88 protein-coding genes, 1 tRNA gene and 2 pseudogenes are annotated in these 115,343 nt (G+C 41.4%); 30 read left to right on the top strand and 61 right to left on the bottom strand.

Features of this window, described 5'->3' with window-relative positions; all coding sequences use genetic code 11:
• Window positions 1–253: 253 nt before the first annotated feature.
• Window positions 254–385: pseudogene (locus EGC80_RS17405) on the top strand (thioredoxin-dependent thiol peroxidase); the annotation flags it as partial.
• A 135-nt stretch (window positions 386–520) separates the two neighbouring features.
• Here EGC80_RS17405 and EGC80_RS17410 read toward each other — a convergent pair.
• The 6 genes from EGC80_RS17410 to EGC80_RS17435 all read right to left on the bottom strand — a co-directional run bounded on the left by EGC80_RS17410 (window position 521) and on the right by EGC80_RS17435 (window position 9,882).
• Window positions 521–2,683 (bottom strand): cation:proton antiporter domain-containing protein, encoded by a 2,163-nt coding sequence (locus EGC80_RS17410; protein WP_233768539.1) that lies wholly within the window; start codon window positions 2,681–2,683, stop codon window positions 521–523.
• 437 nt (window positions 2,684–3,120) lie between these two features.
• The gene (gene prpF, locus EGC80_RS17415; protein ID WP_124011569.1) at window positions 3,121–4,290 is read right to left on the bottom strand and encodes a 2-methylaconitate cis-trans isomerase PrpF; all 1,170 of its coding nucleotides are present in this window, start codon (window positions 4,288–4,290) and stop codon (window positions 3,121–3,123) included.
• 86 nt (window positions 4,291–4,376) lie between these two features.
• Window positions 4,377–6,971: a Fe/S-dependent 2-methylisocitrate dehydratase AcnD gene (gene acnD, locus EGC80_RS17420; RefSeq protein ID WP_124011570.1), complete on the bottom strand. Its 2,595-nt coding sequence runs from the start codon at window positions 6,969–6,971 to the stop codon at window positions 4,377–4,379.
• A gap of 103 nt (window positions 6,972–7,074) precedes the next feature.
• Window positions 7,075–8,199 carry a bifunctional 2-methylcitrate synthase/citrate synthase gene (gene prpC / locus EGC80_RS17425; RefSeq protein ID WP_101031790.1) on the bottom strand — a complete coding sequence of 375 codons (1,125 nt, stop codon included), beginning with the start codon at window positions 8,197–8,199 and terminating at the stop codon, window positions 7,075–7,077.
• A gap of 104 nt (window positions 8,200–8,303) precedes the next feature.
• On the bottom strand, window positions 8,304–9,182 hold the full coding sequence (gene prpB, locus EGC80_RS17430) for a methylisocitrate lyase (protein WP_101031792.1): 879 nt from the start codon (window positions 9,180–9,182) through the stop codon (window positions 8,304–8,306).
• A 55-nt stretch (window positions 9,183–9,237) separates the two neighbouring features.
• Complete coding sequence (locus EGC80_RS17435) at window positions 9,238–9,882, bottom strand: GntR family transcriptional regulator (RefSeq protein ID WP_101031794.1); 645 nt, start codon at window positions 9,880–9,882, stop codon at window positions 9,238–9,240.
• A gap of 341 nt (window positions 9,883–10,223) precedes the next feature.
• On the opposite strand from EGC80_RS17435, the gene EGC80_RS17440 reads away from it, so the two are divergent.
• Window positions 10,224–11,123, top strand: coding sequence for a LysR family transcriptional regulator (locus tag EGC80_RS17440; RefSeq protein WP_124011571.1), 900 nt, complete (start codon window positions 10,224–10,226; stop codon window positions 11,121–11,123).
• Window positions 11,124–11,380: 257 nt separating this feature from the next.
• On the opposite strand, the gene EGC80_RS17445 is transcribed toward EGC80_RS17440, so the two are convergent.
• From EGC80_RS17445 to EGC80_RS17455, 3 genes are read right to left on the bottom strand one after another with little or no spacing between them, the layout of a single operon-like run.
• Window positions 11,381–11,944, bottom strand: a complete 564-nt coding sequence (locus tag EGC80_RS17445; protein WP_101031800.1) for a LutC/YkgG family protein — start codon at window positions 11,942–11,944, stop codon at window positions 11,381–11,383.
• A 1-nt stretch (window position 11,945) separates the two neighbouring features.
• Window positions 11,946–13,334: a lactate utilization protein B gene (locus tag EGC80_RS17450; protein ID WP_101031803.1), complete on the bottom strand. Its 1,389-nt coding sequence runs from the start codon at window positions 13,332–13,334 to the stop codon at window positions 11,946–11,948.
• Window positions 13,335–13,342: 8 nt separating this feature from the next.
• A complete protein-coding gene (locus EGC80_RS17455; protein WP_101031805.1) occupies window positions 13,343–14,089 on the bottom strand; it encodes a (Fe-S)-binding protein in 747 nt (248 codons plus the stop codon).
• 1,537 nt (window positions 14,090–15,626) lie between these two features.
• On the opposite strand from EGC80_RS17455, the gene EGC80_RS17460 reads away from it, so the two are divergent.
• On the top strand, window positions 15,627–20,078 hold the full coding sequence (locus EGC80_RS17460; RefSeq protein ID WP_164839489.1) for a PAS domain S-box protein: 4,452 nt from the start codon (window positions 15,627–15,629) through the stop codon (window positions 20,076–20,078).
• Window positions 20,079–20,476: 398 nt separating this feature from the next.
• Here EGC80_RS17460 and EGC80_RS17465 read toward each other — a convergent pair whose 3' ends face one another.
• From EGC80_RS17465 to EGC80_RS17475, 3 genes are all read right to left on the bottom strand, one after another.
• The gene (locus tag EGC80_RS17465; RefSeq protein ID WP_124011573.1) at window positions 20,477–21,226 is read right to left on the bottom strand and encodes an IS5 family transposase; all 750 of its coding nucleotides are present in this window, start codon (window positions 21,224–21,226) and stop codon (window positions 20,477–20,479) included.
• Window positions 21,227–21,312: 86 nt separating this feature from the next.
• Window positions 21,313–21,849 (bottom strand): response regulator transcription factor, encoded by a 537-nt coding sequence (locus EGC80_RS17470; protein ID WP_124011574.1) that lies wholly within the window; start codon window positions 21,847–21,849, stop codon window positions 21,313–21,315.
• 58 nt (window positions 21,850–21,907) lie between these two features.
• On the bottom strand, window positions 21,908–23,242 hold the full coding sequence (locus EGC80_RS17475; RefSeq protein ID WP_124011575.1) for a sensor histidine kinase: 1,335 nt from the start codon (window positions 23,240–23,242) through the stop codon (window positions 21,908–21,910).
• Between the two features lie 390 nt (window positions 23,243–23,632).
• On the opposite strand from EGC80_RS17475, the gene EGC80_RS17480 reads away from it, so the two are divergent.
• Window positions 23,633–25,039 carry an alanine/glycine:cation symporter family protein gene (locus tag EGC80_RS17480; protein ID WP_124011576.1) on the top strand — a complete coding sequence of 469 codons (1,407 nt, stop codon included), beginning with the start codon at window positions 23,633–23,635 and terminating at the stop codon, window positions 25,037–25,039.
• A gap of 456 nt (window positions 25,040–25,495) precedes the next feature.
• Window positions 25,496–26,080 (top strand): TetR/AcrR family transcriptional regulator, encoded by a 585-nt coding sequence (locus EGC80_RS17485; protein ID WP_124011577.1) that lies wholly within the window; start codon window positions 25,496–25,498, stop codon window positions 26,078–26,080.
• 83 nt (window positions 26,081–26,163) lie between these two features.
• Here EGC80_RS17485 and EGC80_RS17490 read toward each other — a convergent pair whose 3' ends face one another.
• From EGC80_RS17490 to EGC80_RS17510, 5 genes are all read right to left on the bottom strand, one after another.
• Window positions 26,164–26,946 (bottom strand): hypothetical protein, encoded by a 783-nt coding sequence (locus tag EGC80_RS17490; protein ID WP_124011578.1) that lies wholly within the window; start codon window positions 26,944–26,946, stop codon window positions 26,164–26,166.
• A gap of 167 nt (window positions 26,947–27,113) precedes the next feature.
• Complete coding sequence (locus EGC80_RS17495; RefSeq protein WP_124011579.1) at window positions 27,114–27,584, bottom strand: Dps family protein; 471 nt, start codon at window positions 27,582–27,584, stop codon at window positions 27,114–27,116.
• 426 nt (window positions 27,585–28,010) lie between these two features.
• Complete coding sequence (locus EGC80_RS17500) at window positions 28,011–28,469, bottom strand: DUF2127 domain-containing protein (protein ID WP_124011580.1); 459 nt, start codon at window positions 28,467–28,469, stop codon at window positions 28,011–28,013.
• Between the two features lie 178 nt (window positions 28,470–28,647).
• A complete protein-coding gene (locus EGC80_RS17505) occupies window positions 28,648–29,040 on the bottom strand; it encodes a hypothetical protein (protein ID WP_124012118.1) in 393 nt (130 codons plus the stop codon).
• 172 nt (window positions 29,041–29,212) lie between these two features.
• Window positions 29,213–29,638 (bottom strand): PACE efflux transporter, encoded by a 426-nt coding sequence (locus EGC80_RS17510; RefSeq protein ID WP_124011581.1) that lies wholly within the window; start codon window positions 29,636–29,638, stop codon window positions 29,213–29,215.
• Between the two features lie 86 nt (window positions 29,639–29,724).
• Here EGC80_RS17510 and EGC80_RS17515 point away from each other — a divergent pair, with 86 nt between their 5' ends.
• From EGC80_RS17515 to EGC80_RS22495, 3 genes are all read left to right on the top strand, one after another.
• Window positions 29,725–30,606 carry a LysR family transcriptional regulator gene (locus EGC80_RS17515; protein ID WP_124011582.1) on the top strand — a complete coding sequence of 294 codons (882 nt, stop codon included), beginning with the start codon at window positions 29,725–29,727 and terminating at the stop codon, window positions 30,604–30,606.
• A 669-nt stretch (window positions 30,607–31,275) separates the two neighbouring features.
• Window positions 31,276–32,493: an HD-GYP domain-containing protein gene (locus EGC80_RS17520; protein WP_124011583.1), complete on the top strand. Its 1,218-nt coding sequence runs from the start codon at window positions 31,276–31,278 to the stop codon at window positions 32,491–32,493.
• Between the two features lie 174 nt (window positions 32,494–32,667).
• Window positions 32,668–32,805 carry a hypothetical protein gene (locus EGC80_RS22495; RefSeq protein WP_164839490.1) on the top strand — a complete coding sequence of 46 codons (138 nt, stop codon included), beginning with the start codon at window positions 32,668–32,670 and terminating at the stop codon, window positions 32,803–32,805.
• 677 nt (window positions 32,806–33,482) lie between these two features.
• Here EGC80_RS22495 and EGC80_RS17525 read toward each other — a convergent pair.
• Window positions 33,483–34,055, bottom strand: a complete 573-nt coding sequence (locus EGC80_RS17525; RefSeq protein ID WP_124011584.1) for an MFS transporter — start codon at window positions 34,053–34,055, stop codon at window positions 33,483–33,485.
• Window positions 34,056–34,235: 180 nt separating this feature from the next.
• On the opposite strand from EGC80_RS17525, the gene EGC80_RS17530 reads away from it, so the two are divergent.
• Window positions 34,236–35,360 carry an ISAs1 family transposase gene (locus EGC80_RS17530; protein WP_124011585.1) on the top strand — a complete coding sequence of 375 codons (1,125 nt, stop codon included), beginning with the start codon at window positions 34,236–34,238 and terminating at the stop codon, window positions 35,358–35,360.
• Here the strand turns inward: EGC80_RS17530 and EGC80_RS17535 are convergent.
• Window positions 35,340–36,029 carry an MFS transporter gene (locus tag EGC80_RS17535; protein ID WP_164839491.1) on the bottom strand — a complete coding sequence of 230 codons (690 nt, stop codon included), beginning with the start codon at window positions 36,027–36,029 and terminating at the stop codon, window positions 35,340–35,342. The two genes, EGC80_RS17530 and EGC80_RS17535, sit on opposite strands and share 21 nt — an antisense overlap.
• Before the next feature lie 576 nt (window positions 36,030–36,605).
• Complete coding sequence (locus EGC80_RS17540; protein WP_124011587.1) at window positions 36,606–37,058, bottom strand: hypothetical protein; 453 nt, start codon at window positions 37,056–37,058, stop codon at window positions 36,606–36,608.
• Window positions 37,059–37,432: 374 nt separating this feature from the next.
• On the opposite strand from EGC80_RS17540, the gene EGC80_RS17545 reads away from it, so the two are divergent.
• Window positions 37,433–38,431, top strand: a complete 999-nt coding sequence (locus tag EGC80_RS17545; RefSeq protein WP_124011588.1) for an NAD(P)H-hydrate dehydratase — start codon at window positions 37,433–37,435, stop codon at window positions 38,429–38,431.
• Between the two features lie 468 nt (window positions 38,432–38,899).
• Here EGC80_RS17545 and EGC80_RS17550 read toward each other — a convergent pair whose 3' ends face one another.
• Entirely contained in the window at window positions 38,900–39,217 is a 318-nt protein-coding gene (locus EGC80_RS17550; protein WP_101031846.1) for a chaperone modulator CbpM, read from the bottom strand.
• A gap of 2 nt (window positions 39,218–39,219) precedes the next feature.
• Window positions 39,220–40,191, bottom strand: a complete 972-nt coding sequence (locus EGC80_RS17555) for a DnaJ C-terminal domain-containing protein (protein ID WP_124011589.1) — start codon at window positions 40,189–40,191, stop codon at window positions 39,220–39,222.
• A 1,342-nt stretch (window positions 40,192–41,533) separates the two neighbouring features.
• Between EGC80_RS17555 and EGC80_RS17560 the strand changes: the two genes are divergently transcribed.
• Both EGC80_RS17560 and EGC80_RS17565 read left to right on the top strand, forming a co-directional pair.
• Window positions 41,534–43,093 (top strand): arylsulfatase, encoded by a 1,560-nt coding sequence (locus tag EGC80_RS17560; protein WP_124011590.1) that lies wholly within the window; start codon window positions 41,534–41,536, stop codon window positions 43,091–43,093.
• 234 nt (window positions 43,094–43,327) lie between these two features.
• Window positions 43,328–45,472, top strand: a complete 2,145-nt coding sequence (locus EGC80_RS17565; protein ID WP_124011591.1) for a tetratricopeptide repeat protein — start codon at window positions 43,328–43,330, stop codon at window positions 45,470–45,472.
• A gap of 596 nt (window positions 45,473–46,068) precedes the next feature.
• On the opposite strand, the gene EGC80_RS17570 is transcribed toward EGC80_RS17565, so the two are convergent.
• A complete protein-coding gene (locus EGC80_RS17570) occupies window positions 46,069–46,518 on the bottom strand; it encodes a host attachment protein (protein WP_124011592.1) in 450 nt (149 codons plus the stop codon).
• An 853-nt stretch (window positions 46,519–47,371) separates the two neighbouring features.
• Here EGC80_RS17570 and EGC80_RS17575 point away from each other — a divergent pair.
• Window positions 47,372–49,249 (top strand): DUF294 nucleotidyltransferase-like domain-containing protein, encoded by a 1,878-nt coding sequence (locus tag EGC80_RS17575; RefSeq protein WP_124011593.1) that lies wholly within the window; start codon window positions 47,372–47,374, stop codon window positions 49,247–49,249.
• A 10-nt stretch (window positions 49,250–49,259) separates the two neighbouring features.
• Window positions 49,260–49,976, top strand: a complete 717-nt coding sequence (locus EGC80_RS17580; protein WP_124011594.1) for a 3'-5' exonuclease — start codon at window positions 49,260–49,262, stop codon at window positions 49,974–49,976.
• Between the two features lie 84 nt (window positions 49,977–50,060).
• Here the strand turns inward: EGC80_RS17580 and EGC80_RS17585 are convergent, their stop codons facing one another.
• From EGC80_RS17585 to EGC80_RS17600, 3 genes are all read right to left on the bottom strand, one after another.
• The gene (locus EGC80_RS17585) at window positions 50,061–51,641 is read right to left on the bottom strand and encodes a BCCT family transporter (protein ID WP_124011595.1); all 1,581 of its coding nucleotides are present in this window, start codon (window positions 51,639–51,641) and stop codon (window positions 50,061–50,063) included.
• Between the two features lie 676 nt (window positions 51,642–52,317).
• A complete protein-coding gene (locus tag EGC80_RS17595; RefSeq protein WP_124011597.1) occupies window positions 52,318–52,617 on the bottom strand; it encodes a bestrophin-like domain in 300 nt (99 codons plus the stop codon).
• Window positions 52,617–52,802 (bottom strand): hypothetical protein, encoded by a 186-nt coding sequence (locus EGC80_RS17600; protein ID WP_124011598.1) that lies wholly within the window; start codon window positions 52,800–52,802, stop codon window positions 52,617–52,619. The genes EGC80_RS17595 and EGC80_RS17600 overlap by 1 nt, the downstream gene beginning before the upstream one ends.
• A 978-nt stretch (window positions 52,803–53,780) precedes the next feature.
• Here EGC80_RS17600 and EGC80_RS17605 point away from each other — a divergent pair.
• From EGC80_RS17605 to EGC80_RS17630, 6 genes are all read left to right on the top strand, one after another.
• Window positions 53,781–54,431: a TetR/AcrR family transcriptional regulator gene (locus EGC80_RS17605; protein ID WP_164839492.1), complete on the top strand. Its 651-nt coding sequence runs from the start codon at window positions 53,781–53,783 to the stop codon at window positions 54,429–54,431.
• Complete coding sequence (locus EGC80_RS17610; RefSeq protein WP_124011600.1) at window positions 54,431–55,375, top strand: HlyD family secretion protein; 945 nt, start codon at window positions 54,431–54,433, stop codon at window positions 55,373–55,375. Before EGC80_RS17605 ends, EGC80_RS17610 begins: the two co-directional genes overlap by 1 nt.
• Complete coding sequence (locus EGC80_RS17615; protein WP_124011601.1) at window positions 55,372–56,289, top strand: ABC transporter ATP-binding protein; 918 nt, start codon at window positions 55,372–55,374, stop codon at window positions 56,287–56,289. The genes EGC80_RS17610 and EGC80_RS17615 overlap by 4 nt, the downstream gene beginning before the upstream one ends.
• Entirely contained in the window at window positions 56,279–57,406 is a 1,128-nt protein-coding gene (locus tag EGC80_RS17620) for an ABC transporter permease (RefSeq protein ID WP_124011602.1), read from the top strand. The genes EGC80_RS17615 and EGC80_RS17620 overlap by 11 nt, the downstream gene beginning before the upstream one ends.
• 502 nt (window positions 57,407–57,908) lie before the next feature.
• A complete protein-coding gene (locus tag EGC80_RS17625) occupies window positions 57,909–58,637 on the top strand; it encodes a lysophospholipid acyltransferase family protein (protein WP_233768540.1) in 729 nt (242 codons plus the stop codon).
• 1,823 nt (window positions 58,638–60,460) lie between these two features.
• Window positions 60,461–61,396, top strand: coding sequence for a DUF5692 family protein (locus EGC80_RS17630; protein ID WP_124011603.1), 936 nt, complete (start codon window positions 60,461–60,463; stop codon window positions 61,394–61,396).
• Between the two features lie 516 nt (window positions 61,397–61,912).
• Here EGC80_RS17630 and EGC80_RS17635 read toward each other — a convergent pair.
• Entirely contained in the window at window positions 61,913–62,530 is a 618-nt protein-coding gene (locus EGC80_RS17635) for a TetR/AcrR family transcriptional regulator (protein WP_101031869.1), read from the bottom strand.
• 390 nt (window positions 62,531–62,920) lie between these two features.
• Here EGC80_RS17635 and EGC80_RS17640 point away from each other — a divergent pair, with 390 nt between their 5' ends.
• Window positions 62,921–63,835 carry a DUF5692 family protein gene (locus EGC80_RS17640; protein ID WP_124011604.1) on the top strand — a complete coding sequence of 305 codons (915 nt, stop codon included), beginning with the start codon at window positions 62,921–62,923 and terminating at the stop codon, window positions 63,833–63,835.
• 701 nt (window positions 63,836–64,536) lie between these two features.
• Here EGC80_RS17640 and EGC80_RS17645 read toward each other — a convergent pair.
• Window positions 64,537–66,219, bottom strand: a complete 1,683-nt coding sequence (locus EGC80_RS17645) for an ABC1 kinase family protein (protein ID WP_124011605.1) — start codon at window positions 66,217–66,219, stop codon at window positions 64,537–64,539.
• Window positions 66,220–66,344: 125 nt separating this feature from the next.
• The gene (gene nhaC, locus EGC80_RS17650; RefSeq protein ID WP_206191812.1) at window positions 66,345–67,778 is read right to left on the bottom strand and encodes a Na+/H+ antiporter NhaC; all 1,434 of its coding nucleotides are present in this window, start codon (window positions 67,776–67,778) and stop codon (window positions 66,345–66,347) included.
• 492 nt (window positions 67,779–68,270) lie between these two features.
• Here nhaC and EGC80_RS17655 point away from each other — a divergent pair, with 492 nt between their 5' ends.
• Window positions 68,271–69,404 carry an ADP-ribosylglycohydrolase family protein gene (locus tag EGC80_RS17655; RefSeq protein WP_124012121.1) on the top strand — a complete coding sequence of 378 codons (1,134 nt, stop codon included), beginning with the start codon at window positions 68,271–68,273 and terminating at the stop codon, window positions 69,402–69,404.
• On the opposite strand, the gene ovoA is transcribed toward EGC80_RS17655, so the two are convergent.
• The 17 genes and pseudogenes from ovoA to EGC80_RS17740 form a co-directional block, all read right to left on the bottom strand.
• Window positions 69,376–71,538, bottom strand: a complete 2,163-nt coding sequence (gene ovoA, locus EGC80_RS17660; protein WP_124011606.1) for a 5-histidylcysteine sulfoxide synthase — start codon at window positions 71,536–71,538, stop codon at window positions 69,376–69,378. The genes EGC80_RS17655 and ovoA overlap by 29 nt on opposite strands.
• Before the next feature lie 128 nt (window positions 71,539–71,666).
• Window positions 71,667–72,791: a MalY/PatB family protein gene (locus tag EGC80_RS17665; RefSeq protein WP_124011607.1), complete on the bottom strand. Its 1,125-nt coding sequence runs from the start codon at window positions 72,789–72,791 to the stop codon at window positions 71,667–71,669.
• Window positions 72,792–73,387: 596 nt separating this feature from the next.
• Window positions 73,388–74,641 (bottom strand): YeeE/YedE family protein, encoded by a 1,254-nt coding sequence (locus tag EGC80_RS17670; RefSeq protein ID WP_124011608.1) that lies wholly within the window; start codon window positions 74,639–74,641, stop codon window positions 73,388–73,390.
• A 669-nt stretch (window positions 74,642–75,310) separates the two neighbouring features.
• A complete protein-coding gene (locus EGC80_RS17675; protein ID WP_124011609.1) occupies window positions 75,311–75,688 on the bottom strand; it encodes a hypothetical protein in 378 nt (125 codons plus the stop codon).
• A gap of 402 nt (window positions 75,689–76,090) precedes the next feature.
• Window positions 76,091–77,067, bottom strand: a pseudogene (locus EGC80_RS17680) (transposase).
• A gap of 764 nt (window positions 77,068–77,831) precedes the next feature.
• On the bottom strand, window positions 77,832–78,230 hold the full coding sequence (locus EGC80_RS17685) for a hypothetical protein (RefSeq protein WP_124011610.1): 399 nt from the start codon (window positions 78,228–78,230) through the stop codon (window positions 77,832–77,834).
• A gap of 7 nt (window positions 78,231–78,237) precedes the next feature.
• Complete coding sequence (locus EGC80_RS17690) at window positions 78,238–79,587, bottom strand: RHS repeat domain-containing protein (protein WP_124011611.1); 1,350 nt, start codon at window positions 79,585–79,587, stop codon at window positions 78,238–78,240.
• 184 nt (window positions 79,588–79,771) lie between these two features.
• Complete coding sequence (locus EGC80_RS17695; RefSeq protein WP_124011612.1) at window positions 79,772–80,728, bottom strand: transposase; 957 nt, start codon at window positions 80,726–80,728, stop codon at window positions 79,772–79,774.
• 23 nt (window positions 80,729–80,751) lie between these two features.
• The gene (gene tnpC / locus EGC80_RS17700) at window positions 80,752–82,257 is read right to left on the bottom strand and encodes an IS66 family transposase (protein ID WP_124693501.1); all 1,506 of its coding nucleotides are present in this window, start codon (window positions 82,255–82,257) and stop codon (window positions 80,752–80,754) included.
• Window positions 82,258–82,341: 84 nt separating this feature from the next.
• Complete coding sequence (gene tnpB / locus EGC80_RS17705; protein ID WP_124693471.1) at window positions 82,342–82,692, bottom strand: IS66 family insertion sequence element accessory protein TnpB; 351 nt, start codon at window positions 82,690–82,692, stop codon at window positions 82,342–82,344.
• Complete coding sequence (gene tnpA / locus EGC80_RS17710) at window positions 82,689–82,991, bottom strand: IS66 family insertion sequence element accessory protein TnpA (RefSeq protein ID WP_124011565.1); 303 nt, start codon at window positions 82,989–82,991, stop codon at window positions 82,689–82,691. The genes tnpB and tnpA overlap by 4 nt, the downstream gene beginning before the upstream one ends.
• A gap of 448 nt (window positions 82,992–83,439) precedes the next feature.
• Complete coding sequence (locus EGC80_RS17715) at window positions 83,440–83,883, bottom strand: hypothetical protein (RefSeq protein WP_124011613.1); 444 nt, start codon at window positions 83,881–83,883, stop codon at window positions 83,440–83,442.
• On the bottom strand, window positions 83,865–84,350 hold the full coding sequence (locus EGC80_RS17720) for a hypothetical protein (RefSeq protein WP_124011614.1): 486 nt from the start codon (window positions 84,348–84,350) through the stop codon (window positions 83,865–83,867). Before EGC80_RS17720 ends, EGC80_RS17715 begins: the two co-directional genes overlap by 19 nt.
• A gap of 184 nt (window positions 84,351–84,534) precedes the next feature.
• Window positions 84,535–85,428 carry a transposase gene (locus EGC80_RS17725; protein ID WP_233768541.1) on the bottom strand — a complete coding sequence of 298 codons (894 nt, stop codon included), beginning with the start codon at window positions 85,426–85,428 and terminating at the stop codon, window positions 84,535–84,537.
• 81 nt (window positions 85,429–85,509) lie between these two features.
• Window positions 85,510–87,065 (bottom strand): IS3 family transposase gene (locus tag EGC80_RS17730; protein WP_124011615.1). Its coding sequence is split into 2 segments (ribosomal slippage): window positions 85,510–86,612 and window positions 86,612–87,065, totalling 1,557 coding nucleotides; the frame shifts between segments, so codons are not numbered across the junction.
• A gap of 27 nt (window positions 87,066–87,092) precedes the next feature.
• Window positions 87,093–88,427, bottom strand: a complete 1,335-nt coding sequence (locus tag EGC80_RS17735) for a site-specific integrase (protein ID WP_124011616.1) — start codon at window positions 88,425–88,427, stop codon at window positions 87,093–87,095.
• Between the two features lie 87 nt (window positions 88,428–88,514).
• Window positions 88,515–88,604 (bottom strand) — tRNA-Ser (locus tag EGC80_RS17740).
• A gap of 325 nt (window positions 88,605–88,929) precedes the next feature.
• Between EGC80_RS17740 and punR the strand changes: the two genes are divergently transcribed.
• The 6 genes from punR to EGC80_RS17770 all read left to right on the top strand — a co-directional run bounded on the left by punR (window position 88,930) and on the right by EGC80_RS17770 (window position 92,160).
• Window positions 88,930–89,832 (top strand): DNA-binding transcriptional activator PunR, encoded by a 903-nt coding sequence (gene punR / locus EGC80_RS17745; protein WP_124011617.1) that lies wholly within the window; start codon window positions 88,930–88,932, stop codon window positions 89,830–89,832.
• A gap of 203 nt (window positions 89,833–90,035) precedes the next feature.
• Entirely contained in the window at window positions 90,036–90,695 is a 660-nt protein-coding gene (locus EGC80_RS17750) for a Bax inhibitor-1/YccA family protein (RefSeq protein ID WP_124011618.1), read from the top strand.
• A 65-nt stretch (window positions 90,696–90,760) separates the two neighbouring features.
• Window positions 90,761–91,150, top strand: coding sequence for a sulfurtransferase complex subunit TusD (tusD, locus tag EGC80_RS17755; protein WP_124011619.1), 390 nt, complete (start codon window positions 90,761–90,763; stop codon window positions 91,148–91,150).
• A gap of 19 nt (window positions 91,151–91,169) precedes the next feature.
• Complete coding sequence (gene tusC, locus EGC80_RS17760) at window positions 91,170–91,526, top strand: sulfurtransferase complex subunit TusC (RefSeq protein WP_124011620.1); 357 nt, start codon at window positions 91,170–91,172, stop codon at window positions 91,524–91,526.
• Window positions 91,523–91,828, top strand: coding sequence for a sulfurtransferase complex subunit TusB (tusB, locus tag EGC80_RS17765; protein ID WP_124011621.1), 306 nt, complete (start codon window positions 91,523–91,525; stop codon window positions 91,826–91,828). The genes tusC and tusB overlap by 4 nt, the downstream gene beginning before the upstream one ends.
• Entirely contained in the window at window positions 91,822–92,160 is a 339-nt protein-coding gene (locus EGC80_RS17770; RefSeq protein WP_124011622.1) for a TusE/DsrC/DsvC family sulfur relay protein, read from the top strand. The genes tusB and EGC80_RS17770 overlap by 7 nt, the downstream gene beginning before the upstream one ends.
• A gap of 457 nt (window positions 92,161–92,617) precedes the next feature.
• Here EGC80_RS17770 and serS read toward each other — a convergent pair whose 3' ends face one another.
• From serS to lrp, 6 genes are all read right to left on the bottom strand, one after another.
• Entirely contained in the window at window positions 92,618–93,904 is a 1,287-nt protein-coding gene (serS, locus tag EGC80_RS17775; protein WP_124693502.1) for a serine--tRNA ligase, read from the bottom strand.
• 18 nt (window positions 93,905–93,922) lie between these two features.
• Window positions 93,923–94,297 (bottom strand): fluoride efflux transporter CrcB, encoded by a 375-nt coding sequence (gene crcB / locus EGC80_RS17780; protein ID WP_101031882.1) that lies wholly within the window; start codon window positions 94,295–94,297, stop codon window positions 93,923–93,925.
• Window positions 94,290–95,621: a replication-associated recombination protein A gene (locus tag EGC80_RS17785; RefSeq protein ID WP_124011624.1), complete on the bottom strand. Its 1,332-nt coding sequence runs from the start codon at window positions 95,619–95,621 to the stop codon at window positions 94,290–94,292. Before EGC80_RS17785 ends, crcB begins: the two co-directional genes overlap by 8 nt.
• A gap of 8 nt (window positions 95,622–95,629) precedes the next feature.
• Complete coding sequence (gene lolA / locus EGC80_RS17790; protein ID WP_124011625.1) at window positions 95,630–96,274, bottom strand: outer membrane lipoprotein chaperone LolA; 645 nt, start codon at window positions 96,272–96,274, stop codon at window positions 95,630–95,632.
• 11 nt (window positions 96,275–96,285) lie between these two features.
• On the bottom strand, window positions 96,286–98,910 hold the full coding sequence (locus EGC80_RS17795) for a DNA translocase FtsK (protein WP_124011626.1): 2,625 nt from the start codon (window positions 98,908–98,910) through the stop codon (window positions 96,286–96,288).
• Between the two features lie 274 nt (window positions 98,911–99,184).
• A complete protein-coding gene (lrp, locus tag EGC80_RS17800) occupies window positions 99,185–99,682 on the bottom strand; it encodes a leucine-responsive transcriptional regulator Lrp (protein ID WP_101031886.1) in 498 nt (165 codons plus the stop codon).
• 178 nt (window positions 99,683–99,860) lie between these two features.
• Here lrp and ald point away from each other — a divergent pair, with 178 nt between their 5' ends.
• Window positions 99,861–100,976: an alanine dehydrogenase gene (gene ald, locus EGC80_RS17805; protein ID WP_101031887.1), complete on the top strand. Its 1,116-nt coding sequence runs from the start codon at window positions 99,861–99,863 to the stop codon at window positions 100,974–100,976.
• 158 nt (window positions 100,977–101,134) lie between these two features.
• Here ald and EGC80_RS17810 read toward each other — a convergent pair whose 3' ends face one another.
• From EGC80_RS17810 to EGC80_RS17845, 8 genes are all read right to left on the bottom strand, one after another.
• Window positions 101,135–103,378, bottom strand: a complete 2,244-nt coding sequence (locus tag EGC80_RS17810) for a bifunctional diguanylate cyclase/phosphodiesterase (RefSeq protein WP_124011627.1) — start codon at window positions 103,376–103,378, stop codon at window positions 101,135–101,137.
• Window positions 103,379–103,601: 223 nt separating this feature from the next.
• A complete protein-coding gene (locus tag EGC80_RS17815; RefSeq protein WP_124011628.1) occupies window positions 103,602–104,816 on the bottom strand; it encodes an RsmB/NOP family class I SAM-dependent RNA methyltransferase in 1,215 nt (404 codons plus the stop codon).
• A gap of 420 nt (window positions 104,817–105,236) precedes the next feature.
• Entirely contained in the window at window positions 105,237–105,794 is a 558-nt protein-coding gene (locus EGC80_RS17820) for a hypothetical protein (protein ID WP_124011629.1), read from the bottom strand.
• Window positions 105,795–106,045: 251 nt separating this feature from the next.
• Entirely contained in the window at window positions 106,046–106,477 is a 432-nt protein-coding gene (locus EGC80_RS17825; protein WP_124011630.1) for a hypothetical protein, read from the bottom strand.
• Between the two features lies 1 nt (window position 106,478).
• Window positions 106,479–106,907 carry a hypothetical protein gene (locus EGC80_RS17830; protein WP_123778305.1) on the bottom strand — a complete coding sequence of 143 codons (429 nt, stop codon included), beginning with the start codon at window positions 106,905–106,907 and terminating at the stop codon, window positions 106,479–106,481.
• A gap of 511 nt (window positions 106,908–107,418) precedes the next feature.
• A complete protein-coding gene (locus tag EGC80_RS17835; protein WP_124011631.1) occupies window positions 107,419–107,943 on the bottom strand; it encodes a hypothetical protein in 525 nt (174 codons plus the stop codon).
• 85 nt (window positions 107,944–108,028) lie between these two features.
• Window positions 108,029–109,522, bottom strand: coding sequence for a hypothetical protein (locus EGC80_RS17840; RefSeq protein WP_124011632.1), 1,494 nt, complete (start codon window positions 109,520–109,522; stop codon window positions 108,029–108,031).
• A 296-nt stretch (window positions 109,523–109,818) separates the two neighbouring features.
• On the bottom strand, window positions 109,819–110,796 hold the full coding sequence (locus EGC80_RS17845; RefSeq protein ID WP_124011633.1) for a transposase: 978 nt from the start codon (window positions 110,794–110,796) through the stop codon (window positions 109,819–109,821).
• A gap of 304 nt (window positions 110,797–111,100) precedes the next feature.
• On the opposite strand from EGC80_RS17845, the gene EGC80_RS17850 reads away from it, so the two are divergent.
• Window positions 111,101–113,305, top strand: a complete 2,205-nt coding sequence (locus EGC80_RS17850; protein WP_124011634.1) for a YfaP family protein — start codon at window positions 111,101–111,103, stop codon at window positions 113,303–113,305.
• A 776-nt stretch (window positions 113,306–114,081) separates the two neighbouring features.
• Here EGC80_RS17850 and EGC80_RS17855 read toward each other — a convergent pair.
• Window positions 114,082–114,981 (bottom strand): universal stress protein, encoded by a 900-nt coding sequence (locus EGC80_RS17855; protein WP_164839493.1) that lies wholly within the window; start codon window positions 114,979–114,981, stop codon window positions 114,082–114,084.
• Window positions 114,982–115,343: the final 362 nt, after the last annotated feature.

Here is a 115,343-nt window from a genome sequence, read left to right on the forward strand (position 1 = left end):
TACAAAAAGAGTGCAGTAAGTAACAGCTGTTCTTCGAAGGTGTGCTAGCTTTTACTTTCACAGCGTTGATCGACTTTTTATGACAATTTGTATTCTTAAATCGTTAAAATTGACTCAATTTACAAAAAAATATGACAATTGATCTGATGTATGAAATGCAAACTAAAATATGAACATAACTAACTGTTAAAGATAGTTTTTATAATTAAATGTCAACTATTTCGTCTAAAACAATTAGCAAGGGTGAATGCTTATGGGTAAAATTTACGATGGTATTAACCGTTTAAGTTTTGTCGTGGGGACTGATGGTAACGTTAGCCATGTACTCAACAAGTTCAAAACCAAAGATCATCATGAAGTGGTATTAGCGACACTGGCAGATTAATTCAGCTCAATCCCATCGTATGACAGTTACATGACCCTTGCATGAGCAACAAAAAGGCTTAGCAACTGCTAAGCCTTTTACATTATTATCAAGCTAATTAAGACGAAATGTCACTAATAATCACCTCACAGTGAATTACACCACTTTAGGTTCTTCGCCGGTTTTAAGTTCACAGACAGTATCGCGAGTCGCATCGTCAACGGGTGTTGCGGCGAGTTGATCCTTAGCGGTCTTTTTGACAACCTCTTGTTCAGTTAACTTATTGGATAACGCACTGGTTTCCTGCTGCACTAGTGTCGCTTTTTCAGCTAATAAACGGGCTTTTTCATCCACTTCAAACAGAGCAAGCTCTTCTTCTTTACGGCGTGACTTTTCAATTGCACGAAGCTGCGCTTCTTGTGCTTCACGAACGACTCTCGCTTCAGCTGCCACTTTTGCATCTGCTTCAACTAATGCTTTGGTTTTCCGCTCCGCTTCATCATCTACAGCTCGCTGAATAACCGCTTGATCTTGTGCTTCTTGCGGCAATAAGCTAATTAACTCGATACCCACAGGGAGAACAATCGCTTCAACGCCAGAGAACACTTTAACTTTACCTTCTTTCGTTAAATAAACCAGAGGCATAGCCGTTTCTCCATAGCGTTTTTTGAAATGTGCAAAGGTAAAGTTTTCGGTAATGTTAGTTATTTTCAGTACCGCGCCTTTTGCCATTAAAGTGGCAATCTTGGCATAAGAGATATTCTCACCAAACAAACATAAGCGTTTTAGATAGGATTCAGACAACTGATGACGAGCACTCGCACTGTCAGCATTATTTAAACCATAAACTTTTTCTGTGCCCATTAAATCTTGGAAGTGAAATATTACCAACGGATTTAACTGACGGTAAGGCGATATCACTAACACTCGGCCAATGCCACTTAAGTCCATGTAATTAGTGGCATGCTCTGAGGCAGGATTACCAAAATATACCGGAATATTGACCATGCGCGCTTGACGAATGTTGTCCCAGTTGTTATCGGCTAAAATGACCTTAATATTTTTGGAAATTAAAATTAAAGCCAGTTCACGGGAGAATTTTGATGCTCCAAATATCAATACCCCTTGGTTTGAGCCTTCTTTTACCCCTAAAAATGCCGCCCAACGACCGGCGGTTAAACTTTGGATCACTACCGTACCAATAATGATTAAGAATACTAACGGCACAATCGAACTCGCGCCTTCTAACCCAACCGACTCTAACTTAATTGCAAATAAAGATGAAATGGCTGCCGCCACAATACCGCGAGGTGCAACCCAACTTAAAAACCACTTATCTTTTGACGATAAGTTGGTGCCTAAGCCAGAAATCCAAATGCTTAATGGACGCGCAATAAACATCGCCACTAATAGTACGCCAAGACCACCAAAACCAAGATCAAGCATCGCCCCCGAATCAAGACGAGCCGCCAATAGAATAAATAGCGCTGATATTAACAGTACCGTTAGGGTCTCTTTAAACTCGAGGATATCAGCGATGTCTACGCCACGCATATTGGCTAACCAAATCCCCATAACGGTTACGGTTAACAGACCAGACTCTTCTTGTAAGATGTTAGAACCGACAAAAATACCCAGCATGATGGTGAGCACGGCAGTATTACGCAAATAATGTGGAAACACGTTTTTACGGATTGCGATACCGGTCAAAAAACCGGCCGCAGCGCCTAAGCCAAATCCAAGCAGTAAGGTTAGCCCTAACGCATTCAATACATGAGTGGTTGGATCGGCGGCGGCGGCAATATACTCAAAAACAAGTACCGCTAATAACGCACCAATGGGATCAATAACAATACCTTCCCAACGTAAAATACTGGCCAAATTTGATTTGGGTTTTACGGTGCGCAACATTGGTACAATCACGGTTGGACCCGTTACCACTACTAATGCGCCGAATAACATGGCGATAGCCCAATCAAAACCGAGAAGGTAATGGGCGGCGGGCGCAATACACGCCCAAGTAATAAAAGCGCCGATCGTGACGAGGTGTGTCACCATGCGGCCATGCTCTTTAATTTCTTTAAAATTAAGTGTTAGTGCCCCTTCAAACAGGATGACCGCAACACCTAAAGAAATAATAGGAAACAATAAATCGCCGAAAATTTCATCTGGATCTAATACACCTAACCCTGGCCCTAACAGTAGACCACATAATAGAAGTGGTAAAATTGCTGGTAGACGTAATTTCCAACCAACCCATTGACACAAAAGCGACAGCACACCGATTAATGCCAGCATGCCGGTAATGTGTTCAACCATAATTGTTTCCTTTTGTATTGCCCTCGGCGCCATTCATTGACTCTGTCAGCAATCTGTTTCATGTTAATACATGAATGATTAATAATCGTCTCGCTTATTAACTTTTAAGTTAACAAGATTAAAAAGAACTTAGTGTATTTAATGGATCACAACAACGAGGTAGCTCCTTAATTAGAGACTTTTTTAATGACATAAAGATGACTTAATACGCATCAATATTGGGACAAATAAACTCAGCATATGACATACTAATTTGCCTAAGGGATCAAGCATTTTTTAACTTAGATTACAATTTTATAACAAGATAACGTTTTTCACATAAAATATTGTTTCTAATAAAATAATATTCTTTTTTGTGTCAAGTTAAGCTGTTTATTTATCGATAAAATAAAAAACCTCGGACATGCCGAGGTTTTGGGTAATAAACAGAGCCGTGACTATTGTGGCACTCTCACCTTACCTTCCATCAGTACCCGCGCACTGCGACTCATGATGGCTTTTTTGACTTGCCATTGACCTTGCACTAATTCAGCCTGTGCACCAACGCGCAGAGTTCCAGATGGATGACCAAAACGTACGGACGTTCTGTCTCCCCCACCGGCAGCCAAATTAACTAGCGTCCCCGGAATGGCAGCCGCAGTGCCAATAGCCACCGCAGCGGTACCCATCATGGCATGGTGTAATTTCCCCATAGATAATGCCCTAACGACCAGGTCGATATCTGTGGTTGTCACACTTTTGCCACTTGATGACACATAGTCAGCGGCAGGCGCAACAAAGGCGACTTTCGGCGTATGTTGACGAGCGACAGCTTCGTCGATATCACTTATTAAGCCCATTTTAACCGCGCCATAAGCACGAATGGTTTCAAACATGGTTAAGGCTTTATCGTCATTGTTTATGGCGTCTTGTAGCTCAGTGCCAAGGTAGTTAATATCTGCAGCATTGATGAAAATCGTCGGAATACCGGCATTGATCATGGTGACTAGAAAAGTCCCCACGCCAGGTACGTCAAGTTCATCAACCACATTACCCGTCGGAAACATTGCACCATCACCGTCGGCAGGATCAAGAAATTCGACTTGCACTTCAGCAGCAGGAAACGTCACGCCATCGAGTTCAAAATCACCGGTTTCTTGTACTTCACCGTGGGTTATCGGTACATGAGCGATAATGGTTTTGTGAATATTGGCTTGCCAAATACGCACTACTGCGGTGCCATTTTGCGGCACCCGACGAGCGTCAACTAACCCATTACTGATGGCAAATGAACCCACCGCGGCGGTCAAATTGCCACAGTTACCACTCCAATCGACAAACGGCTTATCAATCGAGACTTGGCCAAATAAGTAATCAACATCGTGATCTGCTTGAGTGCTTTTAGATAAAATCACCGTTTTACTGGTACTTGAGGTCGCGCCGCCCATGCCATCAGTGTGCTTACCGTAAGGGTCGGGACTGCCAATGACTCGCAGTAATAACGCATCACGTTCAGCCCCAGCCACTTGGGCTGCAGCAGGCAAGTCGGTTAAACTAAAAAATACCCCTTTACTGGTGCCGCCGCGCATATACGTCGCGGGAATTTTCATTTGTGGTAAATGAGTCATCAGATATTCCTGTTAAGCTTAAAAATAAGCAAACCCTTATGCCTGTTGATCATTAATCGAGATAAGGGTTTGCGGTAACGACATGATTACTTCGAGCCTTCAGACGCTAGAAAATCTTGGGCAAAGCGCTGTAATACACCGCCAGCTTCATAAATTGACAACTCTTCGGCAGTGTCAACACGACACTTAACAGGAATGGTCACTTGCTCAGCGTTTTTACGCGTCATGATCACCTTTAACATGGCACCCGGCTTGCGATCACCCAAAACATCATAGGTTTCAGTACCATCAATATGATAAGTATGACGATTATGACCTGCAGTGAACTCAAGCGGTAACACACCCATACCGACTAAGTTAGTGCGGTGAATACGCTCAAACCCTTCAGCAACAATCACTTCAACTCCAGCAAGACGCACACCTTTGGCCGCCCAGTCACGTGACGAACCCTGGCCATAATCAGCGCCAGCAATAATAATCAGTGGCTGCTTTCGCTCCATATAGGTTTCAATCGCTTCCCACATGCGTGTCACTTGGCCTTCTGGCTCAAGGCGCGCCAGGGAACCTTGTTTAACCTTGCCGTTTTCCTGCACCATCTCGTTAAACAATTTAGGATTAGCAAAGGTGGCTCGTTGGGCGGTTAAGTGATCGCCTCTGTGGGTAGCATAAGAGTTAAAATCAGCTTCTGGTAAGCCCATTTTGTGTAAGTAAGCCCCTGCAGCGCTGTCGAGCATAATCGCGTTTGATGGCGATAAATGATCGGTAGTGATGTTGTCGCCCAGAACGGCTAATGGACGCATACCTTTCATGGTACGCTCACCCGCCAATGCTCCATCCCAATAAGGTGGACGGCGAATATAGGTACTTTGTGGACGCCAATCATATTGCGGATTAATGTGACTGCCATATTCCACTTTAATGTCGAACATTGGCTCATACACTTTACGGAACTGTTCTGGCTTGACGCTGGCTTTGACAACCGAATCGATTTCTTCATCGGTTGGCCAAATATCTTTTAAGGTGACCGAGTGACCTTGGTTATCGATGCCTAAGATATCTTTTTCAATATCAAAGCGAATCGTACCAGCAATGGCATAGGCTATCACTAATGGCGGTGATGCCAAAAAGGCTTGCTTGGCATAGGGATGAATACGGCCGTCAAAATTACGGTTGCCCGACAATACTGCTGTGGCGTATAAGTCGCGATCAATCACTTCTTGTTGAATAACCGGATCAAGCGCGCCGCTCATGCCGTTACAGGTGGTACAAGCAAAGCCGACAATGCCGAAACCTAAGTGTTCAAGCTCAGGTAATAAACCGGCTTCTTCTAAATACAATTGCACCGCTTTTGAGCCAGGTGCCAGTGACGATTTCACCCAAGGTTTACGTAATAGGCCACGTGCATTGGCATTACGAGCCAATAAACCAGCTGCTATCATGTTGCGTGGGTTACTGGTGTTAGTACAACTGGTAATGGCGGCAATAATGACTGCACCGTCGGGCATTTTACCCGGTTCGTTTTCAACCACGCCACTAATGCCACGCGCCGCTAATTCTGAGGTTGGCACCCGAGAATGCGGATTTGATGGCCCAGCAATATTGCGACCGACTGACGATAGGTCAAAATGCAGTACCCGCTCATATTCAACACCCGTTAAGGTGTCTGCCCATAAACCCGCTTGTTTAGCATAGGTTTCGACTAATTTAACTTGGGCGTCGTCACGACCCGTTAGGGTTAAGTAATCGATGGTTTGTCTATCGATATAAAACATTGCCGCGGTGGCGCCGTATTCTGGGGTCATATTGGTAATGGTGGCACGATCGCCAAGGGTTAAATGGCTGGTACCTTCACCATAAAACTCAAGATACGATGACACTACTTTTTGCGCTCGTAAGTATTCAGTTAACGCAAGTACTATATCGGTGGCAGTAATGCCAGGTTGCGGCTTACCCGTAACCTCAACCCCAATAATATCAGGCAGACGCATGTAAGATGCACGTCCTAGCATGACGCTTTCAGCTTCTAAGCCACCTACGCCAATCGCAATAACGCCTAATGCATCCACGTGAGGCGTATGACTGTCGGTGCCCACTAAGGTGTCTGGAAACGCCACACCATCGAGTGCATGTACCACAGGCGACATACGCTCTAAATTAATTTGATGCATAATGCCGTTACCGGGTTGGATAACATCGACGTTTTTAAAGGCGGTTTTAGTCCAGTTGATAAAATGGAAGCGGTCTTCATTACGGCGATCTTCAATGGCACGGTTTTTCTCAAACGCGTCTTTTTCAAAACCGGCATGCTCTACCGCAAGTGAGTGATCGACAATTAATTGGGTCGGTACCACTGGGTTTACTTTTGAAGGGTCGCCACCTTTTTCAGCAATGGCATCACGCAGACCGGCTAAGTCAACCAATGCGGTTTGGCCTAAAATATCATGACACACCACACGGGCCGGGTACCACGGAAAGTCGAGGTCACTTTTGCGTTCAATAAGCTGCTTTAACGAATCAGTAAGCGTCTCAGGAGAACAACGACGGACTAAGTTTTCGGCAAACACCCGTGAACAATAAGGCAGTTTGGCATAAGCACCGGCCGCAATAGCATCAACGGCTTCTTCGGTATCAAAGTAGTCTAATTTTGTGCCAGGTAAAGGTTTACGATAATCAGTATTCATAACAACATCCACAGTAAATTCGGCGATCGGTGATCAATATGTGATAATTAATAGATGATCATCGAAAAAGTCGCGTCATCATGATGATGACGCGATCATCAAATTAGCGTTGGCTGATAGGAACCACTTTACGAGGTTCGCTACCAACATAATCAGCACTTGGACGAATAATGCGGTTGTTCGAGCGCTGCTCCATCACATGTGCCGCCCACCCCGTTAAACGTGAACAGACAAAAATGGGGGTAAATAACTTGGTTGGAATGCCCATAAAATAATAAGCCGAGGCATGGAAGAAATCCGCATTACAAAATAGCTTTTTGGTGTCCCACATAAACTCTTCACAGGCGACAGAAATGTCATATAGCGACGTATCACCCTGTTCATGAGCCAGTTTTTCTGACCACGTTTTAATGATCACATTACGAGGGTCCGACTCGCTATAAATGGCATGGCCAAAGCCCATGATTTTTTCTTTGCGGGCTAACATCAACGCCATTTGCACTTTAGCATCAGCTGGCGAACTGAATTTTTGGATCATGTCCATCGCCGCTTCGTTAGCACCACCGTGCAAAGGACCACGTAATGTACCAATCGCACCGGTAACACAAGAATACATATCAGATAGTGTCGAGGCACATACTCGTGCAGTAAAGGTTGAAGCGTTAAACTCATGCTCTGCATACAAAATAAGTGACACATCCATCACCTTACGGTGCATCTCTGACGGGGTTTTACCGTGCAGTAGTTTGAGGAAATGACCGCCTAATGAGTCTTCATCGGTGGTGCAATCAATGTCTACACCGTCATGGCTATAACGATACCAATAACACATGATCGCTGGGAATGCGGCTAACAAGCGATTGGCGGCTTTATTCTGCTGAGTAAAATCGACTTCTGGCTCAAGGTTACCTAAAAACGAGCAACCGGTGCGCATTACATCCATTGGGTGCGCATCAGCAGGAATGAGTTTTAATACCGCTTTAAGGGCATCGGGTAAATCACGCTGCGCTGTTAATTCGGTTTTATAAGCAGCTAATTGCGCTTGGCTAGGCAGTTCGCCGTTAAATAATAAATAAGCGACTTCTTCAAAGGTAGCGTTATCAGCCAAATCAGAAACATCGTAACCGCAATACGTCAGGCCTGAACCTGATTTACCTACAGTACATAATTTTGTTTCGCCAGCACTCTGACCGCGTAATCCTGCGCCTGATAATTTCTTGTCTACCATAATATCTTCCTTTCTATGCTGTTCGCGATTTAGCGCTGCTAAATCGCGATTGTAGGGTATTTTTTATTTTAGTCGTAAACCTGTCAATCTGTTGTGCTGGGTGGTTATTTGTTTTTACCTTCGGCAAATAGACTGTCTAATTTTTGCTCATAATCGTGGTAACCTAAATAGTCATACAAATCCATCCGCGTTTGCATAGTATCAACCACGGCTTTTTGGTCACCATCGATTAAAATTGCACTGTAAACATTTTCAGCTGCTTTGTTCATCGCACGGAACGCGCTTAATGGGTATAACACCATAGATGCACCCCACTCGCCTAATTGTTGCTTATTCCATAATTCGGTTTGGCCGAACTCTGTAATATTGGCCAAAATAGGCACATCAAGTGCTTCAGCAAACGCGCGATAATGTTGTTCGGTTTTAATGGCCTCAGCAAAAATACCGTCAGCACCAGCAGCAACATAAGCTTTTGCACGTTCTATGGCGGCTTCGAGACCTTCTTGAGCAAATGAGTCAGTACGCGCCATAATGAAAAAATCTGGATCAATGCGGGCATCGACTGCCGCTTTAATCCGATCAACCATTTCTTCTACTGGCACAATTTCTTTATTAGGACGATGGCCGCAGCGCTTTTGTGCCACTTGATCTTCCATGTGCACAGCTGCTGCGCCGGCTTTTTCCATATCACGAATGGTTTTAGCAATATTAAATGCCCCGCCCCAACCGGTATCAATGTCCACCAGCAAAGGTAAGTCACAGGCAGACGTAATCCGCTGTACATCAACCAGCACATCATTTAGCGATGTCATGCCCAAATCGGGTAAACCATAAGAGGCGTTAGCCACGCCACCACCAGACAAATATATCGCTTGATGACCAATTTTTTTTGCCATCATGGCGGTATAAGCATTAATGGCACCAACAATTTGCAGTGGATTATTGTTGGCTAAGGCTTGACGAAATTTTTTACCTGCACTCATGATATTTTCCTCTTTGTAATTATGGCTGTGGGCGTAAAACGCTACACGCAAATCGCTACGATAATTTATGTTCGATACTGTTTTTAGAATACATAATATGGCGGCGCATCAGCATTTCGGCTAATTCTGCGTCACGATTGAAAATGGCCTGAACAATGTGTTTGTGTTCATCATAGGCGGTGGTCACTCTCGGACCGGCCATACTAAGTTGCACCCGGTACATGCGCACTAAATGATAAATGCCATCAAACAGCATTGAAATTAGGTGTTTATTTTTACTGCCTAAAATAATTCGATAATGAAAATCAACATCACCGGCTTCTTGATAATAAGACTCGCCCCCTTTGACCTCGTCAAAGTGGGATTGTAATAAATGGTTTAAATCGGTAATTTCGACATCGGTCATGTTCTTTGCCGCTAAACGTGCAGCCATGCCTTCAAGTGATTCACGCACTTGATACAGCTCTATCAACCCTTGTGGAGATAACGCCACAACACGAGCGCCTACGTTGGCTTTACGCTCAACAATATGACACGACTCTAAGCGGTTAATGGCTTCACGGATCACGGCTCTACTCACGGCGTACTTTGTCGACAATTCAGTTTCGCTCAATTTAGAGCCAGCCTGAATACGACCTTCGACTATATCGTCTCTAAGGGCTACGAAGGTCTTATCTGCAGAAGTAATCGGCTGGATCATATTTATACCTTGGATAATAAAAACAGACATTAAAAACAGCTATACAAAACAAGTTGTCGACAATATAGCACCTTTGTAACGTATAACAACCCTAAATGGTACTTTTTGTCGACAATTAATCTAATTAACCCTAAAGCGTTAGCCATTCCTAATTTATGATGTCACTCAATACACCTTACCTCACCCCATGCTAATATTAGCCGCCGAGGTATGACTCATCACACCATTGTGGTTCGATGCTCACTCAGCTATCTGTTACACCCTATGTTGCGTTACACTCAATGATATAAAGAGATTGATGTATCGATTAATAGAACGATAAATACAATAAGGGTCTCTTGATGAGCCAACACTTAGCTTGCCAACTTGAATTGATCCATTTGTTTGTCCATGTGGTCAATGCAGGTGGTTTTTCATCTGCTGCACAAGAGTTACAGTTGCCCATTGCCACTGTCAGCCGCAAGATAAGTAAATTGGAACAAAGCCTTAATACTCAGTTGATTATGCGCAGCACGCGAAAGCTGCGATTAACTGAAGAAGGCGGCGCGTTATTTGATCGTTACCATAATGTAGTGGCACAATTTGATCGTATTTGTGGTCAAACCATAAACGAGCCGCAAAGCACCCTACGGATATCTACGCCCGTCTCGATAACCTCGATGATATTAATTGAGGCCATCAACGACTTTTCGAAACAACATCCGCACATTCAACTGCACATCACCCAAAATAACAGCACCATTGATTTAATTGACGAAGGAGTCGACGTTGCCATTGTCGGTGGCGCACAACCAGACTCATCTTGGGTATCTACATCATTGGGGGTATTAAACTACGGCCTATATGCATCACCTGAATATGCTAAGCAACTCATTGAGCTGCACCATCCGCAGCAGCTAGTTGATTATCAGTTAATTAAAGTGTGGCCGCTGTTTAACTGGACCTTAAAACATCACAATGGTGAGCAGTATTATTACGATGGTCCCGCTAAATTAACCCTAGGGGATTTACACGGCGCAATACGGGCAGCTGTCGGTGATGGCGGGATTTTATATGGCCCTGAATTATTTGCGAAACAGCAATTATTGAACGGTGAACTCGTGCATGTATTACCACAATGGGCTGGTGAGCATCGTCGCATCAGTATTTTGTATCATCAACGTCGCCAACAACCATTAAAAGTGAAGTTGTTTATTGAGTTTATGCAGCAACGTGCAGCCACTATCTTCGACTTGTTCTAACTCGATTCGATTTTTGATACTTTAAATTTGCATGCGAAGTTGAAGTTGAAGTTGAAGTTGAATATTTTGCTTCAATAGCGGGCGTTTTCCTAACCTAAGCGATTCGAATTATATTGCTATAGGTTAGCGTGATGCCATCGACTGACACACTCAGTCAATGGCATCACTGGCAACTAACAGCTGGCGACTAATGACTAGCAACTAATGACTAGCACCTAATAACTCGTAACTAGTCACTAGCTACTAGTTACTAATGCCTAGTATAAGTACACATTTAAACTACAGGCGCCATGGGCCCCCACCACTAATGCTTGTTCAATGTCAGCGGTTTTAGACGGACCAGATATAAATAATCCTAACTCACCTTGTTGCAGCGATACTTGTTTAACCGCTTGATGCATATTGGCGACAATATTATCTTTCGATATGGCAAGAATAAGGTTTTCACAAATAAACGGCGTCACTCGATGACTGGGTTGATTGACCCAAATAGCCCCATTTTCGGCCACACCAAGATCGCCTGGAATAACCGCATAATCAATATCCGCCAGATCATGAGCGGTTGCAGGCACCTGACGATTGCCTTTAATCCCCTCCATCAACGAGATCACCTGCATATTTTGTGTTATCAGATCATCGACGGCCTGTTGTAGCAATACTAAGCCGCCTTCGCTGTGAAGCGTCCCTGCGACTGTCTTTAAACTTGCGCTAAATTGGCCAACAAGATCATCATTATTAGCAACTACATCAATGTCTGGCATGGCATGATTATCCAATGCCGATTTCGATAGTTCAGATAAAATACTATTTTTATTAGACATATTAACGGCTCCGATTCTTGTTATACCAGGTGGCAAAGCTTGACTCTGGCGCGACAGGTAATTCGCGATATTTCCCCCATGCACCGCTAAATGGCTTGAGTAAACTTCCCGGTAATACCCGCAATGCTAATCTTGCTGCTGACATAGAGGTATTCATTAAGGTTTCATTGCCCATAAAACGGCCAACTAACGGCATATAGCTACCTTTGCCATAAGGCAAGGTCTTGGCCTCCGCTTTTAAACGACGATGATGAGCAATAATTTTATCCAAAGGCACCATCGTTGGGCACACGTAAGTGCAACTGCCACATAACGTACATGCCCAAGGGATAGAATTGGTATCATCATGCTTGGCACCTACGGCAATACCAATAGGGCCTGGAATGGTGTAGTTATAGCTATAACCACCTGAACGGCGATATACAGGACAAGTGTTTAAGCAGCCACCGCAACGAATACATTTTAGCGACTCGGCTAAAATTTTATCCTTCATCATATCGCTTCGGCCATTATCAACAATGATCACGTGCATCTCACCGCCATCTTGTGGACCACGGTAAAACGATGAATAGGTGGTAATGGGTTGCCCTGTGGCATTTCGGGCCAGTGTCCTCAACAACACCCCTACAGAATCCATATTAGGAACCACTTTATCGATGCCCATTGAGTGCAATTGCAACTTAGGTAAGTTAGCGCCCATATCAGCGTTACCTTCGTTGGTACACACAACGATAGCACCTTGATCGGCAATGGCCATATTGACACCGGTCATGGCGGCGTCGGCAGTGAGGAATTTCTCTCTCAAATGCGCTCGAGCAGCACGGGTTAAATACAAAGGATCTGATTCACCGGCTTTAGTGCCTAACTGTTGGTGAAATAACTCACCCACTTCTTCTTTTTTCATGTGAATGGCTGGCACTACAATGTGCGATGGTGGCATATTGGCTAACTGAATAATGCGTTCACCTAAATCGGTATCAACCACTTCAATGCCATGGCGTTCTAAATACGGATTCATATGGCATTCTTCAGTTAACATCGACTTTGATTTAACCAGTTTCTTAACTTTATGTTGAGCTAAAATACCTTGGACAATTTCATTATGTTGCTGAGCATCTTTAGCCCAATGCACCTTAATACCATTGCTAAGGCATTGTTGTTCAAATTGTTCAAGGTAATCCGCTAAGTGGCTCAAGGTATGAAGTTTAAGTTGTGAGCCTAGCAGCCTTAATTGTTCCCATTCGGGTATACTGCCCGCGGCGCGATCACGTTTTTCACGTAATGCCCAAAGGGCTTTAGAATGCCAATCGACACGGGTTTCATCGCGGCAAAAAATTTCAGCTTTATGGGCATGCACCTTTGAACCGGATGCAGAATATAATTCAGTCATGGTCGCTCCTACAGTGCATCATTAATGATTTGGGCAATGTGACGGGTTTCTATCGGTAATTTTTGGCGACGGATCATGCCATCTAAATGCAACAAGCATGAGGGATCAAACCCCACCACATATTTAGCTCCCGTTGCCGCATGGGCTTGAGCTTTATCTTTACCCATCTTAGCGGAGACCGCCCCTTCATCTACGGCAAACGTGCCACCAAAGCCACAACATTCATCGATACGCGCCGGATAGACAATCTCGAGCCCAGCAATGTTGGCCAACACAGCTTCCACTTTATTAAAGCGTTTTTTACCCATTTGTTCTGTGGGCGTCGCCAAATTAAGCATACGGATCCCATGGCAGCTCATTTGAATACTAATTTTAGCCGCCACTGAACGCTTGAAGGTTTTAATCGGCGCGATGTCATGTAAAAATTCGGTCAACTCATAAAGCTTACTGATGACAGCTTGTGCCTCTTGGCTACCATCAAATTCGTGAAAGTTTTCTTTGGCTGCCACAAGGCAACTGGCAGCAGGACATACAATGGCATCACACTCAACACCTTTAAATGCATTGAGTAATTTAAGCGTGGTATTTTTGGCTTCATCAAAACAGCCTGAGTTTGTCATCGGTTGGCCGCAACAGGTTTGCCCTGGCGGAAAAATCACTTCATGGCCTAACTTTTCCAATAATGTCAGGGTTGCGATGGCCACATCGGGCATCATTTGATTCACTAAACAAGGTATAAATAGTGCTATTTTCATAAGGCGGTGTTATCCCCAAAAGCGTCATTAAACATGAGTCAAATCACATTGAGCTATTCAACATCATGACCAACAACTCATAATCGTAGGTACAATGTATTCCGATACCCTTATAAAATGTAGTGCTAATTTAACAAATATCGCTACAGACTTTTCCATTTTTGTAATATTGAATATCGGCGTTAAAATTAAGCCTAGTTTACGCGACACTATGACGCACTTAAATTTAGGCTTTATTGTTGATATGAATGATGATGAATCGAGAAAAAGTCATTGGTTAATTCAACAAAAATTATTAATAACAATAACGTTAATCCCAGCAGTTCACTTAACAAAATATTGATAAATAGCTAGCACCTTAGTGAGTATTTTCTGGATGCACCGACCCATTAAATTGAGTTGCTTACAGATTTCAATATCGTTTTTATTTGACTAAACCATCGATAAATTTATGAATATTCATTCACAGCAGATACTTAATCAGAGCATTTTATTTAGTCAGTGCACACCGTTTAGGCGCTATCATAATGAGACGCCTACCATGGCATAACTGGTATTTTTGCCACACATGAGCGGAATCAATATCAAGGCCATTACAACATCAACAGATTAGGTAATGTGAAAGGTTCACCTAATGTAAAGGGCCTCTCATATTAACTGCGACATGGTGTCGCAGTTTGGCACTATTTGATTGCCCTGCTTGGGTAGATTCAGCAGACTCAGTTGATGGGTGACGTCAGTGACATCTCCCCCGATTTAAATAACATATTTAACACTGATGTTATAACCTGTTTGATACGACACTTTGGCGTTGTTTGGTTGATGACTTTGAGTCGCAATCAAATGTCTACACTATGCTTGGTGACTTTACTCTGTATTTATTTACTATGGGAATGGGGATGGATGCAAATTAAAGGTATCGTTTTTAATCTGAATAAGATTATTGGGCCTCTATTAATATAGAGGCCTTTTTTTTATGGCTAACTGTCTGCAGATAATGAAGTTTGTCACTTTTATGGGGCTAAACGCGCGCTGGCGGAACAGACTAACTCATTTGCGTTCCAAAGCTTGTTAGCCAGTTTGCTTTACCATCTTGAACGCTACTTGATTTGAGTGAGTTCTATCATGCTAAAGCCTATTTCTCAATATTATAGGCCGATGATTACGTCATGCAGCAAAGTGTTTATGAACAGTCAATGTCGAGGATAGCAAACTAAGTTGACCACACCCCATTTTAGCCTATGGTAGAAATTTGTTAACAAACTGTATTTTATAGCATTATCCAATATTTTATTTTTGATATTGCACAATAACTCATCCTCTGCGGACATAAAATGTACGACGATTGCGAGTCTACGAAAATTAGCGCTATTAAGATTGACGTCAATCAAAGTGATCTTAGCTTAAGTTATGATATTGTTAATAGATTTACTTGTATGAGTTTTTATGGCGAAGAAATATGACTTTAAAATTGAAATAAAAAAACATTTTTGCCTATAAAAAATTTAATTTATTGTGTTAAATATGGATGCATCATATGGAAGCTGGCTCTCGTAGAATACAGTTTATTTCTATACCGGTAACGTTGCTCATCATGGCGATTGTTTACTACTCATTCAACACCGGACGCGATATAGCAGTACGCTACTCACCATTAGTTGATGCGGCGATGGAGATCAAACTTGAAGCGACCACGGCTCATTTGTGGTTTGAAGAGGCGATTAGTGGTGACCCAACTATTGATATCGAGGCGATATGGACTCATCTTGATCAGTCAGCATGGTATGCACAAGCAATGCTTGATGGTGGCGTAAATAATGAAAACACTTTCCTCGCACTTAACGATCCTCATTTACGACTGCAAATAGAAGACACAATTGTCGATCTTCAGCATTTCCGTCAAATTGCTCAACTACGCTGGAATGCACAATCAACATCCGGTATTGGTTCTAATATTGATCAACAGTTTGATCAAGCCTTTTTAGAACTTAATCTTGCTGTTGATCATGTTCAAACCACCTTACAGAAAATCATCATTAACGATCTGCAAACATTTAAACTCATGCAACAGTTGTTGATGGCCCTGACCCTTATCGTAGGGTTGGTTATACTTGGCTTATTGCTGCGCTACAACACTAGGATAAACAACCATATACTGGCGTTACATAAGCAAGAAGAAAGCCTGCGGATTACGTTAAACTCTATCGGTGATGCTGTGATTGTGACCGATACCCATGGCACTGTAACCTACATAAACCCAGTGGCGATTAAACTCACTGGCTATACCGCTGCTCAAGCGATAGGACAACCGTTAACGGCGGTTTTCAATATTATTCATGCTCTCACATTCGAACCGGTTAATAACCCAGTAAAAAAGGTACTCGAAACCGGTTTAATCGTCGGGCTAGCTAATCACACTATGCTTATTGCCAAAGATGGATCTGAATACCAAATTGCAGACTCAGGCGCCCCTATACGCAACCCTGCTGGTGACATTAGTGGCGTGGTACTGGTGTTTAGAGATGTCACCGAAGAACACACATTATTTTCAGAGTTAGAGTCTAGTCAGGCACTGATAAAAACATTGTTAAATACCGTCCCCGATATGATTTGGTTAAAAGATGCAAAAGGGGTTTATTTAGCCTGCAATTCAAAATTTGAACGGATGGTTGGCGCTCGAGAACATGAGATTGTGGGTAAGACGGATTATGACTTTGTAGACCATGAGCTTGCCAATTTTTTCCGCAACAATGATGACAAAGCTTTAATTGCCGGAGAAGCTACTGTCAATGAAGAGTCACTTACGTTTGCCGATGACGGTCACATTGAGCTTGTCGAAACCATAAAAACCCCGATGAGAGATAATAATGGTCACTTAATCGGCATATTAGGTGTTGCCAGAGATGTCACTAACTATAAAAAATCGTTGGCACAACTTAAAGAAAGTGAGACGAGGCTAATTGAGGCTCAAGTTTATGCACAAATAGGCTATTGGGAGTTGCTGGCAGATCAGCAAACAGCCATTTGGTCTGATCAAATGTACGCTTTATTTGGACTCGTCAAAACATCTAAAGCTGGGCCAGACACCATATGTGAAGTCATGAATAAAAGCGACTTTCCAACCTTTATTGCATCCGTTAAAGAATGCTTCTTTAGTGGCAAAGAACACCATGTCGAGTATCGGATCATAAGACCCAGTGATGGTGAGGAACGCTGGATAGAGTGTCGAGGTAAAGTGGTCACGGATAGTGATGGAAAACCGCAAAAAATATCAGGTTTTATCCAAGATATTACTGAGAGTAAAAAAGCCGAAGAGACTTTACGCCAAAGTGAAGCGACTATCCGAAACAAGCTAAAAGCGATATTAGAACCCGATGCTGATATTGATTCATTAGCACTATCCGATATCATTGATGCCGAGGCGCTGCAATCCCTGATGGATGATTTTTATGATCTTACCGGTATGTTAGGTGCGGTACTTGATATCAAAGGCAATATTTTAGTCGCCGTGGGCTGGCAAGATATCTGCACTCAATTTCACCGTTGTCATCCTGATACGCGAAAAAATTGTCTTGAGAGCGATTTGTTCCTCACACACGGTGTAGAGCATGGAACATTTAAGGAATACAACTGCAAGAACAATATGTTCGAAATGGTCACTCCTATCGTTATCGGAGGCAAGCATCTCGGCAATGTTTTCATTGGCCAGTTCTTTTATCAGGATGAGGTCCCTGATGTTGAGTTATTCCGAAAGCAAGCAAACAATTATGGCTTTGATGAACAAGAATACCTTGCTGCACTTGACAGAGTCCCCCGCTTCACCCGCAATGAGGTCACTCGAGGAATGCATTTCTATGCCAAACTTGCCGATATTATTTCAACATCAAGTTTCAGTGCGATTAAACAATCAAGGTTGCTTGCTGAGCAAAAAAAAGCCGAAGAAAAACTTCAATTATCCTCTAGGGTCTTTAGTGATACCCACGAAGGCATAATTATCACCGATGCCCAACAGCACATCGTTGATGTTAATCCTGCATTTAGTCAAATCACTGGTTATAGCCGTGAGGACATTATTGGCAAAACGCCAGAAATCTTGAGATCGGGTAAGCATAGTCCGCAATTTTATTCCGCGATGTGGCAAACCGTCTCGGAACATGGATACTGGCTAGGCGAAGTATGGAACAGGACAAAGCAGGGACAACTCTATGCTGAATTACTCACCATTTCATCATTAACAAATGACCACGATGAAGTGACTCACTATGTCGGGATGTTTTCTGATATTACCAGTAGCAAACGACAACAAGATCAACTCAATATGATGGCGCACTATGATGTACTCACTAAACTGCCTAATCGCGCTTTATTTGTAGATCGTTTTCAGCAATCCATTGCCCATAGTCTGCGAACAGGACACCAACTTGCGGTATGCTTCTTTGATTTAGATGATTTCAAACCGGTAAATGATAACTATGGTCATGAAGCGGGAGATCGTTTATTAATTGAAGTAGCAAACCGCATCACAGTTTGTATTAGAGAAGAAGATACAGTATCACGTCAAGGTGGCGATGAATTTGCAATATTACTTAATGATATTGAATTGGCATCACAATATGAAGCAACCATAAAGCGTATTCATCAAGCACTGGCGCAACCTTATTTTATTGATGATGTTCAACATCATATTACCGTCTCTAGTGGTGTAACCTTATACCCGTCAGATAATGCTGATATAGATACCTTACTACGCCACGCTGATCACGCGATGTATCAATCTAAATTGGCAGGTAAGGATCGTTCCCGATTATACAGTCCAGATTCAGACCAACGTATTATCCAAAAGAACCATCTCCTAGAAGAAATTGAACAAGCTTTAGGTAATCATGAATTTCAATTGTACTATCAGCCAAAAGTTAACATGGTTAGTGGCCATGTTTTTGGGGTTGAAGCCTTAATACGTTGGATCCATCCAGGAAAAGGACTCATTCCCCCATTAGACTTCTTACCCTTTATCGATGGTACGCCATTAGAGGTTAGGATTGGCGAATGGGTTATCAATGAGGCGCTACAGCAACTTGATGATTGGAAACTGCAAGTTATTAACCTTGAAGTCAGTGTCAATATCTCATCAAACCATCTACTCTCGCCCTCTTTTGTCGTCAATCTAGAAAAGAGTTTAGCTAAGTACCCCAGTAACAATTCTCAATATTTACAATTAGAGATATTGGAAAGTTCTGCTTTTGGCGATATCAATACCATTAATCATATTATCGAGACATGCCAAAACAGGCTAGGCGTCAGTTTTGCTTTGGATGATTTTGGTACCGGTTATTCATCGTTAACCCATTTAAGAAGTTTACCGGTGAATACAATTAAGATCGATCAACGTTTCGTTTTTGACATGTTGGATAATCCAAGTGACTACTCCATCATTGAGGGCGTCATTGCGTTAACGAAATCATTTAACCGCAATGTTATTGCTGAAGGTGTTGAAAGCACAGAACACGGTCTCATGCTACTACTAATGGGCTGTGAGCAAGCTCAAGGTTATGGGATAGCGAAACCAATGCCAGCTAAAGCTTTTTTACCATGGCTTAGCAACTATACTCCGAATAAAAACTGGCGTGTTAGTGGCAATAAGCATCGTAATAATACCGAAAACAGTTTGGCGATATTCACTATGCTTAATGCTCAGTGGAGAGAGACATTTAGACAAAAGATAGTATCGTCTCCAGATGACCATGCACTCTGGCCTATTCTTGATGTGCAGTCTTGTCAATGTGGCAACTGGATCCGTCGAGAAAAGCACAGGACATTATTTGAAACACAATACATACAGCGACTTGAACAAGCTCATAATAATATTCATTTTATTGCTCATGCAATACAGCATCAATATCAACAGGGCAATATTGACACTGCACGTAATAGCTTAGTCAATCTCGAATTAGCTTTTGATGATATAATTAGCGTACTAAGTTTGAGCTAATCAAAATTATGATTAAAATGATTCTATAACATAAAAAAGCGAACATTATGGTTCGATCTAGGCGTTACGCTATATAATGAGGGTCACAAATATTGTGGTACTCTCTTCATAAGGTTAAATGACCAAATGTATGCTTTGGATCGATAAAATCCATTATTGAGATCATTGCTATGACGACTACAGAAGTAGTTTAACGTGTCGATCTGCTCTGATATTTAACCACTAGTTCCGCTGTTAAAATCCCGATGTAGTAAATTTGTCGCAAAAACGGGAAGAAAACCATACATTCCCCTAATAGCAAGAGTCATTTTAAGATCTAAAGCACTAACCCACGTTTGTCCGTGCGAGTTAAAAACAATCAAAATTTATTGTCCGCAATACTAGGGGCTGTTGATCTTTCACATTGGCAGCCAAATTATAGAGCAAGCTAGAGCCAGCAGGCTTTCAAAATTAATTTTCAATTTATCATAGCGGGTAGCTATCGCTCTAAAATGCTTGAGCCGAGCAAAAGCATTTTCAACTAAATGCCGATATTTGTATAAACACCAATCGATATCGCCATTTCCTTGCTTCGAATTTTGTCTTCTAGGGATCACTGGCTTTGAACCACATTCACGCACTTTATCTCTAATCGCTTCACTGTCGTAGCCTTTGTCTGCAATAATAAAATGACTTTGTGGCAATAGTTCAATAAGGGCATTAGCTGCTTTGCTATCATGAACTTCTCCACCTGTAACAATGAATTCTATCGGTAAACCATAGCTATCTACCGCGAGATGGATTTTGCTTGTATTACCACCACGACTTAACCCAATTGCTTGATTTTCATCAGATGATGCACCTGAACTGTGTTGATGGGCTTTTACATAACTTCCATCAATAAATTCCCATTCAGTATCACTATTAGTCGATAATGTTTTGAACAGCCTAAGTAAAATACCTTTTCTTGACCACAGTAAAAATCGACGGTAAATGGTATTCCATAAGCCAAAATATTCAGGTAAATCTCGCCAAGGGCAGCCAACACGCAATCGGTAAAGGATACCTTCCATCGTAAATCGATGCTCTTGCTTGTTATAAACTCTATCATCAAGCAGAATAGCTTTTAGCTTCGACCACATCTCATCAGTGAGCATTAATCGGGGCATGGTAATCTCGTTGTATTTGTTTTTGGCGAAGTGAATTATACGAGATTACCTTCTTCGCACAAAATTCAAACAAAGATCAACAGCCCCTAACGATTATCTGCCGTCGGCTTTTTCAGCAATTTGCGTTGCAAGGTTCTGCGGTGCATGCCGAGTTGGCGGGCGGTTTCTGATACGTTGCCGTTGTTGTTGGCGAGAACTTGTTGAATGTGTTCCCATTCGACACGTTTGGGGGTTAAAGGCTGTTCCCCAATGGCATCATAAGTTGTTGTTTCTGCCGTGACTGATAATGCATTTAATAAGGTTTGGGTGTCGACGGGTTTGGCGAGGTAATTGTCTGCGCCAAGGCGGATGGCTTCTACGGCGGTGGCGATACTGGCAAAGCCGGTGAGCAATACCATGTGTACATGGGGTAAAAGTTGTCTTAACGGTTTAATCAACGATAAACCATTATGGTCGGCCAATTTCATGTCTAGCACGATATGGGTGGGGAAAAATTGCCTTGCCATTAATAAGCTGTCGCTGGCGTGATGGCAGGTTTTACACTCAAAACCCTGCTTGCCGAGGCGGCGGGCTAAAATGGCGGCTAGGGCTAAATCGTCTTCAATAATCAATAGCTTGTTCATGGTATTCTCAATTCAACTTCTATTTACTTCTATTCGCTTCTATTCGTTTAAAATAGCGTCAACTCGCTTTTTGTTCGTTCAGCGGCAAGGTCACAATGGCTTCGGTGCCGCATTCGGGATGAGGTTTAAGGTATAATTTACCGCCTAAACGCTCAAAGCTGGTGTGACTTAATAATACCGCGATGCCCATCCCTTTAGGACTTTTTACCATGTTACTGCCTAATGTTTGTAATAAATGAGTCGCAATCCCCACACCGTAATCACGAATAGTAATACTCAGTTGCTTGGGTTGTGACAAGCCAATATTTACATCTACGCGGGTCTGATGCTGATTATCTTCACTGGCCTGAATGCCATTTTGAATTAACGCCATTAATGCTGGTAACAAGCTCATGTCGGTCATCACTATACGTGACTCAACTTGTGGTGCTATGGATATATTCAGTTGCGCTTCTGGCATCAATAAACTTATCTGCTCGGTTAAGGTTGCCACTAACTCATCGACTCGCTGTTCTGCTAGTTTTTGCTCCCGTATCGATTCGGTCGCTAAACGTAAGTCAGCTAAGGTGACTTCGCAGCGATTCAGTGCGTGCTGCATTTCGGTGATCAATTCCAGTTGTTCAGCATCGTGCTGAGTATCAACTAACTCATCGGTGAGTAAACGTAATGTGGCTAACGGCGTCGCTAGTTGGTGAGCCATTTGCGCTGATGCGGTGCCTATGGCCAATATCTTTTCTTGGCGTAACTGGCCTTCTCGTAAATAGCGCAGCTCGGCATTTTTCTGTCTGATCCGTTTGGCAATAAAGCCGACGGTGACGGTTAACACTAATGCCGAAATCACAAAATTAAACCACATGCCTAAATAGTGCGATCCCATGTCCATACTTTGACTTGCGGGCATCGCCTGATTTGCTGGCATAACGTGGTCCATTGGTATTTGGCTTATGTCGTGTTCCATTACCGAGCCACTATTTTGTTCGGTGATATCAACAATCATCAAGCTATAAAATATCGTCGACACTATGGTTAAGCACCAAGGAGCCCATCGGGGTAAGGTAATGGCTGAAATCGCAATCGGTAATAGCAGTAATGAGACAAAGGCATTGGTTGCTCCGCCGGTGAAATATAACCACGTAGTCCAAAACAAGGTGTCTAATAATAAGGTTAAGAACAACAAACCATTGTTGTTCATGCTGAGTCGATGAAAGCGATAGCTAAAACCCACATAACAGGCTTCAAAAATTAACACGTAAGACAAGGTTACTGGAGGAGTTGTTAAACCAAATAAGTCGGTGGCAAACAAAATAAGACCAATTTTAAGCCCCCAATTAACCAATCGCAGTAAGGCTAATTGTTGCTGGCTGGCATTAAAAGGCAGATTCGCATTTGTCATACTATTATTTATCCTAATTTTTATGATGTATTAAGCTAAAGAACCCGCTTTCAAATATGAGTGCCTTACAACACGGCAATTATGGGGGTATTTTATCAAATATTTACCCTTGCAGTGCCAATATTAACGATATTAATTCAGCGAAACAGACTCACTTTTTAGTCAAAAATAAAGTTAACAAGTAACAAAAACGCCTCGCCTAGCATTAAATATGTAGCTACAATGCATATAAATTCACGCCATAAAATCAACCAACCGCATTATAACCCCTCTTTCACGGTTATTAACGCATTTGGACTTTGGCTGTGTTTGCATTTATAGGCCATTTTTTCTAAATGTAACCTTTTTAAATATCTAATAATAAAACGATAAAACCAAGGAAGTTGTTCAATGATTAACGACATTATATCGCTCGCCAACAATGTGCTGTGGGGCGAATACCAAGTACTCATTTATATCTTGGTATTCGCCGGAGTGTGGTTTTCATTGAAGTTAAGGTTTATTCAATTTCGCCATTTTGGCTATATGTTTAAGGTAATGAAAGGCAGTACCCAAAGTGACAGATCAGGCATTAGTTCTTATCAAGCCTTGTGTACAGGTTTGTCAGCCCGTGTCGGTACCGGTAATTTGGCCGGTGTCGCCATGGCCATATCATTAGGCGGCAGTGGCGCGGTCTTTTGGATGTGGGTTATCGCACTGCTGGGTATGGCGACCGGCTTTGCGGAAAGCATTTTAGGCCAGCTGTATAAAGTACGAGACGATCATAAAGAATACCGCGGAGGACCCGCCTATTATATCCGCGCAGGACTCAACAAACCTTGGTTAGCAGTATTATTCGCCCTGTGTTTGTTCCTCGGTTACGGCATTAGTTTTAGTGCCATGCAAGCCAACACCATTACCGACGCACTCAACCACACTTTCGAAATTTCGCCAGTATATTCTGGGGCAGTCATTACCTTCATTGCTGGCATCATTGTTATGGGAGGCCTTCGCAGCATTGCTCGGTTTGCAGAGTTCGTGGTGCCTTTTATGGGCCTGGCATTTATTTTGGCAGCGGTAACCGTCACCATCATTAATATCCAACAAGTTCCCGGAGTATTGATGGATATTATTAACTCTGCTTTTGGATTAAATGAAGCGGCGGCCGGCGCACTTGGTGCAGCCATTAAAAATGGTATCCAACGCGGTTTGTATTCTAACGAAGCCGGTGCGGGCAGTGTGCCACATGCCGCCGCAGGCGCGACGCCGGTGCCAAATCACCCGGTTGCGCAAGGTTACGTACAAATGCTGGGGGTGTTTATTGACACTATGGTGTTGTGTAGCTGTACCGCCATTGTAATTCTACTGGCTCAAGGCAGTATTGGCAGTGAAATGGAAGGTATTCGTATCACTCAAAACGCCATGACTTATCATATGGGCATTAGCGGCGATATGTTTGTTGCCATCATTATTACTCTATTCTCTTTTACTTCTGTAGTGGCTAACTACGCCTACGCCGAAAGTAATTTACATTTATTTAAACTCGACAACATCTATGGTCGCACCGGGTACACACTATTGTATTTAAGCATGGTTTATTGGGGAGCCAATGCCTCATTAAAAGAAGTGTGGAACATGGCCGACATGGCGCTGGGATTAATGACAGTAGTTAACATCAGTGCCATTATGCTGCTCACCCCGACCATCGTAAACTTAACCCGCGACTACCAAGTTAAGCTTAAAACCACTAATAAGCCTGAATTCAAGCTGGCCGATGTAGAGATTCAAGGTAAAACCGAAAAAGGGGTTTGGTCTTAGCCGTTCATTAAGGCAGTTTTTTACGATAGATTTCACTTTAGCGTCAATGTAGCGGTTAGTTTTCAAAGCGGAATTGAATAAATGAGTTCAATTCCGCTTTATCGTTTATAACAACTCATTACAGCCGTACTAACTATAACGCCACTATCAAAATGCCACCATTACATCACTACTAGTACAACGCCACCATTACATCACTACTAGTACAACGCCAATATCACAGCACCACTTATGCTTGCAGCTGTCTTTTTCCCTCAATTTTGAATTCAAATAATCTCACACAAATGCTGCATTGTTGTTTAATCGGCTTTATTGGTTTAAATATCAATAGTTCATATCACATCCATAATTAAGCATAATCAGCAACAATGGCCGTTATGGTTAAAAATAACCAAAAGATACTGGCCTTACCTCATCGAGTTAACGTAAAATAATAATCTAACTAAAGAGGGGCTAATGGCTAATATATCTAAATTTGATCGCGAAGACGTACTCAAAAAAGCAAAAAACCTGTTTTGGCAAAAGGGGTTTCTAGCCACTTCTACGCGAGAAATTCAAACTATCATGGACATGCGGCCGGGCAGCATTTATGCCGCATTCGGTAGTAAGGCTGATTTATATAATCAGACATTAATTCATTATGCACAAACGTCCGCTAGCAATTTAAATGATAAAATCGAGCAGAATGACCACGTATGGGACGGGTTGAAGCAGTATCTGCGCAGCTTAATGGCTCCTTGCAGTGAAACCGTACCCAGTGAATTATGTATGTTGATGCGCACGCTTTCAGAACTTGATGAGTCACATCAAGAAACCCTTAGCATCGCTCGTGATTTATTGACTCAAGTTGAGCATCGCTTTGTCAATATCATTGAGCAAGCTCAAAACGAAGGTGATTTGCCTGCTCAATTGGATAAACATAAGCTCGCGAAAAAGCTACAAGTGCATATTATCGGTTTACGCTCTTACCTAAAAGCCACCGGCGATACTGAAACAGTAAGCCAGCAACTCGAAGAGTTTTTTATTCAGATACAAAGTTAACAAAGCGCCTAAGGCGCTTTTTAAATAACGCAACGACAAAGTTTTGCACCTATTTTACTGCCAAGATTTATTTAGCGGTAAAATTAGGCCAGCGCATCGTAAAACCTCACATCAAATTGACCAATGCCATGATAGCCAATATTGATTTTTGTCGCTAATGGCACTTTTACCACACCGCAGTATGATCCGGTAATGATCGCTTGCCCTGCACTGAGATTAATGCCTAATTTTGCTAAGTAATTAATCAGCCAATACACAGGCATTTGTGGTAATTCACACGGATGGAACCCAGAAAACTGCTGCACCATTTGGGTCTTAAACTCGCTCACCACCACATCGATATGACTGGCTTTATACGCGACAGACTTATCTATTTTAGGGCCAATATACAGGCCTTGATTACTTAGTCCATCGGCAAGTTTTTGATAAAAACTCGGTTGACTCTCACGGCTAAATCGATTCTGGATCAGCTCTAATGCCATATGCGTAGCTGAAATCATTTGGTCAATTTCACTATGGCTGTATTGACGATAAGCTTCAATGTCTTGCCCTAGTATAAACGCTATTTCTGGCTCTATCAGCGCTGTCGCCTGCCCGTCTGTCACTCTGGGTATAATCGCGCAATCAATACTATGACTCACCGGACCTTGCAAAATGGGCGCTACAATTAATTGACCATTGGCTTGTGGAACTAAGCATTTCCACCCCGCAATGGTGCCATTAAGATTAATCATCAATTGTTGTACAGCAATTGATTCTTCAATACTTTGAGGAAGTACCGCTAGGTAGTTAGAGTCGGGATGAAGAGTATTTCGCTGAGCAAATAAATGCATAGCAAGTTTAATAAGAGCGGGGTTATCAGTCAAAATAGCATCATCAAAACAATCAAAATGCTACATTATCGTTTTTAGCGACTTGGATCGATAGATTTCGTCACCGTATAATAAAAAAAAACCGCTGCAACATAGTCAGCGGTTTAGTTTTACATCCAATGATTTGGCTACGTTAGCCTAAATATGATGCTTAAAGTAGATTACTTGCTCATCGCTCTTAACATCCATGCGGTTTTTTCATGTATCCGCATTCGATCGGACACTAATGCTGCCGTAGACTCATCCTCAGCGGCTTGGGCTAATTTGAGCACTTGTCGCGCGGTTTTGATCACTTGCTCGTGACCTTTGGTCAGTAAATCGACCATGTCAGCTGAACTCGGTACGCCTTCAATTTCTTTAATGGAGCTTAAACGGGCAAACTCTTTATAAGTTCCTGGTGCGGCCACGTCCAAGGTGCGAATACGTTCGGCAATATCATCAACCGCTAGCGCAAGTTCAGTGTAATGCTCTTCAAACATTAAGTGCAGTTCGCGAAAGTGGATCCCGGTGACATTCCAATGGAAATTATGGGTTTGCAAATATAATGTATAGGAATCGGCTAATAAACTTTTTAAGCCATCAGCAATTTTTAGTCGATCTTCTTTTTTTATACCAATATCGATGTCAGTCATTTTATTCCTCGTAAAGTAGAATTAATTAGTCATAACATTACAGCATTTGTATAAATGGTGATGACAAGCTAGCAAGATTAACAATAAATATGGTTTATTCTTAACATGTTGCTTACATTGTATCTCAGCGAGTCTTTATCGTCGTATTATGACACCAACGAAAACAGCACACGCTGTTAAAACAAATATTACACCACTAATAAAACGGGTCTCAATTCAAATAACATTTATTTAATAAATAAGTTTATTGAATGTCTACATAAATTAACGTAATAAACTCGGGTAAATTAATTGCGATTACGCTAACTCATCGTTAATGTTAGTGAGTATTCATACTAACATTACCACTTAATGGATCAACCGCTGGCCATTAAACTCTGTTAATACTTTTATATTAATAACTGTAACCAAACATTGAAGCGGATCTCATATTGATGCTCGAAGAGGAAACAACACAAAATACATATACATGACCACCACAAGATTAATCAGCAGTACAATCACACTGAGCAAGCTAAAGTGGCTCATCATTTCATAAAACTCAAAAGGTAAATATATTGCGCCGCTAAGCAGTGCAAACCATTGGGTCCAGCGCATGTTATGCCATAAACCATAGGCTTCAATAAAGCGCACCAAAGTATATGCCGCAGCGCCTAGTGCCAGTATCGTCAGGCTTGATTGCGACACTGAACCCACTGCTGAAATAAAAATACTAGGGTAATGACTAGCAGGGTTTAGGTGTAAATGAGTAACTAGCTCAATTGCCAGCGTTGACAAGTTTTGACCGGCATAGATATGTAGACCAATCGCGACCAGTAACGACAATAGACCTTTAGATGCTTCAAGTACCGCAACGGCACGTACACCTTTATTCGAGTGCTTCATTGTGTAGCGTTTCCAATTTCCGGTAAAGCAAGCCGGCTAATATTAGCTTGTGACAATGACGATGGCGATTAATATTTCCCCGACAAAAAAGCACTTCGGTTAACGTGTTTAGTCGTCAATACCGATTCATTTTTACAAGTAAGTAACGTAAACACCTCGTCCAACTTAAACGGTGAAGTTACTGATTTTGGGCTGATAAAAGCTCGATTTGTTGACGCTCATCATCGGTTAGTGCACCGTAATCTCTTGGGTATGGCCAGCCATAACCCCAGCGAAATTGGGTCGGTAAATAAGGTGTACCGCCAACGCGGACCCCGGCTAACATCAATAATGCCACTTCAGATTGGCCGACTTGAGCCACACAAATACGTAATGCCTTATCTGATGCCAAACGCTCATCAGATGTCCCCCCTTTCCAGTAGTCATAATCATGACGTTCGCAACAGGACAACCATAATTGTTGCTGTGCAAAAGTGCCATCAGGAAATGCACTGCAGCCATCACTGGTAAACGGCACGAGTGTGTCGGCTTGTAAAGGATTGCCTAGCATCGACATACTGGCGATAAACATGGCAGCGCAATTTAAGCGGTATTTTTTCACTATTAGCATCCAGCTTTTCATTATTCACGCATTATGATGCCACAGCAACGATGACAGTAATAGAATATAAACGTTGTTTCTTGATTAAATCTTCTTTTACATCAATGGGTAAATCTATATAAGGCCAGACTAATAAGCCAGATTAATGTGCCAGATTAGCAAACCATTTTTGGTACGGTTGATACACGTCGTAAAGCCAATTAAATATAAAGGTATAGATAAAAAGAAAAGCTAACAGGCCCGCCTCCAGCATTAAGGTATCGACAAGGGTTAACCCTAAATACCACGACACTGAGGGGATTGTGATTATAAGCATTCCTCCTTCAAAGCCGCAAACATGTACTCCCCTGATAAACATCGTGCGCGCGAGTCGTTCCGCACCAAACAAACGATCAAACCATAAGTTATAAACATAATTCCACAACACGGCAAACACCGACAGAGCGAAACTGACCAGTAACATATCAGCGCTATTTTGCTTCATCACTATCGCACTTATTGGCACAATAAAGGCCATGGCGATCAGTTCAAAAGACACGGCGTGAAACATTCTTTCTCTACTTTGCATTTATATCTCAATTGGGGGGTGACGTTTTAACTATTTTCATCCAATATAAAGATACATTAAAGTTAGTAAGTATCGGTAAAAGCGATATGTATAGTATTGAACAGCTTGAGGCCTTTGTGGCAACCGTAAAAACGGGGTCATTTTCATCTGCGGCAAGAGCGCTTAATAAAGCGCAATCAGTTATCAGTCAGCATGTGATAAACCTTGAAATAGACTGCAATAGCGAACTATTTGATCGCAGTGGACGTTATCCTCAATTGACACCAGCAGGAAAAAAACTGCTACCCCATGCCCAAGTATTACTGAGCCAACATCAACGCCTGCGCGATTGCGCCAAAAGCCTAGACCAACAAGCAATATCTGAGCTGACAATTGGTTTAGATGAAGGCATTCCGCTGCAAAAGCTGTCTAATATTATTAATGAGCTCGAAGCTCAATTTCCAACTATCACGCTTGAGTTTTTAACGGCATCGAGCATTGATATAATCGATATGATTGACACTGAGCGGGCTGTTACCGGAATTATTTTCAGCGAGTTAACGATCCCGACTCACATCGACTTTGAATCTATCGGGTCAATTAAGTTTGATATGTATGTGGCGAGTGTTCACCCTTTAGCACAACAGATATGTGATAACTTAGCCAACTTAAAATTGCATCGTCAACTCTTGATCCGTTCGCGGAATACTAAATCCAGTAGCTTTCAGACAGCAATTAGCCCAGATGCTTGGTACGCCGACAATTACTATATTTTGCTCGAACTTGCATTGCAGGGACATGGTTGGTGTTTACTACCCAATCATATTGCCAATAACTATGTTAATAGCGGTCAATTAGTATTATTACCGTCTGAATTTAAAGAGATTGGCTGGCAAGCTAATGTGGATGTTATACAGCACCATTGTTACAGTCACGAGCCGGTATTTAAGCAACTTAGACACTCGCTACGGCAATTACTGACGCCATAATTTACGTTGATAATAACTATTCTCCATGTCATATATCGAACCGGCTTTGACAAACGAACCTTGCTGAACAACATGTAAAAACATTCCCAATTGAGCGGTGACAAACACGGCTTATCCCAACCCATTTATGATTAACATCAAAAAAAGCGCTACTGATTCAGCCTTAGTCGTGTAGCAAAGAGTACACCCAGGCTAGTGATTATAGTGGGGTTAACTATTATTTTTAAAAAAATACAACAACTCAAACAGCAGACTTTATACTTTGTTTCACACCTAGTTTTTATACCGTTTACAGCTTGTAAAAGATACTGGCTCTATTTTGAGAATTATCAATTGTTGAGATATCATCCGCTGTACACTTTGGTTTAACATTCTGTATTGACGATATATAGTTAATTAACCGCACAAAAATATACAACCAAACAACGATTGTTCAAAGCCATTGAGCCTTAGGTGATTTCGGCATAAACTCTGATGATGTTGCCTGTAACATAGTTGATTAACACCACAAATAAACCTTGAATAACGGTTGTGGTAAAGCTTGTTCTACGAAGCGTTATTTCGCTTATATTACAGCATCAAATTCGTGATATTGTAGCCTATCGTATGCTAAATTATACGATACAGTTGATAGCTCTGATGCTGATAAATAGCCCGAGGAACCGATTTATGCTGATTGAACATGACATTACTGACGTTTGTGTTGGAATGTATGTGGTCGAAATCACCGAGCCCAAAGATACGTTTTCGCTAACTAAACCTGGTGTGCTTAACAATGCACGAGTTATCGAAGCACTAAAGCGAAAATCGGTTACTAAACTACTCATTGATACCAGTAAAACTGAAGTTATTATCAAAGAAGTCGAGCAAAAAATCAATGTGCTCAAGCCTCAACCGCCTCGTAAAGTCACGCCTGCACGCACCGATGTGAAAGCAAATTTCTTTAATCAAGAATTAGTTAAAGCTCGCCAAGTATTTAATGAATCAAAAAACATTCAAAAACAGTTATTCCATAATGCCCAACACGGTTTGCCATTAGAAATGGACCCGGTGCAGAAAATCACCTCCGAATCGACAGATTTGATTTTCAATAATCCCAATGCTTTGTCGTGTGTGATTAACATCCGCAATAAAGATGAATATTTACTTGAACATTCGGTGTCAGTATCGGTATTGATGACTATGTTTTCTGTATATAAAAAAATCGACAAAGATATTGTTAATCAATTAGCAGTCGGTGCATTTTTACATGATGTGGGTAAAATTATGGTCCCCGATCGCATTTTAAATAAGCCTGATAAACTGACAGATGAAGAGTTTCATATTATGAAAACTCACGCCAGCTATTCAATTGAAATCATGAAAAACACCCCAGGCATTAGCCCGCTAAGTTTAGAGGTGGCAACTTTACACCATGAAAAACTTAACGGACAAGGTTACCCATTTGGTGTGCCAGCAGAAAAAATTACCCTATACGGACGGATGATCAGTATTTGCGATATTTTCGATGCTCTCACCTCCAATCGTTGCTACAAACAAGGTTATGCACAAGTCAAATCCTTTAGTATTTTGCGGGCATTGGCTGAAAAAAATGAATTAGATAAAGACCTAGTCGATCAATTTATACGTTGTATGGGGGTTTACCCTGTCGGCTCAGTGGTTCAACTTGAGTCGAATAGACTTGCTATTGTTGAAAGTCATAATCCTAAAGACCCAATCCGCCCGCTTGTGAAACCGTTTTATCATTTAAAACCGGATCATTTCGAAGTCGGGCAAAAGATTGATTTGGCAACAGTGACTGACGACTTAATCGTAAAATGTGTTCGCGCCGATGATTTTAACCTAAACATGGAACAAATTATTCAATATTTAGCCCACGAAGGCTAGCCAGTAAACGTTGCAGGCTTTACCTGTCGCAGTTAATTGAACTATGGGGTTTAAACGCTCTCGTACTTCAAGCTCATCAATCACGAAGTGCGCTTTACCATCAGTGTGAAACTACCAATGCTCACGATGTACCTGGGCAAAATGTTTGGCAAGAAAATGGCTATTGGGTAAATTGTGCACCACAAACTGCGACTAAATTCAGTGTATACATTGCATCCTTACGCTGCAGCATTACCTTTACAAATCGCGGTATGCTCACAAGCCTCTGAAGATAAATCAACCCAAACCACCTATGTCACCGAACATCACTAAAGCTTTAGTCTATTTTGCCTAAAGAGGCATACTTACTCATTTTTAGGTAATAACGGGGTTTTTCAAGACAGTTGTCGCCTAAAGGTTTAATAAGCCAATAACACAGCAATGCACAGACAATATATAAGGCTAAAGCTGATGCTAAATATAAAATGAATAGATCAATTCATTGGTTAGATGTAACCACGTCGGAGTGCGGATTATATGGGCATTGACGTAACCTGTCGGGGTTAATAATCCACTCCATGACACTAAAACACACACCAACCACCATAATTGCTAACGGGCAGTTAACGACAAATAAGGGCTTAAATCCGGTGAATAATAGTAAGCATAATTCAATAATGAGCTCACTAACAGGCAGCTTAAATATCGATGTAGATGGGTGGTTAATGCGCGCCAAATAACGTCACTTGTAACAAACTCATGCCTGCGAAAAATAAAACAAATAGAACACACTCAATGACAGGTTTTCGATATGGTGACTTTCCTATGGCGCCATATACTTTAAGGCGCAGCGTAATATCACTAATAGCACGACCAAAGATAATAAATTGTACCAATGGCAGCTTATTCGCTCAAGCCACTGTTGCCACTACCCCCCTTGGTTTACTAATTAAAAAGTGTTTGAATGGCACTGCCAATAACAAAAAAGATGAAACACCAGCGCCATAAAGTTAACGAATCAACGTCTGTTCAGCTTTCATCTCTTCTCTAGTTCTTAAAAACGGTATGAGTATTAAAGGTAATATAACAATTACTGATTCTATAAAGAACATATTAGCATAGCCCATATGTTCTGAGACAATCCCCTGCCAATAGTTAGATACCATAATGGCTAGGTTTCCAAAGGCCATATAAACTGTAAATTGGGTTGCCGCTACCATAGGATTGGTTGCACCCATAAAATAAGCTATCGATACGGCAAAGCCCATACCAAAGATAAATCCATGCGCTGTAGCAATGGTGTAAAACTCATAAGTATGAATATCTTCTAAGCCAGCCATATATATTCTTGTACCTAAATATAGTCCGGGAAATATCAGTAGGAAATAGAAAGTAAACAACATCTTTCGCAAGCCAAAGATATCAGCCAAATATCCGCCGATGACACACCCAATGCCCGCAAAAATGGTATTGAGTAATGTTACCTGAGAAATTTCATTATTGCTAAGGCCTAGATCGACTTGAATAGTCTGCAAGGAAGCATAAGCCAAAGCCATGGTGCCAGTAGGAAGAAAAGCAAACAATAAGGCTAGGATCGGTATTCTACCCGAAAGCCAAAAACTATCGAAGACGGCTTTAATGAAGTAGATAAAACTAACGTATAATTCCAGGGCCAGATCGTGAACGTTATTTGAGCGATTTTAGAAGGATATTGACCTGATCACGTGCTTGTGATCTTATACTCCTTTTTCAGGAGTCAGATTATGTATATCGAATCATTCAAGCAGCATTTTAGTGCCATTGACGACCACCGCCAAAGTGCAAAAGTCACCTATCCCCTGTTCGATATACTGTTCGGTTCGCTGTGCGCTGTTATTGCGAGTTCCAATGGCTGGTTCGAGATCCGAGAATACATTCTTGGTCACCATTCTTGGTTCAAAAAACAAAAAATGTTCATCGATGGGATCCCTGCTGACGATACCATTGCTAGGATAGTTTCTATGATTGATCCTGATAGCTTTAATGCATGTTTTCTCGCATGGATGAAATCAGTTCACCAGCTGACTAATGGAGAAGTCATTGCGATTGATGGAAAGACGCTACGTGGGTCATATAATCGTGATGATCGAAGCAGCACTATCCACATGATAAGCGCTTATGCCTCAGCGAATAAGCTGGTACTGGGTCAATTAAAAGCAGAGCAAAAAAGTAATGAAATCACAGCCATTCCAACCTTATTGAAAATGCTAGACCTGCGCGGAGCACTAGTGACAATCGATGCTATGGGCTGTCAAACGGCTATTGCTACAACGATTGTCGACAAAGGTGGCGATTACCTATTGGCGGTAAAAAACAATCAAGGCAACTTAGCTAAAGCGGTAAATAAAGCGTTTAGTTCGCACCGTTCAGCTGGCTTAAGTGATGACCATGTCAATATAGAAACTGGTCATGGTCGTATTGAAAACCGAACCTGCTATGTGCTGAGTTCAGCTGCACTTGACGGTGATTTTACACATTGGGAAGCACTAAAATCCATCGTTATGGTTGAAAGCTTTAGGGCTGTTAAAGGTAAGGCGGCGAGCCTTGAGTATCGTTACTATATTAGTTCGAAAGTGTTATCAGCAGAGCAAGCTTTAAGTGCGACTCGCGAACATTGGGGGATCGAGTCAATGCACTGGGTTCTGGATGTCAGCATGAATGAAGATTCATGCCAGATCTACAAAAATAACGGCGCTGAAAATCTCGCTTACTTAAGGCACATGTCTCTAAACATGCTGCAAAAAGAACCGACAAAGTTGAGCATTGTTGGTAAACGAAAGCGTTGTTTAATGAATCCTGAATTTCTAGAGAAAGTATTAATCGCTGGATTATGCGTGCCGACTAAATAATGAACACTCATGCGGTCGCCCTGCGTATAATTCATGAAGAACTGATTTTTCTGTGACTATTTTTGCTTTTTGTATATGTAGATCTTTTACAAAAAACAAAATAAACAATAAATTCAGAAATAATAGTACGCTAATGACCATAAGAGCAACATCAAAACCCCAATAGCCATAGATGAAAATCGCACCACTACCACCAATCGCAATACCTAAATACTGGCCACCGAACATAATACCACTGGCTCGGCCCCGCTCATCAGGTTTCAAATTACTTATTGCTAATGCATCAATAGCCACATCCTGTGTGGCGGCAAAGATGTTGTGTAGAATAAATAGACTCACTAGTGCATCGAAATTTTCAACAACATCCAGTAACCCTGAGATCAATAACGTGATCAACATCATTATGGTACAGGCAACAATCCATGCTTTTCTACCGCCATAATGGGTGAACTTGATAATATCGACAAATGGGGCAACCGCCCATTTAAAGGTCCAAGGAAGAAAGAGTGCAGCGGTGAAAATCCCAATTACGTCTAGACCTAAACCAGACTGACGCATAATAGAGACGAGTGCAATACTGGTAAATCCAAATGGGATACCCTCAGAAATATACATCATACCAAAGGAAAACAATCGGCCTTTGGTCGTATTAAATAGATTACCTTGCATAAACATCCTAATTATTTTAATTAAATATATGATGCTGGTGCGGACGTAACACAAACGTCGGTGATATTTAGGTGTGTATATCAATCAATGACTTGTGATGTTTTAATGATTGAAAAATTACTAATAAACAATGTTATGAATACATATTGTAGTCTATTAAATGGCTAATTTTTCTAAAACACAGTGCTTCATTAATGGGTTAAGCCAAAACCGGTGCAGTAACACTTATTAAACGTGTTGGCAGTACGCTAGATTTGAACATTCAGTTTCACATGCTGTTTTAGAAGGTGCGCGGAGCGGAGATAAGCTAGGTAACACCCAAATTACGCACATTAAAGCGCCTACCCATAATGATATAGTCAATCAAATGCACACCATCAGTTGTCGCGTGAGCGGTATTTGTAAAAAGTAGGGTTATTAACCCAAAAGATGGAGAACACTTACCTAAACTTTGCAGAAGATGATGACGACGGCCTGTTAGCGTTTACAGGGGAAAACAGCCCAACTTACTATCTCAATAAAATATTGATTCCGACAATCAGACAAACCCTAGCTAACAGCAATCAATAAACGTGGTTAGCCTAACCATTGCTTAAACTGGTCCCAAATACCTAATGACGTGTCAGAAAATAAATCGATACCTAATGCTGACTTGATAATATAAAGCACCAGTAAACCAAGTAGCATCGAGGCAAATATAACTGTAAAAACTAACATTACCATGATCGCTAACGAGGCATTTTTTTCACGACGTGTGTAAGCACGTTTATTTCGTCCCAGTAGAAATACATAATAAAAACGCCACTTTATAAACGGAAATTTAAATGTTCCCCGATTATCAATAAAGTGGCTGCCCCATGTATTTGGACCTAACGCGCCTTTAATACCCTCGAGTTGTTTATCAGTATAAGATTGAACCAGTTGTGCTGGTAACCTCCCGAGTAACTTAGCGATTAAAGGATCTTGTCTAATATCCTTTTTATTGGGAGCCAGAGGGTCATCTTGCTCACTCGCTTGCCGCTGTGTCATACATGAGTCTCATATTGTTGCGATAGACTTAATCATAATCCCGTTAACGGTAAATGATGCGTTATTATCATTAGTTTAGTTATCAATGCCATTGATCTACGGCAGACCGCTAAGTCGAGAAAGCGTTGGTCATCACCAGTAAAATACATAAAGATGATCCCTGTGCCCTATCAACTCTCGTCATTCATTTCCCTTAACATTATGCCTAAACCCATGCGGTATAATCGATACAATATTGCCCACGGTACATTCAAGCTTAACGGGTTAATCACAGAGTAAAAAATATCATAATATTTCTGCATTAGGTGCCATTAAGCATTTTCTGTTTGTGCTACTTTATTGTATGAATATTTAATATTAAACAGCGAAGACCAATGAATACACTAACGCTCGAATATATCAATAGTATATTGCCGCCAAGGCCAGATGACAGTCATAAGATGACCTTTGGCCAGGTGCTGAATATTGCCGGTTCGATACATTATCGAGGGGCGGCATATCTTTCTAGTTTATCAGCGCTGCGGGTTGGTGCAGGTTACGTCACATTAGCCAGTAGCCCATCGGTCTGTGACAGTGTGAGCGCGCAAACCCCAAATGTAGTTACCTTGCCGCTACCACCTCGTCAAGCACAGCAAGCTATTGACATAAAACATATAAATACACAATCCATAGCCCCCCAAGCTGTTTTACAACTTCGGGATAAACTCGCACAAGCCAGTGTAATTTCAATAGGCAGTGGATTGAGCATTAGCCAAAGTACAGATCAATTGAACCGTTACCCTAACCCTATAAATGGCTTAATAGTCCCTGATGGTAATAGTGAATTTTTTTATGCCCTGCTAACAGAAATCCAAGCGAATACTCATCCGGTGATATTCGATGCGGATGCACTGAACTTTATGAGTCATTTACTTCACCATCCTACAAGCACCGCGCAAAAACCGATTAGTTTCACCAAAAATAGCATTATTACCCCACATCCAAAAGAGCTCTCACGGTTATTAAATGTAGATGTCAACATGATTCAAGCGCAACGGGTTCATTTTGCTAGCTTAGCGGCTAAACAATTAAATACGATCGTGGTGCTTAAAGGTAAGCACACCGTCATAAGCGATGGGGAGCACATTTTCATTAATCCTACTGGCAACAGCGCGCTAGCCAAAGCCGGTACTGGAGATGTCTTGACCGGTATGATTGCAGGATTTTGCGCCCAAGGCGTCAGCCCACTTAACGCTGCGTGCCTAGGGGTATATTTGCATGGTTTAGCAGGAGAGTTAGCCGCAAATGAATTAAGCCAATATGGGGTGCTTGCCAGTGATCTACTCGAGTACATACCTAAAGCCATCTTGCGAGTATTAAATGCCGGTCATTAAGGTTAATACGCCAATAACACACAATGGTTGTGTGTCTTAACAATAGCGAGCTTATGTGGGATGGGGAGTAAGCCGCAATTTACCCTGTTAACGTGACTCTGGGGTTGAATATAAAACGCTGATGCTAATCAACGTAATCGCAGTCAAATTAGGTTATTGATTGGCGGAAGGTTTATACGTATTAACCCGTTTTAATTAATTACTAACCTAGATATGTACTTGTTACCTTGCTGCAACCTCCGGATTAAGAGTCGCTTTATCTAAAATATTAGGATGATGAGCGAAAGACAGCAACCATAGTCAGCAACACTAGCCAGCAACCATGCCATCCATTTTTTAATCAATATCATAGCCTCTTTCAGCATTTATTGCGTGACTCAATCCTTACAGAAAGATCCGAAAATACGAATAGCACTGAGGATCGACTTGTGTTTTTTGTTAACACACCGACAGATAATCGACTTGTACCTATGATTTAAATCGACTAAGTTGCTGTTTGAGCCTATAGACTTCATGCTCCAATTGTTCTCTTTCATCGAGTAATTGCAAAATTAAGCCAATGCCCCCCCAATCCAGTGCAAGATCACGTTGAATTCGAGTGGCTTTTTTAACTTGATGTAAATTTTCCACGCTAAATTGCCATTGTTCTATCACCTCGCCTTGCAGTGGAATGGCTATACTATGCTCTACGAGCTCAAGTAATAATGTCGAGCTAATATCGCTGCATTCACACAGTTCATCGCTACTCAACCAACAATCTTGTTCGTTTATATTAATCTGCAGCATGGTTATTTACTCCAACTGGCACGAGGGTCGAATGTATTTTTTTCGGCTAGCTCAGTCCACAATGGCTTGCTTGTCTCATCTGGTGATGTCGGAACCACAATTTTAAGCACCGCAAATAAATCGCCCTGCACTTTTTTACTGAGTAAACCTTTGCCTTTTATGCGTAATCGCTGTCCTGACTGACTATTGGCGGGGATACTGAGTTGAATATTACCCGTTAACGTGGGCAATTTAAGCTTGGTACCCAACACGGCTTCCCAAGGTGCAATAGGCACAACAATACTCAAGTTTCGACCATCAACATCAAATAAAGGATGCGGCGCAAAACGAATTTGTAAATACAAATCGCCATTATCGGCTTTGGTCGGTCCCGGTCCACCTTGCCCTTTAAGGCGAATACGTTCGCCATTAATAACCCCGGCAGGAATTTTAACTTTTAGAGATTTGGGCTGATCAACAACATGACCTTGGGGATCACGTTGCTGTAAGGTAAACGCTACAGGCTTAAGAGTGTCGACCAAGGTTTCTTCAAGGAACATCGGGAACTCAATTTCGATATCTTGGCCTTTTGGCTGCTGAGCTTGGTGACTTCTTTGTTGCCCGCTATGCTCAAAGCCTGAATGCCTTCCACCAAACATTGAATTAAAAAAGTCCGCAAATTCTTGATCAGTTTGTGGATCACTTTGCTGTTGGCCCCAATCTTGACCTGCACCATTTGCACCACCTTGATTAGCATAGCGATGTTGGGTTCTATTTAGGTGATGATGGCGCAACTCGTCATATTCGGCACGCTTTTTAGTATTGTGTAATACCTCATAGGCTTCACTAATTTCTTTGAATTTTGCTTCTGCTTCAGGATGTTTGCTCACATCAGGATGGTACTGCACCGCGAGTTTTTTATACGTTTTTTTTATTACTTTATCATCCGCATCAGGTTCTACCCCTAATACAGTGTAATAGTCTTTAAAATTCATTTTATCCCCTAACAAAAAACAAGTTTGCAACGGATCATCAGACGGCTTGGAACTAATCAACATTAATAAGTTTAGGCCCAGAGAGAAAGAACACGCTTGATCTTGATCAACTCTATTACAATATCTCTAGTTTAGCTAATAAGCATCAAGTGATGACAAAAATAACTGTTAACTGAAAAGATATTGCATATTAAAGATCATATACAACTAATTATATTAATAATAAATTACCGGCGCCCTTGGCATTAATAGTCTAGGCGCTCACCTTCAATATCAAGCTTATTCAGTAAAGAAAACGGCAAACAATGCAGTTACAGCAATTAATGCCACCCTTTTTGTCATCACGGTTAAAGATATCAAGCGAGTAAGTAAAGATAAGCTTAAGGAACTGAGATCTGTCAGTCTAGTCGGATCAGGTAAAGGGTTCAGGTTATCTTCGCTACTAAATATTATAAGGTAAAAACAGATATGGAAAAATCACCTGTCTTGTTAATCAACTAAACAAGGCGAGTTAACACTAGCTTGGTTTTTAGTCTAAGCCCGATAATAGAACGCCCTATATTGTCGATTTTTTACATTGCTTTTATTTTTCAAATTCCTCGCAAGAAACGAATAATACAATAACATCTGCTTAAACAATCCTGACACAAGGGGCTTGCACAACCCAGGGCAACCGCATGAACGTTTTTTACTCATAAATTGTCCGATAAATATTCAATAATTGTCCGGCCGTTAGCCTGAAAACAAGAGCGGATTAATGCAATCGAGTGCACCTTCATCAAATAGGTGAATTATTAAGCACTCATGCGGTCGCCCTGTTGCACAACCCACTATGCCGACGTTGCTGATTAATTGGTATTAAGAGGCTGGAATGATAACAATAGCATTCTAACGCATTGCAATGAATTACAAGGTGTTAAACAGTCACCAAGCCTCATCATTATTGTACCCTTCCAGCGCTAGGCGTATCGGCTTAGGAGCAGTGATACCAATGCGCATATCTATTTGAGCAATCTAGAGGGTTAACATAAACGATAACGTCCTTGTTTTCATTCGTAATAGCCAGCTATTAGTTAATAAAATACCAAGCTGTCACTTATTATTTTGTGCAACTTTAGGCCATTTATTGATGCGAATTGGTATTAAATGCCTCCTTAACTGCCGGTGTAAATACAACATAAAAATTTATCAAAAATAAAGATTTTTGATAAAAAATATCTGCAAATAAAAAAACATAAACTAAACTTGAATTGTTTTATTTTGAAAACACATGGTTAATCAACATTATTAACTAACATTGGAAGTTTAAAACCGAATAAATAACAATCGGTTGGAGGTTGGGATGATCCATTCACGCAACAACAAAATTAAAAGGTTGGGTCTAATCCTCGCCGCTTCGTTGGGGTGCGCTGCAGTAAACTTGAGCGCAGCCGAAAAACCTAATATTTTAGTTATTTGGGGGGATGATATTGGCCAATCTAATATCAGTGCCTATACCTTTGGGTTAATGGGATACAAAACCCCGAATATCGACAGCATCGCCAAAGAAGGCATGATGTTTACCGATTATTATGCTGAACAATCATGCACCGCCGGACGTTCAACATTTATTACCGGGCAAAGTGTACTGCGTACTGGGTTAAGTAAAGTAGGATTACCCGGAGCCGATCTTGGATTACAAGCTGAAGATGCCACTATTGCTGAGATCCTCAAACCTATGGGTTATGCAACGGGTCAGTTTGGTAAAAATCATTTGGGTGATAAAGATGAATTTTTACCCACCGCACATGGTTTTGATGAATTTTTAGGTAACTTATACCATTTAAATGCCGAAGAAGAGCCTGAAAATATTGATTACCCTAAAGATCCGGCATTCCGTAAAAAATTTGGCCCTCGTGGTGTCATTAAATCCTTTGCTGATGGAAAAATCGAAGATACCGGCCCGCTAACGAAAAAAAGGATGGAAACCATAGATGATGAAACCGTGGCCGCGGCGATGGACTTTATGGAACGTACTGTAAAAACCGAAAAACCATTCTTTGTCTGGTGGAATGGTACCCGTATGCATTTTCGAACTCATATTAAACCTGAATTACAAGGTAGCTCGAATGTAAGTAATTATGCCGACGGAATGATTGAACATGATAAACACGTCGGCCAGCTATTGAAAAAAGTCGATGACCTGGGTATCAAAGATAACACCATTGTTTTTTACTCTACCGATAATGGCCCGCACATGAATACCTGGCCGGATGCCGGTTTAACACCTTTTAGAAGTGAGAAAAACACCAACTGGGAAGGCGCCTACCGTGTTCCAGCCATGGTGAGATGGCCTGGTAAGATCGAAGCAAGTTCAGTTTCGAACCAGATTATGCACCACATGGATTGGTTGCCGACCTTCGCAGCGATTGCTGGCGAAGACAAGGTGAAAGAAAAATTACTCAAAGGCTATAAAGCTAACGGTAAAACATTCAAAAATCATCTTGATGGTTATAACTTCTTGCCTTACCTGCTGGGTGAAGAAGACAAAGGCCGCCGTAAAGAGATCTTCTATTTCACCGATGATGGTGCTTTAGCCGCGCTGCGTTACAACAATTGGAAAGCCGTATTTTTGGAGCAAAGAGCTACCGGGACACTGCAGATTTGGGCAGAACCTTTTGTTGAATTGCGTGTGCCAAAATTATTCAATTTACGTATGGATCCCTATGAAACTGCAGATCTGACTTCTAATACCTACTATGACTGGGTGTTAGATCATGTTTATATGTTTGTCCCTGCACAGGCTTATGTCGGTGAATATCTTGCCACTTTTAAAGATTTTCCGCCTCGTCAAAAAGCCGCGAGTTTCAGCTTAGATCAGGTAATGGAAAAACTTCAACAGGGAGCCGGGAGTAGTCAGTAAATCCTCATCGAGGGTGCCTCAGCACCCTCTTTTTCACCCACGCCTAAGCTAATATCTGACTCACTACATTACCGGATCCAGACCCTAATACGATGAAATTTATACTATTTTCGGCACAAAGTCGATTTACTTCACGATTGATTAAACAAATTGCCGCTTTTTTTATTTATGATCATACAGTTACTGCTAATATTATTGAAAGTATTATGCTAATAATATTAAAATGAGGCAAAAATGGTTTTAAGAATAACACTCCTTGGACTGCTTTTTCTGTTTACACCCCAGCTCGTTGCCGCAGAGCAATATATCGGCAATAAAAGTTGTATCGATTGCCATCAAACTGAAGTGTCCAACTGGCAACAATCCCACCATGCAAAGGCAATGTTAGCCGCAACGGATGAAACGGTATTAGGTAACTTTAATAATGTAAAGTTTGAATCAGAAAATGCTTGGACTGTTTTTAACCGAGATGAGCAAGGATTTTATATACAAACAGGTAATAAAGGTGAAGACGGTAAACGTTATGCCGTGCCTTATGTATTTGGTTTTTATCCACTGCAACAGATATTAGTCGACATAGGCTCAGGTAAACTTCAGGCTTATACCGTCACTTGGGATTCGCGTTCATTGGCAGACGGCGGGCAGCGCTGGTATAACCTTTACAGTGACACACATATTCCGGATACGCCATTTGATTGGCAAGGCCAGTTTAATAATTGGAATACGCGCTGCGCCGAGTGTCATTCCACGGACTTAACACGGGGCTATGACGTTAACACCGACAGTTACAATACGACTTGGAGCGAAATCAATGTCAGCTGTGAAGCTTGTCATGGCCCAGCTTCACAACATCTTGCGTTAAAAAAATCTAAAAAAAATGCCGTCAATTCGGGGTTTGAAAAGCCACTGCAGAAACACAATGACTGGGTCTTTGCCGACGGTAAAACCACAGCGGTACGCTTGCAAAAAACCGACATTTCCTTAGACCACGGTCAAATGGATCAATGTGCGGCCTGTCACAGTCGGCGGGTAGCATTAACCGATGGTGCAGGGGTCGGGAATTTCAGCCAACACTATATTCCGCGCCTTGCCGTAACCGATCTTTATCATGTCGATGGGCAAATTCTCGATGAGGTCTATGTCTATGGTTCATTTAGTCAAAGTAAAATGGCCAGTGCCGGTGTGGTCTGCAGTAATTGTCATGAAGCCCATAGCGGAAAAATATTAAGCCAAGATAACACGCTCTGTTTACAGTGCCATTTACCCGCCGCTTTTGCGACACCCGAGCATACGTTACATGCTCAGGATTCCAAGGGCTCGCTCTGCATAGACTGCCATATGCCTACCAAACGATATATGGGCGTAGATGACAGACGTGACCACGCCTATCGCGTACCAAATCCTTGGGTGAACGAAATATTAGGCACCCCGGATGTTTGCCTAGGTTGTCATCAGGATAAGGATCCGCACTGGTCTCAAGCACAGCTACAGGATAAAAAAGGTCAGATTTTTGCAGATTTTTCAGATATCGGCCCCGCAATTTTGCTTAATCAGCAGGATCCGCACAAAGGACAAGCATTAATCGCTAAGCTGGTGGCAGATGAAAATCAGCCAGCCATGCGCCGTGCTGTCCTGTTAGGTTATCTGGATCTGCAGCAAACCGCTAACCTAGAGGTATTGAATAATGCGGCAAACGACCGGCAGAGTCTGGTTAAACTCGGCGTGATCCGTGCACTTGAATCTGCTCCCTACCCGATGCAGCTGCAGATCGGTTTTGGTCTGTTATATGATGAACACAAAAATGTCCGTTTACAGGCGATTAGATTATTAGCCCCGGCTTTGAGACAGAGTGTACCGGAAAAGGCGCAAAAACAGCTGCAAGAGGCCCTGATGGAAGCGGTAGTCACTTACCAGCAGCAGCCGGATCTGTTATCTGCACAACTAGCCCTAGCAGATCTAGCTTACAAAATTGGCGAGCTGCAGCAAGCACAAATCCAGTACCTTAATGCGCTTACATTACAACCGAGTTTTCTGCCCGCCAAATTGAATCTGGCCAGTATCTACCGTGAGACAAACCAGCTTGAAAAAGCCAAAGCCTTGTTACAGCAAATTTTAGCGTTTGAAGAAAACCATGCCATGGCATTACATAATTTAGGGCTAATCTTTGTTATCGAAAAACAATGGCCGCAGGCGCTGGATGCGTTGCAACGAGCAACACAAATCGAACCTGCCAACCTGAGATTTGCCTTTGTGTATATTTTGGGATTAGAAGCAAGCGGGAAAGTCGATGAAGCACTTAGCGAAGTGAATAAACTGCAGATAAAAACGCCCAACGATCCCGCATTGCAAGCGCTGAGCAAAAGGCTCAAGGAATATTAAGCCGTTAGCCATGTTCAGGCGTTAATTACCGACAAACGGCAGTCATACCTTTGGCTGTTCACCTTGTATGGCTGAGTGAATTTGGCGTTGAATTGGGTGTGATGTGTTTTGTGCTGCAGTCGGCGTCATCTTTGGTTACTTCCCTGCCCGTAAGGCCGCGCAACTAGACTCGATAGAAACCTTGCGTCATGAATAGACTGGTTGATGATCGCTGCTTTTTTCAACGAAATGAACAAAGGCTTTATGTTGTTTTTGTGGACTTATTTAGTAGATGTACTCCATGCTTGAAGCGTCCATTTTAGGTATCATGCATTGCTTATGTGCATCTTTTTTATGTCTACTATAGCAACTGGTATGGATACCCCCATCTAATAACAAATAATTCTCCTTTCGGGAAATATGAGACCCAGGCTTTAGCTGCAACTAAAGCTTTTTTTGTCGTCGTTCGATTCAGTGCAGGCAACTCTACAAACAAACCGATACCAACAACAAACGCGACAAAGGACTGTAAGCATTACCCTCGAATAGTCTACTGGGTCTTGTTAAATTTTGTTGCCTCCACTGTATATGGATTAATAAAATATGCTTAGGCCGCATTATGACGTTAAATGTGGAAGAATAGTGGGCAGATGACCTCGAATCGTGGCAATGTCCTGCTTAACTATGTCTTTGTCTATTTCTAGGGTAATAAGCTTAGCGACGTTGTCGCTCATTACCTTGCGTAAGTTACCAAGGAACTGAGGTTCAGCAACCACGATCAATTGGCTAAATTTTTGCGCATTATATTCAGCCTCAAGGTATCTACATATATCTCTAGCAAATTCTACCGCCTCATACTCTTTGGGCTCTGTTTTACCTCCCACAGCATGGTGACTAAACGTTGCACCACCAGCCTGACGTCCTGGTAGATCAGAGGTTAGCTTCTGTTCATGTTGTCTTGATTCGGGGTGGATCATGCTCTTAATCTCATTTAATGCAGATTTTGCTGTTTCGGCGTTAAATAGACGTGCATGAGCGCTATCTGCGACTAAAATCCAACTGCTCATGATTTATCTCCCATTAAGTTCATCATTAAGTTCATCATTAAGTTCATCATTAATAGATTGTCTTATTAAAAATAAGACAATCGAGTCACTTAATTATAGACAATATTCTTGTTAATTCTTTGGAATCGATTGCTATTATCTTGTATCTTTGAATTAACGTCTTTCTCAGCAGTAAAGTTTGCTGGTGCATATTTTGCCTATCTTTCAAAGACCACTACGGTGCACAAAATCCGTTGCAGCACTTGTTCGCTATCCTTTTTACGGTAGAACTCCATCTTAAAACCCTGCTGTTCAGTTTCTGATACCGTACAAATACACTGATATTGTTTGTCTCAATTAACGTGTAGATTAACGTGTAGGTAAATTTTTGTGAACAATCGTGTTTACGGTTCTCCAATACCTCCGCATTATCGGGTTATCATCACAGTAGGTTAGTTTACATAAATGGGAGATCTATCAAGATTATCATGTCATATATGAACAATTTACTTATCACCGCATAAACATAGCGTTCATTCACCAAGATGGTTGCCAGTAAAAAATTTATCCATTTTTGGCGATGTTCATAGTTAATATATAGGTGTAATTCTCCTGTCATATTATCAGCCCCCCAGAAATGCTTAAGTACAATACGCCAACACAGTGATAGTATGGTGTGTCATTTAAACTGACGATTGTTTATCTTGGTCTAACGATTATTTGTTACTGACAAGCAAATCAAGGTAACTAAAGACGAGACCAACAGTTAAATATTCAGCAAAAATTATGGCTGCTCATATTTTAGCTTTACTCGTATAATATCTAAATCGATATAAACAAAAGCTCCAGTCATCACCAACTAGCAGGCCTATTAATGTCAGCCGAACTACACGAAATTAAAAGCTTTATCGCTCAGTACGCCCCTTTTGATCAGCTTCCAGAACAAGTCATAATCGACATTGCGCAAAGTGTTGAGATTTCTTATTACCGTACCGATAGCATGATTATTAACTTTAATGACAAAATCAGTGAACTGTATATGATCCGCAGCGGGGTAGTAGAGTTATATCGCCGTAAAGGTGAACTGTACAATCGTCTAGATCAGGGACAGTTATTTGGCCAAATGGGCTTACTCACCAATAATAAAGTGCGTTTCCCAGCCAAAGCGGTAAAAGATACCTTGGTATACTGTATTCCAGAATCGGTATTCACTAACTTATGCGAGCTTTATGACGATTTTGCTGATTTTGTTGAAGTGGAAGATACTACCCGTTTAAAACAGGCGGTAAAAGGTAAAAGCGATGATGCTAATGCGCTGACCACTTCCAAAGTGAAAACATTATTGACGAGAGAAGCAGTCGTTATTTCCTGTAATAGCACTATTCAAGCGGCAGCTAAGATAATGGCCGAAGAAAATGTTTCTGCTGCATTAATAAATGATCCTGATATAGAAGACCCGCAGGATAGCAGTTTCGTTGGTATTATTACTGAACATGATCTCTGCGCTAACGTCATTGCAGCTGGGGTAAATGTTGATAATCCTATTTCACAAGTCATGTCGACCAATTTGATTTCACTGGATCATAACGCTTATATTTTTGAAGCAATGCTACTCATGCTGCGTTATAACATTCATCATCTACCTATTCTAAAAAATAAAAAGCCCATTGGTCTGATTGAAGTTGCAGATATTATCCGTTACGAATCGCAAAATAGTTTGTTATTTGTAAGCAGTATTTTTCAGCAGAAAAGTAGTGAGGATTTAGTGCTGCTTTCTGCACAGTTAAAAAACTGTTTTGTGCGCATGGTTAACGAAGATGCCAATTCACATATGGTCGGGCGGGCAATGTCTGAAATCGGTCGCAACTTTAAACAGCGTTTATTAGAACTTGCCGAAGAGATGTTCGGCCCCCCGCCGGTTCCCTACTGCTTTTTAGCATTGGGCTCTATGGCTCGTGATGAGCAACTGATGGTAACCGATCAAGATAATGCCATAATCCTTGATAATAGCTATCAAGTCGCGTTGCATGGTGCCTATTTTGAAAAGCTAGCCAATTTTGTTTGTGATGGTTTGGCTGCCTGCGGTTACAGTTACTGCACTGGTGATATTATGGCAAGCAACCCTGAGTTTCGCAAAACACGATCTCAGTGGGAAGATTGTTTCGGTGATTGGATAGATAATCCAAACCCTCAAGCTTTATTAAACTGCTCTATTTTCTTTGATCTTACGGGTGTCTATGGCCGAGTAAAATGGGCTGAGCAATTAAATGCATTTATCCTTCGCAAGACCAAGAAAAACAACCGATTTTTAGCCTGTTTGGCGCACAATGCCCTTAATCGTAAACCCCCTCTGGGATTTTTTAAAGATTTTGTGATGGAAAAAGATGGCCGCCATAATAACGCTATTAATTTAAAACGTCGTGGTACTGCACCATTGGCGGATCTGATCCGAGTGCATGCCTTGGCGATCGGCTCACAATCGCAAAACTCATTTCAACGCTTAGATGATATTATCGAAGCAGGTATTTTGCCTAAATCAAAGGGCGAAGATTTACAACATGCAATGGAGCTTATCTCTTTGGTACGATTGCGTCATCAGTCATCCGATATAGAGTCTGGGATTGAGCCTGATAATAATATTGAACCGGAAAGTATGTCTGATTTTGAAAGACGCAATCTTAAAGATGCTTTTTTAGTATTAAGCAATGCACAAAACTTTTTAAAATATCGCTATACTTCAAACAAACTTTAAAGGTTAACTCATGAACAATTTCAGTAACCAGGAGATTTTAAACTGGGCAGCCTTGCTAAAATTAAAAGCTAAAAACAGTAAAGATCCACGCTTGGTTGATTTTTATAATACCGGTACCTATAGCAATGAAACGCCGTTAAATGATATTGATTTTGTCGCGCTTGATTTTGAAACGACAGGCTTAGATTCACAGCAAAACGGCATCATTAGCATTGGTTTGGTACCCTTTAATTTACAGCGTATTTTTTGCCGCAAAGCAAAAGAATGGTATCTCAATCCACAGGATAAATTACAAGAAAACTCAATTATTATTCATGGTATCACCCACTCGGATTTACAAGATGCACCTGATCTGTTGCGTATTTTAGAGCAGCTTTTAGCTGAACTGGCAGGAAAAGTGGTGGTGGTACATTACCGGCATATTGAGCGTGATTTTCTTGATCACACTTTACGCTTGTTGATTAATGAAGGTATTATCTTTCCGGTTATAGATACCATGCAGATTGAGGCTAATTTGCAACGGGTTAATACGTCGGGCTTGCTTAATTTCTTTAAAAGAAAACGCCCAGAGTCCATTCGTCTTGCTAATAGTCGTGATCGCTACAACTTACCCGCTTACGCGCCTCACGATGCTTTAACCGATGCAATTGCCACCGCAGAATTACTGCAGGCTCAAATTAAATATCATTTTAGTCCCGACACTGCGATTAAAAAATTGTGGTTATAACGTCTCTGTGATGAGAGCACAATAAATACTAGACAAAAAAAAAGCCGATGATTCAATCATCGGCTTTTTTGTAGCAAGTAGAAACTAGCTTTTATTATGCTTTTCGGTACGCATACCCATCAACAAACTGACACACATTACCAATAAAATAATGGTAAAGGGTAGCGCCGTCGAAATGGCACCTGCTTGGAGTGCCTCAATCGCCTCAGTACCACCAACCCACAGTAGCACAGCGGCAATAGCGCCCTCGATTGATGCCCAAAAAATACGTTGCGGAACCGGCGCATCAATTTTACCACCGGCAGTAATACTGTCTATGACCAACGACCCTGAATCGGAAGAGGTAATAAAGAAAACCAGTACCAGTAGTACAGCTATCATTGATAAAATATTACCTAATGGCAGCGCATCAAACATCTGGAACATCGCAAGCGGAACGTCCGTTAACCCTTCACTACCTAATATGCCGACTTCATTGACAACTTGGTCAATAGCGACACCACCAAAGACAGACATCCATAAGATAGTCACTGATGTTGGTATAATCAATACTGCGGTAAGAAATTCACGTACCGTACGGCCGCGCGAAATACGAGCAATAAACATACCCACAAATGGAGACCATGAAATCCACCATGCCCAATAGAAGACGGTCCAGCCGTGCATCCAAGCTTCATCTTCACGGCCAATTGGATTACTCAAGGGGATAATATTCTTAACATAACCCATTATGGTGGTGGGAATAGTACCCATAGAAACAGCAGCGGTCACAAGTGCAACAAAAATAACTAAAACAGCAGCAAGTAACATATTGATATTACTAATTACTTTAACACCACCTTCAAGGCCGCGTACCACAGAGACAATCGCCAGCATAGTCACTACCACAATAATAATGATTTGCAAGGAGAGGTCTCCTTCAATGCCAAACACGTGCTGGAAACCACCCGCAGCTTGTTGGGCACCTAAACCTAAGGATGTTGCCAGACCAAATAATGTGGCTATCACAGCTACAATATCAATGATATGTCCCGGCCAACCCCAAGTGCGGTCGCCTAATATCGGATAAAAAGCAGACCGTATGGAAAGTGGTAAGCCTTTGTTGTAAGCAAAGAAAGATAACGATAAGGCAACTACGCCATAAACCGCCCAAGGGTGTAATCCCCAATGGAACATAGTTGCACCCAGTGCAAGTTCTGCTGCTGCCGGGGTATTGGCGACGACATTGAGTGGCGTTTCATACCAGCCAGTGTAATACGCTACGGGCTCAGCTACGCCCCAAAACATCAAACCAATGCCCATACCTGCAGCAAAAAGCATCGCTATCCAGGAAAGTCTTGAATGGTCGGCTTTTGCGCCGTCACCACCTAGGCGAATTTTACCAAAAGGTGAGACAATTAATGCCAGACAGAAGATCACAAAAATATTCATAGACCACATAAAGAGGCCGTCAAATGCACCTATAATCTGCCATTTTATACCATCTAAAAATTCTTTTGATGTTGCCGGGTCGATAATTAAAATAGCAATTAAAAAAGCCGCGATTAAGCCTGCACTCGTTCCAAATACAGGGTTATGTATATCAAAACCCCATTTTTGAATGTTATCTTGCCCGACAGTATAATCGGTATTATCTATACTGTATTTGTCCTTATTTATCTTCATAAATCCTCGATTAGAGCGGCCTTGCCCTGTTAATTTAACAGTCGATTTAACAGTCGATTGAATATTGTGGAAGGATGTTAACAAAATCAGGCGCTAATTTCAGGCTTATTTCAAAATAAAAAATAAACAGGCATCTATATTTCTTATCATTATAAGTGAAGAAAGGGAGCCAAATAAAATTAACCAATCGCTCATATTCACCCATTGCGTCGACAGCAAACAACGCCAGCCAGAGTTTTAACCCTGAATGTCTGGCTAATAAAAATATCCTTCAAAGCATTAAAGGCATTGGTAATATCACCGCGGTATCCATTATGAGTAACTTGTCAGCATTAGGTTAAATCAACAATAATGAAGCCAGCGCACCAAACCTATGTAAGTATAGCTATACCCACTTAAAGTCATCATTTAAAATTTTAAATTCAATAAAGTGTATGAGTCTTTCATTTCAGCATAACGCCTTTGCTTTGGCCCACGCTGACATTCTGAAACGGATTTTATTCGCCGTCGTTAATTAACTGACACCTCTTAACAAACAGAAACACGGCTTGCTAAATACTCTTGGTCACTTTTACAGCGTCTGCACTTTTTCGATGCCACGGTTTCAATAAAGTGACGTGTTCGCTGTGCAAATTGTTAGCTATAGCGGCATGCCCAACGTCATTGGCTATTTATATTATCGACTCATGCTGCGCTGCAGATCGACCATCGACTGCTGCCCTACTGTTATTAACCCGCTTTGAGGGCGATTAAGATCCACAACGAGCGCCACAAGCACTGCAAAAGCCAGTACCAAAGGGATCATTGCCACCAATCTTCGCTTGCCAGTAAGCCCAACCTCAGCACCCATAGCTATCATTGCGAGTGCGATGATGCCTATGAGCGCCATCCAGACACTGCTGGGGATTCGATTGCGCAGCCCAGCGGTCACTCGTTTTTGGTGCATATCGATTATGTCATTGATGGATTGGATCATTAGTGAGGTGTTTGTATTGGGCGATCTTTCGCTGCTGCAGACACCAGTGCCCACAGGTGGTCATGGATCTCAACGGATCCTGCCATGGCCGTGTCTAGGGTGCTGCCACTTGCGGCCTTTAGGCGAATGTCGACATATTCTCGCAACAGGTGTTTCACTTTTATTGCGTATTGCTTATCAAGCAAGTCAGCTCGCAGGTATGCCGTGCCAATTGAATTCGCTTCTTCGAGAACGCTCTGTTTTCTGAGATCGTGCTGATGAGAAGCGATAGAAAATGTGAAGGCGAGGACAAAAGCGAGCATGGCTAACAACCCCCCACCATTGAGCCTAACGAGCTCGGAGCCTCCTTGTCTTGACTCGTTCGCGCATGTGCCCCGAACTGATAGCCCACTTCGTTGAAAACCAACATGAGTATCGAGACACCAACATAGCCGCCAGCGATAGGAAAGGAGTCAAACAGGTTTAGATTCATTTAGTCCCCTGTGTTATTTGTTAGCTAACCAATGTTATGGACTCCCCTGACCAAATGGCACTATGTGCCATATTACAAGTGCAAACATTCAATCAAAGAGAGTCCGTACATTGTTAATTAAAGAGAGTCCGTACATTGTTAATTAAAGCCGTTGGTATCGATTTAGCAAATTAGTTTTTAGTCTTCACTGTGTGGACAAACACGGCAACAGCAAACTAAATAAAAAACAATCTATAAACAGATCTCCATCGCATCGTTATAAGTTAATAAAGGGAGTCAAATTAGAGTCGCCACAGGCTTATATTCATCCACAGCTGTGATGGTGAATATTCTGCAGGTAGGATATTAGATTTTATCTGATCGGGGGCTAGCGTTTTATGCCTTCAACTACTCAATCCGTTTATTAACGATTCATCGCTTTATAAACAACAATATATTGTCTGATTTAACCCCGACGAAGATCGCCACAAATACCAACAATAATTATCGCGGCCCCCTTTTTTGTGCTCCCCTCCAGTGGCTTTGGTCATAAAATGATTTTTTCACCTCATTGTCGACTATTTATTAATGTTGATAAGACACCGTTCCTTGATGTAATTCCGCACGGGAACATACATTGTGGAATTAATGTTCTATTTTCTTTGCCCATTTTTGCTATTATTCATCAACAGATGAATTAATGGAGTTTGAGATGGCAGATAAACCGGGAAGACCCAAAGGAGAGACCCAAACTCGCGCTGCACTCATCGACGCGGCACAAGGATGTTTTCTTCACAACAGCTATGATCGAGTGTCTATTCGCGAACTGGCTCGGCGTGCTGGTGTCGATGCCGCGATGATCCGTTACTACTTTGATTCCAAAGCAGGTTTATTTGAAACCATGGTGAGAGAAACGATTGCCCCCGTGGCCATTGTGTTTAAACATGATGTAAAAAATCAAAAAGACTCTCCAGAAGCACTAATGCGGGCTTATTATCGAATGATGGAAAGAACCCCTGCACTGCCTAGATTAATTTTCCAATCATTGAATCAACAGGATAGTGATGAAGCGTTCACCATTGTATCGAATGTAATTCATGAGATGATCGGTTATGCCGGAGACTGGATTAAGGAATTATCCGATCAACAAAAACTCAATCCACAGCTTGATCCCAAATGGGTACGTTTAAGTTTTATCAGCTTAATGGTCTTTCCACTGATTGCGCCCAAAGTATTACTCAAAGAATTGGATTTACCCCTTAGCGAGTCCATGTTAGACCAACTGCTTGCACACAATATGCTGGTGATGAATCAAGGATTATTCCAAGAGTCATCGATACGAGCTTCAGGATCAGGAGTTTAATGATGAAACGTCTGCTATTTTGGTTACCTATTATGCTTCTATTCGCGGGTTGTTCTGGGGAAGAAGGTAATCGCGCAATGGGGTTAGTTGAACGAGACCGAATGATGCTTTCTGCACCTGTTGCGGAACAGATCCGCTCGGTTTTGGTTGAAGAGGGACAAAAAGTGAACGCTGGAGACTTGTTGCTTCAACTTGATCCCCGGCATGCGCAATGGCTGATTGACCAGCGACAAGCAACCCTAGTCCAAGCACAAGCAAAGCTAAATCAACTGCAAACGGGCACTCGTTTAGAGCAGCTTGCTGCGGCCTATGCCGCGATGCTTGCAGTGCAAGCACAAGCGCAAGATGCAGAAAAAAGCTATCTGCGAATGAAAGATCTTTGGTTTAAAAAAATAGTGGCAAAAGCCGATTTTGATTCTGCCAAAGCAATAAGAGATCAAACGGCAGCGCAATTGACTCAAGCTAAGCAGCAATGGCTTGAGCTTAAAAATGGCACCCGCAGTGAAGAAGTGGCGCAGGCGCAAGCGCAAGCTGACGTAGCACAAGCTTCATTAGCCGATGCACAACAATCTTTAGCCGAGTTAAGCATACGAGCACCCAAAGCGGGAGTGGTAGATGTTTTACCTTGGAAGCTTGGCGACCGCGTCGCGGCCAACATTCAATTAGTGACACTGCTGGCCAGTGACCGACTTTATGCGCGGGTGTATTTGCCTGCCACTGCTTTGGGTAAAATTAGCCAAGGAGACACAGTAGCGGTATGGATTGATGGTCAAGAACAACCTGTCATGGGAACCGTGCGTAACATTCGAAGTACTCCAGCTTTTACGCCCTACTTCGCACTGAACGAGCGAGATCGTGCCCGGTTAATGTATTTAACTGAGATTGACTTACCGAGCGATCAAAACTTACCCATAGGGATTGGTGTCGAGGTTCGATTACCATGAAACAACCCGCATATGTGATCGAAACACAAGGATTAACCCGTCGATTTGGTGATTTAGTCGCGGTAGATCAACTGGATTTACAGGTTACGAAAGGCAGTATTTATGGTTTTCTTGGTCCCAATGGCTGTGGTAAGTCAACACTCATACGGATGTTAACTGGGTTATTAACACCCAGTGCAGGCAAGGCCACTATTTTAGGCTTACCACTGCAAGGTAATGAAGAGTCGCTCAAAAGCCGAATTGGCTATATGACGCAGAAATTTTCCTTGTATGACAATTTAACGGTATTGGAAAATATGCGCTTCGTTGCGGCCATCTATAGTGTTAAAGATAAAACCCGCGTGGCAAGCTTATTGGAACAATATGGCCTCGAGCCGCAACAAAAGCAGTTAGCCGGCACCATGAGCGGTGGACAAAAACAACGCTTGGCGCTGGCGTGCGCCACCATGCACCGCCCTGAACTGCTGTTTCTTGATGAACCTACTTCTGCTGTCGACCCGCAAAATCGACGGGACTTTTGGGAGCACCTGTTTGATCTTAGTGACAGTGGCACAACGATTTTGGTGTCGACGCACTATATGGATGAGGCAGAGCGCTGTCATCAATTGGCCATTTTAGAAAATGGCATCAAACGGGCAAATGGAACCCCGCGTGAGTTAATGCAATCAATGGGGGCCACGGTTATCGAAGTCAGTGGCGATAATATAAGGGAGTTAAAACAAAAACTAACTGCTGTGGACGCGGTTATTTCAGCATCCCAATCTGGTACTCGCTTAAGAGTACTGGTCAATGAGTCTATAACGGAGCCTTTGCAGTTTCTGAGCACTGTTTGTGATCAACATCAGCTTGAAATCGTTCGTCCGAGTCTTGAAGATGTATTTGTCACCAGTACCGGAGGTCGACATGTGGGGTAGATTAGTTGCCATTGTCTTCAAAGAAATGAAACAGCTGTCTCGAGATCGGATGACATTTGGCATGATTGTGATGATCCCATTACTGCAATTAATGTTATTTGGTTATGCCATCAATACCGATATTCGCCATGTGCCCGCTGGCATTATCGACATGAGTCAAACCACCTATAGCCGGGCAATCAAACAGACAGTAATTGCTACGCAAGCAGTTGACTTTAAACATCAATATTACTCTATCGATCAAGCTGAAAAAGCCATTACTAATGGCGAAGTCAAAGCCGTGCTTTATTTACCCGTCGATTTGCCTCAACGACTGTTAATTCACCCTGCATTTGATCCAAAACAGGGCTCATCGCAAATTACTCGACCCGTTGGACAATGGCTCTTGGACGGTTCCGATACCATGGTTGCCGCAACAATCCGATCGCTAAGAAAACTACCACTGGATGAAGTGGCTAACCGCTCAATCACAATGAGTGTACCGACATTTGAAGTGGTTGAATACTTTAATCCAGAGCAGCGATCAGTGGTCAATATTGTTCCCGGTTTACTGGCGGTGATCTTAACAATGACGATGATTATGTTCACCTCAGCGGCGATTGTTCGTGAGCAAGAGCTGGGAAATATGGAGTTTTTAATTGTAACGCCGGTTCGCCCACTGGAACTTATGCTGGGTAAAATCATTCCGTATATCTTGGTTGGACTCATCCAAGTGGCGATTATTCTCAGTGCTGGACACTGGATATTTTCAGTACCGGTCCGCGGCGGCTTAGATTCGTTACTACTCGCTTCTTTCTTGTTTATCTGCGCCAGTTTAGCATTGGGCTTGGTCATTAGTACCATTGCGAAAACCCAGCTTCAAGCGATGCAGTTAACCATTTTTGTGCTGATGCCATCAATTTTGTTATCTGGATTTATGTTCCCTTATGAAGCTATGCCCATTGGAGCCCAATGGGTAGCGGAAGCTCTGCCTGCAACCCATTTTATTCGTATGGTGCGAGGCATTGTGCTTAGAGAAGCCGAAGTCATGTCACTAGGCCAGGATGCACTGTGGTTACTCGGCTTTACCTGTATTGGGGTGTTGCTAGCGGCCAAGCGTTTTAATAAACATTTATAAATGGATTAAAGAAGCGGTGAGTGGTGAAACAACTAGGGAGTGTTTATCTTTGGGGCTCACATGTTGTTAAAATAAACCAAGGCTAATCGTGTTTCAAGGGTGACACCGAGTCATTTTAAGCTATTAGCTTGTAATAATTCCCCCTTGCTTATAAATATGTACAACCATTTAGCTGCATTTTTCGGGCGGAATGGGCCTGTAAATTATGTATTGGATTGGTGCTGCGTTATAGATTGCTGATGTAGAAAACCATACTTCATAAGCTCTGCCTTAGACAAAATGGCCACACATTGCAGCAAAATACTCCAAAATTCATCTCAAAAGATCAATAGCTCATAGTCTCTTGGCAAGTAGGTCTTTAGCAGCTGTTATTATACCTTTGTCTTAACGACTGACTATCACATAAGACGTTAACATGGCTAAACGTCTTAGCAAGTAGGTCTTCAACCGAGTCAAACTCATTGACAGTAGAAAGTAAAGACCCGCCCCTGACGAAACTGTTATGATGCAGCAACTTTTATGGCAGTCATTTTCTGGAGCGCCCTTGACACTGAATCAAATTAAACAAGCAATATACGCCCTTTATTTAACCAATAAGTTCGGTATTAAGCTAAAAGGTGATCACACACCCGATGACATGACGAGAATTCGGTTGGAGTATGCAGAAACGCTATTATCTCGCTTGAATATTAGTGTAGAGGTTGAAGGCATTGAGAAGGTTAATCAAGGTGGTCAATATCTTATCGTGTCGAATCATCGAAGTATTATCGATCCATTAATTGTCGAGATTGCTCTAAAGCATAAGGGAATTAACAGTTTATGGATTGCGAAGAAAGAACTTTATAATTCGTTTTTCTTTGGTATGTTTACCAGAAATGCTGGCACAGTATTGCTAGATAGAGAATCAAGTAAAATGAGTTCGTTTTTCACGGACATTAAAAACAAGGTTTCCAAAGGTTACTCTATTAGTGTGTTCGCTGAAGGTACGCGTAACAAGAGTGATGAAACATTGACTGAGTTTAAAGAAGGCGCTCAAATCATCGCGATGAAAAATAGATTGCCGATATTACCAGTATTTATAAAAACCAATGCCAATGAAGTCTTGGGTGAGTCGGTGAAAAATAATACTAAAGATTTAAAAATCATCATCAATATTGGTGACATGATTGATTATAAAGATCGTTCTAAAACACTGCAAGACTCGTATAAGTCGCGGTTTAATCTCCTCTAGCCGTTATGACGTTGACTGTACCCTCTGCACACGCCAATCTATTAAAGTGGTGAAGTTAACAAGCTCAGCGCCTTTGTAACTCAACCGAAAATAGATCGCATACGGTGGCTTACCTTCGCGCAGAACGAGGAATCGTATTTTATTTGGTCATCACGGTGCAATTTATTAAGCTATTAAACTAAAAAGTAAATATGAAAATTGTTATTCGGCATGATTAAAATGAGCAAGGCCTGATGAACGGATCATTGTAATGGCTAGCGTTAATGGCTAGCATTAATGGCTCACTCATTTAGCGTTTAATGCTCAGTATTTTTAAGCCACAATCACCCCGCTTTGCGACTTAAAAAAGATGCTCATGATCAAAAAAAGGCGAACACAAAGACTTGACCTTCAGCCATAGGCTGACCACTTGCGCTACAGTATCAAGAAGGGAGCCCTTCGGCGGGTCTTCGACCTTGCTACTTTCGCAGGTAAACCTTGAGCAACAACAAGATCAACATCGATATTCTTCAAATTGTGAACCCGCCCCCTCACCTGAATGTAATGGTCAAGATCACAGAGAACATTGTTAATTTTGTTTCGAGCGATTGTTGTGTTTTTTGCTATGACCATAAAACTGTTGCACCAGTTGTGTCGCGCCTTTCAAGTTCTGATCTACTTTGGCGGCGTCCGTCAATGCATGGGTTGGTTTAATTGGGTCTTAACGCACCATAAAAAATAATCTGCAATGCTCTGCAGCGTTGTCCTCGATTAGTTGATGACCCATTGACTGATCTTAGATTGGGTCAGTACAACATCTTCAGGCAGACTGGTCATACTAATGCCGCGACCTCGAGATATGTTTCCACTGAACGACAATTAGGTTAACACCAGCAACTGCGTGCAAAAAATGGTCCGCTGGCTTTGAATTTGCCTGCTTCTCGACATAAATAGTGCTCTTTTCTTTAATGGCTTTCAATCCATTGGGTAGTTCTAAAAAATGAGGCATTATCACTCTCTCTAATTGTACTTCCAATTATACTTACTATATTGTTCTGACCAACGAAAGCGGTTACTAGCAATGAATACGGCAAAGAAAAATCTTGCACTTTTAGTCTACCCGTTAAAAAAAGCCGTAGACACAAACCTAATCCATCAAAAATGAAATATTTACAACCACAGCAGTTTATAAAATTTTATTAAAGAGAAATTTAATTAAACTTTAGATTATAAACATCCTGAACCCTTTTTTATTTTACTTCTTGAAGTGCTTTTTTAGTAATCGGTAATATAAAGTGTTCGAGTACAACTCACTCCAAAAAATTAAACCTCGATGTTTTATTAGTGATTTATTATATAAACCACTCCATAGAAATATTAGTTCTTTTTACGTTTATTTTATCGTAAAAAATTGATAATAGTCTAGCCACGACATCGATTTCCACTCTATAATTCAATTTAAATAATAATATTAAAACCCTTAAAAACAGAAAGATATAGTGGTTTACATATATTTTTAGAGTAAATACACTAATTTGTGATTTAGATTATTGAAAATCGTTGATTATAGGAGTAAGTTACTCGCCACTTGATGGTTATTGTTGATACTTGAGATTAGTAATTTTTCACCATCTCAAAAAAATGTACCATTGCTTTTTGCTATAAATACTGCTCGACGTTATTCGAGTTAAGCGATTTTATGCAACTGCAGATAGTATCGATTTAATAAGAGAGATATTTAGCTTGCTAATGTTAAGGCCAATTAAATTTCCAGTTAATAAACCGAATGACGTTAAGTAGAAAACAACTCTGATTATTTTTAAATTATAAGGAAGTGAAATACTATGGGTTTTTTATATAATATGCCAAATATTGAAGGTTGGGGGATCGCGATTGCGGTTCTCTTTACCTTAATGGCTTTCAATGAATTTGCTCGTACTACCCGTTGGGGTGGGATCTCTATGTTTATAGTGCTTCCTATCATCTTGACCATCTTCATTTGGCCAACCACTGCAGCACCTGGTAATGAGTACGGTACAGGCAACTGGTTTAACTGGGTAAAAACCTACTCTTGTCTTGCTGGTGCAATTGGTTTTATGGCCATTCGCTTCATTCCTGGTCTTTCTAAAAATAAGTATGTGTTAATTTTCCCCGCGGCTATTCTTGCTCTTAATATCTTCGAAGCCTGTATTCGTGATTTCCAAGTCTATAGCTATGGTGCATGGGATGGCGAAATCATTAACCAACTTTGGATGATGTCAGGTTCATGGAACATCATGAATGGTATTGCAGGTCTACTTAACATTGTTGCTATTTGTGGTTGGGCTGGAATTATTATTTCAAAAGATAAGTCAAAAGATATGATCTGGCCTGATATGATCTGGCCTTGGATCATTGCTTATGATTTCTGGAATTTCGCTTACACTTATAATTGTATCTCGGATCACTCTTTCTACGCGGGTGTTGTACTGTTACTATCTTGTACTATCCCTGCATTCTTCATCAAGAAAGGTGCTTGGCTACAGCATCGCGCTTCAACATTAGCCTTGTGGATCATGTTTGTCATGTCTGTTCCTCAGTTCGCAGATAAAATTGCACCAGTTCCAACAACGCATGATCCAAAAGCATTCTTCATTGTAAGTTTGGTCGCACTACTGGCAAATGTTGCCCTTGTGGTATACCAGTTTAATAAGATCCGTAAACACAAACTGAATCCTTTAAAAGATGAAATATTCACAGATTCAAAAGACTATAAACTAGTTATTAAAGAAAATACTTAATTAAACTCTTTATAACAAAGACTCAGAGCCCTTCATGAATTTAATTCTTGAAGGGCTTTTTTGTAGCGATTCGATCATTAAAACTAGACGATATCTTTATTTGATAACTCAGTAATCAAATAAAGATATTTTAGCGGGGTATTGCGTCATATTGGTGTTTATTCACATTGTTCCAAAAATACGAGCTAACAGGTTATCTAACCGAGCCGGTTCATCATTGTCTAAAAATTTATGCCACATATGCAACCCCATCGGTGGGTCAAGGCAATAATGTGTTCACCGATGGCCTTAGGTATCTATTCTACAGTTCACTCTTGTCATTGCTTTGATGCGACTCATGTACCGCAACAAGCGGTTGTACTGCCTTGATATTTATAAACATAGGCGTTGACAGTCCAGCTACGCCTCTACTGAAATCCGTAGCAGTGGCCCTATAAACGTGGGACACCCATGCAGATTAGCCGTTGGAATGGGTGCCCATGTATTCCGACATTGGTAATCAGGCGCGCCTCTCTCTTATTCTATATAATTAGCCATACCAGACATAACCGTATCAACATATATCTTCTTTAGCTGTTCCGGTGTACTCGCATCACTAGAAAAACACAGGCGTATGACGGAGCTAAATAGAAGACTCATCAATAAAATAAATTGTTTTAACTGTATCTCATCCTTAGGACGGGCGACTTTGAGTACGCTTTGAAATATTTTGTCGGCTTTGACATTACTTTCTAAGGTCGCAAGATTAACAAGATCGGTATCAATCGACTCAAACCAAATTTGACGTAGTGCCGACTCATTTTTATGTAATAAATAAATATCATCAAAATTATTATTTAGCACCATCTCTAGGTCTTCAAGTGTTTTCAGAGCAATAACATGTTTATCCACGATAAGCTGGATTTTTTCCATAAAATGTTCAGCTAAAGAAAGAATGATTGCTTCTTTATCTGAAAAATATCGATAAATCGAAGCTGGGGATGTATTCGCACGTTTAGCTATATCGGTAATTTTAAGGTTACCGATATTTCTTTCTTCAATTAACCCCTTCACGGCTTCAAGGATTATTGCCACTCGTTCTTTACTACGATTTTGACTAGGATTTTTTCGGTTGGTGGCTTGTTTTAAATTCATCTGATTAAGCTCTTGCTCATAATATAGAATAAATAATTGGCTCAATATAGCATATTAAAAAATCAGATTCAGCTTGGTAATTATGTTGCGGCATTTGAGTAAAAGTGATCTTACAAGTATTAATTAGAGATCTAGAACACAAAATAAACAGAAGTAGAATTTATATTTTGACATTTAGTCGAGAACTCGAGATCATAAAAACGTGACGTTTAATCACGTTTTATGGTTTGGGGATATTGAGCTATTTGATTAACGACTAATTAATCATTTTCACTCATTAAATTACCAACAATAAGCAAAGATTTCACACTACCAACTGTGAATTGTAATGGTCGTTTTTATCCAAAAAGGAAGCTTTACTTTAGCTACACAAAATAAAGGAATATATATATGTTTTTTGAAACAATCCCTTGGCAATCTGCGCTTGTTGGTGTGGCAGTCACACTCGCGCTAATTGTGCTCAATGAAATATCTAGACGCAGTAAATGGGCTGCAATATGCTGTTTCATTGTCTTACCGATTATTTTAACCATCTTCGTATGGCCAACAACAGCTGCCGAAGGTACTACTGTAGGCAGTTGGTTTGCTTGGGTTAAAGTTTACTCTTGTCTTGCTGGTGTCATTGGTTTTATGGCTATCCGTTATATTAAAGGTGCAGTTAATAATAAATATTTGTTGTTTTTTCCTGCCTTTATTTTAGGTTTCAATATTTTTGAAGCTGTTATGCGTGAATTCCAGACTTCTGGTTTCAATGGTATGCACGATAGTATGCTTATTATTGGCGGCCAGTGGAACATCCTTAACGCTATTGCGGGTATCTTAAACATCGTTACAATCTGTGGTTGGGCTGGTATCTACATCAGTAAAAATAAATCTCAAGATATGATGTGGCCAGATATGCTTTGGTTCTGGATCATCGCGTATGACCTATGGAACTTTGCTTACGTGTACAACTGTGTACCAGATCATTCATTCTATGCCGGTATGTGTCTACTTCTTTCTTGTACTATTCCGGCCTTCTTTATCAAAAAAGGTGCATGGTTACAGCACAGAGCATCAACACTAGGTTTCTGGATGATGTTTGTAATGACGTTCCCTTCATTCGTAGATACTAGCGCATATGCGGTTAAATCTTCGCATAATACTGATGCAATGTGGTTAATTAGTATTATCAGTATTGCATTTAATCTCGGCGTATTTGTTTACCAGTTTGCTAAAATCCGTAAATTTAAACTGAGTCCTCTTAAAGACGAAATACACACAGATCTTAAAGTTTACCAAGATGTTGCAGCGGTAAATAACTAGATAGTAAATAGATTTTATTTGTTCTATAAATAAAAAAGCCTCTCGATTTTGAGGCTTTTTTGCATGCCAAAAATTTAAATGTGCCAACTAAAAATTGTTACTACGTAGAGCAGACCCAATTGATGACATCCGCATAGACAGTTTCTGTATTCTTCTCATTCAACATTTATTAACGCTCTTGTAGATATAAATGATGCGTTACCTTTTCGCAAAAAAGAAGAAAACCCAAGCGACCCATTTTAATGATGAATTAACAGAATGTTGTTCAACTTTGATTGCGATAGTATTTATCACTATTTAAATGTATAAATTGAACGGGAATTAGCGAAAAATTGAGCTTTAGATGAAAATCGATGAGCATTATGGCAGATTCAAACATCACAAGCGGTTTGATATTAATCAAGGATGAAATGGGATAATTGATGTTAAACGTTAAGCCTTAAACCTTAAGCACACCACTAGGCATTGGCAGATTGTTGCACCTTGTCGCCGTTTTAGCGCTAAATGCTCACTGTATTCTGTTTATTTTTAAGTGGCATAATTATTTTTCCACACAATAGAACTGTCATCAATGTTGCGCAAAACAAAAATGCCTGATTAAGTGGTTATCAATTATCGCCCCGTAATGTTAATGCGATGACCCTGCAATGTAGCGCCAACGGTTACGGCCATGTTTATCTATTGAATGGGAAAAAAGCGACTCATCTCCCCCGTCCGCTTGACCAGATAGAGAACACTAACCATATTCCACCAACGACAGCACTCAGAAATCCAAGTACGCCAAATAACGGCAAACCAAACAAGGTCGGGCCACCATCAACCGTCATCACAATAGAAGAGCCAATAATCATGGCCGCTACAACATTACCTATTGCCACTCGGCTAGCAGCACGGTCAAGTTGATTGCCAAAGGCTTTTAACCTCGTTACATCAACATGTAGCTGAAATCTCCCGCTACGCGCTGAGCGAAAAAGTTGCTGTAAATCATGCGGTAATCCGGTTAACAGTTCGGCGGTACCGACAATAGCTTGCCAACCTCTTTTGGCCATTGCATCTGGTGCATATCGGTCTAACATTAGCTGGTGTAATAATGGCTCTGCTTCAAAAACCATATCAAAGTCAGGATCTAACTGCAGGGCAACGCCTTCAAGCGTTATCAATGCTTTAATCAATATAATTAAATCAGGGGGTAAGTTAAGGCTATATTCTCTAAGTAATGACATCAGCTCAGTAAGCATCATGCCCAAATTGAAGTTCTTTAATGAAACGCCATGATATTTATCAACAAACTCTTCTACTTCAAAAGTAAGATTTTCACAATTTAATGGCGGATCTCCAGCCCAAGTCAGTAATACTTCAACAACTCTAGGCGCATCCAACTCAACCATGCTATGTAAAAGCTGTACCAATTGATGTCGGCGCTCGAAAGACAGTCGTCCAACCATACCAAAATCAATAAATGCAATTCTATTTTCCGGCAGATAAAAAATATTACCTTGATGGGGATCTCCATGATAAAAACCATCAATCAACATCATTTTTAACGCCGCTTGACCGCCATGCTTGGCTAACAATTTTCTATCTAACCCTGTTTTCTCCACAGCTTCGATATTTCGCCCAGAAATACCATCAATAAATTCTTGAACATTGACACGTTCACGGCACCACGGCCAATAAACTTTAGGAATAACGATTTTTGGATCATTATTGAAATTTTTGGCGATCCTTTCAGCATTACGACACTCGGCCAACAAATCCAATTCCCGCCGCAAAGAGTGGGTAAATTGACGTACCACCTCACGAGGTCTAAAACGCCGTAAAGATGTTGACTCGGACTCCATAACTTCAGCAATGCGGGCAAGTAAACGTAAATCGGCCTCCATTATCGGTCGGATACCCGGCCTGCGGACCTTAATAATGACCTCAGTGCCATCTTGTAATCGAGCTCGATGAACTTGCGCAATGGAGGCGGCAGCGAGAGGTTTAGGATCAAATTCGGCAAAAGCCTGTTGCGGGCTACATCCTAGGTCTTCGTGTAACTGTTTACAGATTAATTCAAATGATACCGGAGGAGCTTGATCCTGTAATTTTTCAAATTCAACAATCCACTCTGGAGAAAACAGATCTGAGCGTGTCGCAAGGATCTGTCCTAGTTTAATAAAGGTTGGCCCCATTTCAGCCAGGGCATGACAAAACCTGACTGGTGAATCTACATTGGTTATTTCCGAAGCATACTTCCAATGCAGTGCCTTACCTGCGCCATTAACCACATTCGCTAGGCCAAGTCTTCGCAGCACATCGCCGAAACCATAACGGATTAAGACCGATGCAAGCTCATTAAGTCGACCAATATCTCGCGCGGTACCTAACGTATCCCAAAGCATGGCGCACCTATTTATTCTTATTTGCAGTAGAATTGGATGTTAATTTATCATCCAAGGTTTGTGCAATCCCGTCAAGAAAACCTGCTACTAAAATCTCGGAACATTTACCATCGCCAGCGGTGTGACTATAGCTCCCTTGAAGTAAAAACGGCCAAAGCTGGTTTGGTTTTCGGTTTGAGAAGACCAATGCCAAAGGCGGCCATTGCCACTGCAATGATGGCATTGAGGTAGTTGAAAAAAGCATAGGGCGCGTAGTCAAGTACGTCTACCCCTAGAGTGGCGGTATAAAAGGCACCGGCCGTGGTCCACGGAATAAGGCCTGTGGTCATAGTGGCACCTTCTTCAACTGAGCGCGAAAGAATGGCAGCCTCTAAATTTTGTTGCTCATATTTGGGCTTAAACAGTTGGCAACTTAGAATAATCGAAATATAAGCCTCTCCCATAGCAATGTTACCTAAGAAGCCGGACATAATAGTTGTGGCAATAAGGGTGGCAGTGCGTTGCACTCTTTTTATGATACCGGCTAATAGTGCAGTGAGAAATCCCGCGCCGTGCAAAATTCCGCCTAGCGCGATAGCCATTAAAGCCAGCAGCAAGGTCCAGCTCATGCTGCTAATGCCGCCGCGACCAAGCAAAGCATCTAAACTGGGGATACCCGTTGATTCGGGCGTATTTTCCCACAGCGCATTAAGCACGGAGATAGCACTTTCTTGCTGATAAACAATCGCGATTAGCACGGCGAGTATAATACTGCATGACATAGTCACTTCTGCAGGCACTTTTCTAATGCTCAGTACAGCGAGTAAAATCAGTGGTAATAAGGTGATCAGCGGCGTAAGGCTATAATTGTTGGCTAGTGCCATTTGAATTGAGGTGACTTCTGTTAAGTCTATATTTTGCTCGCCATAGTTCAATCCGATCACTAAAAATATTAAGAAGGTGAGGATAAAGGTGGGCGTTGTGGTAAACAGCATGGAGTAAATGTGTCGATAAATATCGGTGCCAGCACTCATAGCGGCGAGGTTTGTGGTATCTGAAATCGGCGACATTTTATCACCGAAGGTTGCACCGCAGACAATCATACCTGCGACTAAAGGCAGGGGAATATTCATGGCAGAGCCGATGCCAATAAAAACCACGCCTAAGGTGCCGACGGTACCCCAAGATGTTCCGGTTGCTACCGACATCAAGGCGCACAGTAATAAACCGACGGCCAAAAACAAACTTGGACTCAGCCAGCTAAGGCCATAATAAATAAGCGTGGCGATGGTGCCACTGTGCATAAAACTAGCAATCACCATGCCGATCAATATAAATATATAAATGGCAGGCATGGCTCTGGTGAGGGCGCTAGTCATCAACTCGCGTATGTGTATATAGCCGTAGCCAAGACTAAAAGCGTTGAGTCCTATCCACAAAAGACACAGAAACATCAGTGTATGCAGACTGATCCCTAAACCAAAAAGTCCTCCTGCAATGGTGATGATAATCACGCTAAAACAGATAAGAGACTGCAAAAAACCAGGGCTACGGGGTAAGTTAGGAGTGATTACAGGCATTGGCACACAGTATGGTAACAATTGGGATGAAGTTGAGTATATCAGTACAGATAATTGGGTAAACTATAAACAAGCAGGATATGAAAAAAAATAAACCTTTCGTCTTTTATAAGCAATGGTTTAGCTACCAAGCAAAGGCCAACTCGAAAGATATATCATCACAGAGTGCTGCACATAATTATTTATAAGCTCATTTATAAGCTCATTTACAAGCTCATTTACAGGCACAATGGGTTACATCCTCTACATCCTCCACATACTCAAAAAAGCTGTTGCGCTTGTCGGGTTGAAAATTATGGTTGCGAAATAAATTTAGCCTATTGCCTTAAAAAAAACGTCTACTTTTGTATAAATGACGTACCTAGTATGACCACATACGTTTTTAATCAATATTCACATGGTAAAAATTATCCATTCGTTATCGATTCACAACCTATTGTTGCGGTATCTAATGCAGATACAAATTTTTTACCATGTGAAAGAGGCATTATCATGAATCACAACCCTTCTCAGCCACTTCGCGTTACCTGGGCACTTAAAACAAGCTTTATTGCTGATGCTTTGGCCATGCCAGTGCATTGGTATTATCAACCAATGGAAATAGAGCGTGCTTTTACTGGTGGTATTCAGCGCTTTGAGGCCGCCCCTGAGTTTCACCCTTCATCTATTATGTCCTTGCACTCCAAACATAAAGGGGGGCGACAGTCCAATGATCGATCGTCTAAAGGGCATTCAGCTAACGATCCGTCGCCGCAAGTGGTAGGCGATATTATTTTAAAAGATAAGGCGCAGTTTTGGGACAAACCGAATGTGCATTATCATCAAGGCATGCAGGCGGGCGAAAACACCCTCAACGCCCATTGCGCTCGTGTACTGATGCGCACCCTGGCGAGTTCGCCACAACCCTATGACCGACAAGCATTTGTTAATGCCTACATTGACTTTATGACAATGACTCCCGCCGCTCATCCCGATACTTATGCAGAATCCTACCATCGAGGATTTTTTGCTAACTTGGCGCAGGGACGCAAGCCTGAAAACTGTGGAATGATAACTCACGACACGGCATCCATCGGTGCATTGGTGACAATAGCGCCTTTGGTTTTTTCAGAACGACTTAAGGGCATAAGCGAAGCCGAGATAAAGATTGCCTGCCGAGCACATCTGGCCTTAACCCATCCTGATGAATCCTTAATGCAGGTGTGTGATCGCTACGTGCAACTCTTGTGTGGTCTGATGGATGGGCCTGATGAGGCAGGCGTTAAGGCACTTTTACTTGAAGCAAGTAAAGGCTTAACCAGTACTAATTTAGCCGGTCTGTTAAAACGTAACGTGCCCGACAATCAGGTCGTCGGCCAGATATTTTCAAGGGCATGTTATATTTCAGATTCTTGGCCTGTCGTCTTGTATCTAGCCTGTAAATACCAAAATGACCCTTGGCAAGCACTGCGAATCAATACTAACTTAGGCGGTGACAACGTACATCGCGGCATAGTGCTGGGAACCTTGCTTGGATTGCAAAGCGATATTGTGGCCACCAGCTGGTTTGAACAACTGGTAGACCACAAATTGATTGCTCAGGAAATTGAGGCGCTTATCAGCGTGGCAAGCGCTCCCAAACCGTAAGTTCAGACAAGGTATGCTGAAACTTGTGCTGAGTTTCACGGATCACAAACGGGACTTTGCGCGGCTCACCCACTAACATAAAGTGGCTTGATAGTTGCTCTTTCAAGCCATCTAATGTGCTGTAGTTTTCGCCATCTTTTTTGAAACCCCCAATCCATTCTTCCTTGGGTGTATGTTCTTCCAGCCACGTATAGGGCGATGCAATAATAAGCAAGCCGCCATCATTGATGCGCTGTGCCATATCCGCCAGAAAACGGCTCGGCTGGTAAAGCCTATCAATCAAATTAGCAGCTAAAACTAAATCATAAGCAGTGAATTGGGGTTTGAGATTACAGGCGTCGCCTTGATGAAATGCAACACGGTTTGCATAAGCTTCCAACCCTAGTTCTTGCAGGGTACGAGTATGGTAGCTAACTAATTCGCCTTCTTCGGCACGGGCGTAACGCACTGCGCCTTGCTGCGCCATTTTAGCCGCTAGGCGGGTAAAGTTTGCTGAGAAATCAATACCGTCTACTTCATCGAACTGACGGGCCAACTCAAAACTTGCTCGACCACACGCACAGCCTAAGTCAAGTGCTTTACCGGTGGTTTTGCCCTTCATTGCCTCAAGTGCAATATCAGCTAAGGCTTTAGGAAAATTGTCTACGCCATACCAGGTGTCACCAAAGTGAAACTCTGCATATTCTGACAGAAGCTGATCACTTTCATAGTAAGCCTTAGGAGACATTGCCTCAACTTCGGAGGCAATATAGCGAAATCCGGCGTGCTGCGAAAAGTGACGTCTAAACGCATAACGTGCACTAAGGCGCGCTTCGTTACCACTTGAAATCCATGAACCACCTTTGATTATATTGTGTTTACCATCAAAAGTTGGCGTGGTGAAATCGTCATACAGTGGGTGTACTTTAAAGTTATCGAAGGGATAAATAGGCGTTTCAGTCCATTGCCACACATTGCCCACCACATCAAACCAACTGCCATGTTGATAGCGCGTTACCGGGCAGCATGATGCAAAATGGTCAAGATGCAAGTTTGCATCGGCCGCGCTATTACTCAGCTCTTCAACGCCCGCTAGTGAGCATAGACGATGCCATTCGTCTTCCGTTGGCATCCGAATTTGTTGCCCAGTTTCTACGGTTTTCCATTCACAAAACGCTTTCGCTTCATGGTAGTTAACTTCAGCAGGCCAGTCCCAAGCCATATCAATTTCTTGTGTCATCAGGCGCAAACGCCAACCATTGTGCCAACGCCAAAATACCGGGTGTTTCGCCTCAGTAAACTGCCGCCAAGCCAGGCCTTCATCGCTCCAAAAACGATTTTGCTCATAACCACCGTCCTCAACAAACTCGAGGAACTCTTGATTGCTGACTAAATATTGGCTGGCTTTAAATTCGGCTACCTCTGCCTGATGTTGGCCATATTCGTTGTCCCATCCATAGAAGGCACTATCAAAAGATTTTCCAAGATTAACTGAGCCGGCAGTAACGCTTATCAGTTTGTTTTTTGGCGCTTGGCCAGTATCTTTGCAAGCTGGCCATTGAGGTAATGGCTGGACTTTGGCAAGTTCATGTTGGCGAATGAGAACAGACGACGTCTCAAGGTGAATACGCTCGTGCTCAATACCCATGACGATGGGCCACCAGGTATTTTCCCAATCAATGGGTAGGACAAGGTGCAAGGTATCAATTAATGTTAATACTGTGGCACGCACTTTAGCGCGGTAGTCTTTTACCGCAGAAACACTGGGCCAGTCATAATTGTCTTCAGACAGATCATCCCAGCTCATTTCATCAACACCCACCGCAAAAATTGATTCCATATGAGGATTAATCCGATCGGGTATCAGTTTTGCCAATAGTAGCTTGTTGATGAAAAAAGTGGCCGTATGCCCAAGATAGAAAATAAGCGGGTGGCGCAAGGGTATAGGTTTTTGATAGAAAACAGCATCATCGCGCAAACAATCGAACAGTTGCGTATAGGTATCGAAGGTATTAGTGAAGTAAAGCGCTATTTCTTTGCGCTTATCATCCACGGTGCCGCTGTTCAGTGTAGGAATTCGGCGCAATGATCCAGAGTCAACAAACGTTGCGGATCGTTTAGCCATTTCTTGTGCGTTTTGTATAGGTAAGGTCATCCTGAAACACGTTCCTTTGATTTTTATTCTATAGTCATACGATTTACTACTGGATAAAGGCTCAACTTTTTTACTTTATATTAATATTACCCGTAAAAAAACAGAAGTTTTGCCGGTGGTTAAACGTCTCAGCCCTGCAGTTTTTTAATGGCTTCGACTAAATAATCTCGTGAGCAACCGAAGTTCAAGCGAAAACAGTCTTTATCACCAAAATCTCTGCCCGCTGATGGACCAACACCTTTGGCTTCACACCAGGCTTGCGTATCGGTGACTTGCAAACCGCTGGCATCAACCCACAGCAAAAAAGTAGCCGCGGGTGAGATTGCTTTTAAACCTTCAATTTTGTTGATTTCAGTCACCAAATAATCGCGATTTTCAGTTAAATACGCCACTTGTTGTTGATGCCACTCATCGCAATGCCTGAAAGCTGCATTAGTAGCGGTAAGGCCTGTAACGGTTACCGATGGTAATCTGCCGCGGGCAGCATGGTTGAAGTCTGCTCTTAATTTTTCGTTTGGAATAATAGCGAAAGACGTACCTAATCCAGCAATATTGAAGGTTTTACTGGCGGCCATTAATGTCACTGAAGACTCAGCCAACTCTGGGTGCGCACTGGCCGGTAGATGTGGCACGTCATCTAAAATTAAATCGCAGTGTATTTCATCCGAGCACAGCATAACGCCATGTTTTCTGCATATTGCTGCAATTGTGTCTAACTCGTCTTGGTTTAAAACTGAGCCGAGCGGATTCATCGGATTACACATAATAAATAAGCTGGCTTTAGGATCCGCGGCAGCCGCTTCTAAGGCATTAAAATCGAGTGTCCAGCGACCTTCCACTTCTATCGAGCCGATACAAGTTCGGTTGAGATGATTAATTGCAGGTGCTGCCAATATCGGAGGATAATTGGGTGTTTGTACGATAATCGTATCCCCTGCTTGGCAATATGCTTGAATAGCCACATTAAATGCGGGCACCACACCCGGAGTCCACACTAGCCAACTAGGATCAATCTTCCAGTTATACTGACGTTGACACCACGCCACAACAGCCTCACTGGCATCGGTATCGTGAGCCGATAAGGTATAACCAAATAAGCCGTCATCAATGCGCTGATGTAAAGCAGATAAAATAGGCTCAGCACAGCGAAACTCAGTATCAGCAATCCACATAGGCAGTATATCGGTACCTTTGTATTTTTCCCATTTATGGGCTTTTGACGATGTGCGGTCTGGTTTATCGCTGAAGTTCATTGCGGGTCCTTTGATCGTTAATTTAGCAGTCTGCAGTAAATAGCCGATTTAGCCTGTTACTATTAACCTTTGGTTTAGGTTAAAACACAAGTCAACATAACCCAAGTACTTGTGGGAATAAAAATGCCCCCCCTTTTTATTCGCCCATTTTATTCGGTATACAAGTGATAACGCTAACGATGACACTCATGGTTAATTTTTATTGGATATTAATCTTGAGGAAGGATAGCTTGCTTTTATAAAGAGGAACTCTTGGGTTTAAAGTCCCAGAATACATAGCCAGCCATTTTTTGAAGTAGCAACATAACCCCTTTCTATTGGAGTTGCGATCACCTTTTATCATTTTCTCAACGAGCAAATTCAACAGGCTGATTTAACCAATGAGCACTCAATTGGCCAATCCATCAGTAATATGGTCGATTTAACACAGCAGAAAAGCTTGATATCAATCAAGCCTAAAAGCACAGAGCAACCGTTCTGTGCTACTTGCTAATATTCTCGTTTTATACAAAGGCATTAAAAAAAGATCGTTTATTAACTATCAAACAACCCCTATCGGCTTAAAATTGGAAATCAGCGCTGTACAGCAATCGATGTTATTTGATTAGGGAATGATGAAGTTTATTACCTAAAACCCCCCCTGAAAGTAAAAATACCAGGTAAATCCAACCGGATAGTGAAAGATTGGCAATAGGTGTGAATAAGGCGCCGACATTACAGCCGTTAGCAAAACGAGTACCGAAGCCCATCAGTAACCCCCCTAAAGCAAAAAGAGCAAATTGTTTCGCAGAATGATTGATTTTAAATGAGAATGAAAATTTACCCATCAGCAGCACCGCGATTAATGTCCCCACTATAAGAGCAAAATTCTGCACTGAAATACTATGCTCGAAAAACGGGGTAGTAAACAAACCGGCTGGTCGAGAAGTAAAGTCAGCAATATCATTTGCGCTCATGCCAAACACCATTAACACTTTACCAAACCAAATACCGAAGGGTGTTGATGCCCCCCATCCTGCACCCGTTGAGACCATCATAATACCGAAGATCAAGGATATCACTAGCGCCGCCGTTTTCATTTCCCATAGATTACCAATCCATCTATGGTAGGTTTCAACACTGAATAAAGTAAAGTGCTGCTGAGTGTGTTTTGGGTGCATTTCTTGACGTACAGTTTCAGCGTCAACACCTAAGAATGACCCTTTCGCATGACGGTAATTTTGATATTTTTTAGCGAAAATAACCACGATCAAAGCAAAAGCGATGCTCACTAGAATTGAAATAAAATAGCCGTTCAAAGGCCCCCAGGTAAACAGATCCGGCAGGTATACCCCTTTGCCAGCAAAACTACTGGAAGAGAATGATGTGGTTGTGATCCATGTTTGTGTCGCCTGCAATGGAAAACCAAAAAACACCCCGGCACCAAAAAAGAATAAGGTCGTCAAAGCACGCGGAATATCGCTCACCAATTCAACCATCACGCCCGTCGCACAGCAGCTTGAAAGGCTCATTCCAGCACCAAACATGACTCCCCCCAACACTAAGCCCAGGTTGATAGGATTAACCCATAAATTATAGCTGCCGGGGTTGGCATTCAGCAGTAAACCCGCATTAATAATGGCGGTAATAACGAACATAAACATTAATGTCTGCAGCAATTGCGTCGAACCACGGCGATACGCACGGTTAACACTACCGGCAAAACCTATAGACCCCTTTGTTAAGACAAAACCAAGGCTCAAACCGAACAATAAACGCAAAAATAGTGATGAACTGTCAAGGAAGACGGCTCCTAAAAGAAGAGAAGCGATGGCGATGACAATACCAAATGAAGCTTGTTTTTTATCCATGGTGATAATCCAGAAGAAATGAAAAGTAGGCATTCATACACTGCGGATTTTTTGAGTTGGTATGAAATGAAGCGCGGATTATTCTCTTACCGTGGATATATGTCCAACCCTTCTTTATAACTTATTGGTCTAAATTCATCGGTATCTTTATATTGGACAAAAAACCGGCTGCAACAAATCAATAATGGATAATTGAGATTTATTCAATGTGCTGTTTTTTTAATAAAAAATGCCCGTAAAGCGTAACCCTACGGGCTTAATGAAACATTATGAGTTTCTATGAAATAATCAGATGATGGTGACATCATTCCGCCCATATGAAGGACAAGATATTGATACTTAATGTTATAATTAACCTGTAAAATCAAGATACCCCGCTTTATACCCCTACTTATTCTCAGTAGTGCATAAAAAAACACTCTAAGATGTAAACGCCCCCTAAGTAGGTGGGAAACAAAAAGCAAGTCGCTATCCCAGTGGCACATTATCTGTAATAGCCAATATTCGCTCTATCAATCAGTGTCCAATATCGACACCATATATGACCATGTTAATTGCAGAGTTTGTTGAACTTAGCCGATGCCTAACTAAATTAATACATGGCATTGATACAATGAGATATTTAAAAGTAAAGTCGATTGAGCATCAATCATTCAACCTGTTGTAGTCTCATTTAACTCTGAGCTTCGATAGGAGAATTTTTGAAGCAGCAGTAAATTTACTAAAGCCATCTTCATTTTTTGTAAAGCTGCCGTATTTATCATGACTGCCAGAGCCTTTTCTTGCTTCGCCATATTTAGCGTAGGCAAATACAATTTCCTTTGATGCCAGCTCCCCTAAAGATGCTCTAAGACGAGTTACATCTCTATCCGTTATTCCATGCTCAAAAATGCCAGCTTCAAGCTTATCCAACTGAACTATTAGAACTTCTCTAACCGGAGAAATTGCATGATTAAACTCTTTGCGTTTATCTCGACCTAGAGATAATCGATGCCCAAGAACTAAGCCAACAAAAAGGCCAAGTAAACCAGTAAAAGCTTCTAGCACAGTGCCTCCAAGAACATAACGCGTATTATTAAAAATTCCGCTAAATACCCTTATGTATTTTTCAGAACTATCATCGCTATACAGCTTTAATTATTAATATTTTTAGTACGTTATCAGGTTAGTTATATTGAATCAATCAACTTTAAATTAGGGCAAAAACTAGAAATGAAACTATTCTAAATGAAACTATGCCACCCATTTTTTGAACAAATAACATAACTCGTTTTTATGGCTTTGGCGAGGGTTACGCTCGATGTACTCAACTCATCAATTTCAATCAACATGGCTAAAACATTAGCGTTAAATTAGTGGTTTATTCATCATTTGCAGAATTCGGCACAGCAGAAAAAATTGATAGTAGTCAAGTGTAAGGTGAATTGTTATTTGAGGGGGTATTATTACTTAAGCGCACAGCCAGCGCTGACAGTTGCAGCGCCTTGTCGTCGTTTTCGGTCTAAATGTTCACAGTATTCGGTTAAGGCGGGTAATGCTCCAACAGCACCTTTAAATAATACACCAAATTCAGTTGTGATTTTAAGCCAATTCTCTGCGGGAATGTTTAATCTATTCAGTATGTCCTGGCTGCTTGAGCTAATGGCGCCCCGCTTATCTTCTCGAATTATCCGACCGGTATCTTCAACCAGTACAATGTAGTCTTTGACGCTGAACATGAGCCCGTTAGGCATATTGAGTCTTTCATTACCCACAAACGGTATTAGTTCTGTTGGTTGCTCGCCATTCATTGCTGAATTTATTCGACGTTGAATACTGGTGTAATCTGAGGTTTCTGGGGTTGCGGCCATCATGGCACGAATTGGATTCAAATCAACATAGGCCATACAGGCTAGTGCTGCGGTTTCATCAAGTAGCGCTTGAGACTTAAAGCGTCCTTCCCAGAAGCGGCCTGAGCACTTATCTTCTTTGTTGGCCATTCTGGCGATTGGCTCACTCAGTGAACGCATAAACCAACTGATATCAATTAAGCGCCTACGGTATTCGGTAATGCATTCATTAACCGTTTGAAGTTCAAATTGGTTAAGGTCTTCCTCTTTAAGGTATTTGTGCGTGAGCAACGTGCCCTTAAAGCCTTTGTGCCACTGAATTAACACTTCTTTATCTGACCAGCATTTCGCTTTGTCTGCATCAACCTTTAACACCACATGTAAATGATTACTCATCACGGCATAAGCACAGATATCAATGGCAAAGATGGTCGCTAACTCAAGGATACGTGAATCGACCCACTCACGTCGATGCTCGAAATTCTCACCCGTTGAGTTATCAACCCCACATAAAAATGCCTTACGCACCACTCGTGAACAGCAGTGATAGTAAGGCGTATCTTCTAGGCTAATGATTGTCTGCCTTGGTCTGGCCATCTTTAATTACCATTTTCAAAGGGTAAATAAAGCGTAGTTAAGTGTTTGCTATTTGGCCAGTTGAAGTGGATGGCTATGTTAATTCTCAATCAACATGGCTAAAACATTAGCGTTATATGATCGATTTATCAGTCATCTACGCAATTCAGCACAGCAGAAAATCACGATATCAATCAAGGATAAGGAGAATTGTGGTTTTTGAGGAATTAATGCTTAAGCGCACAGCCAATGCTGGCATTTTGCAGCGCCTTATCTTTGTCGATTTTACTTTTGTCTTGGATTTTGTGGAGGGATAGCTTGCTTGTAATAAAGAGGAACCCGTGGGTTCAAAGTCCTATCTTTCGCCCAATAAAAAGGCCCGCTATAAATAGCGAGCCTTTTTATTTGAATGTGGCGGAGGGATAGGGATTTGAACCCAGACTCTCAAATTAAATAGTTAAAATAGTCGTTTAAATTCATTTGGTTGCAGAATTTTATATCTTCAAACCCTGCAATTGCTAACTAAGATTGACTTTATTCCTGAAGTTGAAAAAAGTCAATAATTATGAACTGATTTCATTAGGTTCAGATTTCACTGTTAAGCCCGCGACTTTATAAATATCAGGGTAGTAAAACCACTTCTAGCGGTAAATTAGCGCATCAAAAGCAACGATAAGAGTGAGAATGTTGTACAGAAAACTAAGGCCCAAAAGCCTTCGGTGAGCAGAGTATTATCTTGACACACCGGGAGCGTCCATATATGGCCATGTTATTCTTCTTATTCATCACAAAACTCTATAAAGATATAGGTAGCCATTCTCAACTCTGATAAATGCGTCGGATTTACTCAACTCGCTACTGAGGTCTTGACTAACATTCCCTGAAAGTTTGAATCTTGTGAATGAGTTGGCTTCGCATTTATTGAGTACGTCATTTAACTTGTTTAGTGCCTTTACGTAGGCTTTAGGCTCCCCTTCAAGAATGATGACACCTTCTATTTCTGGTGAGTGCTGAAGGTCAACAGCTAAAGGCAGAGTTGTTGCCTCAGAAGATTTTGCCGCAAAACGTTCTAAATCAACTTTACAATTCAATGTCATAAGCGCTGCTGACTTTATCGTCTCGGACTGAGCCTCGCGACACCCAAAAACAGACATAATTGTAATTAGAATAGCTATAAATTTCATATAAACCTCAACACGTTGTAATCGTATGAGCGCATACTACAGCGCCCTTATGGAGTTGATTGTCCAGTTTGAACTTCCCAGTGCGTCTTGGATTTGAATAGCGAGTTTGTCGGTTACCTATCGGCACAACCCTCGGAGTTAAGATGCGCTGACCAGCACTTCCATTTGCATCCGCAAAAATCAAGACTCTTTCAGTAACCTGAAATTTTTGAGAAACAATTTTATCTCTTATATATTCATTAAACATTTTACTGTTCAAAAACTTAGCAGACATATCGTGAGGCCCGTCCCTCCATGGTTTTTTGCTGTTCCATGGCAATCCTGGTGGGGAGTCGGAACTCGTATCGGTCAGAATACCAACATATGCATATTCTTCGCTTTCGTGTGTATGAGATCTAATTTCTGTTTTTCCGCTTTCGATTTTGCAATAGTTACCATTATCACAAATAGATGGGTCGTAATCTTGCTCTTGTAATCCTAAATCAGAAGGAGAGCAAGCACTACCGAAGCAGGCTGTTTCAGTACCATTTAACCCTGAACTATCTACATTAGTACCACTATCTCCTTTATGCAGGTTAACTGCCCCAGACACCTTACCAACTTGCGCGGTACCGCCACCATTACCGTCAAATGATATAGAAAAGTTCTTCTCGCCATTTGAAACTGAAGTTAATTTATAAGTTTCCCCATCAGCTGTCACATAGAGATTCCCACTTTCATCTTTCTCAAGCTTCTCAAACGCCTTACCTGATATAACCTCGTCTAATTCTTCAGATCTATACCCTGTTGGGTCAACCCCACTCATCGGGTTATTCAAAATATACGAATACGGGTTAGCGCTCTGGCTATTCTCTGGGAACTGCAAAAACGGGTCAACACTTAAAAAACGGCCGACGTTAAAATCGTATATCCGCCCGTTCATATGAATAAGCTCTTGATCAATCAAATGCTCATGGTCTGTGTAGCCCTTAGTGACACCTTGCCAGCTAGTACCAGATAATAACGAATTGCCTGATGCAATGTCTCTTGGGCGACCAAATACATCATAACCACGGTGTTGTAATACGGCACCGGTTTTGGCATCCATCAAGGTATCAACACTACCTAAGTGGTCGCGCAGAACATGCTGGAACGGTGATTGATTACCTAAGCTGCCCACATGGGCTTTCATCTTAATGGTGTGGTCACCAATGTAGGTTTTATCTACCGTACCGCTTAGGGTCACTTCACGCTCAAAACTGCCCACATAATACGTGGTCGATACCACACTACCGCTTTGCTGTTTAACCTGTTTATAGCGGTTACCATTCGCATTACGGGCAAAAAAGATGCCACCCATTTCTTGAATAAATAACATAACTCGTTTTCATGGCTTTGGCGAGGGTTACGCTCGATGTACTCAACTCACCAACTTTAATCAATATGGTTAAAAATTATCGTTAAATTAGTGCTTTATTCTTCTTTTGAAGAATTCGACACAGCAGAAAATCTTGATAGCAATCAAGTATAAGAAGAATTGTAATTTGATTGGGGATTATGACTTAAGCGCACAGCCAGCGTTGACAGTTTGCAGCGCCTTGTCGTCGTTTTCGGTCTAAATGCTCACAATATTCGGTTAAGGCAGGTAATGCTCCGACAGCTCCTTTAAATAATGTGCCGAACTCTGTGGTGATTTTAAGCCAATTCTCTGCTGGGATGTTGAGTCTATTCAGTATGTCCTGACTGCTTGAGCTAATGGCACCACGTTTATCTTCTCGAATAATCCGACCAGTATCTTCAACTAAGACGATGTAGTCTTTTACACTGAACATGAGCCCGTTAGGCATATTGAGTCGCTCATTACCCACAAACGGTAATAACTCAGGTGGTTGCTCGCCTTTCATTGCTGAATTTATACGGCGCTGAATACTGGTGTAATCTGAGGTTTCAGGTGTGGCGGCCATCTTCGCTCTAACAGGGTTTAAATCAACGTAGGCCATACAGGCTAATACTGCGGCTTCATCAAGCAGAGCTTGAGATTTGAAACGACCTTCCCAGAATCTACCTGTACACTTATCTTCTTTGTTGGCCATTCTGGCGATGGGCTCACTGAGTGAACGCATAAACCAACTGATATCAATTAAGCGTTTACGGTATTCGGTAATACATTCATTAACCGTTTGAGCTTCAAACTGGTTAAGGTCTTCCTCTTTTAGGTATTTGTGCGTGAGTAACGTGCCTTTAAAGCCTTTGTGCCACTGTATAAGCACTTCTTTATCTGACCACTGCTTTGCTTTGTCAGCATCGACTTTTATAACCACATGTAAGTGATTACTCATCACGGCATAAGCACAGATATCAATAGCAAAGATGGTCGCCAGCTCAAGAATGCGCGCATCTACCCACTCACGCCGATATTCAAAATTATCACCAGTGGCATTATCAATTCCACATAGAAATGCCTTACGTACCACACGAGAACAGCAGTGATAGTAAGGCGTATCTTCGTAAGCGGTCAATTAAGCGGTGGAGCCCGATATCATCAAGCTTTTAGATCGGCATGCCAAGGTAATAAATCACTTAAATCAGCAAATTTATCCCGTTGTGGCAGTTCCGTGAAAAGTTTTTGGAAGTAAAAGTACGGGTTAATATCGTTGGCACGGCAAGTCATCACCAAGCTATAAAGTGCAGCACTGGCTTTTGCACCATTTACCGATTGGCAGAACATCCAGTTTTTCCGCCCCGTCGTAAACGGCCTGATATCGCGTTCAGTGACATTATTATCAATGCCTAATTCACCTGATTCAAGGTAACGCCTCAGTTTTTCCCACTGATTCAATGTGTACTTGATTGCTACCCCAATTTTACTTTTGGGCAGGACTGTTTTCTCGCTTTTTTCTAACCATTCATGCAACGATGTTAAGATTGGCTCAGCCTTTTCCTGCCGGAGTGATTTTCGCTTATCGGGCGGTAATGTTTTTGCCCGCTTTTCTATTGCATACAGTTTTTGAATATAATTGATACCGACTGTTGCTTTGCCGGTTTTCTTCGGTTGCACCGCTAAGGCATCGTGGAATTTGCGTCTGGCGTGTGCCCAGCACCCGACTGGCATTATTCCTTCTATATTGTCGTAAACACTGTAACCATCACATTGTAAATATCCGGCATAATCTGCTAGAAATGCTTCTGGACAACTGCGTGCACGACTCGGTTGATAATCATAAATAACAACAGGGTTATCGCTAAATTCATTGCTGCGATAGACCCACATATAGGATTTAGTTGCTGCTTTTCTATCTGGTTCATCCAATACTTGCACCGTTGTTTCATCTGCGCACAGCGTTGATTGAGCGAGTAGATTAGCTTTCATCGCAGCAATTAACGGCCTAACTAATTCGGCACTGGCTATGCACCAATTGGCCAGTGTAGCGCGGCTAATATTTAAACCGCCACGGGCAAATATGTCGGTTAACCGATAAAGCGGTAGGGCATCACAGTATTTGGCGGTCACCACAGCCGCAAGCGCTTCAGGGCTGGCGATACTCTGGGGGATCGGCTGTGCAGGCTTAGGCGCGGTAATGACAGAGGTACTGGTTGATGTTGTTTCACATTCACGGCAAGCATACTTGGTTTGCCTGTGCTTAATGACGCTGATCTTCTCTGGAATAATGTTGACTTGTTCGCTTTCTTGCACACCGCATTCACGCATCATATGACCACAGCAATCGCACATAGGGCTGTCAAGAGTATAAGATCTTTCTTCACGTTCAAGGTGCTCAGGTAATCGTTTTCGACCCGTTTTACCTTGTTGTTTATTTTCATTTTTATTTGTGGATTGATCCTGCTCAGCTTCATTGAATGTGCCTTTCGGCATTTTCTCACTGCGTTGACCAAACTGCTTATTGCGGTTGAGTTGCAATTGTTCCAAAGCGATATTAAGGCGGTTTTCCAAGTCTTTATTTTTAGCATTGAGCACCTGATTTTCATGCTGCAACATTGCCAGCATTTTTTTTAGTTGTTCAATATTATCAGGCTGTTCAGTTGTCATTAATTAGCGTTCAAGACCAATAGATAGCGCTAGTTTGCCTGCTGTATTTGATCATGCAACCGCTATTTAGCGATCCAGTGATGATCACCTCACTGTCAGGCCATTTAAGGGTTTATGCCCATGGGATACTTCTAACGATAAGCCTGATAGTAACCAATTTAGCTGATGCTGGTTGATTGTCAGCGCGTCTTGTTCGTCGTTAGCGCCAGGCCACTTAAAGCGACCTTTTTCTAGCCGCCGATAGTAAAGCCAAAAACCATTAGTATCCCAAAATAAAATCTTAATTTTGTCCCGGTCGCGATTACAAAAAATAAACCAGGCTTGATTCAACGGATCCATTTCCAATACATCACTGACGATTAAAGATAAGCCATCAATGGCTTTACGCATGTCGGTATGGCCGGTAACAAGATAGATCTGCTTATGTGGTGTCATGCTGATAGCACGCGTAAAAATTGTTGTAATTTGCTTGGCGCTAATGAGGCTGGAAAAGAAAACAGATAGCCGTTGGGCAATGCCAGCGTGAGTGGCTGGTCAGGTTTAATTTCAGGAAAAATCAGCGGCACCACTTTTTGCTTAGTTGATGACGAATGCGGGTTAAGTTTTTTAGTCCACGCATAAAATGTAGATAGGGTTAAGTCATTGGTTTTACAAAATTCAGCTTTGGTTAATTTACTTTCAGTTTGCTGCTGAAAAATGCGTTGCCAGTATTGTATTTTATCGTTTTTTGACATGATTGTTTTCCTAGATTTAGTTAGGAAATAATCATGTCACATTTGAAGATTATTGGTATGTGCGGTTAATTGAGCGCTTACGTATCTTCTAGGCTAACGATAGTTTGTCTTGGTCTGGCCATCTTCTATTACCATTTGAAAAGGGTAATAAAGCCTAGTTCAGTGTTGAATATTTAGCCAGTTAGAATGGGTGGCCATGTTATTGTTCTATTTACAGGAGCAGGTGTATCTTCAAGGCTAACGATTGTCTGTCTTGGTCTGGCCATCCTTAATTACCGTTTGGAAAGGGTAAATAAAGCGTAGTTGAGCGCTCAATATTTAGCCAATAATCTTGGGTGTCTTAATTATTCACCAATATGACTAATTAATGAACACTCATGCGGTTGCCCTGGTATTATCTTGACTCACCGGGAGCGTCCATATATGGCCATGTTATTTGTTGGTCGTCTTAATTATTTTCAGTTAATGGATTAACCCTTAATCTTGATAATTTACTTATATTACCGAAAACCCCACTCTTTGAAGGTTTTTTCTGGCTATAAATACCAATTACTTGAACAGCCTTTTGATTAAGACTTTCTTTAGCAAAGTCAAATGCTTCTTTATCTACAACAACCTTTATTCTATCAAAAGAATTCTTATTCCCTCGGCTAATATCAACTGGATATAAATAGACTGAGTATTTACCACCATCAAAGTCACCCCAAACTTCTAACCATCCTTGAATCTGTATTTTTTTGCCATCCAAAACAGTCTCATTCGCAGCCAAAGTGTAGAAATTGACATCTTCATAATCAATTTCCTTTGTTGCTAACGTGTTGTTTGAAAAAATAATAAAATATACACATATTGAAAAAGACAACAATTTCATTATTAGCATTTTGTTCCACATATATTGACCTCAGCACCCTTAGAATATTTTTGTAAAACATATGATTTGAGTAAATAATTGTTTGCTCTGGACAAATACGCTGCTCTTGAATCACTCTGGTCTGCCCAGTCTGTATCAGCACCTATAGTAAAAGGTGCCGGATCAGGTCCGTGAGAATGCCATCTTCCAGATATATTTAATTTGGGATTGTTAACTGAACCTGATAAATCTACTTGATTTCTCATATGAGAGGTCACATCAATACCTAAATAATACTTATCAACAAGCTCTTCTCCCGTCCAATAGGAGTTCTTAAATATTTCAGCTCCAATTTCTGTGTCGTAATATATTGCTAATGAATTTACATTATTATGGTACCACACCCAAAAAAGATGCCACCCATTTCTTGAATCACACCAAAAAAAAACGATGCCACCCATTTTTGAAAACAAAAAAAACGATGCGACCCATTTTTGAACAAATAACATAACTCGTTTTCATAGCTTTGGCGAGGGTTACGATAGACGTGCTCAACTCACCTATTTCTATCGATATAACTAAAATATTATCGTTAAATTAGTGGTTTATTCATCATTTGCAGAATTCAGCACAGCAGAAAATCTTGATATCAATCAAGTATAAGGAAGATGGTAGTTTTTCAAGAATTAATGCTTAAGCGCACAGCCAGCGCTGACAATTTGCAGCGCCTTGTCGTCGTTTTCGCTCTAAATGCTCACAGTATTCGGTTAAGGCAGGTAATGCCCCAACGGCACCTTTAAATAATGCACCAAATTCAGTGGTGATTTTAAGCCAATTCTCTGCGGGGATGTTGAGTCTATTCAGTATGTCCTGACTGCTTGAGCCAATGGCACCACGTTTATCTTCTCGAATAATCCGACCGGTATCTTCAACCAATACTATGTAGTCTTTCACGCTGAACATGAGCCCGTTAGGCATATTGAGTCGCTCATTACCCACAAACGGTAATAACTCAGGTGGTTGCTCACCTTTCATTGCTGAATTGATACGGCGCTGAATACTGGTGTAATCTGAGGTTTCAGGGGTTGCAGCCATTTTGGCTCTAACAGGGTTTAAATCAACATAGGCCATACAGGCTAAAACTGCGGCTTCATCAAGCAAAGCCTGAGATTTAAACCTGCCTTCCCAGAATCTGCCTGTGCACTTATCTTCTTTATTGGCCATTCTGGCGATGGGCTCACTGAGTGAGCGTATAAACCAACTGATATCAATTAAGCGTTTACGGTATTCGGTAATGCATTCATTAACCGTTTGAAGTTCAAACTGGTTAAGGTCTTCCTCTTTAAGGTATTTGTGCGTGAGTAATGTACCTTTAAAGCCCTTGTGCCATTGAATTAGCACTTCTTTATCTGACCACTTTTTTGCTTTGTCAGCATCGACTTTTATAACCACATGTAAGTGATTACTCATCACGGCATAAGCACAAATATCAATGGCAAAGATGGTCGCTAACTCTAGAATGCGTGAATCAACCCACTCACGCCGATGCTCAAAGTTATCACCAGTAGATTTATCGATTCCACACAAAAAAGCCTTACGCACCACACGAGAACAGCAGTGGTAGTAAGGCGGTGTTTTTCAAGGTAGTTGGCACTCTTTACTTAAATTTTAAGCTGCATTTCTTGTTTCTGTTTCAGACTTCTTATCTGGGTTCAGTGTGACTTCACCTACAGCGTCACAATTCCTTATACCGTTTGGCCAGCGTTTAGGATTTCTTGACCTCGCTTCCTCTAGCACTATCTTACGCTTAGATAAAATAGTCCTGTCTTGCATCGCATGACGCTCACTCGGTGACACAAAATTGAGCTTGCTGTGTTTATGCTTAGTATTGTACCAAGTCACAAATACTTCTACCCATTCTCGTGCTTCGGTGATGCTTTTAAAGCCAGAGCTAGGCCATTCTGGCCGATACTTTAATGTTCTAAACAGCGACTCGGAGTAAGGGTTATCGTTACTGACACTCGGGCGGCTTAATGACGCGGTAACGCCTAACTCTTCAAGCTTGGCTTTCATTGTTAACGACTTCATCGGAGCACCATTATCTGAGTGCAATACCAGTGGCTTCTTAAAGCATTGCTCACGCAGCATATTGCGTTGCATTAACTCGGCCGCTAGCTCACCACATTCACGTTCATGGACTTCATAACCCACAACCTTACGGCTATAAATATCCTCAAACATATATAGATAATAAAAGCGTCCTTTGATGACCGAAGCTAAATAAGTGATATCCCAAGACCACACTTTGTTCGGCCCATCTGCAACATAAGCATCTGGTTTACTTCTTTTTGTTATGCTTTGGCTTCGTCCACGTCGATTTAATTGAGCATTGGCTTTTAACACTCGGTAAAAACTCGACTCTGAAGCGATATAGACCCCTTCATCAAGCAGCGTCGGCACGATTTGTGAGGGAGGTAGACTCGCAAACCTTGCCTCATTCGAGGTTGCCAGTATCAGCTTTTCCTCGTCATCACTAAGCTTGTTGGCTGGCTCCTGTCTTACCGCCGAGGGCCTTAAATCAGCTTGTACTTTTCCTGCTCGATACCAGCGCCGATACGTCCGCTTACTTAGCTCTGCTTCAGCGCAAGCCTTGTAAAGACGTGCACCGTGGGCATACGCTTCTTGTATTAAATTCACCAATGTTATGCGCTTAGGCAAAGGCGTTAACTCTCCTCGTTGTCGTCCTCCCAAAGCGCATTGAGCTTTTTTCTAAGCACCAGTAAAGCCGCTGTTTCTGCTAACGCCTTCTCTTTGTAGCGTAGCTCTCGTTGCAGGGATTTGATTTCTGCTTTGTCTGATTTGGCTTGCTGCTTAATCGTTTTGGCTTGAACTTCACTTGTCGTAAAGCCCCCTAAACAATCTTGTTTCCACTGCTGAACTTGTTCTCGAAACAAACCATTTTCTCGGCAATATTGGCTTACTTCAGCTTCAGACATTGGCGCTGTTTCAATGAGAACGGCAAACTTAGCTTCGGCCGACCAATCATTACTGGTCAATTTTTTACCTGGCACTGGGCGACCCTCTTTTTTAGCTTTATCGCGCCAATGATACAGGGTTTGGTAGGCGATCCCTTCACTACGTGCCACTTCCATGACGGTCATATTGTGGGGAGGCAATAACTTCTTTAAAACTGCTTCTTTACGTTCAGATGAATATCGTGCCATTGAGCTCTCATTGACCGCCCCCTCTATTTAATTATTGGATGATTTTAAGGGGTGACAACAATCCTGACACAGGGGGACCTTCACATCTTTACCATAACGGCTATATGTGATGTTGGGATTAGCGTGTCCGACGATTTGCGCCACGATATGCTCGCTGATATCCAGTTGCTTCATTTCATCGATAAACGTGTGTCTGAAGCCATATGACGTGGGACGCTGGTTAGCTTGCATGCCGATTTCAGTTTGAAGTTTGGCGAGCTGTTTACAGTAGGTTTTTGACCAATCTTCAATGATGCCAACAGGTTTATAGTCAAACAGCTGGGTATGAGTTGATTTTCTTTGCTCAACAAACGCAATGAAGCCTAGCTCAAGCAAGTATTTGTGAATGGGCACATAACGTTTGGCATTGAGGTTCTTTAATCGTTGCCCTGCGCCGCTGTCATCAACCCTAATGCAGTCAACTCCATCTACTTGCTTGATATCACTAGATAACAGCTGGCAAGCTTCAGATGGCCTTAAGCCGCCATAGAGCATCATGAGTGTGACCCACTTAAAATCAGCTGTTGAGTCATTGAATGCTGTCGAGCGGATTAATCTTTTTAGCTCAGGTGCTGTCCAGCGATTGCGGCCTTGATTGGGTTTTGCCTTAGGCTTTTGACCGACTGTGACGCTTTCAAAAGGGTTGAGACTGCTGTAGTTCATTAACTGGCACCATTTAAAAAACTGGAATACAGCAGCTAGGTATTCTTTATTGCTTTTGTAGCTTCGGCCTTGAGTCAGTAAAGTATCGCGATAGGTCATCGCATCAGCACTGGTGATATCGTGCACACATTTAACATCAGTTTTAAGCTTGGTTTTAAGAATGGATTTTGAAGATACGGTATCAATAAAATGCCGAGTACGCTGCTCAAGCTGCTTGATAGAGAGCGGCCTGATGGCTGATTTTTGTTTTGAGATAATAAATGCGCTTAATGCTTCGATTAACCCAATTACAGGCTTTGCTTGCGCCACAGCGGTAGTTTCACGATGCTGAGACAATTTAGTCTCTCTATTGGGGATAGCATGAGGTTTTTGCGTGATGTTGAACGTGATATCCGTTTCATTACCATCAAACTGAGCTCTGAGATGGTTAATGACCTCATCAACGTAGCGAATAAAGTCATTTATACGGGTTTGATGGTCAATAGACTTGATGATTTTTTTGAGTGCTCCGGCAACATCAATGTTACGGATGACCGCTTCTGCTCTGTCACGAGTCAGTAAGGAGACTTTTACGTCAAAGGGAAAGCCCTTGTCGCGTAAATATTTGGCTAAACAGATGCGCGTGAAGTATACGTTGTTGGGTGCTCGATAAAGATACATTGTCTGAGTCAATCCTTATGGAGAGCCGCTCAAACGCCAAAAACAAAAAAAGCCGTTGATAATCAACGGCTTTTCTCGTATTTAATGTGGCGGAGGGATAGGGATTTGAACCCTAGAACGGGATAAACCGTTGCCGGTTTTCAAGACCGGTGCATTCGACCACTCTGCCATCCCTCCGAGCGGGCGAATAATATGATAATGACCCTTTGGTGTAAAGGGTAAATTGCAAATAACCCGTTAAGTGTCTATTAAACACACAAATTAACTTATCATCTGCTGTTCGGTGATTCAAAATGTATTGCGCAGCTAATATTACTCAATGGTATTGACTCACTCAACACCAAAAGCACGCGACTGCGCTATCGGCTATTAAGCTGCGAATATAACAATGGGCTAAGCGAAAACATGATTAAACAGCCGATAACGGCAACTTTGCTTGATTTGATTAGGGTTAATGTTTACCTTTACTGCTAGTAATTTTGCCAATGCCAAGGATAGCGAGATGCTTTCAGAACAAGCATTCGAGATGATAGATATCGTGGCCCGTGTGGGTAGTTTTACCGCCGCAGCCAATAAATTGAATAAAGTGCCGTCTGCGGTGAGTTATGCAATTAAACAAATTGAAGATGACTTAGGGGTAATATTGTTTGAGCGTCGCCATCGCAGTGTCAGTTTGACGCCCGCTGGTGAACATTTTGTGGCCCAGTCGCGTGACATTATGACCAAGCTTAATAATATTAAACGTGATACACAAAAAGTGGCTAATGGCTGGCGCCCTTCGTTATCTATTGCGATTGACAATATGGTGCGTGCTGACAAAATCAGTGGCTTAATTGCTGATTTTTATCGCCACTTTACCGACATAGAATTGATTATCCGCTTAGAAGTCTATAATGGAGTGTGGGAGGCTTTGTCCAGCGGCAAAAGCGATATCGCCATTGGTGCAACGTCAAGCATTCCTGTTGGTGGTACATTTAAGTCCCGCCATATGGGGATGATTGAGTGGTCTTTTTTAGTCGGTAAAAACCACCCTTTAGCTATCGCAGAGCATGCATTAACCGATGAAGAGTTATTGCAATATCCGTCAATTTGCCTGCAAGATACCGCCCATAATATTGCCCATCGACCTAATTGGTTGCTGAATAATCAGCGCAGAATTGTGGTACCTGATTGGATCAGAGCGATTAATTGTTTTAGAGAAGGCTTAGGCGTGGGATATATGCCATACCATTTGGCCGATATCTTTATTAAAGCCGGCGCGCTCATAGAAAAACAACTCGCCACACCAAAGCAAGACACAGCCTGCTGTTTAGCCTGGAATAATGCCAACATGAGCCCAGCAATGCAGTGGGTATTAGATCACCTAGGTGATACCGAAAAACTAAAAAAAGAATGGCTTAGTTAATCCTGTTACGCCAAATATGTTTTTTGTAATAGCATTACTTATCAAACCGTATATGTTAAATTAGCAACTATTAAGATGATGTTAGTTATGAATTAATTTTGGTTTAATATACATTGCTTACGCTATACAAATAGATTTAGCTTCAGAGTGAGAAATATTTTTTCTCGTAGAGCGAATCATTGAGTTAACACCTGGAGACGATAATGAATCAACAATCAGTTATATCACCCAGTCTATCGACTACTGATGTCAATAAACTGTTAAAAAACACCTACATGCTTCTGGCGATGACATTAGCATTCTCTGCTGTCACTGCTGGTTTTGCCATGGCGATAAACCTTGGCCCAATGATGTCAATAGGCTTATCGCTTGGTAGCTTGGTATTGTTATTTGTAACACTCAAAAAAGCTGACAGTTCTGCAGGTATTTTTTGGGTGTTTGCTTTTACGGGTATGCAAGGTGCTTCACTAGGTTACATTCTTAATCATTATGCCGGAATGGCAAATGGTCCTGGCTTAATTATGCAGGCACTAGGCTTAACCTCTATCATTTTCGTGTCGCTTTCGGCATATGCGTTAACCACGAAGAAAGACTTTTCATTTATGCGCGGCTTCTTATTTGCGGGTTTATTAGTGATGATCGGTGCGATGGTCATTAATATATTCGTCGGTAGCTCAATATTATTTATGGCAATGAACGCAGGTATTGCGTTGCTAATGACCGGTTTCATTCTTTATGACACCAGTCGTATCGTGAATGGCGGCGAAACAAACTACGTTCGGGCGACTATTTCATTGTACTTAGATTTTTTGAACTTGTTCATAAGCCTACTACATTTAATGGGTATTGGCAGCGACGACTAATCGTCGATAGAGTTCACTAGCAAATTACGTTAAAATGACCCTACATTAGGGTCATTTTTTTTATCATGAGCAAATTCATCATTCAAGTAAATGGAAGCGTTTATGGCTCTACGGCCAGCTTTCGTGCATTAGCATTTTGCCAAAGCGCATTAGCCAATGGCCATCAAATCATTAATGTCTTTTTCTATCAAGATGGCGTAACTAACAGTAATGCCCTCACCTGTCCTGCTTCTGACGAAATTGATATGCATTCCAATTGGCAATCATTGTCATTAAAACATACGATACCGCTGACCAATTGTGTCTCTGCAGCTCTGCGGCGTGGCGTATTATCGCAACAAGATGCGACGGAAAATGGTAAACCACAATGGAATAGCAGCGACGCATTTACCATGGGCGGTTTAGGTGAATTAGTGGTGGGTATTGAGCAAGCAGATAGATTAATTAGTTTTTAAGGTATTAGTGGAATAGACAATGAAATCACTGGTGATTATTTTTAGGCATGCCCCTTTTGGCACCACAAGTACCCGTGAAGGGTTAGATTTTGCCATGCTCAGCGCAAGCTTTGAGCAACAAGTGAGTCTGGTATTTACCAATGAAGCGGTATTACATTTACTGGCAGGCCAAACCCCCGAACAAGCAGGCTCTAAAGATTATGTGTCGGCGTTTAAAGCGCTTTCTCTTTACGATATTGATACCGTATTGGTTTGTGCTGAATCAATGACCACATTAGGAGTACACCCCAATGACTTTAGTATTGCGGCCACAGTGGCAACTCCAGAGGTGATCACCAAAACCCTGCAAGCGGCTGATGAGGTGTTAGTATTTTGATATTACATCATATCCAAACATCAACAATGAGTGACGATGCCTTAAATACTTGCTTGCGGTATATTCACCCTACTGACAGTATTTTATTGTCTAGCGATGCGGTGAATTGTTTGTTACAAACCCAGTGGCAACAACGTTTAGCAAACATTAAGCTGTTTGTGCTGCAAGATGATCTTGTAGCAAGAGGCTTATTTGAACGCTTGATGATGTTAGCGAATAAGACTGCAAGCTCTTTTGATATTATTGATTATTCACAATTTGTTGAACAATCTTTGTTACACGATAAGGTCATCACGTGGTAAATTTTTTTGAATTTAATGGTCAGCAAATTGAAACCGATCATCAAGGCTATTTAAACAACATCAATGACTGGCAAGAATCCATGGCTGTTGTTATTGCTGCCACTGAGAATATTGAGTTGACCGAACAACACTGGGAAGTGATCCGTTTTGTACGTGATTTTTATCTTGAGTACAAAACCAGTCCAGCCATTCGAGTATTAGTTAAAGCTATTGGCCAACGTTTAGGCGCGGATAAAGGTAACTCTAAATATTTGTATACCTTGTTCCCGATTGGTCCCGCAAAACAAGCAACAAAAATTGCCGGTTTGCCAAAACCGGCAAAATGTTTATAGCAGAAAAGGCTTACAAAAAAGCCCGCTTAAGTCATCTTAAGCGGGCTTTTTAAATGGCTAACCTTAACTGAGGTTATTTTGGAAATATATTTTCTATCACTATAAATACTGCTTGAGCTAGTTCAACAATTACCAACAAAATAAAAAAGAAGATAACTGATAAATAGATAAGCCTACGATTATCACGCCGACTTGAACCCATTGCTGGTTGTACCAACCCTTATAAATATGTGACCAACTCAAACTGAGTGACACAATTTCCAATACAATGTAGGAGTAAAATATGTGCTGCGATACAGTAACGCCGTTAACTCGGTTTACGGATTGCGGGGTCACTCAACGCGCAAAAACATACAGGTCTTTTTAGAAGATGAATGTCTAAGCTCTATCTTGTACAAGACTAATGATTAAAATCCTAGCCGCGCCTAAGATTGAGTACGGCTAGGGAAAAGTGATATTAACCAATCACGCTTAAGCCACCCATGTATGGACGTAATACTTCAGGTATTGTGATGGTGCCATCTTGATTTTGATAGTTTTCAAGCACGGCCACTAACGTACGACCAACCGCCAAACCTGAGCCATTTAAGGTGTGCAATAAAGCCGGTTTGTTATCGACTTTGCTACGGTACCTGGCTTGCATTCTACGGGCTTGGAAATCTTTCATGTTCGAGCAAGATGAAATTTCACGGTAAGTATTTTGCGCCGGTAACCAGACTTCAATATCAAAGGTTTTGCTTGAACTAAAGCCCATATCACCAGTACATAACACCATGGTGCGGTACGGTAATGCTAGTAACTGTAATACTTTTTCAGCATTTGCGGTGATTTCGTCAAGCGCTTGCATTGAATTATCTGGATGAACAATTTGCACTAATTCTACTTTGTCGAATTGATGCTGACGGATTAATCCGCGGGTATCACGGCCGTAAGAGCCAGCTTCACTTCTGAAACATGAGGTTAATGCGGTCATTTTCATCGGCAGTTCACTTTCATCCACAATCATGTCGCGCACATAGTTGGTTAATGGCACTTCTGCAGTGGGGATAAGAGATAAACCTTGGCCTTCTTCTGTGGCCGGTTTAGTGTGGAATAAATCTTCACCAAATTTAGGTAACTGACCTGTACCTAATAAACTGTCTTCATTAACCAATAGCGGTACATATGTTTCGGTATAGCCGTGTTCAGTGGTGTGTAGGTCTAGCATAAACTGACCTAAAGCACGATTTAAACGGGCAATTTGGCCACGCATAATAATAAAACGTGAACCGGTAATTTTTACCGCACTTTTAAAATCTAATCCACCTAACGCTTCACCTAAATCAAGATGATCTTTGACTTCGAAATCGAATACTTTTGGGGTACCCCACCGGCGTACTTCTACATTGTCATTTTCATCAGCACCCACGGGAGCCGATTCGTCTGGCAAATTTGGCATGCTCATGGCGATGCTATTGATCTGTTGCAACAACTCAGCAAGCTCAGCCTTCTTTGCATCTAACTGCGCACCTAAATCACCCACTTGCGCCATAATGGAACTGGTGTCTTCGCCGCGCGCTTTAGCTTGACCAATCGACTTCGATATCGCATTACGCGAGGCTTGTAAGTCTTCGGTAGCCACTTGAAGCGATTTACGCTTTTCTTCAAGCTTGGTCAAATTATCGACTTCAAGAATAAAGCCACGAGTGGCTAAACGCTCGGCGGTGATGTCCAGTTCATTACGCAAAAATTTTGGATCTAGCATGTTGTCAGTTCTTTTTAGTTAAACGCGAGAAAATATAAGTTGTTGACCTAAATACACCATAAATAGACATAAGGAGACATTCAACAACACATTTAAAATAGCTTTATGCCATAAGCCTTCTTGCAGCAGCAGTAAGGTTTCATTCGAGAAAGTCGAAAACGTCGTTAACGCGCCCAATAGGCCAATGCCAATAAGCGCTTTAATTTCAGGGCTAATATGACTTAATTGCCCCATCGCATAAACGGCGCCCATTAAAAACGATCCCAATAGATTGACTAACAGTGTACCAAAAGGAAAACTGCTTCCAAATAGCTGGATCATAAAAATTGACAGAAGATAGCGTAAAACTGCACCAATTGACCCACCTAGTGCCACCAAGAACACATTAGTCATAGCGTTTGTCCTCGCTTTGTTGATCAAGTTGGTTTAACTGCGCTAATTTATCTTGAATGCGTTTTTCAAAACCTCTATTAGTAGGCTGATAAAATTGGCTATGTTGCAATGATTCAGGAAAGTAATTCTCCCCAGCAGCATAAGCACCCGGTTCATTATGAGCATAACGGTATTCTTTGCCAAAGCCGATTTCTTTCATCAATTTGGTCGGGGCATTGCGAAGGTGGTTCGGCACAGGCTCGTGTCCAGTTTGCTTAGCTAACTCACGCGCAGCGTTAAATGCGCTATAAACAGCATTACTTTTAGGCGCACTAGCTAAATACAACACCGCCTGAGCAATGGCGCGGTCACCTTCAGCGGGCCCAATACGGTGGTAACAATCCCATGCATTAAGTGCAACGGTCATGGCGACAGGATCGGCGTTACCAATGTCTTCAGAAGCAATGGCTAATAAACGTCGTGCAACATACAAGGCATCGCCGCCACCTTCTAAAATGCGGCAATACCAATACAAAGCGGCATCGGGAGATGATCCTCGCACCGACTTATGCACTGCAGAAATTAAATCGTAAAATTGATCGCCATTTTTATCGTAACCCGCAGCTTGATGCCCCGCGACTTGAGTGAGCATGTCGGTGGTAAATGCGCCACCATCACTGACTAAATCACTCATTAGCTCAAGTAAATTAAGGGCTTTTCGTGCATCGCCATCACTAATGTCGGCTAATTGCTTGGCCACATCTGCAGGTAATGTTAACTGGCGTTTGCCCAAACCCCGTTCTTCATCGGTTAATGCTTGGGTAACAATCAAACTTATTTCGTCTGGTGTGAGACGATTAATCAGGTAAACCCGCGCCCGGGATAATAAGGCATTATTGATTTCAAATGAGGGGTTTTCGGTGGTGGCGCCAATAAAAATGACCGTACCGTCTTCAATAAAAGGTAAAAATGCATCTTGCTGGCTTTTATTAAACCGGTGGACTTCATCGACAAACAATAAGGTACGTTGACCGCGGCTTTGGGCGATAGCCTTGGCTTGCTCTATGGCGGCCCGGATATCCTTTACGCCCGATGTCACCGCAGAAATACGTTCAACATGGGCGTTGGCATAATGGGCAATTAACTCTGCTAAGGTGGTTTTGCCTGTACCAGGCGGCCCCCACAGTAGCATCGAATGAGCTCGGTTAGCCTCTAACGCCCTACGCAGAGGCTGACCTTCACCTAATAAATGTGCCTGACCAATATATTCGCTAATTTCCCTTGGACGCATACGAGCTGCCAAGGGGCGAAAGTCTGGGGAAAAATCAAAACCTAAATTAGCCATCAAATAACTTAGTTAGTTTGCTTTAAACGTTGATCGTCTATATCAACGTTATCGGGCACGGCAAACTCAAATATATTGGCTTCATCAGGTTTCACCGTGCGTTGCTGAGTCAATGCAAATTGGCTTAGATTACCTTGCTCGTCAGTTAAGTTAAATTTAACTAATTGACTCGCTTCAAAACACACACTTACGGCGACAACATTACTGTTGAGTTTTTTAGGTTGGATATCAAAACAACTTGCTTTAGCGTTAACGGCACGCTTGGTGACTGAATATTTAGCCCATGTGGCTTCATCTCGATGAACCAACAAGGCCATAGGTGATGCATCAACCGCTTGAGCAACATCCATTACTGTGACTTCTTCAGCAAAGGGATTATAAATCCACAAGTTAACACCATCGGCCACAATCAGTGAATCATCAGGCTCAGTTAAATGCCAGTAAAATTGATTAGGGTACGCAAGCGCAAACACGCCGCTTCCACTTTGGATTGGTTTATTGTTAATGTCGGTCACTTGCTGGGAAAATGTCGCATGCAAGCTATCAATATTAGATAGCTTTTCGCGTAATTGGGTTGCGTCATCTGCCATCGCGGCAAAGCAACTTAAGCTCGTTGTCAATAATAGGCTTAATACTATAAAACGTTTATTCATCATCATTCCTATTATGTTCTTGGTGGCGGCGGAGCCAACACTTCACGATTACCGTTGTGGCCTTGAGCCGTCACAATACCTTGTCCTTCCATCATTTCAATAATCCGGGCGGCGCGGTTGTAACCAATTTTAAATTTACGTTGTACGCTCGAAATAGAACCTCGGCGTGTTTCGGTCACAAATGCCACCGCATCATCATATAATGCATCGAGCTCTTCTTCACTATCTGAGGTTTCACCGGGTAACAATACTTGCTCACCATCAGTGGCGCCATTAAGAATTTCTTCAATATATTGCGGCTTACCACGAGCACACCAGTCGGCAACCACTTTATGTACTTCATGGTCATCAATAAATGCACCGTGAACCCGATTTGGCAACCCCGTTCCTGGCGGTAAATATAACATATCACCCATGCCTAAGAGGGTTTCTGCACCCTGTTGATCAAGAATGGTACGAGAGTCAATACGTGATGATACTTGGAAGGCTATACGGGTCGGAATGTTAGCTTTAATCAAGCCGGTGATCACATCAACTGATGGACGCTGTGTCGCTAAAATTAAATGGATCCCTGCAGCACGAGCCTTTTGCGCAATACGCGCTATCAGTTCTTCTACTTTTTTACCGACAATCATGATCATGTCAGCAAATTCATCGACCACCACCACAATAGAGGGCAGCTTTTCTAACGGTGGCGCCTCGTCCTGCATACTTCCAGATGACTTCCATAATGGATCGGGAATGTACTCCCCTTTTGCCGCCGCATCTTTAATTTTGATGTTGTAACCTTTAAGGTTACGCACACCTAATGCTGACATTAACTTGTAACGACGTTCCATTTCACCCACACACCAACGCAATGCATTAGCCGCTTCCTTCATGTCGGTAACCACTTCACAGAGTAAATGCGGAATACCTTCATATACTGACAATTCGAGCATTTTAGGATCAATCATAATAAAGCGGACATCATCTGGGCCCGATTTATACAATAAACTGGTGATCATCGCATTCACACCTACTGACTTACCAGAACCTGTGGTTCCTGCAACCAATAGATGAGGCATCTTGCCTAAATCAACCACAACCGGCTCGCCAGCAATGTCTTGACCTAACACCATAGACAATGTCGATTTGCTATTTTTAAAGACCTCAGAATCAAGTACATCACGCATAAATACGGTTTCACGGAATTTATTAGGTAACTCTAAACCTACGTAAGCTTTGCCTGGAATAACTTCCACAACACGCACGTTTTCCGATAATAGTGAACGGGCTAAATCTTTTGATAGATTGGTAATTTTAGACGCTTTAACCCCTGGAGCTAATTCAAGTTCAAAGCGAGTGATCACAGGGCCTGGATAAACCCCCACTACATTAGCGATGATGTTAAAATCGGCCAGTTTTATTTCAACCAATCGTGCTACTTGTTGTAATTCTGCTTCACTGATTGGATTTTTCTTACGATCAGGGACGTCGAGTAAGGTAATACTCGGTAAAGGATCCATTTTTTGACGAGTTTGCTGAGGCCCTTGACCATCAATCATCACGACGCCATCAACAATTTTAGCTTCTTTTTTCGGTTTTTGTTGTGCGACTAATGCCGCTGCCGAATGAGGCTTATTAGCGACTTCCTTAGATGGCTCATCCTCCATATTCAGGTTATTGACTTCATCATCAATGTTGAAGTCAATATCATCTTTAGTCGCTACCCAAGGAGCAAAATGAGTATCGTCATTATCGACTTGCATCGACGGTTCTTGTCGAACATCAATATCAAGATCTTCATCATCAATGTCTGACACGGTAATATCTTCAGTGGGTTTAGCCTTACGACTAAAAAAGCTGCGTTTCTTTTCAACAACAGGTGGACTCACTGCTGCTGGCTTAACGTGAATAGGTGCTGGGATAGACTTCTTTGGTTGATCCTGTGATGGATCATTTTGTTGATCAATTTCATTGCGACGTTGGGTAAACTTATCAACTAATGACATAAAACCTTTAGTATCTTCGGTCTCACGTTCACGTTTTAATAATCGAGGCAGTGTCCATAATTTCTTTGCGCACCAAATAGAACCTAATCCGGTTAACTCAATAATAGTCAACCAACTAATCCCTGTTGCTAAGGTGAAACCGGCACCAATAAAACACATCAATAGCAATGTGGTACCTAGCTTATTAAAGTACGGCAGCATGGCTTGACCAATCACATCACCAGCAACGCCACCAGCGGAAAACACAAACATATCGTCGGCATTCATACTGACCAGTGCAGCCAAAGCCAGCAGCATCAAAATAAACCCGATAATTCTTAGTCCAACTGAAAAATAATCTATTTCGAACAATCGATGGGCACGATTAAAAATAAACCAACCTGTGGTGGCAATCATAATAGGAATTAAAAAGGCGATGAACCCAAAAAAATAAAACAACACGTCCGCAGTCCAAGCTCCGACAGCGCCGGTCCAGTTATGAATTTCACCTTGAAAATGCGACTGGCTCCAGCCTGGGTCACTTGGATTGAAACTGGATAACGCCAATAGAATATATGTTGCAACCATGCAACATAAAATAAGGCCACCTTCGAGCAATCGTTGAAGACCGCTGAGTGTTTTTAGACTATTTTCCTGAGTCAAACGAAAGCTTCCATAAAAAGTGAAAAATAAGGGTTAAGATAACAGAATATCACTGTATTTGCAGTGATTATGCACCTTGATTGAATCAAGCTCAATCGATTGTAATGCCGAATTAATCCTGAAACTGAAAAGCGATGGGGTTTAGTCTCAAGTTGATGATTTTATATTCGAAAATGTGTAGGTTGAATATCAAGGGTGACGTTCACCCCCCATAAGTGACGACAGATTTATCACTGAGACGCTAAAGATTTGGCTGCAAATGAAACGCTACTATTTAACCTAAGTTGTACAGTGCAACTTTATTGGTTTGCTTCACTTCTTCCATGACGACATAAGTACGAGTATCTGATATTGATGGCAGTTTCAATAAGGTTTCACCTAATAATCGTCTATATGCAGACATATCTGACACACGAGTCTTTAATAAGTAGTCAAAATCACCAGAGACTAAATGGCACTCTTGAATATCATCAAGTAATTGTACTGCACGATTAAAACGGTCAAAAATATCTGGAGTATCACGATTAAGGGTGATCTCAACAAACACTAATAAAGACGCACCGAGAAAATGCGGATTCACCAATGCGGTATACCCATTTATAAACCCCTGTTTTTCAAGCCTTTTAACTCTTTCCAAACAGGGTGTAGGACTTAACCCTACTCGTTTTGATAGCTCAACATTTGAAATGCGACCATCCAGTTGAAGTTCATTTAATATATTGCGATCAATACGGTCTAAATCATTCACTGAAAAGCTTTTACTATTTACCATATATTTAACCTTGTTTTGTCCTTAAAACAATATTTATATCTATTAAAGGAGCAACTTCAGCAGCATAATCTGCTTAAGCAGCACTATACTAGAGTCCCCTGGAATAAGCACGTTCAGGTCACAATTAATAACAACTAAACCCACTTAACGTGGGTTTTATGTCAATCGAGGCTCAAAGATGATTATTGGTGTTCCAACAGAAATCAAAAACCACGAATACCGTGTAGGCATGGTACCTTCAAGCGTACGCGAATTAACAATAAAAGGTCACGATGTTTTTGTTCAATCAGATGCGGGCGTTGGTATTGGATTTACCGATCAAGACTATACTGATGCAGGCGCCTCGATTTTAGCTACTGCAGCTGAAGTGTTTGCTAAATCAGACATGATTGTAAAAGTAAAAGAGCCACAAACAGTTGAACGTGCAATGCTACGTCACGACCAGATTTTGTTTACTTACCTTCACCTTGCACCTGATTTACCACAAACAGAAGAGCTAATGACCAGCGGTGCTGTTTGTATTGCTTACGAAACCGTAACCGATGATCGTGGCGGCTTACCTTTACTCGCACCAATGTCAGAAGTGGCTGGTCGTATGTCAATTCAAGCTGGAGCTCGCGCGCTTGAGAAATCATTGGGTGGCCGAGGCATGCTGTTAGGCGGTGTGCCTGGTGTTGAACCAGCAAAAGTGGTCATTATCGGCGGCGGTATGGTCGGTACTAACGCTGCGCAAATGGCCGTTGGTATGGGTGCTGATGTGGTGGTATTAGATCGCAGCATCGATGCTTTACGTCGTTTAAATATTCAGTTTGGTTCTGCGGTTAAAGCGGTTTACTCAACAGCTGATGCGATAGAACGTCATGTTTTAGAAGCTGATCTTGTAATTGGTGGTGTATTAGTACCGGGTGCTGCGGCGCCAAAATTAATCACTAAAGACATGGTCAAGCGTATGAAACCTGGTAGTGCAATTGTTGACGTCGCTATTGACCAAGGTGGCTGTGTAGAAACATCACACGCAACCACTCACCAAGATCCAACTTACATTGTTGATGATGTTGTCCATTATTGCGTGGCTAACATGCCTGGCGCGGTTGCACGTACTTCTACGTTTGCATTGAACAACGCAACCCTTCCTTACATTATTAAGTTAGCCAACCAAGGTTACAAACAAGCATTATTAAATGACAAACATTTATTAAACGGCTTAAATGTTATCCACGGTAAATTGGTTTGTAAAGAAGTGGCTGAAGCATTAAACCTTCAGTTCACTGAACCAAAAAGTATGCTTAACTAAGTTTACTTAATTCAATAAAAATGCCGCATTAACCAATGCGGCATTTTTTATCTCCAAGACTAACCTTATCAATATGGATTTAATCTATAACTTCACCCCCTTCTGTTCAAGGCGGTTGAGGTTTTATCCGATGATTATGATGCTGGAATCAATTCAGATTACTTGGCTAACAAATCAAAAAAGGCTTCTTGTGGCATAGGTTTATAAAAGTAATAACCTTGTACCGCTTCAATATCTTGTTGCTTAATATAATCAAGCTCAACTTGGGTTTCGACCCCTTCGACGACAATCGCCAGGTCTAACGCCCGGCTCATGCTAACAATCGCTTCAATGAGTGCTTTATGACGCGGACCCGATGATATTTTTTGAATAAATGATTTATCAATTTTTATTTGATCCACTGGGAAATTGGCCAAATAAGATAATGAGGAATACCCCGTACCAAAGTCGTCGACTGAAATTTGCATACCCCGATGTCTAAGCTCAGTCAGTAATTGATTAATAGTCTCTTGCTGCTTCATCATTAATGATTCAGTTATTTCAAGGGTAATCAATGAGTAAGGAAACTCATCCAAACCAAGCTTTTGTTGTATCACATCAAAATAGGCTAAAAACCGCTGCTGTAAATCCGGGGTCCAAAATTCTATGGTAGAAACATTAATGGATAGTGGAATGGCAAGATGACGTTTTTGCAATGCCACGACAGTGGTAAGCGCTTGCATTCTAACCCATTCACCGATTTGAACAATGAGGCCGGACTCTTCAGCAATAGGAATAAATTCATCTGGCGAAATAAATTGACCATCATGTACCCAACGCAATAATACTTCCGCTTTAATGATTTGACCACTAAATGGATTCACAATCGGTTGATAATATAGCTCGAATTCATCTTGGCTTAGTGCCGTTTTGAGGTATAAGTGAAGTTCAGCATTTCGTTCTGCATCTTTTTGTATTTGCTGATTAAAAAACTGCAGGCAATTACGCCCTTGGGCTTTAGCATTATACATGGCTTGAGTAGCGCAATTTAATATTTGTTCAACATTATCTGCATCATAAGGAAATCGAGCGAGACCAGTACTCATTGATAGCATCATATCTTGACTACCAACAATAAAATGTTTTTTCAGTTCATCAGTTAGATTATTAAACAAGCTAATCAATGACTCTGTAGACATTTTACCTGGCAAAACTAAGGCAAATTCATCGGCCGCAATACGTGCAATGAGAACATTCTCGGGGATAACACTCAATAAACGCTGGGCCACAAATTTTAGTACCAGATCACCGTTATCATGTCCGATCGTGTCGTTAATTTGCTTAAAATGATCGATGTCCATCAACATTAAATTAAATTCTTGCTTACAACCATTTACGTTGTTATTTGAATCTATCATGGTTTGTAACGTATTGAATAAATACTTTCGATTAGATAATCCGGTCAATTGATCATAGTTTGTTTGAAAATTAATTAATTTTTCAGCATTTTTACGAGCTGAAATATCAGTAATCAGCCATGCGAAACAATTTTGTTGAGTAAAGCTATCTCTAATAACCGTCACGGTAAGAGCAATATCAATAATATCATTATCGCTTTTAAGGCCTTTCAACTCCCCTTGCCAAGCCTGCCCTCGGTTTAAATTTTCAAATAAATCAGCAACCACATGATGCTGAGAATGGCTTAAAAAACGATGAACATCAAAGAGTTTCAGGTTTGAATAATAGGTAGATGTTAGCGATTTAAAAATGGGATTAACGGATAAGACTGAGTTGTCTTCAGTGGTGATCACAAGCGCGATGGGCAGGCTGTTAAAAATTTGCCGACTTAACCGTTCAATGTACATTCCACGACTTCGATCAATGGCTAAACTTGCCAAACGTGCCGCTTCTTGTATTAGGTATAAATCTTGCTCTGATGGCGATTTAACCGTGTCATAGTACATGGCGAAAGTGCCCAATACCTTTTGATTACTGTCTTTTATAGGCTCAGACCAACACGCTTTCAATCCCGCTTTTAATAGTAATGCTTTATAATCTTTCCAATTAGGATGATGCTCGATATCTTCAACAATGACACTTTCACACGTAAATGCTGCAGCCCCACAAGAACCAATATTGGGACCAATTTCGATGCCATTTATAGCATTATTATATTCTTCAGGAAGATTAGGAGCCGCACCCGATAATAGCCGTTTACCGTCATCACTGAGTAAAAGTACTGATGCCCGAGTTCCTATTTTTTGTGCTTCAATCAACAAGACTAAGTCATGAAGTATTTCGCCTAACGGAAGGCCCTGCAATACCATATCAAGTATTGTACTGTAGCGTTCAACACTTGATTCACGAAAAGAATGTTGGTTGATCTCTTCCATGAAGTGATTAATATCTGTCCCTATATCCATAACGCTCCATCATCACGGCAAATGCTTAAAAATACATTTTCTAATGTAACTATTAGATTATGCATTTATAAGAACTTTATCAACGATTTATTATGAATTTGTTAAAAAAGTGCCTTTTATCAGTAAATAATTATCCATAAAAAAAAACAGTGCAGAAGATTTGCACTGTTTTTTGTTATCTACCATCAATATGATGACTCTAAAAATCAATAGCCATGAATAACTATTCAGCTATACGTTCCATTTTAGCTAAATAGAAACCATCAAATCCACGTTCTGAAACCAAGATGTTTTCATCCTCGATAAGCGTAAACTGCGGGTTTTCAGCGAGAAACGCATCGATTTGATGACGGTTTTCTTCTGGCATAATAGAGCATGTCGCATAAATGAGCATTCCGCCAACTTTGACCATACGGCAGTAACTCTGCAAAATATGCTTTTGCAATTCAACCAGCACCGGCAAACGCTCCGGCGTATCACGCCATTTAGAATCAGGATTACGTTTTAACACCCCAAGTCCCGAACAAGGCACATCTAATAACACTCGATCGGCCGATAATTTCAGACGTTTAATGGTTTTAGAGCTAGCGATAATCCGCGTTTCAACATTATGTGCGCCAGCGCGTTTAGCCCGAGTTTTAAGGTTATCGAGTTTCCATTGCTCAACATCCATCGCAAGCAAACGACCTTTACCTTGCATTTGTGCTGCAATATGTAAGGTTTTACCACCCGCACCCGCACAAGCATCGACAACCCGCATTCCTGGTTTGGCACCCACAGCGTCAGCAACCAATTGTGAACCCGCATCTTGCTGTTCAAACCAGCCGTCTTTAAATGCATCGGTTCGAAATAGTGCTGAGTCTGATGTAACCTCAATAGCAGAAGCAACATCACTTACCACTACGGCAGTTACGCCTTCTTTTTTAAGTCTTTCAATAAGGGATTCGCGATTACATTTCAGTTCATTCACGCGTAAATAACGCTTTGGCTGCTCTGCTAGTGCTGCACGTTCAGCGGGCCATTTATCACCTAACTGTGCTTGACCTATGATTTCTAACCATTCTGGACAGCCATCCCATAGCACAGGGTCTGTTTTTGCTTGTTCAAGATTAGCACTAAATGCCGCCTGCTCAATTTGCAATGAATACTGCATTTTAGGTAAATCTAAGCCATGAAAAACATGCCAACCATTGAGTAATTTAGATCCTAAACGATCAAACTCTTCCGGTTTAATATCAACCAGAAAACAATATAAGTTTAAGCGACGTAAAATATCGCCAGTGACTTGCGTGATCCGTGCTTGCTCTGATGGGTTAAGGGTTAAACCAGAAAAATGCTCTGAATAGGCTCTATCTAATGGTTTTCCTCGGGTTAACACCATGGTTAGTACATTTAATACCAACTCTGATGAACTGCCTGACAACGGATAAGTCAACATGGGGGCTCTCTATCTAATATAACAATCAATTTAAAAACGTGCTGATCATAGGGATTAAAGCTGTTGATAGCAAGGCCATATCAGGCTTTACTCCTCACTTTGACAGCATAAACTAGCCAATCATTCTACGTTTATAGGTTTTTCTGTGAATGAGATTTTGTAACATCAAGCGCACTTAATACGCTGAATTTAACCCGTCCCCTTTCACAACTGCGTGATGTTATGTTCACTAATGCAAAGCATAAAAAAAGCGGCCCGAAAGCCGCTGATGATTAATCCTAAATATCGATTAGTCTTTTCCACTCAACCAGTCTGTATAAGACTGACCCTCAACCTGGGCAAACTCATCCATTCCTAGTAGTAAACCAAACCGACCTTGTTTAAAAGGGAGGTAAGTTGCATCCTTGAAAGGTATCGCCATCAATGTGCGGTAGTCAGGGTAATGCTTTGCTGCTGGCGGAATGGTTTTAGGCCAAACAGGATCTTGGGCGAAATTATAATGCCGATAAAAAGGCAAGCCGTCTTCTTCGCGTAAGGCATCCAATAAATAGCGTTTATTGCGTAATACCCGCTGGTTTTTCGACATCCTATTTCGTATGGAAGGGACTCCACCAAAAGCACATAAGGCTCTGGCTTGGCGGTATCGATTAACAACACCTTATACTGTAATTGGCACTGGTCGGTACCCACAAAATCGGCGCTACAGAGCAAGTCATATTGGTAGGCATACACCGGCTCATCAATATTAAAGCCCATTTCAGCCATAAAGTCGATTGTTAACATGGGGGTTAAACTCACCCTTTGTACTTGCTCTGCATGGTAAGGCGTGTCACTAAAACCCAAGCTTGTTAAACGCTGCCCAATAATGGCAAACACATCTTTAGCACTGCTAGGCAGCGGGCAGATAAAACTATCAAACCACACAGAGAGCTCTACTCTTTGATTTTCAGGATCGTCAAGAAGCACCTCATCATTCATGATAAAATCCAACCAAGCTAGATCGCTATCCTGCGATGCTAGTTGCCAAAAATCGGTTAGCTCTGGGAGTTGGAAGCCATACTCGCTACTATTTATTTAGTTATATATTTACTGACTCTTATTTAGCCACTCTATCTCTTAATTCTATAGACATATCAGGATCATTAATTGCATCAATAATATCTTGCGCCAATTTTGGATTGGTGGCCATGTTGAGTTCAGATTATCAGTCAAATATTCTGACGTTAAATTCAATTTTGATATTCACTGGGACATTTAGCTGAATCAGTAAAATCAGCAATCGAATTTACAAATAAAACTCCAATTTCCTCTATAAGCCAGTGCTCATTTTCAGCAACATATTTTATATTGAAGGATATTGGCATGTTCTCATTATCGAATCCATTAATAGATAAGCACCCGACTTTCTCATTTATTTTTTCAAAGTGTGATTTCTGCTTAAACATGTACTTTTTAAAGAGTAATTGTTCAGTTATTTCAGACTCATCTACGTTCAAATTTTTTATTAAATTTGAACTAAAAAAATCAGATTGCAACTTGTGTAGGTTATCAACACTCACAGATTGATCGTATCGATAATAGCTTGAATATAATAGTCCATTATTCATTTTTACTGCACATGCAGAAAAAAACAATAGCAAAAACAAAGTAATTGATCTCATATTATCTTCCCATTATGCTTTCTAATTCAGCTTCATAAGCCCTATTTCGACCTTTAAGAGCTCTCGCTGCTGAGCATAATAAACCTGAACATGAAGTGATAAGTTCTTCTAAATCAAAATCACCATTAACAGTTAAACTTATGACTGCTAAGTTTACTGTTGCACTATATCCAATATTCATTTCACCTTTATTTTCAAAGCTAATACTAATACGCTTGACCTTAATACCTATTTTCTCAAGAGTTGGTGTCCCGCTGAATGTTAATACACCAGCATTTCCGCTTAAGGTAGCCGTTCCACTCTGATCAACAGTAAGCTTAAAACTTCCTTTTTCAGCCATTATTTTTGTTGTTAAACCTTTATCTTTCGAATATGACGCTTCAATTAATTTAGCAACCGTAATTTTGACTTCAGCTCTAGTCATGCTCATAGTAAAAAACTCCTTTTAAGACACTATTTTTGTTTAGTGTTTATAGTTTCATCTTTAATGGTGTTAATGGTTAGGTAAAAAATCAACCTTAATGTGGATGAAGCTTTCTAATTTTACCCTATCGAAATAGCAAAACAATTATCAATTAGTATGTGATTATCTAAATATGCCGCTCGTTTTTGAAGTACTAATCCTAATTAAATGTTACCCCAATCCAATTCACGCTGTTTGAGCCAAGCAGCATCCTTGCTTAACCACACTTCTTTTGCTAATGCTAATTTTGCCATCTTATTTTACTCCTCAAGCGCTGGGATATTGTCGAGATCGGCGACACGCTGAATATCTTTTTTGTCATGTAAAAAATGCAATGCTAAAGATGCCATCTATGAATACTTGATAAAAGATTCGACATCTTTATCAAAACGGGTAACGTCCACGCTTTCAGGTTAATGGTAGTTAAAGCTGATAGCTGACAGCCGAACCGCGTGCAGCAATCTCCTTAAAAAGTAACCTAGTCTTCCATCCATTCAGGTAGAGGTAACTGCTTAAGCATTGTTTCTATTTCTTCCACCGCATCTTGTGGAATATAAAGCACGGTAAAGGCATCTTCACCATAAATGGTATACAGCCTTTGCGGGCAACGCTGCGCTGACAAGGCTAACATTTTATCGCCTACATCACTGGGCACCCAGTCTGAAGCGTATATATCGTTAATAACCAGCGTTATTTGCTCACCTGAGTCATCAAAAACAGCGGTGGCGGTTTGCCATTCATCGTCAGACTCTACACTGACAAGGGTGATGTCTTTGTCACTAATCAAGGATAAGTAATCATCGATAACATCTGCAAGGTAGTCACTTGGTGGGCAACCTTGTTCACCAAGGGCCATAGTGCCCGCAGGCGCTAAAGCAAACACCAGAAAATCATTAAGCTCAAATGAGTCATCAAACGCTCCTTCTGTTACATTTTCGTCATCCAATGCTAATTGATATTTATTAGCCCATGCCACAACATCCTGACTGCTTAACTTTGACATCTATTTTCCTTAATATTGCTATAAAATAGGCACTAACGCGTTACGTTTCCGCTTATCTCTCTTCAATAACGCTTATGGCACATGCTTAATCGCTGGGGCTGACAATCCATTCCCAACTGACCTTAATATGCGCTTTACGATTACCCGATGCGGTGCTCGACGCTTTCGCCCAATGGGATACTCGGTCCACTAACATATCGAGCATTGGCTCACATGCTAACTTCATGGCAGTAGACCCATGAATGGTTAACTGAATTTGCCCATTAAATTTTCTGTTTTTTTCTTTATTGGTCCAAATTTGTGAGCCATAGCGGGCGGCAATACGTTTGGTGTCAATTTCGGCAAAGCGAATTAAATCATCCACCCTGTTGTTTGAATGCTCATCGGCGTGTATCACTAACTGATAATACTCTGCCTTTTTATCAATCACATGGTGGAGGACTTCGCGCTCGGGGCCTTTTTCTATCTCAATGGTACAGTCGCTTGTGAGTGTCTTAGGGTCAATGACCATTACCCCTGAATCAACTAAATGAAACGCTTGGTCATCACTAAAAATGGAGATGTAACTTTTTCCATTAAGATGAAAGCATCCCGTAGCAGCGCGAAATTGATAGCCTTTTTTAAGCTGGTGTGGCCCGCTAAATAACCTACCATCCATTTGGTAGATGTGCAGTTGATTACCGCCATTACCGGTAAAATACAGATAATGACCGTCGGTCCATAAGCGGCTTTCACTGCGGGGTTGACCTAAAAAACCACCTGTTTCGCTAAAAACCGTCTCCATATCCATAATGTTATAGGGGCTAGCAAACTGCAGCGTGATAGCGCCGCTGGCGGCATCTAAGATAAAACCATGAAGGTCAGTACCCACAATGATTGAATTTTCGTGATGCATCACACTCATCACTGGGTTATCAAAAGTATGTGTCCATAGGGTATTGCCGCTGTCTAAGCACACCAGATTAACGGTATCGCCTGCCCAGGGTTGAAGGCTACTAGGCTCTTCGCGAAAAGACACATAAATTAAATAATTATCAGCAAAAAAACGACTGCGCTGAAAACCTGTAGCTTGAGAGTCATCACACTTTATTGTCCAGCGCTCAGACAGGTCATCTGAAAGCGCGATAATTTGACGAGACTCTTTTACATAAAGCCGCCCATTATGCTTAACGGCATAACCATCATAGTTAAAGATGCGCTCTTCTTGTGTCTTCTTGTTTATTACTTGCCAATAGATATCGTAATCATCATTCTCTATCAGGGTTATATCAAAATCGTTGGAAATAATTATATTAAAACCTTCTGATTCTCTTGCCAGTAACTCTGGTTTCTCAACCAATTTAAATTGATGATTTAAGTGATAACTCTTGTTATAACTTTGATGATCAGTACCAAAGTAAATGACCGGCACATCATCAAGCACATTGATAAAATAAGCACCAATGTCGTATTTTATTATTTTATATTCATCGACATAATTAATGATGCCACAATGTTGATTGGTATGAATATATATAACTGAGTCTGATTCATAAAATCTATTAGAAAACTCAAGGCTCGGAATTAAATTAATACTCATATTGCTTTTACCTCAACGATTTTAGACGTGTTTTCAGTTAATTCTTTAATAAACTTTTTCCATAACAAAAAAATCAGGCCAGCCATTATAAAACAATAACATAATGTACTTTCGAGATGTGCTCAAGCAAGATTGTGAAGGTTCGTTGCTAGAAGGCCGATATGTTATAAGTTTATGGCCGTAGATTGAAAAATGAACCAATTTCCTTCAATAATAGTGATTTTTAGCCACTATGATCCAACCCATTAGAGGATTAAGCTGATTTGGAAGACGTGGTTATTGAAAGGAGTTTTAGATTAGCCAGCTTTTAAATGCTGGCAACAACTGGCAAAGTGTCGTCGCCGTTTTTCTAGATGTTCACAATAGCTAGTGAGTTCTTGAAGTGTACCCACTGGCCCGTGAAATAGCTTTCCAAACTCAGTGGTGAGTTTGAGCCAATGATCCTGAGGGATATTCAATCTTGTGAGTAACTTAGCACTACTAACATTGATAGCGCCACGCTTGTCATCTCGAATAATACGTCCAGTATCATCGACCAGTTCAAGATAATCTTGTAGTGAAAATGCAATGCCTTTAGGTTGATTTTTACGTTCATTGCCAATGAAAGGCAGTAAATTTTTGGGTTGTTCGCCTTTCAAAGCAGCCTTAATTCGCAATTGAATGCTGGTATGGTCTGATTGCTCTGGGTTGTCAGCCATCTTGGCTCTGATAGGATTGAGGTCAACATATGCCATGCAGGCCAATACTGCTACTTCATCAAGCAGGGCCTGAGATTTAAACCTGCCCTCCCAGAAACGCCCTGTACAGTTATCTTCTTGATTTGCTTGTCTTGCTATTGGCTCATTAAGACAGCGCATGAACCAGGAGATATCACACAACCTGCTTCGATAAGTCGCGATGGTGTGTTTTAACCTGAGCACATCATGGGCTTCAACTAACTCACCTTTAACAAACTTTTGGGTTAGCTCATCACCTTTAAACAGCTTATGCCACTGCTCAAGTACTTCTCTGTCAGTCCAATGATTTGCGGTTTCGATATCGATACGTAACACCACGTGTAGATGGTTTGACATCACAGCAAAGGCGGCTACATCAATAGAGAAAACATCAATTAATTCACATAATAGTGATTCTACCCAACCACGTCGATGATCGTAATTTCGACCAGAAAATTTATCATCACCACACAGGAAAGCGCGCCGTACCACACGGCTACAGCAATGGTAAAATGGCGTGTCTTCAACACTAATCTGAGTTCTACGAGGGCGTGGCATAACAAGCTCCAACATCGATAACTTTCTTGAGTTTAGTAGAAGCTTCTAAATCACGCTATTTATCGTGGATGTCCTCATTTAGTTAAAGCAATGCCATAATGGCCATCCGCTAGCTACATTCGACCCCCCCCCATCCACCTTGTACAAAAGTGTACCTCTCAGCGCTAAATTACATCACTTATGAGTATTGATATAACATTGTTAAATCTTCATTATTTGCCATGAAATATCCTTCCATGAATTCATTATTTATGGATGATGTTTTAAAGCTTATCAATAGCGTTCAAATTAATGGAGTATGTAAATGGAATTAACAAACAAGTGGCAACTATCTATCGTTGCTATAGCACTTTCTTTTGTATTAACTGGCTGTGACTCATCTTCCGAGGATGAGGTGATTCAAAACATTGCACCGTTAATATCTGCTAGCGCTGTTGTCACTGCAATTGAAGATAGTGAATACCTGTATCAGCTAACCGTTACCGATCCAGACGATGCCAATGACGGTACGAATTTAACATTCACATTAACCAATCCGCCAGATGGCATGACCATTAACAATACAGGTCTAATTTCATGGACGCCGCTTGAAGGTGTATTAACGTCTGGCACTGTGAGTGTCACAGTCCGTGATGGCGGTGAAGATGAAGCGCAACAAGCTGTACAGGATTTTGATGTCATAGTGACCCCTGTCAACGATGCACCTTTTGTGTCTGCTATCGCAGCGCAAAGTATTGATTCTGGATCAACATTTACTTACCAATTATTAGTCTCTGATGTAGACGATACTGATACTGAAAATGACATTAGCTTTGAGCTAGTCGCCGGACCAACGGGTTTATCGATTAGTCCTTCAGGCTTAATGAGTTATACATCTTCCGTATTAGAAACAATATCAACCGACATTTCTGTACAAGTTACTGACGGTGGTGAAGATGGCGTTGCTCCAGTTCAAGTTAGTTTCAATTTAAATGAAAAGTATTTTTATACTATTTCTGGCACCACAATTAACTATTTTAATGGCGAAGTTATCCCGGATAGTGTTGTGAGTTTGTCTAATGGCAACCTAGTTGTTAATACGACAACCTCTGATGCAGAAGGATTATTCACATCTAAAATTCAAGATATCCAATTAAGTGACCGATTGACTCTTGTTGCCGATGCATCGGATTATTCAGAAGCTGCGTTGAGCATTTCAAGAAATGAGTTAACCCAAGAGCACAATTTACTATTACAACCAGTCCATGCATCTATTAGTTTTGATGCGACTCAAGTCTCTGAGCTAGCTGTTGATGGTAATGTGCTTGTTACCTTACCTGAAAACAGCCTTGTCGACTTGAACGGTAACCTTGTGTCCTCTGCAGTTGTAGCTGAACTAACGGTCATTAACCCGGCTATTGATATTGAAATGATGCCAGGTGATATGCTCACAACAAACAGTGCTAACGAAATTGTGCCAATAGAATCATTTGGTGCTATTACAGTCAGTTTTGTTGATAGTGCAGGTAACAAGCTACAACTCGCTCCAAACAAAGTCGCGCAGATTAAAATACCTGTTGCAGGTACTAATCCCCCCGCGACGATACCGCTTTATTATTTCGACACCACGTCAGGTTTATGGATTGAAGAAGGTGAAGCACTATTATTTTCAGTCAACGATGAATCATTTTATCAAGGTAATGTTAGTCATTTCACTACTTGGAATGCTGATATGATTTACGACACCATTATAGTAAATGGTTGTGTGGAAGACGAAGATGGTAATTTATTAAATGGTGCTCGCGTTATTTCAGACGGACGTGATTACTTGGGGCGCTCACTCACATTCTCTATCGATGATGGCACATTTAGCATCCCGGTTAAGAGTCATTCTACCGTTTTACTTGGTGCAACAATCGAATTTCAAAGCCGTACATCTATTATTAACACTTTTGAAGAGGACATCACCTTAGCTGAGTGTTTAGTGCTATCTGAAGCGTTAACCAAAATAACCTTGAACTGGGGTGAAGCACCCCGAGATTTAGACTCACATCTCTATATCACTGATGCTGAAGGTAATGAAAGCCATGTGTATTATGCCAATTCAGAAGTCACTATTAATGAAACCATCATCTATTTAGATGTTGATGATATAACAAGTTATGGGCCTGAAGTGATTTCTATTCCTCAATTTCCTGTTGAAGGTAGTTACGATTATTACGTAAAGAATTTTTCTGACTCACCAGACATTAACCCAGCGACAACACGCGTTGAATTTATATTTAATAATGAACAACATATATTTAGCCCTCCAACAGATGGTATTACAAAATGGTGGCATGTAGCTAAAATTGAAAAAGATGCTGATGGTCAGTTATTGTTCGCTGCCATCAATGAATGGAGCGAAGAACCGCAGTCGGTGACTGTGCAATCATCACAAAGACAGCAATCAGTTGTTCCAATCAAAAAAATTGAATCAATTGTTAAAGGCATGATTAATAGCAAGTATTACGATAATCATACCAAGTAAATAGCGAGAGGGATTAAGTTAACACTTAATCCCTTTTTTATTCATTATTTAGTTTGTTACTGTCTTTAATGAATTTATCCACTTTACCTTTCTCAAACCTCATCGCCTTCCTCAAACTAGCTTCATTTTTCTCGATTACCTATTCCTGCAGCACCATCAGGGTAATCGGCCGCCCTAGCGTCAAAAGACCATCGGGTACAACAAAATTTTTCTATATTCAGCTGGACGAGGTCTTTAAATAGCCATTTTATGAAGTAACAAGATAACCCCCTTTTTATTTGAGTTGCCAACACCTACGCTCAATTACTGATGAGATGATTTCAACCCAAAAGTCTATGCATTCGGCAATTAATCGCCATAAAATGACTTATAAGCTAAATCTATCACAGCAGAAAAGCTTGTTATTTATCAAGTAGTATATGGGGATGTGGGATTAAGAATACGTGCATCAACCCAGACCTAATTTGATGAGCGGCTCGAAGTAAGGTGTACTTGTGCATTGATTATAAATTTAATGGTTGAAGTAATTGTTTACGTTTTAAGCAATTTTCAACAGTGTCAATGTACCTCCATTCCTATAGATTAAAAGGTATTTGAAGATCGACAAACAACCACTAAAGAGACGAGGAGCATATACCTTGGTTGTAAATTAATACTCTTCTTTTATATGAGAAAGCAAGGTGGCGATATTACAATATGAATATCCGACGAGAGGCGTTTTAGTCACGTCCCTGTGTTGTGTTGTGTTGTGTTGTCTGATCGATAGATTTTTGAACTTATCTAAGCTCACTTGTGGGCGGTTTAACGGCGAGTATGTCGCAGGGGAGTTGATTAATCAGCAGTTCAGGAATATGGCCTTTAATTGAGTGGATTAACCCTGTGTGCTCGGCCGCTCCCATGATGACCATATTCACATCGAGTTGATGGGCCTTGATGGGAATAGCATCTTCAGGTAAGCCATGAGCTATGTGACAGTGATATTTTTCAGACAGTAAATCTGCCACTGCGTGATTAAGAATGCTTTGCTGGTTTGCTTGTTGTGACAACATTGAATGAGCATGGGCCCTATCTTCGGTTTCAAAGGCTATACTGTAATTGTCAGCCAAAAAACAATTAATGAAGTGTAAATCATTATTGATGCTGTCTGCTATACCTTTAGATTCATGAATAATGTGATGATTAAAAGCTTGATGGCAATCTTGAGTGTGATTAATGTCTAAGGCGGTCAGCACGTGCCCTTGGGTCTGCCATTGACTGCTATTAACAAACATTACGGGTACCAAGGTTTCTCTTAATAAGTGCCATTCGTCAGCAGAAATTAACTCAGAAATAATGGAGTGATAACGTTTATGAGGCAATACCACAAGATCATAATGTTCTTGTTTTAGTTGATTTAGCACTGCGCGATAAATGGTGCTCGATTGGCAACTGATTTGTTTGCTTGGGTATTTGAGAACTTGCTCTAATCCTTTGGTTGTCAATGTTCGTTTTGACTTAGGTTCAATTACACAGCTTCTTTCTAATAGACGTTTCAACAGGCTAGTTTGGGTAAGCTTTACGGTTAGCAATGTGAGTTTTGCGCGTGATCTACTGGCTAAGATAACGGCTTTGTGAAATGAGCTATTCAGTAGGTTTGGTGTTTCTGTAACAGCTAATATGTGCTCATATGGGTACATGGTAGCGGCCTCCATCGTAATGGTATTAGACCTGTACAATCCTAGTTTAACAGAGGCATTTTCGCCTCATACTTCAGTATTAGTGGATCTCACCCTGACACAGAAAGATTGATTGACACTAACTGAGGGGGCTTTATAGTGAATAGTTAAGCCATCGAACCGGAGTAAAATCAAACATCTACATAATTGTTGCGACCATATTTATTGTTACAATTTTTATCCCACCTTGACCATAAATATTTGCGCCGCAAATGAAGCCAGCCATTTTACTAACTCAATCAACTATCGCAATAAACCCATATTGCAAAATCTAGGCGATTGAGCATTTTCATCCAAGAGTTTGTTTACAAATGCAAACAAAA

Origin of the sequence: Shewanella psychromarinicola (genome assembly GCF_003855155.1) — a bacterium.
In the GTDB taxonomy this organism is placed as follows: domain Bacteria; phylum Pseudomonadota; class Gammaproteobacteria; order Enterobacterales; family Shewanellaceae; genus Shewanella; species Shewanella psychromarinicola.

Excerpts from the sequence above, each read along its gene's own strand:
- EGC80_RS17410 (WP_233768539.1), bottom strand. The coding sequence starts at position 2,683 with ATGGTTGAACACATTACCGGCATGCTGGCATTAATCGGTGTGCTGTCG.
- prpF (WP_124011569.1), bottom strand. The coding sequence starts at position 4,290 with ATGACTCATTTACCACAAATGAAAATTCCCGCGACGTATATGCGCGGC.
- acnD (WP_124011570.1), bottom strand. The coding sequence starts at position 6,971 with ATGAATACTGATTATCGTAAACCTTTACCTGGCACAAAATTAGACTAC.
- prpC (WP_101031790.1), bottom strand. The coding sequence starts at position 8,199 with ATGGTAGACAAGAAATTATCAGGCGCAGGATTACGCGGTCAGAGTGCT.
- prpB (WP_101031792.1), bottom strand. The coding sequence starts at position 9,182 with ATGAGTGCAGGTAAAAAATTTCGTCAAGCCTTAGCCAACAATAATCCA.
- EGC80_RS17435 (WP_101031794.1), bottom strand. The coding sequence starts at position 9,882 with ATGATCCAGCCGATTACTTCTGCAGATAAGACCTTCGTAGCCCTTAGA.
- EGC80_RS17440 (WP_124011571.1), top strand. The coding sequence starts at position 10,224 with ATGAGCCAACACTTAGCTTGCCAACTTGAATTGATCCATTTGTTTGTC.
- EGC80_RS17445 (WP_101031800.1), bottom strand. The coding sequence starts at position 11,944 with ATGTCTAATAAAAATAGTATTTTATCTGAACTATCGAAATCGGCATTG.
- EGC80_RS17450 (WP_101031803.1), bottom strand. The coding sequence starts at position 13,334 with ATGACTGAATTATATTCTGCATCCGGTTCAAAGGTGCATGCCCATAAA.
- EGC80_RS17455 (WP_101031805.1), bottom strand. The coding sequence starts at position 14,089 with ATGAAAATAGCACTATTTATACCTTGTTTAGTGAATCAAATGATGCCC.
- EGC80_RS17460 (WP_164839489.1), top strand. The coding sequence starts at position 15,627 with ATGGAAGCTGGCTCTCGTAGAATACAGTTTATTTCTATACCGGTAACG.
- EGC80_RS17465 (WP_124011573.1), bottom strand. The coding sequence starts at position 21,226 with ATGCCCCGATTAATGCTCACTGATGAGATGTGGTCGAAGCTAAAAGCT.
- EGC80_RS17470 (WP_124011574.1), bottom strand. The coding sequence starts at position 21,849 with ATGAACAAGCTATTGATTATTGAAGACGATTTAGCCCTAGCCGCCATT.
- EGC80_RS17475 (WP_124011575.1), bottom strand. The coding sequence starts at position 23,242 with ATGACAAATGCGAATCTGCCTTTTAATGCCAGCCAGCAACAATTAGCC.
- EGC80_RS17480 (WP_124011576.1), top strand. The coding sequence starts at position 23,633 with ATGATTAACGACATTATATCGCTCGCCAACAATGTGCTGTGGGGCGAA.
- EGC80_RS17485 (WP_124011577.1), top strand. The coding sequence starts at position 25,496 with ATGGCTAATATATCTAAATTTGATCGCGAAGACGTACTCAAAAAAGCA.
- EGC80_RS17495 (WP_124011579.1), bottom strand. The coding sequence starts at position 27,584 with ATGACTGACATCGATATTGGTATAAAAAAAGAAGATCGACTAAAAATT.
- EGC80_RS17500 (WP_124011580.1), bottom strand. The coding sequence starts at position 28,469 with ATGAAGCACTCGAATAAAGGTGTACGTGCCGTTGCGGTACTTGAAGCA.
- EGC80_RS17505 (WP_124012118.1), bottom strand. The coding sequence starts at position 29,040 with ATGTTTATCGCCAGTATGTCGATGCTAGGCAATCCTTTACAAGCCGAC.
- EGC80_RS17510 (WP_124011581.1), bottom strand. The coding sequence starts at position 29,638 with ATGCAAAGTAGAGAAAGAATGTTTCACGCCGTGTCTTTTGAACTGATC.
- EGC80_RS17515 (WP_124011582.1), top strand. The coding sequence starts at position 29,725 with ATGTATAGTATTGAACAGCTTGAGGCCTTTGTGGCAACCGTAAAAACG.
- EGC80_RS17520 (WP_124011583.1), top strand. The coding sequence starts at position 31,276 with ATGCTGATTGAACATGACATTACTGACGTTTGTGTTGGAATGTATGTG.
- EGC80_RS17530 (WP_124011585.1), top strand. The coding sequence starts at position 34,236 with ATGTATATCGAATCATTCAAGCAGCATTTTAGTGCCATTGACGACCAC.
- EGC80_RS17535 (WP_164839491.1), bottom strand. The coding sequence starts at position 36,029 with ATGCAAGGTAATCTATTTAATACGACCAAAGGCCGATTGTTTTCCTTT.
- EGC80_RS17540 (WP_124011587.1), bottom strand. The coding sequence starts at position 37,058 with ATGACACAGCGGCAAGCGAGTGAGCAAGATGACCCTCTGGCTCCCAAT.
- EGC80_RS17545 (WP_124011588.1), top strand. The coding sequence starts at position 37,433 with ATGAATACACTAACGCTCGAATATATCAATAGTATATTGCCGCCAAGG.
- EGC80_RS17550 (WP_101031846.1), bottom strand. The coding sequence starts at position 39,217 with ATGCTGCAGATTAATATAAACGAACAAGATTGTTGGTTGAGTAGCGAT.
- EGC80_RS17555 (WP_124011589.1), bottom strand. The coding sequence starts at position 40,191 with ATGAATTTTAAAGACTATTACACTGTATTAGGGGTAGAACCTGATGCG.
- EGC80_RS17560 (WP_124011590.1), top strand. The coding sequence starts at position 41,534 with ATGATCCATTCACGCAACAACAAAATTAAAAGGTTGGGTCTAATCCTC.
- EGC80_RS17565 (WP_124011591.1), top strand. The coding sequence starts at position 43,328 with ATGGTTTTAAGAATAACACTCCTTGGACTGCTTTTTCTGTTTACACCC.
- EGC80_RS17570 (WP_124011592.1), bottom strand. The coding sequence starts at position 46,518 with ATGAGCAGTTGGATTTTAGTCGCAGATAGCGCTCATGCACGTCTATTT.
- EGC80_RS17575 (WP_124011593.1), top strand. The coding sequence starts at position 47,372 with ATGTCAGCCGAACTACACGAAATTAAAAGCTTTATCGCTCAGTACGCC.
- EGC80_RS17580 (WP_124011594.1), top strand. The coding sequence starts at position 49,260 with ATGAACAATTTCAGTAACCAGGAGATTTTAAACTGGGCAGCCTTGCTA.
- EGC80_RS17585 (WP_124011595.1), bottom strand. The coding sequence starts at position 51,641 with ATGAAGATAAATAAGGACAAATACAGTATAGATAATACCGATTATACT.
- EGC80_RS17595 (WP_124011597.1), bottom strand. The coding sequence starts at position 52,617 with ATGATCCAATCCATCAATGACATAATCGATATGCACCAAAAACGAGTG.
- EGC80_RS17605 (WP_164839492.1), top strand. The coding sequence starts at position 53,781 with ATGGCAGATAAACCGGGAAGACCCAAAGGAGAGACCCAAACTCGCGCT.
- EGC80_RS17610 (WP_124011600.1), top strand. The coding sequence starts at position 54,431 with ATGATGAAACGTCTGCTATTTTGGTTACCTATTATGCTTCTATTCGCG.
- EGC80_RS17615 (WP_124011601.1), top strand. The coding sequence starts at position 55,372 with ATGAAACAACCCGCATATGTGATCGAAACACAAGGATTAACCCGTCGA.
- EGC80_RS17620 (WP_124011602.1), top strand. The coding sequence starts at position 56,279 with ATGTGGGGTAGATTAGTTGCCATTGTCTTCAAAGAAATGAAACAGCTG.
- EGC80_RS17625 (WP_233768540.1), top strand. The coding sequence starts at position 57,909 with ATGATGCAGCAACTTTTATGGCAGTCATTTTCTGGAGCGCCCTTGACA.
- EGC80_RS17630 (WP_124011603.1), top strand. The coding sequence starts at position 60,461 with ATGGGTTTTTTATATAATATGCCAAATATTGAAGGTTGGGGGATCGCG.
- EGC80_RS17635 (WP_101031869.1), bottom strand. The coding sequence starts at position 62,530 with ATGAATTTAAAACAAGCCACCAACCGAAAAAATCCTAGTCAAAATCGT.
- EGC80_RS17640 (WP_124011604.1), top strand. The coding sequence starts at position 62,921 with ATGTTTTTTGAAACAATCCCTTGGCAATCTGCGCTTGTTGGTGTGGCA.
- EGC80_RS17645 (WP_124011605.1), bottom strand. The coding sequence starts at position 66,219 with ATGCTTTGGGATACGTTAGGTACCGCGCGAGATATTGGTCGACTTAAT.
- nhaC (WP_206191812.1), bottom strand. The coding sequence starts at position 67,778 with ATGCCTGTAATCACTCCTAACTTACCCCGTAGCCCTGGTTTTTTGCAG.
- EGC80_RS17655 (WP_124012121.1), top strand. The coding sequence starts at position 68,271 with ATGAATCACAACCCTTCTCAGCCACTTCGCGTTACCTGGGCACTTAAA.
- ovoA (WP_124011606.1), bottom strand. The coding sequence starts at position 71,538 with ATGACCTTACCTATACAAAACGCACAAGAAATGGCTAAACGATCCGCA.
- EGC80_RS17665 (WP_124011607.1), bottom strand. The coding sequence starts at position 72,791 with ATGAACTTCAGCGATAAACCAGACCGCACATCGTCAAAAGCCCATAAA.
- EGC80_RS17670 (WP_124011608.1), bottom strand. The coding sequence starts at position 74,641 with ATGGATAAAAAACAAGCTTCATTTGGTATTGTCATCGCCATCGCTTCT.
- EGC80_RS17685 (WP_124011610.1), bottom strand. The coding sequence starts at position 78,230 with ATGAAATTTATAGCTATTCTAATTACAATTATGTCTGTTTTTGGGTGT.
- EGC80_RS17690 (WP_124011611.1), bottom strand. The coding sequence starts at position 79,587 with ATGTTATTTATTCAAGAAATGGGTGGCATCTTTTTTGCCCGTAATGCG.
- tnpC (WP_124693501.1), bottom strand. The coding sequence starts at position 82,257 with ATGACAACTGAACAGCCTGATAATATTGAACAACTAAAAAAAATGCTG.
- tnpB (WP_124693471.1), bottom strand. The coding sequence starts at position 82,692 with ATGACACCACATAAGCAGATCTATCTTGTTACCGGCCATACCGACATG.
- tnpA (WP_124011565.1), bottom strand. The coding sequence starts at position 82,991 with ATGTCAAAAAACGATAAAATACAATACTGGCAACGCATTTTTCAGCAG.
- EGC80_RS17715 (WP_124011613.1), bottom strand. The coding sequence starts at position 83,883 with ATGTGGAACAAAATGCTAATAATGAAATTGTTGTCTTTTTCAATATGT.
- EGC80_RS17720 (WP_124011614.1), bottom strand. The coding sequence starts at position 84,350 with ATGTTATTTGTTCAAAAATGGGTCGCATCGTTTTTTTTGTTTTCAAAA.
- EGC80_RS17735 (WP_124011616.1), bottom strand. The coding sequence starts at position 88,427 with ATGTATCTTTATCGAGCACCCAACAACGTATACTTCACGCGCATCTGT.
- punR (WP_124011617.1), top strand. The coding sequence starts at position 88,930 with ATGCTTTCAGAACAAGCATTCGAGATGATAGATATCGTGGCCCGTGTG.
- EGC80_RS17750 (WP_124011618.1), top strand. The coding sequence starts at position 90,036 with ATGAATCAACAATCAGTTATATCACCCAGTCTATCGACTACTGATGTC.
- tusD (WP_124011619.1), top strand. The coding sequence starts at position 90,761 with ATGAGCAAATTCATCATTCAAGTAAATGGAAGCGTTTATGGCTCTACG.
- tusC (WP_124011620.1), top strand. The coding sequence starts at position 91,170 with ATGAAATCACTGGTGATTATTTTTAGGCATGCCCCTTTTGGCACCACA.
- serS (WP_124693502.1), bottom strand. The coding sequence starts at position 93,904 with ATGCTAGATCCAAAATTTTTGCGTAATGAACTGGACATCACCGCCGAG.
- crcB (WP_101031882.1), bottom strand. The coding sequence starts at position 94,297 with ATGACTAATGTGTTCTTGGTGGCACTAGGTGGGTCAATTGGTGCAGTT.
- EGC80_RS17785 (WP_124011624.1), bottom strand. The coding sequence starts at position 95,621 with ATGGCTAATTTAGGTTTTGATTTTTCCCCAGACTTTCGCCCCTTGGCA.
- lolA (WP_124011625.1), bottom strand. The coding sequence starts at position 96,274 with ATGAATAAACGTTTTATAGTATTAAGCCTATTATTGACAACGAGCTTA.
- lrp (WP_101031886.1), bottom strand. The coding sequence starts at position 99,682 with ATGGTAAATAGTAAAAGCTTTTCAGTGAATGATTTAGACCGTATTGAT.
- ald (WP_101031887.1), top strand. The coding sequence starts at position 99,861 with ATGATTATTGGTGTTCCAACAGAAATCAAAAACCACGAATACCGTGTA.
- EGC80_RS17810 (WP_124011627.1), bottom strand. The coding sequence starts at position 103,378 with ATGGATATAGGGACAGATATTAATCACTTCATGGAAGAGATCAACCAA.
- EGC80_RS17815 (WP_124011628.1), bottom strand. The coding sequence starts at position 104,816 with ATGTTGACTTATCCGTTGTCAGGCAGTTCATCAGAGTTGGTATTAAAT.
- EGC80_RS17820 (WP_124011629.1), bottom strand. The coding sequence starts at position 105,794 with ATGAATGATGAGGTGCTTCTTGACGATCCTGAAAATCAAAGAGTAGAG.
- EGC80_RS17825 (WP_124011630.1), bottom strand. The coding sequence starts at position 106,477 with ATGAGATCAATTACTTTGTTTTTGCTATTGTTTTTTTCTGCATGTGCA.
- EGC80_RS17830 (WP_123778305.1), bottom strand. The coding sequence starts at position 106,907 with ATGAGCATGACTAGAGCTGAAGTCAAAATTACGGTTGCTAAATTAATT.
- EGC80_RS17835 (WP_124011631.1), bottom strand. The coding sequence starts at position 107,943 with ATGTCAAAGTTAAGCAGTCAGGATGTTGTGGCATGGGCTAATAAATAT.
- EGC80_RS17840 (WP_124011632.1), bottom strand. The coding sequence starts at position 109,522 with ATGAGTATTAATTTAATTCCGAGCCTTGAGTTTTCTAATAGATTTTAT.
- EGC80_RS17845 (WP_124011633.1), bottom strand. The coding sequence starts at position 110,796 with ATGCCACGCCCTCGTAGAACTCAGATTAGTGTTGAAGACACGCCATTT.
- EGC80_RS17850 (WP_124011634.1), top strand. The coding sequence starts at position 111,101 with ATGGAATTAACAAACAAGTGGCAACTATCTATCGTTGCTATAGCACTT.
- EGC80_RS17855 (WP_164839493.1), bottom strand. The coding sequence starts at position 114,981 with ATGTACCCATATGAGCACATATTAGCTGTTACAGAAACACCAAACCTA.